The 115,343-nt window shown below is 37.0% G+C and carries 103 protein-coding genes and 1 tRNA gene (2 of these 104 cut by a window edge); 90 read left to right on the top strand and 14 right to left on the bottom strand.

What is annotated here, in order from left to right; genetic code table 11:
• The 10 genes from OWO01_RS02945 to OWO01_RS02900 all read left to right on the top strand — a co-directional run.
• A protein-coding gene (locus OWO01_RS02945; protein WP_268778928.1) for a uroporphyrinogen decarboxylase family protein crosses the window boundary here: on the top strand, positions 1 to 512 show its 3' portion. It extends 499 nt beyond the left edge of the window; the window shows 512 of its 1,011 coding nt (coding positions 500-1,011); the start codon falls outside the window, past its left edge; it ends in the stop codon at positions 510 to 512.
• 172 nt (positions 513 to 684) lie between these two features.
• Positions 685 to 1,509 (top strand): MetQ/NlpA family ABC transporter substrate-binding protein, encoded by an 825-nt coding sequence (locus tag OWO01_RS02940; RefSeq protein ID WP_268778927.1) that lies wholly within the window; start codon positions 685 to 687, stop codon positions 1,507 to 1,509.
• 87 nt (positions 1,510 to 1,596) lie between these two features.
• Positions 1,597 to 2,400 (top strand): pyrroline-5-carboxylate reductase, encoded by an 804-nt coding sequence (gene proC / locus OWO01_RS02935; protein WP_268778926.1) that lies wholly within the window; start codon positions 1,597 to 1,599, stop codon positions 2,398 to 2,400.
• Positions 2,401 to 2,421: 21 nt separating this feature from the next.
• Entirely contained in the window at positions 2,422 to 3,192 is a 771-nt protein-coding gene (locus OWO01_RS02930) for a VOC family protein (protein WP_268778925.1), read from the top strand.
• Positions 3,193 to 3,314: 122 nt separating this feature from the next.
• Positions 3,315 to 3,464, top strand: coding sequence for a hypothetical protein (locus OWO01_RS02925; RefSeq protein WP_268778924.1), 150 nt, complete (start codon positions 3,315 to 3,317; stop codon positions 3,462 to 3,464).
• 30 nt (positions 3,465 to 3,494) lie between these two features.
• Positions 3,495 to 3,650 (top strand): hypothetical protein, encoded by a 156-nt coding sequence (locus OWO01_RS02920; RefSeq protein ID WP_268778923.1) that lies wholly within the window; start codon positions 3,495 to 3,497, stop codon positions 3,648 to 3,650.
• Positions 3,651 to 3,794: 144 nt separating this feature from the next.
• Positions 3,795 to 4,079, top strand: a complete 285-nt coding sequence (locus OWO01_RS02915) for a hypothetical protein (RefSeq protein WP_268778922.1) — start codon at positions 3,795 to 3,797, stop codon at positions 4,077 to 4,079.
• A gap of 131 nt (positions 4,080 to 4,210) precedes the next feature.
• Positions 4,211 to 5,653: a DEAD/DEAH box helicase gene (locus OWO01_RS02910; RefSeq protein ID WP_268778921.1), complete on the top strand. Its 1,443-nt coding sequence runs from the start codon at positions 4,211 to 4,213 to the stop codon at positions 5,651 to 5,653.
• 112 nt (positions 5,654 to 5,765) lie between these two features.
• On the top strand, positions 5,766 to 7,460 hold the full coding sequence (locus tag OWO01_RS02905) for an FAD-dependent oxidoreductase (protein WP_268778920.1): 1,695 nt from the start codon (positions 5,766 to 5,768) through the stop codon (positions 7,458 to 7,460).
• Positions 7,461 to 7,728: 268 nt separating this feature from the next.
• Positions 7,729 to 7,992, top strand: a complete 264-nt coding sequence (locus OWO01_RS02900) for an AbrB/MazE/SpoVT family DNA-binding domain-containing protein (protein ID WP_268778919.1) — start codon at positions 7,729 to 7,731, stop codon at positions 7,990 to 7,992.
• A 364-nt stretch (positions 7,993 to 8,356) separates the two neighbouring features.
• Here OWO01_RS02900 and OWO01_RS02895 read toward each other — a convergent pair whose 3' ends face one another.
• Positions 8,357 to 9,259, bottom strand: coding sequence for an ArsR/SmtB family transcription factor (locus OWO01_RS02895; RefSeq protein ID WP_268778918.1), 903 nt, complete (start codon positions 9,257 to 9,259; stop codon positions 8,357 to 8,359).
• Between the two features lie 271 nt (positions 9,260 to 9,530).
• Here OWO01_RS02895 and OWO01_RS02890 point away from each other — a divergent pair, with 271 nt between their 5' ends.
• The 8 genes from OWO01_RS02890 to OWO01_RS02855 are packed head-to-tail and all read left to right on the top strand — an operon-like array spanning position 9,531 to position 22,029.
• Positions 9,531 to 12,470 carry an extracellular solute-binding protein gene (locus OWO01_RS02890; protein ID WP_268778917.1) on the top strand — a complete coding sequence of 980 codons (2,940 nt, stop codon included), beginning with the start codon at positions 9,531 to 9,533 and terminating at the stop codon, positions 12,468 to 12,470.
• A 14-nt stretch (positions 12,471 to 12,484) separates the two neighbouring features.
• Positions 12,485 to 13,366 carry a carbohydrate ABC transporter permease gene (locus OWO01_RS02885; protein ID WP_268778916.1) on the top strand — a complete coding sequence of 294 codons (882 nt, stop codon included), beginning with the start codon at positions 12,485 to 12,487 and terminating at the stop codon, positions 13,364 to 13,366.
• 15 nt (positions 13,367 to 13,381) lie between these two features.
• Complete coding sequence (locus OWO01_RS02880) at positions 13,382 to 14,251, top strand: carbohydrate ABC transporter permease (RefSeq protein WP_268778915.1); 870 nt, start codon at positions 13,382 to 13,384, stop codon at positions 14,249 to 14,251.
• An 8-nt stretch (positions 14,252 to 14,259) separates the two neighbouring features.
• Positions 14,260 to 16,302: a YIP1 family protein gene (locus OWO01_RS02875; RefSeq protein WP_268778914.1), complete on the top strand. Its 2,043-nt coding sequence runs from the start codon at positions 14,260 to 14,262 to the stop codon at positions 16,300 to 16,302.
• Positions 16,295 to 18,643: a DUF5696 domain-containing protein gene (locus tag OWO01_RS02870; RefSeq protein WP_268778955.1), complete on the top strand. Its 2,349-nt coding sequence runs from the start codon at positions 16,295 to 16,297 to the stop codon at positions 18,641 to 18,643. The genes OWO01_RS02875 and OWO01_RS02870 overlap by 8 nt, the downstream gene beginning before the upstream one ends.
• Positions 18,640 to 19,500, top strand: a complete 861-nt coding sequence (locus tag OWO01_RS02865; protein ID WP_268778913.1) for a carbohydrate ABC transporter permease — start codon at positions 18,640 to 18,642, stop codon at positions 19,498 to 19,500. The genes OWO01_RS02870 and OWO01_RS02865 overlap by 4 nt, the downstream gene beginning before the upstream one ends.
• A gap of 15 nt (positions 19,501 to 19,515) precedes the next feature.
• Complete coding sequence (locus tag OWO01_RS02860) at positions 19,516 to 20,517, top strand: carbohydrate ABC transporter permease (protein ID WP_268778912.1); 1,002 nt, start codon at positions 19,516 to 19,518, stop codon at positions 20,515 to 20,517.
• Positions 20,518 to 20,568: 51 nt separating this feature from the next.
• Positions 20,569 to 22,029 carry an ABC transporter substrate-binding protein gene (locus OWO01_RS02855; RefSeq protein WP_268778911.1) on the top strand — a complete coding sequence of 487 codons (1,461 nt, stop codon included), beginning with the start codon at positions 20,569 to 20,571 and terminating at the stop codon, positions 22,027 to 22,029.
• Between the two features lie 184 nt (positions 22,030 to 22,213).
• On the opposite strand, the gene OWO01_RS02850 is transcribed toward OWO01_RS02855, so the two are convergent.
• Positions 22,214 to 23,143: a ribose-phosphate diphosphokinase gene (locus OWO01_RS02850; RefSeq protein ID WP_268778954.1), complete on the bottom strand. Its 930-nt coding sequence runs from the start codon at positions 23,141 to 23,143 to the stop codon at positions 22,214 to 22,216.
• A 385-nt stretch (positions 23,144 to 23,528) separates the two neighbouring features.
• On the opposite strand from OWO01_RS02850, the gene OWO01_RS02845 reads away from it, so the two are divergent.
• From OWO01_RS02845 to OWO01_RS02810, 8 genes are all read left to right on the top strand, one after another.
• Positions 23,529 to 24,392, top strand: a complete 864-nt coding sequence (locus OWO01_RS02845) for an AraC family transcriptional regulator (RefSeq protein WP_268778910.1) — start codon at positions 23,529 to 23,531, stop codon at positions 24,390 to 24,392.
• A 109-nt stretch (positions 24,393 to 24,501) separates the two neighbouring features.
• Positions 24,502 to 25,764 carry a sugar ABC transporter substrate-binding protein gene (locus OWO01_RS02840; RefSeq protein WP_268778909.1) on the top strand — a complete coding sequence of 421 codons (1,263 nt, stop codon included), beginning with the start codon at positions 24,502 to 24,504 and terminating at the stop codon, positions 25,762 to 25,764.
• A gap of 252 nt (positions 25,765 to 26,016) precedes the next feature.
• The gene (locus OWO01_RS02835) at positions 26,017 to 27,333 is read left to right on the top strand and encodes a carbohydrate ABC transporter permease (RefSeq protein WP_418936191.1); all 1,317 of its coding nucleotides are present in this window, start codon (positions 26,017 to 26,019) and stop codon (positions 27,331 to 27,333) included.
• Positions 27,333 to 28,175, top strand: coding sequence for a sugar ABC transporter permease (locus OWO01_RS02830; RefSeq protein ID WP_272505979.1), 843 nt, complete (start codon positions 27,333 to 27,335; stop codon positions 28,173 to 28,175). The genes OWO01_RS02835 and OWO01_RS02830 overlap by 1 nt, the downstream gene beginning before the upstream one ends.
• Before the next feature lie 62 nt (positions 28,176 to 28,237).
• On the top strand, positions 28,238 to 30,292 hold the full coding sequence (locus OWO01_RS02825; RefSeq protein ID WP_268778908.1) for a beta-galactosidase: 2,055 nt from the start codon (positions 28,238 to 28,240) through the stop codon (positions 30,290 to 30,292).
• A 250-nt stretch (positions 30,293 to 30,542) separates the two neighbouring features.
• A complete protein-coding gene (locus OWO01_RS02820) occupies positions 30,543 to 32,285 on the top strand; it encodes a phospho-sugar mutase (protein WP_268778907.1) in 1,743 nt (580 codons plus the stop codon).
• A gap of 114 nt (positions 32,286 to 32,399) precedes the next feature.
• Positions 32,400 to 33,536 (top strand): glycoside hydrolase family 53 protein, encoded by a 1,137-nt coding sequence (locus OWO01_RS02815; RefSeq protein ID WP_268778906.1) that lies wholly within the window; start codon positions 32,400 to 32,402, stop codon positions 33,534 to 33,536.
• A gap of 417 nt (positions 33,537 to 33,953) precedes the next feature.
• On the top strand, positions 33,954 to 36,506 hold the full coding sequence (locus OWO01_RS02810; RefSeq protein WP_268778905.1) for a PEP/pyruvate-binding domain-containing protein: 2,553 nt from the start codon (positions 33,954 to 33,956) through the stop codon (positions 36,504 to 36,506).
• Between the two features lie 226 nt (positions 36,507 to 36,732).
• Here OWO01_RS02810 and OWO01_RS02805 read toward each other — a convergent pair whose 3' ends face one another.
• The 4 genes from OWO01_RS02805 to ppc all read right to left on the bottom strand — a co-directional run bounded on the left by OWO01_RS02805 (position 36,733) and on the right by ppc (position 44,778).
• Entirely contained in the window at positions 36,733 to 37,737 is a 1,005-nt protein-coding gene (locus OWO01_RS02805; protein WP_268778904.1) for an EAL domain-containing protein, read from the bottom strand.
• Positions 37,738 to 39,082: 1,345 nt separating this feature from the next.
• Complete coding sequence (locus tag OWO01_RS02800; RefSeq protein WP_268778903.1) at positions 39,083 to 40,951, bottom strand: PTS fructose transporter subunit IIABC; 1,869 nt, start codon at positions 40,949 to 40,951, stop codon at positions 39,083 to 39,085.
• 364 nt (positions 40,952 to 41,315) lie between these two features.
• Positions 41,316 to 41,441: an aspartyl-phosphate phosphatase Spo0E family protein gene (locus OWO01_RS02795; RefSeq protein WP_268778951.1), complete on the bottom strand. Its 126-nt coding sequence runs from the start codon at positions 41,439 to 41,441 to the stop codon at positions 41,316 to 41,318.
• A 583-nt stretch (positions 41,442 to 42,024) separates the two neighbouring features.
• Complete coding sequence (ppc, locus tag OWO01_RS02790; protein WP_268778902.1) at positions 42,025 to 44,778, bottom strand: phosphoenolpyruvate carboxylase; 2,754 nt, start codon at positions 44,776 to 44,778, stop codon at positions 42,025 to 42,027.
• A gap of 613 nt (positions 44,779 to 45,391) precedes the next feature.
• Here ppc and glpK point away from each other — a divergent pair.
• Positions 45,392 to 46,870: a glycerol kinase GlpK gene (gene glpK / locus OWO01_RS02785; RefSeq protein ID WP_272505982.1), complete on the top strand. Its 1,479-nt coding sequence runs from the start codon at positions 45,392 to 45,394 to the stop codon at positions 46,868 to 46,870.
• A 107-nt stretch (positions 46,871 to 46,977) separates the two neighbouring features.
• Here the strand turns inward: glpK and OWO01_RS02780 are convergent, their stop codons facing one another.
• Entirely contained in the window at positions 46,978 to 47,910 is a 933-nt protein-coding gene (locus OWO01_RS02780) for an aldo/keto reductase (protein ID WP_268778900.1), read from the bottom strand.
• Positions 47,911 to 48,468: 558 nt separating this feature from the next.
• Between OWO01_RS02780 and OWO01_RS02775 the strand changes: the two genes are divergently transcribed.
• The gene (locus OWO01_RS02775) at positions 48,469 to 48,651 is read left to right on the top strand and encodes a cold-inducible protein YdjO-related protein (RefSeq protein WP_268778899.1); all 183 of its coding nucleotides are present in this window, start codon (positions 48,469 to 48,471) and stop codon (positions 48,649 to 48,651) included.
• Positions 48,652 to 49,245: 594 nt separating this feature from the next.
• On the top strand, positions 49,246 to 49,989 hold the full coding sequence (locus OWO01_RS02770) for a SurA N-terminal domain-containing protein (RefSeq protein WP_268778898.1): 744 nt from the start codon (positions 49,246 to 49,248) through the stop codon (positions 49,987 to 49,989).
• A gap of 291 nt (positions 49,990 to 50,280) precedes the next feature.
• Here the strand turns inward: OWO01_RS02770 and OWO01_RS02765 are convergent, their stop codons facing one another.
• A complete protein-coding gene (locus OWO01_RS02765) occupies positions 50,281 to 52,314 on the bottom strand; it encodes a penicillin-binding transpeptidase domain-containing protein (protein ID WP_268778897.1) in 2,034 nt (677 codons plus the stop codon).
• On the bottom strand, positions 52,289 to 52,906 hold the full coding sequence (locus OWO01_RS02760) for a class D sortase (RefSeq protein ID WP_268778896.1): 618 nt from the start codon (positions 52,904 to 52,906) through the stop codon (positions 52,289 to 52,291). The genes OWO01_RS02765 and OWO01_RS02760 overlap by 26 nt, the downstream gene beginning before the upstream one ends.
• Before the next feature lie 336 nt (positions 52,907 to 53,242).
• Here OWO01_RS02760 and OWO01_RS02755 point away from each other — a divergent pair, with 336 nt between their 5' ends.
• Positions 53,243 to 53,737 carry a VanZ family protein gene (locus OWO01_RS02755; RefSeq protein ID WP_268778895.1) on the top strand — a complete coding sequence of 165 codons (495 nt, stop codon included), beginning with the start codon at positions 53,243 to 53,245 and terminating at the stop codon, positions 53,735 to 53,737.
• Between the two features lie 2 nt (positions 53,738 to 53,739).
• On the opposite strand, the gene OWO01_RS02750 is transcribed toward OWO01_RS02755, so the two are convergent.
• Entirely contained in the window at positions 53,740 to 54,375 is a 636-nt protein-coding gene (locus OWO01_RS02750; protein WP_268778894.1) for a YigZ family protein, read from the bottom strand.
• 110 nt (positions 54,376 to 54,485) lie between these two features.
• Between OWO01_RS02750 and OWO01_RS02745 the strand changes: the two genes are divergently transcribed.
• The 36 genes from OWO01_RS02745 to OWO01_RS02570 all read left to right on the top strand — a co-directional run bounded on the left by OWO01_RS02745 (position 54,486) and on the right by OWO01_RS02570 (position 91,583).
• Complete coding sequence (locus tag OWO01_RS02745) at positions 54,486 to 55,631, top strand: sensor histidine kinase (RefSeq protein WP_272505978.1); 1,146 nt, start codon at positions 54,486 to 54,488, stop codon at positions 55,629 to 55,631.
• 315 nt (positions 55,632 to 55,946) lie between these two features.
• Positions 55,947 to 56,621 carry a response regulator gene (locus OWO01_RS02740; RefSeq protein ID WP_268778893.1) on the top strand — a complete coding sequence of 225 codons (675 nt, stop codon included), beginning with the start codon at positions 55,947 to 55,949 and terminating at the stop codon, positions 56,619 to 56,621.
• A gap of 259 nt (positions 56,622 to 56,880) precedes the next feature.
• Positions 56,881 to 57,723, top strand: coding sequence for a DegV family protein (locus OWO01_RS02735; RefSeq protein WP_268778892.1), 843 nt, complete (start codon positions 56,881 to 56,883; stop codon positions 57,721 to 57,723).
• A 324-nt stretch (positions 57,724 to 58,047) separates the two neighbouring features.
• Positions 58,048 to 58,287 (top strand): hypothetical protein, encoded by a 240-nt coding sequence (locus OWO01_RS02730; protein WP_268778891.1) that lies wholly within the window; start codon positions 58,048 to 58,050, stop codon positions 58,285 to 58,287.
• Positions 58,284 to 59,669, top strand: coding sequence for an ATP-dependent helicase ComFA (locus OWO01_RS02725; RefSeq protein WP_268778890.1), 1,386 nt, complete (start codon positions 58,284 to 58,286; stop codon positions 59,667 to 59,669). Before OWO01_RS02730 ends, OWO01_RS02725 begins: the two co-directional genes overlap by 4 nt.
• Positions 59,670 to 59,695: 26 nt before the next feature.
• Positions 59,696 to 60,391: a ComF family protein gene (locus tag OWO01_RS02720; protein WP_268778889.1), complete on the top strand. Its 696-nt coding sequence runs from the start codon at positions 59,696 to 59,698 to the stop codon at positions 60,389 to 60,391.
• Positions 60,392 to 60,475: 84 nt separating this feature from the next.
• A complete protein-coding gene (locus OWO01_RS02715; protein ID WP_268778888.1) occupies positions 60,476 to 60,892 on the top strand; it encodes a TIGR03826 family flagellar region protein in 417 nt (138 codons plus the stop codon).
• A 73-nt stretch (positions 60,893 to 60,965) separates the two neighbouring features.
• A complete protein-coding gene (gene flgM / locus OWO01_RS02710) occupies positions 60,966 to 61,229 on the top strand; it encodes a flagellar biosynthesis anti-sigma factor FlgM (protein ID WP_268778887.1) in 264 nt (87 codons plus the stop codon).
• A 211-nt stretch (positions 61,230 to 61,440) separates the two neighbouring features.
• Positions 61,441 to 61,932 (top strand): flagellar protein FlgN, encoded by a 492-nt coding sequence (locus OWO01_RS02705; RefSeq protein ID WP_268778886.1) that lies wholly within the window; start codon positions 61,441 to 61,443, stop codon positions 61,930 to 61,932.
• Between the two features lie 23 nt (positions 61,933 to 61,955).
• Positions 61,956 to 63,458, top strand: a complete 1,503-nt coding sequence (gene flgK / locus OWO01_RS02700) for a flagellar hook-associated protein FlgK (protein WP_336283690.1) — start codon at positions 61,956 to 61,958, stop codon at positions 63,456 to 63,458.
• 9 nt (positions 63,459 to 63,467) lie between these two features.
• Complete coding sequence (flgL, locus tag OWO01_RS02695; protein WP_268778885.1) at positions 63,468 to 64,382, top strand: flagellar hook-associated protein FlgL; 915 nt, start codon at positions 63,468 to 63,470, stop codon at positions 64,380 to 64,382.
• A 114-nt stretch (positions 64,383 to 64,496) separates the two neighbouring features.
• Entirely contained in the window at positions 64,497 to 65,087 is a 591-nt protein-coding gene (locus tag OWO01_RS02690; RefSeq protein WP_268778884.1) for a DUF6470 family protein, read from the top strand.
• A gap of 13 nt (positions 65,088 to 65,100) precedes the next feature.
• Positions 65,101 to 65,541, top strand: a complete 441-nt coding sequence (gene fliW / locus OWO01_RS02685; RefSeq protein WP_268778883.1) for a flagellar assembly protein FliW — start codon at positions 65,101 to 65,103, stop codon at positions 65,539 to 65,541.
• Position 65,542: 1 nt separating this feature from the next.
• On the top strand, positions 65,543 to 65,761 hold the full coding sequence (gene csrA / locus OWO01_RS02680; RefSeq protein ID WP_268778882.1) for a carbon storage regulator CsrA: 219 nt from the start codon (positions 65,543 to 65,545) through the stop codon (positions 65,759 to 65,761).
• Positions 65,762 to 65,896: 135 nt separating this feature from the next.
• Entirely contained in the window at positions 65,897 to 66,751 is an 855-nt protein-coding gene (hag, locus tag OWO01_RS02675) for a flagellin Hag (protein ID WP_268778881.1), read from the top strand.
• A 138-nt stretch (positions 66,752 to 66,889) separates the two neighbouring features.
• Positions 66,890 to 67,438, top strand: a complete 549-nt coding sequence (locus OWO01_RS02670; protein ID WP_268778880.1) for a hypothetical protein — start codon at positions 66,890 to 66,892, stop codon at positions 67,436 to 67,438.
• 4 nt (positions 67,439 to 67,442) lie between these two features.
• Positions 67,443 to 69,992, top strand: coding sequence for a motility associated factor glycosyltransferase family protein (locus OWO01_RS02665; protein WP_268778879.1), 2,550 nt, complete (start codon positions 67,443 to 67,445; stop codon positions 69,990 to 69,992).
• Positions 69,973 to 70,971 carry a UDP-N-acetylglucosamine 4,6-dehydratase family protein gene (locus tag OWO01_RS02660; protein WP_268778878.1) on the top strand — a complete coding sequence of 333 codons (999 nt, stop codon included), beginning with the start codon at positions 69,973 to 69,975 and terminating at the stop codon, positions 70,969 to 70,971. The genes OWO01_RS02665 and OWO01_RS02660 overlap by 20 nt, the downstream gene beginning before the upstream one ends.
• A gap of 30 nt (positions 70,972 to 71,001) precedes the next feature.
• Entirely contained in the window at positions 71,002 to 71,739 is a 738-nt protein-coding gene (locus OWO01_RS02655) for a phosphocholine cytidylyltransferase family protein (RefSeq protein WP_268778877.1), read from the top strand.
• On the top strand, positions 71,726 to 72,655 hold the full coding sequence (locus OWO01_RS02650; protein WP_268778876.1) for a CatB-related O-acetyltransferase: 930 nt from the start codon (positions 71,726 to 71,728) through the stop codon (positions 72,653 to 72,655). Before OWO01_RS02655 ends, OWO01_RS02650 begins: the two co-directional genes overlap by 14 nt.
• A 31-nt stretch (positions 72,656 to 72,686) precedes the next feature.
• Positions 72,687 to 74,102 carry a CDP-glycerol glycerophosphotransferase family protein gene (locus OWO01_RS02645; RefSeq protein WP_268778875.1) on the top strand — a complete coding sequence of 472 codons (1,416 nt, stop codon included), beginning with the start codon at positions 72,687 to 72,689 and terminating at the stop codon, positions 74,100 to 74,102.
• Positions 74,103 to 74,120: 18 nt separating this feature from the next.
• Entirely contained in the window at positions 74,121 to 75,380 is a 1,260-nt protein-coding gene (locus tag OWO01_RS02640; RefSeq protein ID WP_268778874.1) for a glycosyltransferase, read from the top strand.
• A 21-nt stretch (positions 75,381 to 75,401) separates the two neighbouring features.
• Positions 75,402 to 76,646 (top strand): glycosyltransferase, encoded by a 1,245-nt coding sequence (locus OWO01_RS02635; RefSeq protein ID WP_268778873.1) that lies wholly within the window; start codon positions 75,402 to 75,404, stop codon positions 76,644 to 76,646.
• Between the two features lie 15 nt (positions 76,647 to 76,661).
• Positions 76,662 to 77,831, top strand: a complete 1,170-nt coding sequence (locus tag OWO01_RS02630) for a glycosyltransferase (protein ID WP_268778872.1) — start codon at positions 76,662 to 76,664, stop codon at positions 77,829 to 77,831.
• Entirely contained in the window at positions 77,800 to 78,474 is a 675-nt protein-coding gene (locus tag OWO01_RS02625; RefSeq protein ID WP_268778871.1) for an HAD family hydrolase, read from the top strand. Before OWO01_RS02630 ends, OWO01_RS02625 begins: the two co-directional genes overlap by 32 nt.
• 9 nt (positions 78,475 to 78,483) lie before the next feature.
• Positions 78,484 to 79,449 carry an ATP-grasp domain-containing protein gene (locus tag OWO01_RS02620; RefSeq protein WP_268778870.1) on the top strand — a complete coding sequence of 322 codons (966 nt, stop codon included), beginning with the start codon at positions 78,484 to 78,486 and terminating at the stop codon, positions 79,447 to 79,449.
• Positions 79,446 to 80,171 (top strand): glycosyltransferase family protein, encoded by a 726-nt coding sequence (locus tag OWO01_RS02615; RefSeq protein WP_268778869.1) that lies wholly within the window; start codon positions 79,446 to 79,448, stop codon positions 80,169 to 80,171. Before OWO01_RS02620 ends, OWO01_RS02615 begins: the two co-directional genes overlap by 4 nt.
• A gap of 14 nt (positions 80,172 to 80,185) precedes the next feature.
• Complete coding sequence (gene pseG, locus OWO01_RS02610; RefSeq protein WP_268778868.1) at positions 80,186 to 81,235, top strand: UDP-2,4-diacetamido-2,4,6-trideoxy-beta-L-altropyranose hydrolase; 1,050 nt, start codon at positions 80,186 to 80,188, stop codon at positions 81,233 to 81,235.
• A 15-nt stretch (positions 81,236 to 81,250) separates the two neighbouring features.
• The gene (gene pseI / locus OWO01_RS02605) at positions 81,251 to 82,309 is read left to right on the top strand and encodes a pseudaminic acid synthase (RefSeq protein WP_268778867.1); all 1,059 of its coding nucleotides are present in this window, start codon (positions 81,251 to 81,253) and stop codon (positions 82,307 to 82,309) included.
• 3 nt (positions 82,310 to 82,312) lie between these two features.
• Positions 82,313 to 83,257: a dTDP-glucose 4,6-dehydratase gene (locus OWO01_RS02600; protein WP_268778866.1), complete on the top strand. Its 945-nt coding sequence runs from the start codon at positions 82,313 to 82,315 to the stop codon at positions 83,255 to 83,257.
• A gap of 17 nt (positions 83,258 to 83,274) precedes the next feature.
• Positions 83,275 to 84,405, top strand: a complete 1,131-nt coding sequence (gene pseC / locus OWO01_RS02595) for a UDP-4-amino-4,6-dideoxy-N-acetyl-beta-L-altrosamine transaminase (protein WP_268778865.1) — start codon at positions 83,275 to 83,277, stop codon at positions 84,403 to 84,405.
• A gap of 335 nt (positions 84,406 to 84,740) precedes the next feature.
• Positions 84,741 to 84,917, top strand: coding sequence for a YjfB family protein (locus OWO01_RS02590; protein ID WP_268778864.1), 177 nt, complete (start codon positions 84,741 to 84,743; stop codon positions 84,915 to 84,917).
• A gap of 248 nt (positions 84,918 to 85,165) precedes the next feature.
• Complete coding sequence (locus OWO01_RS02585) at positions 85,166 to 85,990, top strand: flagellin N-terminal helical domain-containing protein (RefSeq protein ID WP_268778863.1); 825 nt, start codon at positions 85,166 to 85,168, stop codon at positions 85,988 to 85,990.
• A 321-nt stretch (positions 85,991 to 86,311) separates the two neighbouring features.
• Positions 86,312 to 88,960 carry a cation-translocating P-type ATPase gene (locus tag OWO01_RS02580; RefSeq protein WP_268778862.1) on the top strand — a complete coding sequence of 883 codons (2,649 nt, stop codon included), beginning with the start codon at positions 86,312 to 86,314 and terminating at the stop codon, positions 88,958 to 88,960.
• 233 nt (positions 88,961 to 89,193) lie between these two features.
• Positions 89,194 to 90,876 (top strand): sensor domain-containing protein, encoded by a 1,683-nt coding sequence (locus OWO01_RS02575; RefSeq protein WP_268778861.1) that lies wholly within the window; start codon positions 89,194 to 89,196, stop codon positions 90,874 to 90,876.
• Between the two features lie 86 nt (positions 90,877 to 90,962).
• Positions 90,963 to 91,583, top strand: a complete 621-nt coding sequence (locus OWO01_RS02570) for an SGNH/GDSL hydrolase family protein (RefSeq protein WP_268778860.1) — start codon at positions 90,963 to 90,965, stop codon at positions 91,581 to 91,583.
• Between the two features lie 59 nt (positions 91,584 to 91,642).
• Here OWO01_RS02570 and OWO01_RS02565 read toward each other — a convergent pair whose 3' ends face one another.
• Positions 91,643 to 91,786, bottom strand: a complete 144-nt coding sequence (locus OWO01_RS02565; protein ID WP_268778859.1) for a lmo0937 family membrane protein — start codon at positions 91,784 to 91,786, stop codon at positions 91,643 to 91,645.
• Positions 91,787 to 92,296: 510 nt separating this feature from the next.
• Between OWO01_RS02565 and OWO01_RS02560 the strand changes: the two genes are divergently transcribed.
• The 12 genes from OWO01_RS02560 to OWO01_RS02505 all read left to right on the top strand — a co-directional run bounded on the left by OWO01_RS02560 (position 92,297) and on the right by OWO01_RS02505 (position 101,493).
• Positions 92,297 to 92,370 (top strand) — tRNA-Gly (locus OWO01_RS02560).
• Between the two features lie 172 nt (positions 92,371 to 92,542).
• Positions 92,543 to 92,752, top strand: a complete 210-nt coding sequence (locus tag OWO01_RS02555) for a hypothetical protein (RefSeq protein ID WP_268778858.1) — start codon at positions 92,543 to 92,545, stop codon at positions 92,750 to 92,752.
• Between the two features lie 221 nt (positions 92,753 to 92,973).
• On the top strand, positions 92,974 to 94,107 hold the full coding sequence (gene queG / locus OWO01_RS02550) for a tRNA epoxyqueuosine(34) reductase QueG (protein WP_268778857.1): 1,134 nt from the start codon (positions 92,974 to 92,976) through the stop codon (positions 94,105 to 94,107).
• 503 nt (positions 94,108 to 94,610) lie between these two features.
• Entirely contained in the window at positions 94,611 to 95,486 is an 876-nt protein-coding gene (locus OWO01_RS02545; RefSeq protein WP_418936192.1) for an amidase domain-containing protein, read from the top strand.
• Between the two features lie 33 nt (positions 95,487 to 95,519).
• On the top strand, positions 95,520 to 95,999 hold the full coding sequence (locus OWO01_RS02540) for a tRNA (cytidine(34)-2'-O)-methyltransferase (RefSeq protein ID WP_268778856.1): 480 nt from the start codon (positions 95,520 to 95,522) through the stop codon (positions 95,997 to 95,999).
• Positions 96,000 to 96,222: 223 nt separating this feature from the next.
• Entirely contained in the window at positions 96,223 to 96,483 is a 261-nt protein-coding gene (locus OWO01_RS02535; RefSeq protein WP_268778855.1) for a hypothetical protein, read from the top strand.
• 1 nt (position 96,484) lies between these two features.
• Positions 96,485 to 97,009, top strand: a complete 525-nt coding sequence (locus tag OWO01_RS02530; protein WP_268778854.1) for a hypothetical protein — start codon at positions 96,485 to 96,487, stop codon at positions 97,007 to 97,009.
• Between the two features lie 392 nt (positions 97,010 to 97,401).
• A complete protein-coding gene (locus OWO01_RS02525) occupies positions 97,402 to 97,659 on the top strand; it encodes a hypothetical protein (RefSeq protein ID WP_268778853.1) in 258 nt (85 codons plus the stop codon).
• Positions 97,660 to 97,806: 147 nt separating this feature from the next.
• Complete coding sequence (locus tag OWO01_RS02520) at positions 97,807 to 98,055, top strand: hypothetical protein (protein WP_268778852.1); 249 nt, start codon at positions 97,807 to 97,809, stop codon at positions 98,053 to 98,055.
• A 273-nt stretch (positions 98,056 to 98,328) separates the two neighbouring features.
• On the top strand, positions 98,329 to 99,273 hold the full coding sequence (locus OWO01_RS02515; RefSeq protein ID WP_268778851.1) for an ATP-grasp domain-containing protein: 945 nt from the start codon (positions 98,329 to 98,331) through the stop codon (positions 99,271 to 99,273).
• A gap of 532 nt (positions 99,274 to 99,805) precedes the next feature.
• Positions 99,806 to 100,300, top strand: a complete 495-nt coding sequence (locus tag OWO01_RS02510) for a hypothetical protein (protein ID WP_268778850.1) — start codon at positions 99,806 to 99,808, stop codon at positions 100,298 to 100,300.
• A 119-nt stretch (positions 100,301 to 100,419) separates the two neighbouring features.
• Complete coding sequence (locus OWO01_RS02505; protein ID WP_268778849.1) at positions 100,420 to 101,493, top strand: undecaprenyldiphospho-muramoylpentapeptide beta-N-acetylglucosaminyltransferase; 1,074 nt, start codon at positions 100,420 to 100,422, stop codon at positions 101,491 to 101,493.
• A 75-nt stretch (positions 101,494 to 101,568) separates the two neighbouring features.
• On the opposite strand, the gene OWO01_RS02500 is transcribed toward OWO01_RS02505, so the two are convergent.
• Positions 101,569 to 101,964, bottom strand: coding sequence for a Na-translocating system protein MpsC family protein (locus tag OWO01_RS02500; protein ID WP_268778848.1), 396 nt, complete (start codon positions 101,962 to 101,964; stop codon positions 101,569 to 101,571).
• 92 nt (positions 101,965 to 102,056) lie between these two features.
• Entirely contained in the window at positions 102,057 to 103,271 is a 1,215-nt protein-coding gene (locus OWO01_RS02495) for an L-lactate MFS transporter (RefSeq protein ID WP_268778847.1), read from the bottom strand.
• A 395-nt stretch (positions 103,272 to 103,666) separates the two neighbouring features.
• On the opposite strand from OWO01_RS02495, the gene OWO01_RS02490 reads away from it, so the two are divergent.
• Positions 103,667 to 104,479 carry a S1C family serine protease gene (locus OWO01_RS02490; RefSeq protein WP_268778846.1) on the top strand — a complete coding sequence of 271 codons (813 nt, stop codon included), beginning with the start codon at positions 103,667 to 103,669 and terminating at the stop codon, positions 104,477 to 104,479.
• Positions 104,480 to 104,521: 42 nt separating this feature from the next.
• Here OWO01_RS02490 and OWO01_RS02485 read toward each other — a convergent pair whose 3' ends face one another.
• Entirely contained in the window at positions 104,522 to 104,752 is a 231-nt protein-coding gene (locus OWO01_RS02485; protein ID WP_268778845.1) for a YhdB family protein, read from the bottom strand.
• A 210-nt stretch (positions 104,753 to 104,962) separates the two neighbouring features.
• On the opposite strand from OWO01_RS02485, the gene OWO01_RS02480 reads away from it, so the two are divergent.
• The 11 genes from OWO01_RS02480 to OWO01_RS02430 form a co-directional block, all read left to right on the top strand.
• Positions 104,963 to 105,745 carry a YhcN/YlaJ family sporulation lipoprotein gene (locus OWO01_RS02480; protein WP_268778844.1) on the top strand — a complete coding sequence of 261 codons (783 nt, stop codon included), beginning with the start codon at positions 104,963 to 104,965 and terminating at the stop codon, positions 105,743 to 105,745.
• A gap of 128 nt (positions 105,746 to 105,873) precedes the next feature.
• Positions 105,874 to 107,247: a dipeptidase gene (locus tag OWO01_RS02475; RefSeq protein ID WP_268778843.1), complete on the top strand. Its 1,374-nt coding sequence runs from the start codon at positions 105,874 to 105,876 to the stop codon at positions 107,245 to 107,247.
• Positions 107,248 to 107,321: 74 nt separating this feature from the next.
• A complete protein-coding gene (locus OWO01_RS02470) occupies positions 107,322 to 107,687 on the top strand; it encodes a hypothetical protein (RefSeq protein WP_268778842.1) in 366 nt (121 codons plus the stop codon).
• 51 nt (positions 107,688 to 107,738) lie between these two features.
• Positions 107,739 to 107,999: a metal-sensitive transcriptional regulator gene (locus OWO01_RS02465; RefSeq protein WP_268778841.1), complete on the top strand. Its 261-nt coding sequence runs from the start codon at positions 107,739 to 107,741 to the stop codon at positions 107,997 to 107,999.
• Between the two features lie 231 nt (positions 108,000 to 108,230).
• Positions 108,231 to 109,814, top strand: a complete 1,584-nt coding sequence (locus OWO01_RS02460; RefSeq protein WP_268778840.1) for a spore germination protein — start codon at positions 108,231 to 108,233, stop codon at positions 109,812 to 109,814.
• A 4-nt stretch (positions 109,815 to 109,818) separates the two neighbouring features.
• On the top strand, positions 109,819 to 111,027 hold the full coding sequence (locus tag OWO01_RS02455) for a Ger(x)C family spore germination protein (RefSeq protein WP_268778839.1): 1,209 nt from the start codon (positions 109,819 to 109,821) through the stop codon (positions 111,025 to 111,027).
• A 2-nt stretch (positions 111,028 to 111,029) separates the two neighbouring features.
• Positions 111,030 to 111,275 (top strand): hypothetical protein, encoded by a 246-nt coding sequence (locus tag OWO01_RS02450; RefSeq protein ID WP_268778838.1) that lies wholly within the window; start codon positions 111,030 to 111,032, stop codon positions 111,273 to 111,275.
• A gap of 24 nt (positions 111,276 to 111,299) precedes the next feature.
• Positions 111,300 to 112,379, top strand: a complete 1,080-nt coding sequence (locus OWO01_RS02445; RefSeq protein ID WP_268778837.1) for a GerAB/ArcD/ProY family transporter — start codon at positions 111,300 to 111,302, stop codon at positions 112,377 to 112,379.
• An 84-nt stretch (positions 112,380 to 112,463) separates the two neighbouring features.
• Positions 112,464 to 113,720 carry a metal ABC transporter solute-binding protein, Zn/Mn family gene (locus OWO01_RS02440; protein WP_268778836.1) on the top strand — a complete coding sequence of 419 codons (1,257 nt, stop codon included), beginning with the start codon at positions 112,464 to 112,466 and terminating at the stop codon, positions 113,718 to 113,720.
• 323 nt (positions 113,721 to 114,043) lie between these two features.
• Positions 114,044 to 115,189, top strand: coding sequence for a trans-sulfuration enzyme family protein (locus tag OWO01_RS02435; protein WP_268778835.1), 1,146 nt, complete (start codon positions 114,044 to 114,046; stop codon positions 115,187 to 115,189).
• 39 nt (positions 115,190 to 115,228) lie between these two features.
• A protein-coding gene (locus OWO01_RS02430; RefSeq protein WP_268778834.1) for a (S)-benzoin forming benzil reductase crosses the window boundary here: on the top strand, positions 115,229 to 115,343 show its 5' portion. It continues 647 nt past the right edge of the window; 115 of the gene's 762 nt are visible here — the first part of the coding sequence; the start codon lies at positions 115,229 to 115,231; the stop codon falls past the right edge of the window.

Raw genomic sequence — 115,343 nt, 5'->3', positions numbered from 1 at the left:
AAGAAGATCGGGCAGGTGTTCATCGAGCACTCCATCAAATTGCTACCACAATGGCGGCATATATCGTTGAATTGGATAAGGCTGGTGTGAATGGACTTTTCTATGCAACAACAGGAACAGCGCATCCGAAATTGTTTGATTTGGCAACATTTGATGAATTTTCTCGACCATACGATATGATCGTACTTGATGCGATTAAAAAAGGTCGTATTTTGCACACTTGTGGACCACATGCGGATCCAGCGCGTTTTGATGATTATCCAGTCGAGGGTATTAGTTGGGATACCGAAGCGGAAGGAAATCCAGATCTAACGATTTCCCTTCAAAAAACGAAGGTCGGCGGCGTCGATCATCATATTTTCAAAGACTCAGATCCAGCAGTGATCGAAAAGCAAGCAAAGAAAGCGTTACAAGCAACAAAAGATGAGCCGTTTTTGCTTGTACCAAATTGTGCAGTTGCCGTAGATGCAACAGAAGAAGCGTTATTTACATTACGCAACAGTGTAAAATGAAGTGGAATTGCAATCAGTAAGGGTTGCTAGATATTCCTCCACTGATTGTTAGTTAAGCCTTCGCGGTGGAATCGAGAGCTACTCTCACCGAAACAACTTTCATTTTTTTGTTGTTTTGAAATGGGAGTCGCTCCATCATAAAAGAGAAAATATAAAAAAAGGGGATAGAAAAATGAAAAAATTAATGATGATCTTAGTATTAGCGGGAGTATTGGTATTAGCAGCTTGTGGAGATCAAGGAGATACAGATGGAGATGAAACGTCATTTGTAGCAGGTTTTGGTGTAGGGACTTATGAGGAACAGTTCCGTGAAGGTATTTTACCAATCCTAGAAGAACAAGGATTTGATGTTGACATCCGTATTTTATCACAAAATATGCAAGTGAATCCTGCTATGGATGAAGGTTCGATTGATTCTAGTGTATTTCAAAGTACTGCCTATATGGAAGCAATCAATGATGAATTAGATATGGATATGGTACGATTAACATTCGCACCAGGAGCACCACAAAGTTTACACTCTGTTCGTCATGACTCGTTAGACGCCGTTCAAGACGGTTCAACGGTAGCACTACCAAATGACCCTGTAAACCAAGAGCGTGCTGTACGAATTTTAGAAGATTTAGGATGGGTTACTGTAGCTGAAGATGCTGGTACAACGGACTTTAGTTTAAGCAGTGTTTCACCTGCTGCTTATGATATTGATTTTCAAGTATTAGATCCAGCACAAATTCTAGTTTCATTAGAAGACGTAGACTTTGGAATTATTAACGGTAACTATATTGCTGATGCAGGTATGAGAATTGCTGATGGGTTAGCAATTGAAAATACTCCAGAAGAACACCGTATCATTGTAACTGTTCGCGAAGAAGACGTAGATACAGAATGGGCGCAAGCATTAAAGGCTGCTTATGAATCGGAAGAATTTGAAGAATATATCACGAACCAATCAAAATATGATGGTTTCATTTTACCGTATGCATGGGAAGAAAGATAAGACATAAATGACAAAGACAATCGAAGCAGGGATAGGGAATCCTTTCCCACCTGCTTCTTTACATAAAAAATAAAAGGAGTAGATCTCATGGCTAACAAGCATATTCATTTTATTGGTGGCGGACAAATGTCTGAAGCAATGATCCGAGCGATCCTCACTAACGAAACGGTAAACAATAGTGAAGTAACTGTAACAGATATTGTTGAATCCAGAAATACATACTTAACAGAGACATATCATATTGAAACTGGGCAAGACCAGCGTGATTTTTTGAGAAAAGCCGATATTATCGTCATTGGTGTTCGTCCTCAAGATGATTTAGCACAGGTGGGTAAAATCATTCAACAAAATAGTAAACCAGAAGCAGTAATTGTATCTATTGTTGCAGGTGTAACACTTGAAAAATTCAGTGAATACTTAGGAAAAGATCGTGCAATCGTGCGGGTGATTCCAAATACATTAACAGACACAGGGCTTGGCTACAGTGGTGTCGCACTTAACGAACATGCAACTCAAGAACAAGTGGACTTTTTTATCAATGGTTTTGGAAAAGTGATGTATGTAGATGAGTCATTGATAGATATCTTTACTGGCTTTGGAGTGGCTGGTCCGAATTATGTGTATTATTTTATTGAATCTTTGGCAGATGCGGGTGTTCTGGCAGGTCTTCCTCGCGAGCAAGCATGGCAAGTGACATTGGAAAACTTAGTTGGAGCAGTTGAAATGTTAAAACGAACAGGCAAACATCCACGGCAGTTATTAGATATTAATAATTCTGCTGGCGGTGTTGGTATTAATGCATTGCATGAATTAAATAGTTCTGATTTCGCTGCGGGGTTACAGCGTAGTGTTTTAAAAGCGGTGCAAAGAACAACAGAACTTGGGGAATAATTGAAAGGGGAGTGAATCGGTATGGCAAAAATCAAATGGGATCATGTCGTTCATTATGTGAATGATTTGACTGCGGCTAAGGATGTTTTTGTGAGCAATGGGCTAATCGCTTTTGAAGGTGGTTCTCATAAACAGTGGGGAACATACAATGTATTAAGTTATTTTGGGTTAACATATCTTGAATTTTTGGCATTAGAAGATCGTGAACTTGCAGAGTCAATCGGCGATCCGAACGATGTCGTAAAAGATGCAGTCAAACATTTACCCGAAGAAGAAGTGCTAAGTCGATTAGCATTACGTACAGATGATATTGAAGCGGTGCGAGAACGGCTAACTGAACATGGCATTGAAGCAACACCGATTATGGCTGGTAAAAGAAATGATGCAAAAGGAAATCTAATTGAGTGGAAGATGATGACAATCCCTGGAGATTACCAAGGCTTGCCTTATCCGTTTGTGATTCAGTGGAATGGATCGGATGAAGAGCGTGAAGCACAATTAAAGGAAACGGGGATTATTCAAGAACATCCAGCTGGGAATGTCGTGATGGAGCGAGCGATTTTTCATGTGGAACAGCCACAAGCGGTTGCAGAACATTGGGCAGAATTATTTGACCTAGCGCTTGAGACGATAATTACTGATGAATCTAGCGCAGTTAAAACAGATAAACATGCCTTTGTTTTTCAAGTAGGAAGTGAAAATCGATTGCAGGTGATTGAATTTAGTACTGATAATGAACAATTAAAAGGAAGAAATATTAAGATAGGTGACGGAATTTATTCATTTCGTTAATTTTTCAGAAGTCTAGTTTTGCTGATGAAAGCAAAGCTAGGCTTTTTTTCTGTAAAGAAGAGAATCTATCTACTCTTGGAGAACGCGAGCAAAAGTGAAAAGTCGCGAGCAAACCGCGTAGAATGCGAATAAATCGGAAAAGATGCGAACAAACTGCGGAGAATGCGAACAAATCGCGGAGAATGCGAACAAATCCGAGAAGATGCGAACAAATCGCGAAGAATGCGAACAAATCCGAAAAGATGCGAACAAATCGCGTAGAATGCGAATAAATCGGAAAAGATGCGAACAAATCGCGGAGAATGCGAACAAATCCGAAAAGATGCGAACAAATCGCGAAGAATGCGAATAAATCGGAAAAGATGCGAACAAACCGCGAAGAATGCACGCAAAGTCGAAAAGATGCACGCAAATCCCGGAGAATGCACGTAAATCTGAAAAGATGCACGCAAATCTGAAAAGATGCACGCAAATCCCGGAGAATGCACGCAAATCTGAAAAGATGCACGCAAATCACGAAGAATGCACGCAAATCTGAAAAGATGCACGCAAATCCCGGAGAATGCACGCAAATCTGAAAAGATGCACGCAAATCCCGGAGAATGCACGTAAACACGAAAAGATGCACGCAAATCTCGAAGAATGCACGTAAATTTGAAAAGATGCACGCAAATCCCGGAGAATGCACGCAAATCGGAAAAGATGAACGCAAATCCCGAAGAACGCACGCAAATCGGAAAAGATGCACGCAAATCCCGAAGAATGCACGTAAATCTGAAAAGATGCACGCAAAATCCGAAGAATGCACGCAAAGTCGAAAGTTAGCTACCTCTCATACGCAACTTCAAATCGTCGATATAATTAAAAATAGTTTACTTGTCCTTTAGAAATATCAATTAGTGGGGTGAAATCTAAAATCCTCACTGATTGAAGTTTTTTCATCGATCGTTTTAGACATGATCTGTTCTTAGCGTGGTATACTGAAAAAGATAAAGACACACATTAGGAGAATTCATACATGAATACAGTTTTTGAACACTATCAATTAAGTCCGGAAATTCTAAGAGCGCTAGATCACTTGCATTACAAAGCTCCAACCGAAGTTCAGCAAAAAGTGATTCCTTATCTGATGAATAAAAGCGATTTGATCGTTCAAGCACAAACAGGTAGCGGGAAAACAGCGTCTTTCGCGATTCCACTTTGTGAAAATGTTGAGTGGGTTGAGAATAAACCGCAAGCACTTGTATTAACACCAACCAGAGAATTAGCACAACAAGTGGCTGAAGATTTCACAAACATCGGCAGATATAAACGAATCAAAGCGACAACGATTTATGGAAAATCATCATTTGTTAAACAAAAACAAGCATTAAAACAAAAAAGTCATGTTGTAATTGGAACACCAGGGAGAGTACTCGATCACCTAGAGAAAGAAACATTTCCTGTCGAAAAAATTAACTACCTTATTATTGATGAAGCAGATGAAATGCTGAAAATGGGATTTATTGATCAAGTATCTTCTATCATTGAAAAACTTCCAACAGAGCGAGTGACAAGTATTTTTTCTGCTACGATGCCAGATGAAATCGTTGCACTCGCAGATCAGTATATGAATCATCCGACGAAGGTAAAGGTTGCAAGCAAAGGAATAGTGGCAAAAAAAATCACCCACCAAGTGATGGAAGTAGAACAAATGAATAAATTAACTCAACTAAAAGATGTCCTGATTATGGAGAATCCAGATAGCTGTATGATTTTTTGTCGGACACAAGCGCGAGTGGATGAGTTAATGGAACAACTTGATCGACAAGGCCTTCCTTGTGATAAAATTCATGGTGGAATGATCCAAGAAGATCGCTTTGATGTGATGCATGATTTCAAAAAAGGAGTATTTCGTTATTTTATTGCCACAGATGTTGCTGCACGTGGGATTGATGTCGATAATGTTCCGCTTGTTGTTAATTATGATATTCCACTAGAGAAGGAAAGTTATGTTCATCGAATTGGCCGAACTGGTCGTGCAGGTCGGACAGGCAAGGCAATTACGTTTGTTACACCAAACGAAGTTCCATATCTAACCGAAATTGAATCATACATTGGAGTATCCATAGACAAAGTTACAGCTCCAAGTAGAGATGAGGTAGAATCTCATCGAGTTGATTTTGATAAAAAAATTCATACCAAACCAAACTTGAAGAAAGATCCGAGTGAGACATTAAACCGAGCAATTACAAAACTCTATTTTAATGGGGGCAAGAAGAAAAAGATTCGTGCCGGAGATTTTGTTGGTACCATTACTAGTGTGGAGGGCGTTGATGCCAATGATATTGGCATTATAACAATTGAAGATGGGCATTCTTATGTAGAAATTCTTAATGGTAAAGGCATGCTCGTTCTAGAAGCCATGAAACAAACAACAATTAAAGGGAAAAAGTTAAAAGTCCATCTTGCCAAAAAATAATCTAAAAAGACTTCTCCAAAATAGGAAGAGGTCTTTTTGACTTGAAAACAAATACCCCTAATGGTATTATAAGTCCATAATGATAAAAAGTTCAATCCAGGAGGAAACATAGATGAGCAAAAGAATACTAATTGTTGGTGGTGTAGCGGGTGGTGCTTCTGTTGCCGCAAGAGTGCGTCGCCTTGATGAACAGGCAGAAATTATCATGTTTGAGCGTGGTCCGCACGTTTCTTTTTCCAATTGTGCGTTACCATATCACTTAAGTGGTGCGATTGAAAATAGTGAAACACTCGTATTAATGAATCCAATCAAGTTTGAAAAACAATACAAGATTGAAGCAAGAACATCTAGTGAAGTCGTTGCGGTTAATCCAGAAGATAAGACGATAACAATAAAGGATTTGCAAAATGATAATATCTATCAGGAAAGCTACGATAAATTAGTTCTTTCTCCAGGAGCAAATCCGATTGTACCACCATTAAAAGGGGTAGACAAGAATCATGTTTTCACTGTTCGAAATGTACTTGATATTGAAAAATTAAACCGACACGTACAACAAGAACATATTGAGGAGATCGCCGTTATTGGTGGTGGTTTCATTGGTTTGGAAGTTGCAGAGAATTTAGTACATGCAGGAAAAAAAGTTACGATTGTAGAAGCACAGAGTCAAGTAATGGCACCATTTGATCATGATATGATTCAAATTTTGCACAAAGAAATGATCGGTCAAGGCATGGATATAGTATTAAATGATGGGATTGAAGCAGTAGAAGAGAATGCGATTGTGTTGCAATCCGAAAAAAAAGTTTCTGCACAAGCGGTTGTGATGGCGATTGGTGTTCGCCCTGAGACAACACTTGCTCAAGAGGCAGGACTTGAGATAGGGGAAACGGGTGGTATTAAGGTAGATCATAACTATTTAACGTCTAATAAAAACATTTATGCTGTTGGGGATGCCATTGAAGTGCATCATAAGATTACGGGACAAAAGACACGTCTTGCTCTAGCAGGACCAGCACAACGACAAGCACGCGCGGCAGCGGATCATATGTACAATATTCCACACCGGAATACCGGAGTAATTGGATCATCAGCTATTAAAATGTTTAACTTAAATGCGGCAGTAACTGGCATTAATGAAAAAACTGCTAAAGCAGCGAATATTCATTATGATTTTGTTTATGTGATTCCACCTGACATCGTTGGAATTATGCCTGACAGTAATCCATTACATTTTAAGTTGTTATTTGAAGTGCCAACCGGAAGAATCTTGGGTGCTCAAGCGATTGGAAAAGGAAATGCAGATAAGCGCATTGATGTGATTGCAACGATGATTACAATGAATGGTACACTTGATGATCTCAAAGAATTAGAATTGTGCTACTCACCAGTTTTTGGGACTGCTAAGGATGTTGTGAATGTGGCAGCATTGGTTGGATTAAATGTCTTAAATGGATACGTAAGGCAAGTGAAGGTTTCAGAGGTAAGAGATCTTGTCGAACAAAATGCTTTTATCTTAGATGGACGTGAAAAAAGTGAATATGATAAGGGACATTTTCATAATGCAATCAATATTCCGTTAAGTCAGTTCAGGCAACGTTTGGCTGAAATTCCGACCGATCGACCAATTTATTTACATTGTAGGTCAGCACAACGGAGTTATAATATGGTCGCCGCCTTGCAAAATCTTGGTTATGAAAATGTATACAATATTTCTGGTTCCTTCTTAGGAGTTTCCCTATATGAATACTTTACCGATCAAATGGAACATAGGCAACCGATTTTAACTAACTATAACTTTCATTAACCAAAACAAGTGCTCCTCAAATGAGGAGCACTTTACGAAATTTCAATTTAATACCTCAACTTGTAAGTAGGTTCGAGCTTTGTCGCAACGAAAACATAGTAAACTGATTATATTTGTAAAGACACGTTCTCATTGTAAAGTAATGGTTGTATGTTAAATAGATGAACCGATTAAGGGTAGGTAAAATTTTCATTTTTAAAAGCTTACAAAATCAACTTACTGTGTTATGCTAGCAGTAAATGAACTATAGTAGGGAGTAATGCATATCATGAAAAGTACAGGTATTGTTCGAAAGACGGATCATCTGGGTAGAATTGTTTTACCAAAAGAATTAAGAACTTCACTTGATATTGCAACAAAGGACCCACTAGAAATATTCACAGAACGAAATCGAATTATTTTACGGAAATTTAAACCGAAAAAGGAATGCGTGATCACCGGGGAAACAAGTGATGATAATTATGTGTTTTGTGATGGTAAGGTCATATTAAGTGAAGAAGGTATCCGGATTCTATTAGAAGAGTTAGAATAAAGTGAATCTTTTATTCGTAAGCTACCTTCATAACATTAAGAAATTCAAATGGTTTTAAGCAGTGACAGATTTTTATAAATACCTCGCTGCTTAAGTTTGGCTCTATCGACTGGGATTTTCCGAATAATTATTTTAGTAGTGATTGGGATTAAAATTAAAATCTTTTTTTAACCCAATTCACGAACAACACTCAGGAAATCCTTCAGAAATTATTGATTATATTTACGTATTAAGGTAAAAGTGAATTTTTTAAGGATCTTGTACGAATAAGTTGTGAATATGTGAACAAGAGTAGTTTTTCCAGTCAAAACATAACGAGATCGATAGGGTTATACACATCCCCCAACGATCTCGTTACTTTTTTTTAGATATAATATAATTTGAAAATGATGTCTTGCTCATGATTACCGAATTTTTTCCCAAATAACGTTACCCCACCTACGTGTTTTGCGTCTTCTCTCACTTCAATCCGTAGTGTCCAGCCATCGATTGAAACATCTAGATCATTGATTGTGAGATCTGAGATTTGGTCTCCATCAATATAAGTTCCTGCAGAAGTAATTTGTAATGTTTTTAAAAGTCCGTATTGATTCAGTTTACTTGGCCACCAATCTGGCGTCATTTTTCCGCGTTTGTCAGCAAAATCCCCAGGGCTTATCCATGAACCCATCTCATGACCATTTAATGAAAAGCTTATTTCAGAGGGCCATTCTGAGTTCGCTAATGGAAACTCGGATCCAATCTCAAAACTAATGTCAATTTGATGTAGCTGCTCATCTGGATTTAAATAGTTTGGTAGTTTATATTCAACAAACCCTTGCGTGAACCATAGAATTCCTGCATCTACACGTTGTGGTGCCATGAAGTATTTGGGTTGATCGAGTATGCCAATAAATTCTTTAGAGGAAGCAAGGCCACAAGTTGGTAGGACATCATAATCTGTATAATGACCAATTGGTACGGATGTCTCATGAATAGCATAAGAATCTTGAATCTTTTTTGGAAAGTTGATCTCCATATGTTCAACTTTTAGAAAAGAAACACGCTGTAAGCCAGATTTTCCGGGGATTTTCTCTGTGCGAATAATCCCGGCCTGTTCTAATTTCTCTACATGCTTAGATACAATCGGACTACTTAATTCGAGAGTATCTGCTATTTGTTTCAAATTCATTTTGTTTTTTGATAACAGCTGAATAATACGTAATCGTACATCGCTTGCTAACGCTTCATAGACAGGTAATGATTCTTTATCAATTTCTAACTGCATAATACTTTACCTCACATTCAATGGGATAGGGTTGCTTAAAGATAGAATAAACAATAATAATTTATGCTATGCAAAGAAGTAATGTTAAGTACAGATTAACAAAAAGGTTAATTAAAAGCAAAAAAATTTTTTTGATTCACTAATTTGTTGTTGACAACGCTTACATATACGTATATATTTATAAGTGATTAGAGGATAATTTGATTCGCAAGTGTAATAGTTGTAATCGTCAAGTTATCAACATACAATGAAACGTTTTGGGGTGATTATAATGCTACCTGTTAAGTTAAGTAAGTTCATACTAGGAATTATGATCTTATTATTGATTGTCTCACCTTTTTTTAATGTAAGTATACTAGCTGAAGAATCTACGACAGATGATTCTGTTGAAGTAGAATATGATGAATCACTAACCGTAGATGATCTTGTCGATGAAGACGATAACATTCTTACTGACCGGTATAGTAATTACATTAGAGGTACAGAAGACAAACATTTCTCGGGGAATGTTGTGAGGATTGAAGACATGAATGGCGTGCAATCAGATGCAATCCGTACACACGATGGAGAAACAGTCATTTATGCGGATCAAGATGAAGTTGTGAGTTTTGTAATAGAAGCACCAGAAACAGGTTATTATCAAATTGGTTATGAATATCTAATTTATGGTCAAAATGTGTTACCAACGCAAGTAGAGATGCGGGTGAATGGTAGTTTCCCTTTCTATGAAATGCGAAATTTAATTTTTGAAAGTCTATGGGAAAATCCAGATGAGATCCAAATTGATAAATTTGGCAATGAGGTTATCCCCCAACCATTAAAAGTTGATACATGGCAAACGAAATATATTATTGATTCAAGCTATCGAGATAGCGTCCCCCTATTAGTTGAATTAGAACAAGGGGAAAACGAAATTGAACTGACGATTACGGAAGGGAACTTACTTATACGGACAATTGAACTTGCTCCTCCAATAAGCTTTCCGCAACATGAGTCCTTACAAGTATCAGGTAATCAATTTATTGAAGTAGAGGCTGCAAATGAATTGGTGTACAGAAATAACTCTTCTATACGAGCGAATGCGTCTTATAACGTGGATTTAATCCCATATAATCCAGAAAATCGTGTTCTTAATCACATTGATCGTGATTCTTTCCGATATCCTGGACACAAAATTATGTACGAGGTAGAGGTTGAAGAAGCAGGTTATTATTATTTAGGTCTACACTATCAACAAAGAGCAAAAGCGGATTTTCCAGTCTTTATGAACATTAAAATTAACGATGAAATACCTTTCGAGTCATTTAATAACCATCCATTCCCGTATGTTTCCAGTTTTGAACATCATACATTTATCGATGATGCTGGAGAAAAAATTCCGATTTATCTGGAAGCAGGAACAAACACGATTAGCTATCAAATAACAATAGAGCCAGTTAAAGAAGCAATTGAACAAATTGAACGTTTGATCACGGAGGTCCAAACATTATCATTGGAGTTGACCAATTTGGTTGGTCCAGATGTTGATCGTCACAGAGATATCGATGTGGAGAGATATATTCCAGGAGTAATTGATTTACTAATCTCATGGGCAGATGAGATGGAAGATATTTATGAATCTATGAAAGCGTTTAATCCGAATCGTAATGAAGTTGGTGCTTTTTCAGGGCTTACCATTGCCGAGCAACAATTGCGTAGTTTGGCAGACCAACCAAATCGATTAGCGCGTAGAAAGAACGAGCTTTCAACAGGCACCAACTCTGTTACTGCATACTTAGGTAACTTACTACAAGACATTAATGACAATGGAGTAGCTATTGATAGGTTTTACTTCTATCAAAGCGAGCAGGATATTCCTAGTACAGCGAATTTCTTGCAAAGAACATGGGCGCGCACTGTGCGATTACTAAGGTCATTTGGCGCTCAAGATTATGCAACAAGTAACGTTAATGAAGAAAACTTACAAGTCTGGGTAAATAGACCTCGTCAATATGTAGAAATCATGCAACGACTTATTGATGAAGATTTTACTGCACAAACCGGAATCAATGTTGATTTGTCGCTTATGCCTGATCAAAACAAATTGATCTTAGCAAACGCAGCGGATGAAGCGCCAGACGTTGCATTAGGTGTTAACTATGCATTACCGTTTGAAATTGCTATTCGTGGCGCGTTACAAGATTTATCAGCGTTTGATGATTACGAAGAAACAGCACAAAATTTTGCGCCAGGCATGTTAGTTCCAGGAACTGTACAAAATGGTGTTTACGCTTTTCCTGATACAATGAACTTCTGGATTATGTTCTATCGTGAAGATATTTTAGAAAACCTTGGACTTGAAGTTCCAAATACAATCGATGAAGTTCGAACGTATCTACCAGAGTTGCAGCGACTTGGGATGAACTTTTTCTATCCGACTGCAGGTATGCCAGGTATGAAAATCTTTGCGGGTACAATGCCATTAATTTATCAGAGTGGCGGCCAGTTATATGGAGAGAACATTCATCGAACTATGTTAAATGACAATGCAACAATTGACGGTATGAGAACATTAACAGATTTATTTACGATTTATAATGTTCCGTATGATGTTCCAAGTTTCTACCAACAATTTCGGGATGGTTCGTTACCAATCGGAATTTCAGATTACTATATGTATAATCTGATTCTTAATGCCGCTCCTGAGATCGCAAACTCTTGGGATATCGCCTTAGTTCCAGGTGTTGAAAATGAAGCTGGCGAAGTTGAAAGGTGGTCTACCGGAGGTGCAGAAAGTAATATCATGTTTAGCGATACAGAGAAGACAGAGGAATCATGGGAGTTCATGAAATGGTGGTCTAGTACGGAAGTTCAAGTCGCGTTCGGAAACATTCTGCAAACAACTTACGGTCGTGAATATATGTGGAACACAGCAAACTTAGAAGCTTATAACGAATTACCATGGTTGAATAGTCATAAAAATGTGATTCTTGAACAATCTGAATGGATTGCTGAAGTACCACGTGTACCAGGTAGCTACATGCTCGAACGCGAGTTGAGTAACGCATATAATGCGATTGTGTTGGATGGAGAGAACTTACGAACTGCAATTGACTTAGCAAGTAAACGTGTCAATCGTGAAACAGACCGTAAGCTTGAGGAGTTTGGATTTATGCGAAATGGTGAGATTATTGAGCCATATCCAAATCCAGAATATAATTTTGAAGAATAACGGAGGACTAGGCTATGAACTCAGATAAAAAGAATCCGTATCTTTTTTTACTACCGTATATCCTATTGTTTACGCTTTTTATCATCGTTCCGGTTTTGATGGCAATTTCCTTGTCATTTACAAACTTCAACACGATTGAATCACCGGATTTTGTTGGTTTTCTAAACTATATCAATCTTTTAACACAAGATGAGATCTTTATGCAGTACGTATTACCAAATACAATACTGTTTGCAGTAATTGTTGGTCCAGGAGGGTACATTTTGGCCTTCCTGCTGGCCTGGACGTTAGCTCAGTTAACTCGAGGACCAAGAACGATTTTTGCTTTGATTTTCTATTCGCCATCAATGACAGCAGGTATTGCCATGGCGGTTGTGTGGCGAGTGATGTTTAGTGGTAACCAAGCAGGCTATGTAAACAGTATCTTCATGCAGTTAGGTTTCATTAGCGAGCCTGTCGTATGGTTACAAGATACAAGATTTATTCTCTTGATTATGATTATCGTTGCATTGTGGAGTAGTATGGGCGTCGGTTTCCTCGCAATGATGTCGGGTGTGTTAAACGTTGACGAAACACTCTATGAAGCTGGAGCAATTGATGGTATTAAGAATAGATTCCAAGAGTTAATCTATATTACGATTCCATCAATGAAACCACAGATGTTGTTTGGAGCTGTAATGTCTATTGTTAGTACATTCGCAGCCGGAGCAATCGGAGTACAACTTACCGGTGCGAATCCAACACCATCCTATGCAGGTCAATTGATGGTTAACCACGTAGAGGATTATGGTTTTATTCGATTTGAAATGGGATATGCAGCGGCATTATCAGTAGTGTTGCTACTCATCATATATCTCTTCTCTTATATTTCGAAGAAGCTGTTTAGTGAAACTTAAGAAAGGAAGGATGAGATGGCTTTTAAAAGTAGTGGGATAAACCCGAAAAAATTTCATCGAAGTCAAATAAAATTTTACCTTTTTCTCATACCATTTTCCGTTTTTATGGCTTTGCCAATTGTTTTTATTTTCAATCATGCATTTAAGCCTTTGGATGAGTTATATGCATTCCCGCCAAGGTTCTTTGTGCAAAACCCAACGCTTGAAAACTTTGAAAATTTATTTCAATTAGCTGAAGCATCTGGGATTCCGATGAGTCGATACTTATTTAATAGTATATTCGTAACAATTGTTGTTGTGTTTTTATCTATCCTTCTATCAACAATGGCAGGATACGCACTTTCAAAAAAACAATTCAAAGCAAAGCGTGTTTTATTAGAAATAAATAATGTTGCATTAATGTTTGTTCCAATTGCAGTAATGATTCCACGATTTTTAACAGTATCGGCAATCGGAATTGAGGATACATTCTTTGCTCATATTTTACCGCTCGTAGCTATGCCAGTTGGATTATTTTTGGTAAAGCAGTTCATGGATCAGATTCCAGATTCATTGATCGAAGCAGCGGTTATCGATGGAGCAAATGATCTAAAAATTTACTGGACGATTATCCTTCCACTAATTAAACCGGCAATTGCAACAGCTGCGATACTAGCGTTTCAATTAGTATGGAATGATCTCGAAACATCAACACTTTATACAACAAGTGAAAACATGCGAACACTTGCATTTTTCATGAACACACTAGCAGCACAAACAAATGTAGTAGTTGGTCAAGGAATGGCTGCCGTCGCTTCCTTAATCATGTTCGTTCCAAATTTAATTCTTTTCATTATCTTACAGAGTAAAGTAATGAATACGATGGCACACTCGGGATTAAAGTAGGTGGAATCATGAAAAGAATAAATAAGTTACTTCTAATCATTACAGCTTCGATTATCTTTTTTGGATCGAATCTGAATGTGATAGAAGCAAATACTGCGTATCGAACCTTTACAGAAGACGGCTATGGTAGATACGTAGAAACCCAGACGGCTTATACAGTTACAGATACGATTGTAAGGTTTGATGATGAATTATTCTTACAAGCAGAAGACATAAAAATTGGTAGTGACGGTAATATCTATATTGCTGATACCGGTAATCGTCGCATCTTAGTAGGTGATAGAGACGGAAATTTCATTCGAACAATTGGGGAAGATGATCTAACAAAACCAACAGGATTGTTCCTTTCTCATGACGATAAGATCTATGTAGCAGACGAACTAGCCATGCGAATATTTGTTTACAGTTTAGAAGGTGAGTTGTTACAAGAATTTGGAAAACCAGATAGTATTTTATTTGGAGAAAATGCAAACTTTATTCCAGAAAAAGTTGCCGTTGACCGAAGGGATAACATCTATATTATTTCACGTGGTAATCCGAACGGAATCATTCAGATTAATGCAAACACAGGGCAATTCCTTGGGTACTTTGCTCCAAATGCAACATCGGTAACATTAATGACAAGGTTTCGTCGAGCAATCTTTACCGAAGAACAATTAAGTCGAATGATTGACATTGTTCCGTCAACGGCGACTAACTTAAATATTGATGAGCGAGGTCTTGTTTACTCGGTTTCTCAAGGTGAAAATGTAGAAGCAATTCGAAAATTAAATGTAGCTGGACAAAACATTTTGGATACAAGAGTTGCGGATAACTTTCTTACATCTGTTGAGATAGGTTCTCTTGATAACATCTTTGTTGCGAGTGAACGAGGGTTTATCTATGAATATACAAGTGAAGGGAATTTACTTTTTGTATTTGGAGGTCAAGATGATGGACGTCAACGAGTTGGTTTATTTCGCCGTCTAGCAGCCATTGCAACAGATGGGCAAGATCGTTTGTATGCACTTGATCGTGATCGAAACCAAATTCAAGTCTTCCAAAAAACTGAGTTTGCCGAACTAGTTCACCAATCTTTAGAGTTATATCAAGATGGGGATTATGAAGCGAGTAAGGAACCTTGGGAAGAAGTAATTCGATTGAACAGTTTGTTTGATTTTGCTTACCTTGGTATAGGAGAAGCTTACTTTAGAGAAGAAGATTATGATGAGGCTTTAGCCTCATTTCGACAGGCAAAATACAGAGATGGATATTCTGATGCTTTTTGGGAAGTTCGTAACGTATGGATGCGTGAAAATATAATTTCTGTATTGTTTATCATTGTTGGATTTCTAGTACTACTAAAAGTAGTGAAAATCGTAGAACGTAAGAAAGCTTATTGGAAACGCTTTAGTAGTAAAGCGAATGAAAAGTACAATCTAAAGCTTATTCATGATATAGCATTTATTAAGAACATTATTAAACACCCACTAAATACGTACTATAGTATACAGTATGAAAATAAAGGAAGTATGTTATCTGCTAGTTTTTGGTTATTCATTCTGTTTGCCATCTTTATAGCAGAAAAATATTTCTCAGGATTTATTTTCTTATATGTGAGAGATGGTCAGTATACTTTAGGCACAGATATAGCAATGTTCTTTAGTGTTTTTGCTTTAGTCATTGTATCCAACTATCTAATTTGTACAATTAATGAAGGAGAAGGTAAATTCCGTCATATCTATATTGGCTTCATTTACTCATTTGCTCCCTATTTTATCGTTAAACCGTTTCTTGTCTTTATCAGCAATTTCTTAACGTATAATGAGGCGTATTTATTACAACTAGCTAATACTATTATTTACGCTTGGGTAGCGATATTGATCTTTATCATGATTAAAGAGATCAATGATTACACAGTGAGAGAAACATTTAAAATTATTTTCTTAACATTATTCATGATTTTAATTACAGTATTGTTTATCTTTATCGTTTACGTATTGATCGTGCAGATGATTCAATTTGTAGTTGCTGTTGTGAATGAGGGGGTGTATCGCATTGGGAATGGTTAAAATAAAGACCGTTATCAAACTCGTCCTATTCATAGCTATTATCGGTGGTTTTGTCTACGTATCTTTCAGTCAAGATGATGGGGACCTTGATATCTCAGATCCTGGTGTACCTCCGGTTGATCTTCCTGGTGAGGATGAAGACGACGAAACAGATGATGGCTTACCACCAATCGAAGATGAACCTGATATGGTAGAAATCGATGAAGATGAGTTAGAAGAATTAGAGGATCTTCCGATGTTCATCGATCAAACGCAAGAAGAAATTAGAGATCATGTTTTCTTTCATGAGAACGATCAATTGGAGATGTATTTAAAAGAAGAAAATTTATCACTTATTTTGCGAGATAAAAATACCGGAGCACTAATGTACTCGACAGTGGAAGATCCGATTGGTGGTAATCAATCATGGACGAATTTCATGCAATCAGGAGTTGTTTTAGAGTACATTACGGGTAGAAACCTAGTTACTTCTCGTGCAGACATGTATTCGGAAGAGCATACGAAAGAGGTAACGAAAACAGATGACGGTTTCGTAGCGAGTATCATGTATGCAGAATTAGAAATTGGCTTTGATTTACATGTAACGTTAACTGAACAAGGAATTACTGTTGATATACCGAAAGATTCTATTGTTGAAGATAGTGACACATATAAAGTGGGTAGTTTCTATGTTTATCCGTTCATGGGACACACACTTTTGGGTGAACGAGATGGGTATATGTTTATCCCTGATGGATCTGGAGCGCTTATTCATTTAGATGATAAAGATGGTAAGTTTAGACAACCATATTCAGTAATGATTTATGGTGCCAATACTGGTCTTGATGACCCGTTTGTACTATCACTATTTAATAATAGAAATCCTTTTAATGATCCAGAAAATATTTTAGCACCAGTATTTGGAATGGTACACACGGACAATGAGATTGGTTTCTTAGGAATTGTAGAAGAAGGACAGTATAGTGCAAGAATTGAAGCTTATCCAAATGGCGCGATTCTTCCTTATAACTGGATCACTACTAAATTTATTTATCGTCAAGTGTACAGCCAACCAACTAGTGGAGATACCGGGACAATGGTTGTACGCCAAAGAAATTTAAATGATTTTGATATTAAAGTTCATTTCAATTTTGTAACAGAAGATAACGCGAATTACATGGGGTTAGCTGCTAGCTATCGCGATTATCTACTAGATAACGATTTGATAACGGTAAATGAAGACGACTTCAATGTTCGGATAGACTTGCTAGGGGCTGAAGTTGAACAAGGTCTAATCTTCAAAAAAGACGTACCAATGACAACTTTTAGTCAGGCATATGATATCTTGACTGATATTCAAGCAAAAGGCGCCAATAATATTCTTTCTATTTACAAAGGTTGGAATAATAAAGGACCTTATGGTGGTTTACCAATACGTTCCTTTAATCCTGAATCCATCTTGCAAGACGGAATGGATATCAATGAACTAATTGACGGTGTCGCAGCAAATGGTGTTGATCTATTTCTCTATCATGATGCTTTAAGAATTAACATGGAAGAGTTGGGGAACACCACACATCGTTTAATGAGAAAATACAACAGAAGAACACATAGAGAAGAAATCTATGGAAATGTTTATCGAGAATTTAATTGGCTACACCCTAGATCAACAGTCAACATTATGGAAACGATGATTAATCAATACGAAAGAAATGATATTGAGAATCTATTAATTAGTGGTATATCAAATGAACTCTTCTCTTATAGTGAAGGTAATCGTGAATTTGACCGTATTACGACAAAGAATTACTACGAGCCACTAATTCAACAATATAATGAGAACTTTCATTTATTACTAGAACAACCATTCTCGTATCTTTGGAATCAAACAGAAGCGATTATTGACTTACCAATCAGTTCGTCTGATTACGTATTTGTTGATGAAGATATTCCATTCATTGCATTAACCTTAAGTGGAATAATGCCATTGTATGCCGAGTATGCTAACTTCCAGGCGAATCAAGAACGATTTTTCTTGCAATTGGTTGAGCAAGGACTTAATCCATCTTTCTTGATTACACACGAAAGTCCAGCAGATTTAATTAATACAAATTCATCTTATATCTATAGTTCTCAATATGAGCGTTATGAAGAGATGATTCAAGAGTATTACCGTGAACTCGAAGCGGTTCATAATCAAACAGCAGGGGCTTTCATTGTCGGTTATGATCGACAAGGTGGCGTAACGAAAGTGACCTATGATAATGGCGTTGAAGTTTTTGTTAACTATCAAGAACAACCGATCTCTAGGGAAGGTCATTTAATTGAAGCGCTATCTTATAAGGTGGTGAACACCCAATGAAATTTAAAGTAAAAAGAGAAACAATATATGGTTATACATTTATCCTACCTTGGATAATAGGATTTTTATTACTAGTATTATGGCCAATGATTCAATCCTTTTACTTCAGTTTAAATGATATGCGGATTACACCACACGGTTTACGATTTGTATATGTAGGTTTTAATAATTATCTAAATGTGTGGTTACAAGATATGTTCTTCATTGAAGAGTTAGTTAGATTTGCTTTAGATACTTTATTACGTGTTCCAGTAATTGTTGTCTTTGCGCTTATTATCGCTATGCTTTTGAATCAAGAGGTGAAATTCAAGGGTGCGTTCCGAACCGTCTTCTTTTTACCAGTAATCGTAGCAAGTGGTCCTGTAATTGATCAATTGTTAGAACAAGGGGCCACTTCGATACCGATGGTAAACCAAGATGTCATTGTCGGGATATTAACATCAATCTTCCCAATGTGGATCGCGACAACCATTAGTGATTTGTTCAGTCAGATTATTACTATTCTATGGTATTCCGGTGTTCAAATTCTAATTTTTCTAGCTGTATTACAAAAGATCAATCCAAGTCTTTACGAGGCAGCGAAAATTGATGGTGGATCAAATTGGGAGTGCTTTTGGAAAATAACATTGCCAACGATTAAACCGATTATTCTCATTAATATGGTGTATACGTTAGTAGCATTAGCTAATAGTGGTCAAAACCCGATCATCAATTTGATCTATGTTAATATGTTTAACGCAACACGTGGATACGGGTTTGCATCTGCAATGGCGTGGATGTATTCGGTAATCATTGGTCTCATGCTACTCGTTATTTTCTTAGCCTTTCGTGAAAAGAAATCGAAGCGAGCATTTTAAGAGAGGAGGATATCTATGGCTGTAAAAAACGCAAACAATTTTGTAGGAGTTTTGCGAAACAACTCATTAACCGCTAGTCAAAAATTCCGGTTAATAAAAGTGAAAATGAATCGATTCCTTCTCGGCTTTAATGATCGGAAAGGTTTCTTACTAAAACTAGTGATCTATACCTTACTTTTATCGATTGGTTTTGTCTATCTATACCCTGTACTGTTTATGTTTATTACCAGTATGAAGTCTTTAAACGACTTACTTGATCAAGCAATTAATTGGATACCATCTTCACTGTATCTGGATAACTATTCACAGGCATATTCTGTACTGAATATACGAGCAGCACTAACCGGAAGTTTTATGATCGCGTTTGCACCAACAGTACTTCAGGTAGTGGTTTCGTCCTTGGTAGGTTATGGTTTTTCTCGATTTGAGTTTCCTTTGAAAAAGCTTTGGTTTGGATTAATGATTTTTAGCTTCATTATCCCACCGCAAATCTTAATGATGCCAACCTATCGATTGTTCAGTGAACTTGGCTTGACAGGGTCTCTAAATGCATTTACCTTTCCGGCCTTACTAGGTCAAGGGTTAAATAGTACCATCTTTATCCTGATCTTTTACCAGTTTTTCCGCCAAACACCGAAGTCTTTATATGAAGCAGCTGAAGTTGATGGCGCTAATCAATTGGTGAGTTTCTTTCGAATTGCAGTTCCGATGGCTGTTCCAGCGTTTATCGTGTCGTTTTTATTCTCATTTGTATGGTATTGGAATGAGACCTATTTAACAACGTTATATCTAACAAGTTCATCTACCGATATAACAACAGTCTTAATTCAGTTACAACAATTTGAATCGAATTATGAACAAATGTATCCAGTAACTGACGCAAGTCCTAACCGAATCAATGAAGGAATAAAAATGGCAGGTACGGTAATTAGTATTTTACCATTGTTGATTGTTTACTTCTTTTTACAAAGATACTTCGTAGAAAGTGTCGATAGTACTGGTATTACCGGTGAATAATCACCGTAATATAATAATTTAATTCAATCAAAAGAAATGGGGGAAAGAAAAATGACGAGAAAAGCAATGATTAGTATCTTGTCGGCGATTTTAGTTTTAATGTTGTTGGTTGTAGGGTGTAACAATGAAGATGACACGACAACTCCAAGTAATAATGATGGTAATAACACATCAGAAAATGATACAAATGGTGATGACGAACCTGCGGGTCTGGATCCACTGACAGAGGAAGAAATCACACTAACGTATGCAGCTTGGACTAGTCATGATTTACAGTTCCATTTAGCTGATGCATTCATGGAGATGTACCCCAATATTACAGTTGACATTGTTCAATTAGAGCAAGATGGTTGGAATGACCATTTAACGAACTTAGCAAGTACAGGTGATCTACCTGATGTATTCTGGTATATGGGTAATGTTGACGTTCCAATTCGTAACATGTGGTTAGGTGACTTTACCGAGTACTTTGAAAATGACCCTGATAATGATAATCTTTTAGATACTGCTTACGATATGGGTTATTTTGACGGGGAACGAAAAATGGCAGCAGCAGCAGCTTACTTGCCATACACGATCTTCTTAGATGAAAACTTATTTGAAGCACAAAACGTTGATATGCCGTCTCCAGATTGGACATATACAGAAATGATTGAGTTAATTGAAGAAATGACGATTCCTGAGCAAGGTATTTTTGGTTACAACACATTCACTAAATTAGTTACAATGGCACCAATTGTTCGTGGTGATTCTTTTGGTGAATTTGGTTGGGATGGCGAGTCTTATGATCTAACTGGCGAATGGGCAGATGCAGTTATGCAACATGCAGAGCTTGTTCGTAACGGAAATCACGTACCATTCTTTGATACAGATGAAGCAGAAGCTGCATTCGGTGACCGTTTACTATGGGCAGCTGAAACTGGTCGTGTAGCAATGCAATTAGATGCTTGGTGGACAGTTGACTTATTTGGAACAGATACATTTACTGAAAAAGGAATCAAATGGGTTCCTTACACAGTTCCAAGAGGCGAAAATGCAGAAACATTAAACAAACCGGCATTTATTGACTTTGCGTCAATCTCTGCTGCAACAGACCACCCACGTGAAGCTTATGAATTAATGAAATTCATGGGTTGGAGTCGTGAAGGTTGGGAAGCTAAGTTAGACGCTTTCAAAACTTTAGAGCATGAAGATGGACGTCCGATGTTCCCACATCCAGATGGATTACCATTAATTAAAGACCAAGATATTTGGGATGAATTACGTACATTGCTTCCTGAAGGTCATTATTATGATGACTTCTTAGAAAGAGCTACACATCCAATTCCATTAGGTGGGGCAGCTGCACCAGGATTCTCTACATTCTTAGATGAAGTTTACTTCGGTGGAGAATATGGTGATGTTGAGCAAGCGGCAATCGATGGTACTGTTAATGCACACGACATTGCAGCTGATCTTACTGAGATGATTAACGATTATTATCACAGAGCTTTAGAAGAATTATTCTATTAAGAAATAAACCAAAAACTCTAGCACAGGAAGACTGCGCTAGAGTTTTTTGGTGCTTAGTTAATGATAAAATGATGAGTTGTGAGCAACTTTTATGTGTAAATATAACCATGTACATCTCAGAGGTCCAAAACTAGACAACTTCACGAAGTAATCTAGAATAAGTCACAAGCAAAGCGTAATTATTTTACGATTCAAACAATGGACTAACAGGTTTGTCGTAATGCACGCGCATGATAGCTTCACTAAAGAGTGGTGCAGTACTTAACTGAATAATTTTGTCACTTTGTTTGTCATCAGGTATAACGATGGTGTTGGTTACAACCATTTCTTTAATTGGTGAAGCGTTAATCTTACTCGTAGCAATCCCGGATAAAACTGGGTGCGTGCAAGCAGCATAAACTTCCTTTGCTCCATTATCTATGAGTGCTTGGGCGCCAGTCGATACACGTCTTCCTGTGTCAACAATATCATCAATAAGAATTGCTGTTTTTCCTTCAATATCACCAACAACCGCAAGCTGTAAAGGATCAATATCGCGTGGGCCTCGTCGATCAAGAATTGCAATAGGAGCATGTACGCGATCTGCAAATTGACGAGCGCGTTTTACACTACCATGATCGGGAGCTACCACAACAACATCCTCTAATTTCTTGTCAGAGAAATAGGTTGATAACATCGGAATACCGACTAGTTGATCAACAGGAATATTATAAAATCCTTGGGTTTGAGTAGCATGAAGGTCAATAGACATCACTCGTGTTGCGCCTGCTTTTTCAATAAGGTCAGCAATAAGTTTTGCAGTAATGGGTTCACGAGCTTTGCTTTTTCGGTCTTGTCTGGCATACCCGTAGTATGGAATGACAACATTAATTGTTTTCGCAGACGCTCTTTTTAACGCATCTAACATAATTAACAGTTCCATTATGTGCTGATCACTAGGGTCACAAGTGGATTGAATAACATAGGTATCAAATCCACGTACACTTTCTTCAATATTAATTTGAACTTCTCCATCACTAAATGTTTGGACTGAACAATCACCCAATTCGATCCCAATATTGTCGGCAATTTCTTTTGCCAATGGCTTATTTGAACTTAAACTAAAAATTTTCATTTCTTCACTAAGATTATTTGTTGTTGACAACTATTATCGCTCCTTTTACTATCTTGCTTCTATAATAACATTGTAAAACATTAACGACAATAATGCTAGGTTCACTAGTATTTGAATGAGGTGTTTACGATGAAGAATAGGCTGAACATGAGTATAATCCTTTGAAAACCTTGTTCGAATTACTTTTAAGTTGGTAGTATCAAAAAGCAAATTAAAAAATCCATTATATGAGTAAAACTACTTGAACAGTACAGTACCATTACTTCGTTAGATTTATCCCTAACGTCGAATAGAGGAACTATGCTATATTATAGTTAGTAGTCCATACATGAATCATCATGAAAAATTATGAATAGACCCTCAAAATGGAAAGGATGAAGACAGAGTGAATGAAAAAATTCGTTATACTTTCTCACCTGACAAAACGCTACCACTTTATATAGATAGTATTGGTTATAATCCACAAGAATTAGATTTTAATCGCCCGGAAGGATATCCTTATTATCATTGGCTTCAAACCATAGAGGGAGAAGGAGTGCTTGAGTTTGCTAGTGAAAAATATGTACTAAAGCAAGGACAAGGGATTCTGTTAACACCATATACTCCTCATATGTATCATCCCAATTATAAAAAAACATCCGAATGGTCAACCTTTTACTTAACATTTAGTGGAGCTGCCATTGATTCGATCCTATCAGCATTGAATATGAACTTTTCTGCAGTTTATGAAGAAAGTGAAGTTTCTTTATTTTACCGTCATATTAATAAAATCTTTCATAATTTAGAGGACAATGTACAGACTAATTTAATGGGATATGATCTTTCTACATATTTATATACTTTTTTAATGTTGTTAAAAAAATATGGGAAATTGAATAATCGCTTATCCACATTGCAATCATTTGAAAAGATTCGTTATATTGTTGAGTGGTTAGAACAAGTGTATCCAGAAAATATCGGATTACATGAAATCTCCAAGAAAGCAGATGTTAGTTCCCAACATTTAAACAAGCTTTTTCATGATACATTTGGGATGAGCCCCTATTCCTTTCTGGTTCAGCTCCGGATTCGGGAAGCGAAACGACTGCTATTAACAGATCCAGACTTGACGTTAAAAGATCTCTCCCAAAAAGTCGGTTTCAATGGGGTTAGTCATTTTGTGTCTACATTTAAAAAGAGAGAGGGGATAACACCAAAGCAATATCGAGATCTTCATTTGAATAATCATTCATTTGAAGGGGAAGTTTAATATTATGAAAGTAGACAAGAATATTTTGATATATAAATATCGGTGTAAACGCTTTATAATGAAAAGTGTAAGGTTAGTTAAATTAATTAATTAAGGGGAGGTTAACTTCATGTTAACGTTGAAGAAAAGAACGATCGGCTTATTGTTACTGGTAGCAAGTCTATTATTTATAGCAGCATGTGCACCAGATCGAGAAGAAGTTGTAGAAGATGAAGACCGTGCAGAAGGCGAAATGCCAGAAAAGCCAGATGAATTAGTGGTCTGGATAAATGATGAAGATATTGCAGAAGATGTTCATCAAGAACAGTTTGATCGTTATACGGAAGAAACAGGTATTGAAATTGTCTTAGAAAGAATTGCTATGCCCGATCAGTTGGAAGAATTAGCATTAGCAGGTCCTGGTGGAACTGGTCCCGATTTGTTTTTCCAACCACAAGATAGATTAGGGGATGCAGTAGTACAAGGATTAGCTGTTCCTTTTAGCTATACAGATGAAGAATTAGCAGATTTTAGTGATGCTGCGATTGATGCATTCACTTATGAGGGAGACATCTATGGTGCTCCAGTAGCAATTGAAACATACTTTGCTTATTACAATAGAAGTCTATTGGATGAAGTACCAGAAACTATTGAGGATGTTCTAGATATGTCATTAGACATAAGAGCAGAGGATAGTGATATGTATGGTTTCTTAATCACACCAGAGTTCTATTACTTATATTCATTTATTAATGGATATGGTGGATACGTATTTGCTGAAGAAGATGGTGTATATGATCCAGATGATATTGGGTTAGATAGTGAAGGTGCAATTGAAGGAATGGAAATGTATCAAAGCTTTATTACAGAAGGTGCGATGCCTAGAACAATTACTCCAGACGTACTTGATGGACTATTCATCGAAGGTAGAGCGGCAATGGTTGTTAGTGGACCATGGAACTTACCACATTTCCGTGAAGCATTAGGTGATGATTTAGGTACAGCACCACTTCCGGTCATAAACAATGAACCTGCACCATCATTCGTAGGTGTTAAATCATGGTTAGTATCTTTTTATTCCAATAATCAAGAATGGGCAGAAGATTTAGCGAAATTCTTGACCAATGATGAGAACTCTCAGTATTACTATGATATCACAGGTGAGTTACCACCACGTCCAGATATCTTAGACACAATCGATGACCCAATTTATGCTGGTTATACAGAACAAGTTGAGTTCGGTACGCCGATGCCAAACATTCCACAAATGTCTCCTGTTTGGGATATGGATGAGGCGATTGAACTGATCGTAAACGGGAATGACGTTGAGGAAGTTCTAGAAGAAGCGGTTCAAAACATTAAAGATAAGATCGAGCTTCAAGGCGGACAATAAGAAATGATGAAGAGTGGGAGAATTTTCCCACTCTGATTTTTTAAGAAAATAAAGATAACACGAATGGAAATGTACCTATATAAAAAGGAAAGAAGCAATTGATAATTCATAAGAAATATTTAACACTTTGCCCTTCGGAAACTTAGCAAAATGCTTGATAGAAGGGTATCAACATTTGGTTAAGCATTCGGTATAGAAAGGTACTCGCTTGTTATATGTTCTGTTTAAAAAGGAAAGAAAGAGGTGGATGTTATGTCTGAAGCAAAGCAGTTAAATGATCGAATAAATAAAATAAAAGCACATAAGCCGAACCCTACGGTCGCAATGGCATTGTCGATATTATTTGCTGGACTTGGACAAATTTACAATAGACGCTATTTTAAAGGGATTCTTTTCGCACTATTTGAAATTGCGTTTATCATTACATTTGGTGAATTTATTGGTCTAGGTCTTTGGGGGATTTTTACGCTAGGAGAAATACCAGGAGTAGACCACTCGATATTTTTATTAGTCTACGGACTATTGTCTATTATTTTAATTGTGTTTGCCGCGGTATTCTATATTTACAATGTAAGAGATGCAAAGAAACAAGCTCAAGCAATTTTGGATGGTTGGATTCCCCCAACGTTCAAAGAGTCTTTAAAAGCAGGTTATGATAAAACCTTTCCCTATTTGTTAACAACACCAGGTTTATTGTTACTAATATTCGCAGTAGTATTTCCACTAATGTTTGCAATATCTTTAGCCTTTACGAATTATAACCTATACAATTCTCCGCCACGTCATCTGGTAGAGTGGGTAGGGTTTTCCAATTTTACAAATCTTTTCACGAATAACCTTTGGAGAAATACGTTCGTTAGTGTATTCTCTTGGACAATTGTATGGACTGTAGTGGCTACAACATTCCAAATTACCCTTGGTTTATTTTTAGCTGTCTTAGTAAATGATGTCCGAGTGAAGTTTAAAAAACTTATTCGTACGATCTTAATCTTACCATGGGCGGTACCCGGGTTTGTGACAATTTTAATCTTTGCCGCTATGTTTAATGATGAGTTTGGCGCAATAAATCGAGATATTATGATGCCTCTATTTGGATTAGAAGTTCCATGGTTAACCGATCCTACGTTTACGAGAATGGTGTTAATCTTCATTCAAACTTGGTTAGGTTATCCATTTGTTTTTGCATTATTCTCAGGAGTCTTGCAAAGTATCTCAAATGATTGGTATGAAGCTGCCGATATCGATGGTGCTTCAAGATGGCAAAAATTCCGGTTTATTACTTTACCGCACGTATTGTTTGCGACCGCACCACTGCTAATTATTCAATATACAACAAACTTTAATAACTTTAATATTATCTACCTGTTTAATGAAGGGGGACCTGCTGTTCAAGGACAAAATGCAGGGGGTACTGACATTCTAATATCATGGGTATATAAGCTAACTTTTGACACTAACAATTATAATATGGCTGCTGCCATTTCCTTAATCATTGGTCTGATGGTATCAATATTTGCGATCTTCCAGTTTAGAAGAACGGCAGCATTTAAAGAGGAGGGGAAATTATAATGCAGGCGAAAACAAGATCAAGACTAGAGCTACTCGGAATCTATTTAGTTTTTGCGTTTATGGCAGTTATCATTATTTATCCTCTCCTATGGGCTGTGGGTATGTCCCTAAATGAAGGGAGAAGTTTATACTCGTCAACGATCATCCCAGAGAATTGGTCCTTAACACATTATCGATGGTTATTTACTGATGAACGAAGTAACTACTTGCTTTGGTATCGTAATAGTATGATTGTATCGAGTATGTCCGTACTTTTATCCGTGACCATAACAACGTTTACTGCCTATGCGTTTTCTCGATATGAGTTTGTAGGAAGAAAATCAGGGTTATACACATTCTTAATTTTACAAATGTTCCCCGTATTAATGGCGATGGTAGCCATTTATATCTTGCTAAATCTAGTTGGATTATTAGACTCCCTTACAGGATTGGTTTTAGTGTATGTTGGTGGTCAAATTCCATTTAATGCTTGGTTAGTAAAAGGCTATTTAGATACGATTCCACGAGGATTAGATGAAGCTGCTAGAATTGATGGTGCTGGACACTTTACCGTGTTCTTCCGCATCATTTTACCACTTGCGAAACCAATTTTAGCGGTAGTAGCATTATTTAACTTTATGCAACCATTATTCGACTTTATTTTACCGTCGATTATTTTAAGAAGTCCTAGAAATTATACATTGGCTTTAGGATTGTATAACTTTATCAATGATCAGTTCTCCAATAACTTTACAAGATTTGCTGCCGGATCTATTTTAATTGCAGTTCCAGTTGCTGTTATTTATGTGTTTTTACAACGTTTCTTGATTTCGGGATTAACCTCAGGTGGAACAAAAGAGTAGTAGCTGACAATCGTCAAATTTTTAACGTAAAAGATAATTAATTATAGTTAGGATGAATAGAGATGTTTAAACCTTTAAGTGAAAAAGTTCCGCATATGTTACACGGGGCAGATTACAATCCCGAACAGTGGGCGGATTATCCAGAGGTGTTAGAAGAAGACATTCGCTTAATGAAGCTAGCGAAATGTAATGTAATGTCAGTTGGTATTTTTTCATGGGCAAAGCTAGAACCAGAAGAGGGTGTTTTCACCTTTGAATGGATGGATAATTTGCTCGATCGACTATATGAAAACGACATATATGTTTTTTTGGCAACTCCAAGCGGGGCACGTCCTGCGTGGATGTCAGAGAAGTATCCAGAAGTACTTCGCGTGGAAGCGAATCGCGTTCGTAATCTACACGGAATGCGTCATAATCATTGCTTTACCTCACCAGTTTATCGAGAAAAAATTACGATCATGAATGAGAAGTTAGCAGAACGCTATGCTGATCATCCAGGTGTTGTTGGTTGGCACGTATCCAATGAGTATGGCGGCGAGTGCCACTGTAACTATTGCCAAGAGGCATTTCGGAACTGGGTGAAAGCAAAATATAAGACATTAGATAACCTGAATCACGCATGGTGGACAACATTTTGGAGTCATACGTATACCAGTTGGTCACAAGTAGAATCTCCTGCTCCTCATGGTGAAACCATGGTGCATGGATTGAATTTGGATTGGAAACGTTTTGTTACAGATCAAACATTAGATTTTTATCGTCATGAAATGAAACCGTTAAAAGAAAAAAATCCAGATATTCCTGCAACAGCAAACTTCATGGAATTATTTGAAGGGTTAAATTATGATAAATTTGCGGATGATTTGGATGTAGTTTCATGGGATGCATATCCAACTTGGCATTTCACTGACGACGATCGTGATGTTGCGGCATGGACAGCGCTAAACCACGATATGTTCCGTTCATTGAAAGACGGTAAACCATTTTTGTTAATGGAAAGTACCCCAAGTTTAACGAACTGGCAATCGATCAGTAAATTAAAAAAACCAGGCATGCATGTTCTTTCTTCTTTACAAGCGATAGCTCATGGATCAGATTCTGTTCAATATTTCCAATGGAGAAAAAGTCGTGGATCAAGTGAGAAGTTTCACGGCGCAGTGGTTGACCACGTTGGACATGAGAATACTCGTGTCTTTAAAGAGGTAAAAGATGTTGGTGAGGCACTAAGTGTATTAAGTGAAGTAACTGGATCAAGCGTTCAACCAGAAGTGGCACTAATTTTTGATACAGAAAATCGTTGGGCGATTAAAGATGCGCAAGGACCACGGAACAAAGGTGTTCATTATGAACAAACGATTAAAGAACATTATCAGGCATTTTGGGAGCAAGGAATTCCGGTTGATGTCATTAGCATGGATCGTGATTTGAGTAAGTATAAATTAGTTATAGCACCAATGCTTTATATGGTTCGAGAAGGTGTTGGGGAAAAAATCGAAGCATTTGTCAAAGCGGGCGGTACTTTTGTCAGTACGTATTGGTCAGGAATTGTAAATGATACGGATCTTTGTTTCCTGAATGGTTTCCCAGGGCCGTTACGCAAAACATTAGGAATTTGGTCAGAAGAAATTGATGGATTAAATGACGGACAAAAGAATGCCGTAAAGTTATTGGATAATAATTTGCTTGGTATTTCTGGTGAATTTGAGGCTCGTGAATTATGTGACTTGATTCATTTAGAAGGAGCAGAGGCACTAGCAACTTACGAAACAGACTTCTACGCTGGCCGTCCGGCATTGACGATGAATCAGCTTGGTAAAGGAAAAGCATATTATATAGCTTCTCGCAATGAGTTAGACTTTCACCGTGCTTTCTACAAAAAATTAATTGATGAAACGGGAGTTAAGCGTGTCATTGATACAGATATTCCTGATGGCGTCTCTGTTCACAAACGGGAAGATGAGCAAAACGAATATATTTTTCTAATGAACTTTGCTGATCAAGCGCGTGTGATTCAGTTAGATGATCAAAATTATGAGAATATGCTCGATAACGTTGCTGTGAAAAATACGTTAACATTAAGTAGTTATGGTATAGCAATACTAAAAAAAGTAAAATAAAAAGTGAAGATGGTTTTCCGTTTAGGAAGCCGTCTTCTTTTCTTTGAAAAACAAGACAGTTGCTTCTGTGTAAATGCTACTTTTTTTAATTGAAAGATACGGATACCTAAAGATTGTTTTACCGAAAGGTCAGCAATTTTTTGGAATATAAAAAGACGAGTGAATGTATTTTTGGTATAATTGGTAATGGATTGATATTTAATTTTTACACAATACATGAATCATGAATTAGGAAGCGGAGGCAGATGCAATGACATGGAAAACTACATATGAAAAATGGAACAATTTTCACGATCTCGATGAAGAGTTAAGAGGACAGTTAACCGAGTTAGCAAAGAATGAAAAATCGTTAGAGGACAGTTTTTACAAAGAATTAGAATTTGGAACAGGTGGTATGCGCGGGGTACTCGGTCCGGGCTCGAACCGAATGAATATCTATACGATTCGAAAAGCAGCAGAAGGATTAGCTCATTATATTAGTGAGCAGGGAGAAGATGCGAAGAAACGCGGAGTAGCTATTGCTTACGATTCTCGCTTTAAATCTCCTCTGTTTGCGATGGAGGCGGCAAAAACACTTGCTAATAATGGTATTCAAGCATATGTTTTTGAATCTTTAAGATCGACACCAGAACTATCGTTTGCTGTACGTTATTTACATGCCTATAGTGGCATTATGGTTACTGCCAGCCATAACCCGCCAGAGTATAATGGCTTTAAAGTATATGGAAATGATGGTGGACAAGTGCCGCTAGAAGCAGCAGAGAGCATTATTCAAAAAGTTAACGAAGTGGAGAATGAGCTCACTGTTGAAGTTGGAAATGAAGCAGAATTAAAAGAACAAGGACTTATTACAATGATCGGAGAGCAAGTTGACCAAGCCTACCAAAACCAATTGAAGAAAATTATTGTTCAACCAGAGCAAATTAAAGCGGTTGCAGATGATTTCAAGATCGTTTTCACCCCATTGCACGGTACTGGAAACATTCCTGTTCGTAAAAGTTTAGAAGAAATGGGTTTTACACACGTAGAAGTCGTGCCAGAACAAGAGTTACCAGATCCGAATTTCTCAACGGTAGAATCTCCAAATCCAGAAGAGCATGAAGCCTTCACGTTAGCGATTGCTCAAGGAGAAAAAATTGGTGCCGATATTTTACTTGCAACTGATCCAGACGCAGATCGTGTCGGAGTAGCAGTCAAGAATGAAAAAGGGAAATATCAGGTATTAACAGGAAATCAAGTAGGTGCATTATTACTCGATTATTTAATTACAGCGAAAAAACAGAACGGAACATTAAAAGAAAATGCAACCGTTCTAAAAACAATTGTTACATCTGAAATTGGTCGGGACATAGCTGAGAAGCATGGGCTAAAAACAATCGATACGTTAACAGGATTTAAATTTATTGGGGAGAAAATCAAAGAGTTTGAGTCTACAAAGGAACACAGCTTTTTATTTGGCTATGAAGAAAGCTATGGCTATTTAATTGGTGAATTTGTTCGTGATAAAGATGCTGTCCAAGCATGTATGCTCATTGCAGAAGTGGCTGCCGCATACAAAAATCAAGGGAAAACACTCTATCAAGGACTGCAAGGTATTTTTGAGACCTATGGGTATTATTATGAGAGTTTGCAATCTCTTACCTTAAAAGGGAAAGAGGGAGCAGAACAAATTAATCAATTACTAATTGATTTCCGTGAACAGCCTCCCGTTAAAGTTGCTGGTAAACAAGTAGTTGTCATTGAAGATTATCAGTCTAGTCGACGGGAAGTATTACAAGAAAGCAAGATGGAAACAATAATATTACCAAAATCAAATGTATTAAAGTATACATTATCTGATGGTTCATGGTTCTGTTTACGCCCATCAGGCACAGAGCCAAAAGTGAAATTCTATTTCGGTGTAACCGGAGATGCAGAACAAAGTACAAAAGAAAAATTAACTGCAATTGAAGCAGAAGTAATGGAACGAGTTCATACTTTTGTAAAAAAATAATGAAAGTAAAAAAACAGTCGTAATCGATCATAAGATTACGACCGTTTTTTTAAACAAGTAAAGATAATTGTAAATCGATAAGATATAAGGGGAAAAACAGAGAGGATGAAAATAATGGAGCAAATAGAAGTAAAGGGTGTTGATGTTTCTACTTTAAATGAGGTGGAATTGTTAGGTGGTGGGTTTTATGTAGATGGTGAGAAGCAAGATTTTTTTCGAATTGTAAAAAATAAAGGAATAAATACCGTTCGATTGAAATTGTGGGTAGATCCTTATGATGAGAATGGAGATCCTTATTTAGGTGGCACGAACGATCTAAAGACAACGTTAGCGTTAGCAAAACGAGCGAAAGACGTAGGGATGGCCTTTATGCTTAATCTTCATTATAGCGATTTTTGGGTGGATCCAAAGAAACAAACCAAACCGAAAAAATGGCGGAGTATATCTGGAAAAGCGTTAGAAGAACAAGTATATCTTTATACAAAAGAAGTATTACAAACATGTGAAGCGAATGATTTATTGCCAGAGTATATTCAGATCGGGAATGAGATTACCAATGGCATGTTATGGCCAGACGGGAAAACACCCTATTATATTGCAGAAGAAAGAAAATTTGAAACGGTTGATGAAGAAACGAGGAAGATGCAATATGATGCATTAGTAGGACTATTAAAGGCAGGTGTACGTGCTACACGTGAAGTATGTTCAGCTAAAATTATTATACATTTGGATTTTGGTGGAGCTGATGATTTATATCGAAAGTGGTTTGATGAAATCACGAAACGCGAGCTTGATTATGATATTATTGGTTTATCATACTATCCTTATTGGCACGGTGATTTGCAAGCGCTAGCAGTAAATCTAAAGCAGCTTGGCGAAAGGTATGATAAGGATCTTCTCGTAGTGGAGACTGCATACGGATTTACTGAACAATCTTCGGTTGGAAGTGAAAATATCTTCACCAAAGCTTTAGCTGAAAAAACAGGATACTCGCAAACAGTAGAAGGGCAAACAGCATTTCTAGAAGATTTGATCGAAGTAGTAAAGAATGCCAATGGAACAAATTATCAATCACTTGGTATAGTATATTGGGAACCTGCTTGGTTACCGGTAAAGCATACGAGTTGGGCGAGTGAATCGGGCATGAAATACGCTAATGATATCGCAAATCGAGGTAATCATTGGGCAAATCAAGGTTTGTTTGATTTTGAAGGAAATGCACTAAAATCACTGAATGTATTTCAAGATTAGTTTGGTTGGAAAGAGCAGTAATCTTTACGAAGGTTATTGTTCTTCTTTTTATCCCGGAGCAACCGTCCGTAAGACTCCCACTTCAAAACAACGAGAACATCAAGTTGTTTAAGTGGGAGTAACGGACGCTAGCATCCCGAATGGTTCAAGGGCCTTTAGGTCACTCTTTAGGGCTAACAATCAATGGGGGATACCTAAAAACCCCCACTGATTGAAGTTTCACTTTATCTAATCTCTAAAATAAAGAATAGCTTTTCACAGCAATTATTCAGCCGTTTTACTTACTCATCGTTATATTTTACTATATCTATGTCCAACACTTATTAGGTGATTGTTTTGTTCGAAAAACGATATAGAAAGATAGAAGAAAAAAAGTTATAGTGAAAGTAAGAGCACAGAAAAGAGGACGGTGACGTTGTGTCAGCAGGATTAAAAATTTCTACAGGTATCCATGGGTTTGACCAAACAATTGATGGGTTGAGGTTAGGAGACAACGTTGTCTGGCAGGTTGATGATATAAAAAGTTATCAAGAAGTAGTTGATCCGTTTGTCAAACAATCGTTACAAGATGAGAGAAAAGTTATTTATATCCGTTTTGGCAATCACGAACCCCTGTTATCTAAAGATGTTGGTAGTATTACCATTTATCACGTGAACGCAGAAAATGGTTTTGAAAGCTTTGCAACGGAAATCCACCGTTTAATCGAAAAAGAAGGAAAAAAGGCATTTTACGTTTTTGATCGTTTGACCGATTTATTGTCGAGTTGGTGTTCTGACTTAATGATTGGGAACTTCTTTCGCGTTTGTTGTCCATATTTATATGAATTAGACACGATTGCCTATTTCGCCTTAACCAGAAATGTGCATACGTACTCTACGATTGCACGAATTCGTGAGACAACGCAAGTATTACTCGACCTTTATCAAGTTAAAGATGACAATTATATTCATCCATTGAAGGTGTGGGAACGCTACTCACCAACAATGTTTTTTCCACATTTAATTACGGGAGATGAAGTCAAAAGTATTACAGCTAGTTCTGAAGCAGCAAACTTATTTGCTAATATCAACCGAATGGAAGAACGTCCAGATTATTGGGATTCTCTGTTTGCTCAAGCACGTGAAGATTTGACCAAGGATAAAACAGTGCAAGAGAATACAAAAAAGAAGTTAATTAAATTATTGTTAGGCGAACAATCCCGAATGATTGACCTATGTGAGCAGTATTTTGATTTAGAAGACATTTTGCAAATAGCTAGTAGGGAAGTTGGTACTGGCTTTATTGGTGGAAAAAGTGTTGGAATGTTGTTAGCTAGAAAGATATTAGCTAAGGATCCAGATGATCGTTTTCGTAGATATATTGAAGCACATGATTCATTTTTTATCGGTTCTGATATCTTTTATACCTATATCGTTCAGAATGGCTGGTGGAAACAAAGAGTAAAACAAAAAACGAAAGCGGGTTATTATCATTATGCAGAAGATTTGCGTGAAAAATTATTAGCCGGTTCATTTCCTGCTAATGTACGTGAGCAATTTATGCAAATGCTTGAGTATTTTGGTCAATCACCAATTATAGTACGTTCTAGTTCTTTGTTAGAAGATAACTTTGGTAATGCTTTTGCAGGAAAGTATGAAAGTGTATTTTGTGTGAATCAAGGTACTCCAGAGGAACGTTACCAAGCGTTTGTTCAAGCGATCCGTCAAGTATATGCTAGTACAATGAACAAAGAAGCATTAGATTACCGAATGAATCGTGGTTTGTTTGAAAAAGATGAACAGATGGCCATTTTGGTGCAACGTGTTTCAGGAGATCATTATGGGGAGTATTTCTTTCCACATACTGCAGGTGTTGGTAATTCATCGAATCTTTATGTCTGGGATCAAAGCGTGGATATGAATGCTGGAATGTTGCGTTTAGTGTTCGGTTTAGGAACGAGAGCAGTTGATCGAACCGTAGATGATTATGCTCGGATCGTAACACTAGATGACCCTAGTCGAGAACAGTTAATGTATGCGGAGGATCAAAAGAAATTTGCACAACAAGGGGTAGATGTACTATCAATTAAGGAGAATGAACTTTTAAGCATTAAATTAGATCAGGCAATACAAGAGATTGATGATTTGGATAAACAACTATTTGCAAGTGTTGATTTAGAAGCAGACCGCCGCTTAAAAGAGTTGGGTTATCATGGTATTCCTACACCACATGTGTTGAATTTTAAACAGCTTTTAAAACAATCTCATTTTCCAAAAATAATGAAAGAAGCGTTAGCGACCATTTCGAAAGTTTACGATTATCCAGTTGATATCGAATTTACAGCAAATTTTAAGAATAAAGATGATTTTCAGGTGAATTTAGTTCAATGCCGACCACTGCAGACTAGAGGCTTAGGGCAGTCCGTAACCATCGAGAAAATTGCATCTAACGAACCTTGCTACTTGCAAACAGAAGGTAACTTTATGGGGGGGAATGTTCGGTTACCATTAGATTATATTATCTCGATTGATATTGAGAAATATGCTGCTTGTTCTGAACAAGAAAAGTATACAGTAGCTAGACAAGTAGGAACAATAACGCGTGCCTTAAAGAAAGAGCAGGTTATGTTAGTGGGGCCAGGAAGATGGGGTACGTCCACTCCATCATTAGGTGTTCCTGTACATTTTAGTGAAATTCAACATGTGGATGTGATTTGTGAAGTTGCTTCTGTTAGCAAAGGGTTTGTTCCAGAATTATCATACGGTAGTCACTTTTTTCAAGATATTGTTGAATCAAACATTTTCTATGTGGCCATATTCGAGGGAAATAAAGACGTGCGCTATCATCCAGAATACCTATCGGGATATGATAATGAGATCGAAACATGGATTAAGAATCATAAAGCTCTAGATGAAATCATTCATGTTGCAAAAGTCGATACTATTGAATTACAAGCAGATATTATTGAGCAAAAACTATTATGTAGATAAAGTGAAACTTTAATCAGTGGGAGTTTTTCGGATTTCCTCTATTGATTGCTATACCTAAAGGATGACTTAAAGATCCTTTGAAGGTTTCCTAGTGTTAGCGTTCATTATCCCCACGTTAGCAATTTTGATCTTCTCGTTGTTTTGAAGAGAGATTGTTGCTGAGGGATAGAGGGAAAGTAGACATAGTTCTGTTTAGAAGACATATTGAAAACAAGACGAGATAAGTTTAGTTAATCTCGTCTTGTTTGATTGGTCTTTCTTTCGGTTTTCCGAACAAATATCCTTGAAATAATTGGTATCCATTTTGTTTCAACCAAAGAAAATCTTCCTCTGTCTCCACACCTTCTGCCAGAGGAGTTGCACCAATTTCCTTCGCTTTATTTAAGAAGCGAATGGCGGCAGCTTTTTTGTCATTATTATGTACGACGCGATTAACATATTTCCGGTCAAGCTTCATGTAATCTGGAGAAATGTCTGTTAACATTTCAATCGTACTATATCCTTCACCTACATCATCTAATGCATAATGAAATCCGTGTAATTGATAATAGTTTAATATTCTTTTTAGGTGGTTGACATCTTCTACTTGCTCCGTTTCTACTACTTCAAATACGAGTTGAGCGGTGGTTACATTTAATTGATTGGCTAAGTTAATGGTAGAGCGCAAACAGAACTCTGGTTCATAAATAGCAGTAGGGATAAAGTTGATAAAAGCTTTTTTTGTTGGATCAATTTGGGCGGTATTTTTTACAGCAGTAAGACGACAAAGACGATCCAATGCAAATAAACGCCCCCGTTGCTTGGCGGCAGAAAAAATCACATCCGGATAAATCATTTCCCCAGTTTGATCAATGAATCGAGCGAGTAGCTCATAACCGTAAATGATTTTTTCAGCAGTGACAATTGGTTGAAAGTGATTGATGATTCTTTCTTCTTGAATTACGTGGTCAATCCATGCAGATTTACTATATTGCTCAAATTCAACTAAAGTGCGCCAAGGTTGCTCTCCAATTCGGAAAGAGATGTTCTCCATCTCGCTATGATGAACACAGAAATCATGTAAATCCATCGCTCCTTGTTCGTTAACGTGTAGATGCTGACCTTTCACTTTTACTTGTATATGTTGTCGTTCTAAATGATTGCTAACGATTGCAATGAAATTATTTTGATTATGTTTGCTAAAATCAAATACAATTTCTTGTGCGCTTATGGTGCAGTTTGGACAAGACATGGTAAACGTAACCCCCCCAATTCAATAAAAATGATTATCTACTTAGATTGTATCATAATCTATCATTCTCTCGTTGAGAAGAGATTATATCTAGCAACTTTTTGATAGTGCGTTGAATGTGACACATTCGGAGTTGACACCAGACAGCTTAGTAAATGATTTTTCTTCTCACTTTAATGATGTTTACGTGAGGATGGGCATCAAAAAATACTGTAACTTCTTTAAGGCGGGTTTTTCCCCTAGGTTCAGGGCAGGAATTAACGCTAACCTTGTCAAGATTGCTGCTCTCCCTTAGGTTGAGGGCAGAAAATGCACCTAACCTCATCGAAACGCCGACTTTCGCCTAGGTTAAGCCCTAAAAAGAGCTACAACCTCGTCGAAACGCCGACTTTCGCCTAGGTTAAGCCCTAAAAAGAGCTACAACCTCGTCGAAACGCCGACTTTCACCTAGGTTAAACCCTAAAAAGAGCTACAACCTCGTCGAAACGGCGACTTTCGCCTAGGTTAAGCCCTAAAAAGAGCTACAACCTCGTCGAAACGGCGACTTTCGCCTAGGTTAAGCCCTAAAAAGAGCTACAACCTCGTCGAAACGGCGACTTTCGCCTAGGTAAAACCCTAAAAAGAGCTACAACCTCGTCGAAACGGCGACTTTCGCCTAGGTTAAACCTTGAAAAGAGCTACAACCTCGTCGAAACGGCGACTTTCGCCTAGGTTGAGCCCTAAAAAGAGCTACAACCTCGTCGAAACGCCGACTTTCGCCTAGGTTGAGCCCTAAAAAGAGCTACAACCTCGTCGAAACGCCGACTTTCGCCTAGGTAAAACCCTAAAAAGAGCTACAACCTCGTCGAAACGCCGACTTTCGCCTAGGTTAAACCCTGAAAAGAGCTACAACCTCGTCGAAACGGCGACTTTCGCCTAGGTTGAGCCCTAAAAAGAGCTACAACCTCGTCGAAACGGCGACTTTCGCCTAGGTAAAACCCTAAAAAGAGCTACAACCTCGTCGAAACGGCGACTTTCGCCTAGGTTGAACCCTAAAAAGAGCTACAACCTCGTCGAAACGGCGACTTTCGCCTAGGTTAAGCCTTGAAAAGAGCTACAACCTCGTCGAAACGGCGACTTTCGCCTAGGTTGAGCCCTAAAAAGAGCTACAACCTCGTCGAAACGGCCACTTTCGCCTAGGTTAAACTCTGAAAAGAGCTACAATTTAGCTGAAACGCCTACTTAAACCTAGATTCACACCTCACAGTCTATAGAAATTCAGTTATTATCAACGAGTTAATAATAGAAAAAGATGCTCCATATTACATGAGCATCTTTTTCGAGTAGTCTGTATGACTGTTCTTCCTTAAATTTTTGATTTCTTCAATCCACCAAGCATTAGTGCTGTTACGATAGCACCAATGAGGATTGCTAGTAAATACAACCATCCACTTCCTTCGACTAAACCGATAACGAATAACCCACCGTGTGGAGCAGGTAGACCAATATTGAATAGCATCGATAACGCACCTGCAACTGCAGAACCTGTTACTACTGAAGGAATAACTCGACCAGGATCAGCTGCAGCAAACGGAATGGCACCTTCCGTGATAAAAGAAAGACCCATAACAATATTTGATACACCTGCATCTTTTTCTTCACGAGTAAATTTGTTTCTAAACATGAATGTAGCTAATGCGATCCCTAATGGTGGCACCATACCACCTGCCATAATTGCAGCATGCGGTGTTAAAAATCCTTCCGCGATCATTGCAATACCAAATGTGTATGCTGCTTTATTTATCGGGCCACCCATATCGATAGCCATCATACCACCAAGAATTAAGCCAAGTAATACTGCGTTCGTTGTTCCCATACCTTGTAACCAGCTGCCCAAAGCAGTATTAAATGCGCCAACCGGTATTTCAATAACATAGAACATTAGTAATCCAGTAATAAGTATACCGAGTAATGGATAAATTAAGATCGTTTTAATCCCATCCAACGATTGGGGAATATTAGCAAACATCTTTTTCAATAAAACTACAAGATATCCAGCTAAGAAACCAGCAATTAAACCACCTAGGAAACCAGAGTCACCTTGTGCAGCCATAAATCCACCAACCATACCAGGTGCGAGACCAGGCCGATCAGCAATGCTCATAGCGATAAAACCAGCAAGCACTGGAATCATAAGTCCAAATGCATTACCTCCACCAATGGTATTCAATGCTTCAGCAAATGGGTGGTAATCAGGGTGATCGGGAACGTGTGCTTCAATTCCAAACAAAAATCCGAGAGCAATTAAAATACCACCACCCACAACAAATGGAAGCATGTGTGATACACCGTTCATTAAATGTCGATAAAAAGCATTTTTCTGGCCGGATTTTTCGGATGAACTTTCTCGGTTTGTGCCCGAACCGCTGTAAATAGGTGCATTGCTACTTAATGCACGTTCAATCAAAGCATCTGGGCGTCTGATTCCATCCGTAACACCTGTTTCAATCACAGGTTTTCCTTGAAAACGGTCCATGTCCACTTTAGTATCTGCTGCAATGATAATAGCGTCTGCTTCTTTAATTTCAGCTTCAGTTAAAACATTCTTGGCACCACCAGAACCACGTGTTTCTACTTTCATATCGATGCCTAATTCTTTTGCTTTCGCTTTTAAAGCATCAGCAGCCATGAATGTGTGAGCAATTCCTGTAGGACAAGCTGTTACGGCAAGAATCTTTTTGCCTTGCGTTTGGTTTGTCGGTGCATCTTCAGCCATTTTCTCTTGCTCCTTTCGGTTAATTGCATCAATAATTTGTTCTTTTGATGAAGCGTTTAATAATGTTTCACGAAAAGCAGGATCCATCAACATACTTGATAAACGAGCTAGTGTGTCTAAGTGTTCATTATTAGCACCTTCAGATGCTGCAATCATAAAAAATAAGTGACTAGGTTTACCGTCTAATGAGTCATAATCTATCCCATTTTTAGAACGACCAAAAACGATAGATGGCGTTTTTACCGCGGGAGACTTTGCATGTGGAATGGCAATGCCTTCACCAATACCAGTAGATGTGTGGTTTTCTCTTTTTAAAATATCTTGTTTAAAAGTAGTTTTGTTAGTAAGGCGTCCGGCTTGATCCAAAGTCGTAATAAGCTCGTCAATAACCGTCGCTTTCGTGCTTGAACGAAGCTCCAATGTAATAGTTTCTTTTTTTAGTAAATCGGTTACCTTCATAATAAACCTCCTATAAGAGTAGTGTGAAGTCTTAGCAAGTGCAAATTCAATACGTTCCACTTGTTGATAATTAGTTATAATAAGAAGCCACGATGAATGTATGAATTCACGGCTATTAACTTCATACTCTTATCATAAATGAAACGCTTCCAAAAATCAATCATTTTCATTCAAATACATTCATTAATTATCACAACTCAATCAAAAACAATCAACCCGAACAAAAAAAGAGATTTCTCCAAGGCATAATTGGGAGAAACTCTTGATAAATTTGCTTATTAGATTAGTCTAAAACCAGCTATTACACTTTTTTTTACCAGAAGAAAATTTGAAGATATCTAGACATGAAGTTTTTTCCATTTACTTAAGAGGTTTTCGTATAAGAATACTGATTTAGCAGTTTATCTAATTCTTGAGAAACAGCGACAACTTCTTGTAAATCTTTTGTTTCTTGGTATCGTTTATACATTTTGTGTCTGAGCTGTTCTATTTGTTTATCTGTACTTTCACACTGATTGATATTTTGATAAGTTGAGTTAACCCTAGAAGAAGTTATTGTTTACACCACCTTGTTAAAAACTTATTCTCCCTAAGTGTAACTAAAATTGAATAATTTGTAAACCGGTAGAAAAACTGTTTTTTTGTCGAATGGTGAGTTATGATGAGAAATATTAAGAGTTGGAGTAAGATTCCATCGATAAAACAGAGAAAAGTGCATTTCTATGTAAAAAATCCGCGAATTCTTGTTTTGTATTATTAATTACGGAGAAGCATAATGTTTATCCCAGAGCAGCCATCCGTAAGACTCCCACTTCAAAATAACGAGAAAAGCAAGTTGTTTAAGTGGGAGTAACGGACGCTAGCACCCCGAATGGTTCAAGGGCCTTTAGGTCATCCTTTATGGCTAACAATCATTGGGAGAATAACTAAAAACCCCCACTGATTGAAGTTTCACTTTATAGTTTTGTTACTCTTAGGTGCCTTTGTGAGAAAGGTTTTTGGATGTTAGTAAAAGGAAACCACCCTAATAGCTTTGCTTTTCTAAGGCAGTCTAAAAGGGTGGTTTCACATTATCAACCTGTGTTTCTTAACCCAGCAGCAATACCGTTAATAGTTAACAGTACTTCTTCTAATAATTTATTCGTAAGATCTTCTTCTTCATCTTTACGAAGTTGAGAAATTAATACTACTTGAATTAAATTTAATGGGTCTACTAATGGATTACGTAAACGAACAGATTCTTTGATGTTCACTTGGTGATCCATTAATTCTTTTTGGTCAGCGATTTGTAAAACAACTTCTTTTGTTCTTGCATATTCTTCCTTTATTAAGGTGAAGATACGGTCACTAATTGTTTGATCGTCTAACATTTTTGTATAAACTTCAGCGATTTCTAAATCAGCTTTTGTTAATGCCATTTGTAAATTATTGATCGTTGCTTGGAAGAACGGCCAATTTTTATACATGGACCTTAATAAATCAATATCGTTAGTTTCTTTGAGATAACTTTGTAGTCCAGTTCCAGCAGCATACCATGCAGGTAAAAGCTGACGACTTTGTGTCCATGCGAACACCCAAGGAATAGCACGTAAATCTTCAAATCGATCGCTACCTTTACGCTTCATCGGTCGGGAACCAATGTTTAAGGCACCTAGTTCATTTAGTGGTGTAGCTTGGTTAAAATATTTCAAGAATCCATCATCATGGAAGATTAGATCTTGGTATTTCTTTAAGGCTACTTCCGAAATACTTGCCATTACTTCTCTTGCTTTTTTTGTAGGCATTTCTTTTTGTTCTGGTGACTGAGTGATACCGGCAATAGAAGTTAATAGAACACTGGTTGCTTGTTCTAAACTACGATAAGCAATGTCAGGAAGTAAGTAGCGAGAAGATAATACTTCTCCTTGCTCGGTAATTTTTACGCCGTCTCCAAGTGTAACTGGTGGTTGAGACAATAGACTAGAATATAATGGGCCACCGCCACGTCCGAGTGAACCACCACGTCCGTGGAAGTACTTAAGTTTCACTCCATAAGATGATGCAATGGAATGAATTTCATCTTGAGTCTTATAAAGCTCCCAGTTAGCAGTTATATTTCCACCATCTTTACTACTGTCTGAATACCCAAGCATAATCTCTTGTAAATCTCCGCGTGCTTCAAGGTGCTTACGGTACAATGGAATATCAAATAAACGTTTAATAATAGTTGGTCCAAATTGTAAATCTTCGATAGTTTCTAGTAGTGGAGCTACGTGAAGACGACTTTGTACTCGTCCATCTGGATAAACGCGATATAAACCTACTTCCTTTGCTAGTACAAGTACTTCAAGAAGATCACTAACTGAAGTGGTCATACTAATTAAGTAAACTTCAATTGCTCGTTCACCGAACGTATCTTTTGCTTTTTTAATGGTTCTAAAAGTACGAATCATTTCCTGAGTTTCGTCGGAGAATTCATCATAAATAGAAATTAATGGGCGAGGATCTTCAAGAATTTTAATTAGAAGTTCTAATTTATCCTCTTCTTCTAATGATCGATAATCATCAGCAATTCCGACTTGACGCAAGATCTCGGTTAAGGTACTTTCGTGTTCACCACTGTGATTTCGGATATCTAGTGTTGCTAGATGGAAACCAAAAATTTCTACTTGTCGAATGATTTCACGAAGTAATTTGATTGGATGATTCGTTGGATGATGCTTATCTAGACTATCTTGAATAAGATGCAAATCGTCTAGTAAAGCATGTGCATCTTTATAACTCAATTCATCATCAAGTTCCGTTAAATTCAATCGACGTAACATTAGACCTAACTTGACACGATATACTTCATCTTGTTTATGCCAGCCTTTATAGTTAAGTTCGACTTGGTCAGCAGCAATTGATTCTAACAACTCATCACTAACTGTTACTTTTTTGGTGGACTGACTTAATTTTTCTTTTAATTGATCAAGGGATCCCTTGTATTTACTAAGTACTAATTTACGGTGTTCTTTTAAGGTATTATAAGTTGTCTTCGCTTTTACGTTTGGGTTACCATCACGGTCTCCGCCTATCCAAGAACCAAAGCGCAAAAAGGATGGTACGTGAATTTTTTTATTGTATTTTTCATAAAGTAAATCTTCTAGATCTTGATGTACCACTGGTAATACATCAAATAAAACTTTGTCAAAGAAATATAAACCATTTGAAACTTCTTTCATAACGGATGGCTTCTTTTCCCGGATTTCAGCTGTTTGCCATAAGATTGTGATTTCATTTTCGATCATTTCTTGAATGACTTTCTTGTTATAGCGCGTATAAGCAAATTCCCATTCTTTAAGTAAGTCTGCAACTCGTTGATGGATACGTAACATGGTACGTCGAGTCGCTTCTGTTGGGTGTGCAGTTATGACTAATTCTAGTGACAAGTTACCCAACGCTTCTTCCACTTGTTCTGCTGTTATGTTTTGTTGAAATAGCTGATTGACGCCATCTTCTAAAGATCGTGTTTGGATGATTGAGTCATCTTGCATTTGATATTCTCTTCTTCGGCGACTACGGTAATTTTGTTCAGCAATGTTGTACAGTTGCAGGTTGACAGAGAAGGCACGAATTACTTTTTCACGTAATGGTGGCTCAAGTTTGTTGATTTCTTGATTTAATTGATCGAAATTACTAGGACGATCGTCTTCCCGTAATGCTTTTGATAGGGAGCGGAAATGTTTAACCGTATTAAGTAGTTCGTCTCCACCTTCATGTAATAATACTTGGTCTAATATAGCGTTTAAGTATTCTACATCGTTGTTTAAGGTTACGTTGCTAATTTTTGCTTCATTTTGTTGCATTGAATCACTTCCTTTTAAGATTTTCAAAAAACAGTGTAATTTGTTTTACTTCAGTTGGGGAAGTTGGGATTTGCTGAATGAGTGAAATCGCAGTGTTTAATAGCGCCATATTTTTATCATAACATGATTTTTTTCCGAAAATAACTGAAAAATTTGTCTAATCAAGATTATTATCGCTGAATAATACAGAAAAGGCAATATTATAACGTTAAAATAACAAAATGATCTATATATTCGATTGATCTTCTAGGTGTTTGGTGATTTTTTTAGTAAATGGTAAAAAAATATGAAAAAAAGTAAAAAAACTATTGATAACGCTTTCATTATCAGTTAAGATATAAGAGTAGCAAGCGAGCTGCATCCCTTCGCAAGTATTGACCTGTACCATTAATATTGCACAAATGTTTAATTTGTCCAATAATAATGGTGCAGGTATTTTTTTTGTTATAAAAAAAAGACGAAAGTAATCATCATTTTATATCAGTTATATAGGGGATAACAAAATTTAAAGGATTTTATTTCTCTACTGATAATTCTTATGGTGTGAAGTTATAATATATCAATTTGAATATGATGTTTTTCTTAAAAGGAGTAGATTAAAGTGAAGCAATATATGCTATCTATTGACCAAGGAACAACAAGTTCCCGAGCTTTTTTGTTTAATCAAGAAGGTCAAGTAGTTGCAAAAGCACAACATGAATTTGAACAGTTTTTCCCACAACCAGGGTGGGTTGAGCACGATGCAAATGAAATATGGACTTCTGTTCTTGCTTGTATGACGGATGTTCTGCGTAAAGCAGATATTTCTGCCAAACAAGTCGCAGGTATCGGAATTACGAATCAACGGGAAACAGCAGTTGTTTGGGATAAGCAGACAGGTAAACCTATTCACCATGCAGTAGTTTGGCAATCAAGGCAAACAGAAGCTATTTGTCGAGAGTTAAGAGACGCTGGTCATCTGGAAAGGATTCGTTCCAAAACAGGTTTATTGATTGATCCTTATTTTTCTGGGACAAAGATTAAATGGATATTGGATCATGTGCCTGGTGCTAGAGAAAGAGCAAAACAAGGTAACTTACTTTTTGGTACCATAGATACGTGGTTAATTTATAAACTAACGGGGGGCAAGGCTCATGTGACGGATTATTCAAATGCTTCTCGGACCATGCTGTATAATATTCATGAATTAGTTTGGGATGATGAATTGTTAGATTTGTTAACAGTTCCTAAGAGTATGTTGCCAAATGTTCGCTCTTCATCAGAAATCTATGGAAAAACGATTTCTCACCATTTCTTTGGAGAAGAAGTGCCGATCGGTGGTGTTGCTGGTGATCAACAAGCAGCGCTATTTGGACAAGCTTGTTACGAAAAAGGCATGGTAAAAAACACATATGGTACCGGCTGTTTTATGTTGATGCATACAGGGGAAAAAGCAGTTGAATCGAAACATGGCTTGCTAACAACGATTGCTTGGGGACTTGATGGAAAGGTTACCTACGCATTGGAAGGGAGTATTTTTGTTGCTGGTTCAGCTGTACAGTGGCTTCGTGATGGTTTGAGAATGTTAAAAACAGCATCGCATAGTGAGCTTTATGCGAATCGTGTTCTATCAACGGATGGTGTTTATTTTGTTCCGGCATTCGTTGGGCTAGGTACACCGTATTGGGATAGTGAAGCTAGAGGCGCAATGTTTGGTCTGACAAGAGGAACGACAAAAGAACATTTCATCCGTGCTACGTTGGAGTCGATTGCTTATCAAACAAAAGATGTACTAAATGCGATGACTACGGATGCAAACATTGATGTAAAGACTTTGCGTGTGGATGGTGGAGCAGTAAAGAATGATTTCTTGATGCAGTTTCAGAGTGATTTGTTAGGTGTACCTGTTGAGCGTCCGGTTATTAATGAAACAACGGCTCTTGGTGCTGCTTATTTAGCAGGTTTAGCTGTTGGATATTGGAAAGACAAAGAGGAGATTGCACATCACTGGAAGAAAGATATGGCCTTTGCGTCACAGATGAATGAGGATCGGCGAGAAGAGTTATATCAAGGCTGGCAAAAAGCAGTTGAAGCGGCACGACTATTTAAATAGAAGAAAAAGAAATATTAGTTATGGGAAATAGTCTTGACGATAGAAAAAAGCGGTTGGTGAGATGTAGGTGATATCATCTTCCCAACCGCTTATTAAAATGGTGCTGCTTAGTATGATTCATTCACATGCTGAGGATGTTGATCAGAAACGATCGATAAGTCGGCCGCAGCAGCATTCTTGGTTACTTGGTCTGGGTTTTTACATCCAGGGATAACAGTAGTAACAGCAGGATGTTGCAGACACCAAGCTAGTGCCCATGTTGCCATATCAACACCTTGAGGAACTTCAGTTTCCGCAATTTTTTCAACAAGTTTAAGTTTTTCATTTGTTTCCTTCTCATTATGTTTGGAACGAACGTCAGCATTAGCGAAACTTGTACCAGGCTTATATTTCCCACTTAAGTAGCCACTTGCTAAAGGCACTCGAGCTAGTACGCCTAAATTTTCTGCTTGTGCAATCGGAAAAACTTCTTCTTCGGGTTCTTGGGTTAAACGATTATAAACAATTTGCAAGGCAGTAGCTCCAACTGATTTCGCTGTTTTTGTTTGCATAACACTTGGATTGTTTTGAAGAGATAAACCAATATGACGAATTTTACCAGCTTGTTTTTGTTTATCGAGCATTGTCCACAAATCATCATTTTTGAACTCTTCATCTGATAGAGAGTGAGATTGATATAAATCAATATAATCGGTTTGTAAAGCTTTTAACGAACGATCTAATTGCTTCAATACATCGGCTGCATCAACATGTCTTGTCCGCTCTAAGTAACCATGAAAATGATGACCGAATTTGGTTGCAACGATCCAATCCTCACGTTGGTGACGATTTAAATAATCACCAATGAATTTTTCCGATAGATGGTCACCATAGCATTCGGCTGTATCTAGCAGATTGATTCCTTCTTGTTTTGCTTGATTTAAAATAGCATCCACTTCATTTTGGGTAAAATCTTTTCCCCATTCACCACCAAATTGCCAAGTCCCAACTCCAATGACAGAAACGTCCAAATTTGTATTTCCAATTTTACGATATTTCATTGATTCACCCCATTTTTTTGATTTGCCCGGAGCAACAGTCCGTAGTACTCTCACTTCAATACAATAAAAGTCAAAGGTATTTCAGTGGTAGTAACGGGCGCTAGCACCCCGAATGGTTCAACTAACATTCAGTGTGGAAACCCAACCCCCACACTGAAGTTTAACTTTGTTTAGAGCATATCATATTTTTATTGTATTCGGAAAATGGAGTGCTTTATTTTTTCAAAAAAAAGAACACTCAACTACCGTAGTTGAGTGCCAATAAGGGGGACAATCTAATTTGAAAAAAATACGATATCTCAGCTATGTACGTGAATTATTAAGAATCCAGGTAACTTAGGGAGATATATATTTTAAAATTGTAACCGTTTTCATTATAAAATATTCAACAGGTAATTTCATCGGGCAAAAGAACTATTTTATTTCAATAAAAAGGTATTTTTTTTAATAAGCCCATGGTTGCTGTGTTGGAGAATGGTTAAAATCTAAAGCTTTTTTGTATTTTTATTAAAAGAAGCGTATAATAGAAGGTAATACCCAAGAAAGGGGATGAGTTTTATGGCTTACTATAACAACAAAAGAGAACCGGTCGAAGAGGTAGAGACAGTTGTCTGGTCTTGTAACAGCGAAGAATGTGCAGGGTGGATGCGGGCAGACTATTCATTTGATACTGAACCAGCATGTCCACTATGTCAATCTGAAATGACAGAAGAAACGCGAGTGCTACCTAAACTCGTTTAAATTATACATCAGGATAGAAATAGCACTTTTTAAGAAGGGTGGTACTCAAAAGAGTAGCCACTCTTTATTTTTTCCTAGTGAACTAACGTATAGTATCTATAAACTGTTCATTAGCGAATCTAGGTATGTAAGTGTTTTGACGAGGTTAGAGCACTTTTTTGGGGTCAACCTAAGTGAAAGTGGTCGTTTCGATGAGGTTGAAGCTCTTTTTAGGGTTTAACCTAAGTGAAAGTGGTCGTTTCGATGAGGTTAGGCGCATTTCCTGCCCTGAACCTAGGCGAAAAAACCGCCTTAAAGAAGTTACAGTACTTTTAGATCCTCCATCCTCACGTAAACATCATTAAAGATAAAGAAGGTAGATTGCTTACTGCACTGTTTGTGTCTACTATCAATTACTAGGTAAGGGTTTTAGGAATGGATTACTGAATATTTTACCTGTTGGAAATTAAACGCTTTCATTTAAGGTTATCGTTTTGGTTGAATGTTTATCTCAAACATGTTTCAATAGAGAAACAGTGTTTTTGATTAAGTCATAAAAAACTGTAAAGAATAAATTAAAAGAAAAGCTAATTTTTAAGGAATGGGGTATTTTTTATGAAAAAATTAATGATGTTACTTTTAGTTATAGTTCTTGGTGTTGTTTTAACCGCTTGTGGTGGAGAGGAAGATGAAACTCAAGACGAAGGTGAAGTCTCAGATCCTGATTTAGGCGCAATTGACGATCAAGTGCCAGATGAAGAAGAGCCATTTGAACTTGCATCAGAAGACGAACTTCTAGCTGATGATGAAGTAGTGGCTATTGTTAACGGGGAAGAAATACTTGGTGAACAATATAACATCTCTTATCTTGATGTGAAGAATTATTTTCTTCAACAAGGAGGAGATGTTGAAGATTTAGATTTGATTCGTGAACAGGCGATTAACTTCCTAATTTCAGAAGCTGTGTTAATTCAAGATGCCTTAGATAAAGGGATCACTGCTTCAGAGGAAGAAATCGATCAATTAATAGCACATACGAAAGAAACATATCCTTCAGAAGAAGAATATGAACAAGCACTTGAGAATCATGCTCACACAGAAGAAACCTTTCGTCGCGAATTAAGTTATCAGTTGATACAGCAACAATATGCGAATCAAGAATTCCCTGATATTGAGGTGTCTGAAGAAGATATCAAGGAGTTTTACGCACAGCTAGAGGAGCAAATGGATGATTTACCAGAATTAGAAGAAATTCGTCCAGAGCTTGAAACACAACTTGAGCAAAATGAATCTCAACGTTTAATGGCAGAACGCATTGAGACATTAAGAGAACAAGCAGATTACGAAATCCTTATCTAAAGAAACTCACCAATTGGCGAAGATGAAAAATGAAGACAGTGGTGAAGATTCACTTAAGAAAAAAAGACCTGATCATAGAATTGATCAGGTCTTTTTTATCCCGGAGCAACCATCCATAAGACTCTCACTTCAAAACAACGAGAATATCAAGTTGTTTACGTGGAGGTAACGGACGCTAGCACCCCGAAGGCTTTAAGGCCCTTAGGTCTTCCTTTAAGACTAACAATCAGTGGGAGAATATCTAAAAACCCCCACTGATTGAAGTTTCATTACCTATTTTTTAAATACGACCTATCTGATTTGTTCAAAAAAGGAAGCTGTTTTGCCAGCAACATAACCACTTCCACCTTTATCTTGTACGTGCTCAACCATCATTGCTACGAGGATATCTTCCTCACTAGGATAGGCAACAAACCAACCGTTTTCCTGTGCGCCTTCGTCTGTTAGTGATTGTTTTAATTCGGCAGTACCTGTTTTACCAGCGAGTTCAACTGTATCGGTGTTCGCCGCGCGTGCCGTTCCGTTTGGAGCGATAACTGCTTGACGCAATGCTTCACGAATATAACTCGCATGTTCCGTTTCTACAAGCCCATCGGCGATAAATGTACCAGTCGGTTCATTTACTTCGAGAACGGGTTGAATCATCGCACCATTATTTAAAAACGGTGTATAAGCAACAGCCAGATGAAGTGCACTCATAAGGATTTCACCCTGACCATATGCGGAGTCAGCTAATAAAATTTCTCGATCAATTGAACCGTCATTAGAAACAGTGCTAGCTGGGATTGGGTATGTAAACGGTAAGGTATCGCCAAATCCGAATGCTTCTAATCCAGTGACAAAAGCTTCCTGGCCTAATTCCACCATTTTTTGGGCAAAGTATATATTATCTGAGCGAACTAAGGCATCCCTTAAATCTACTGGACCTGAAGATTCTGATACACGCCGAACTTCGTAGTTCCCCCAACCTTCTTTTGCCCATGTCAATCCATTGATTTCAATTCCTTCATCTAAATCAATTCCATCATTAGTCAAACCAATTGCTCCAGTGATCGGTTTTATTGTTGAACCGGGTGAAAATGTTGCAGCGAATCGATTTAATAATGGATTTTGCTCATCTTCTTGCAATGCTTGCCAATTCGTTTGACTAATTCCATAAGCGAAAGTATGCGGGTTAAACGCTGGACTGGAAACTAGTGCTAATGTCTCTCCGGTTTTTGGGTTAATTGCAACAGCAGTACCGGCATCTTCTTCATAACTGTTAAACAGTGCTGTTTGTATGTCAGCATCTAAAGTCACCGTGATATCTTCACCATCAACAGCTTCTTGCTCAGCAATTGTCGTTCGACTGTTATCTGATACAGCAACAATACGTGTTCCGCGCGTTCCACGTAATCTTGATTCGAATAATTGTTCCAAACCTCGCTTGCCAATCACATCATTTTGATGATAAACTCCTGGTTCTTGTTGCTCTAATTCTTCCGCAGTAATCCCACTAGTATAGCCAATCACGTGTGCCATTGCGTCTTCATAAGGATACGCACGAGCGGTTACATCTTGTTTGATTACGGATGGAAGGGAGAAGATTTGATCAATTAGTTCTTGATCATGGGTAGGAACTTTTTTCAATGGAACAAAAACGTCATCGGTAACCCAACCAGCAGAAAGTTCCCGTTCAATACTGGCGATGTCCATCTCCAATAAAGTGGCTAACTCTTCCATTTCTGTTTCGCGATCTTCGAAAAGACCGGGTTGAACACCAACATTGTATACGATTTCATTGACAGCAAGACCGTTCCCGTTTCGATCGAAAATCTCTCCTCGTGCTGGTTCAGAACGTTCAACAGCAATTTCGGCCCCTTCACGTAATGCAGGGAAAATAAGGCCGGGATGCCATTCGATAAACCAATCACTTTGCTCATCTTCTTCATTTATTTGCTCGACTAAGATAATCTCTGATGTAAAAGTGATTTCACCAGCAATCGAATTTTTCGTAACTTCGATGGCAAAAACTGTTGATGGTTCTTCTTGATCCTCATCATCTGGTAGCTGATACGAAATATTTAAATCAGTTATTTCTAAATCTTGATATATTTTTTGGTAACGATCGATAAAATCTTCAGTAGAGTAGTCTTCTTGACTTGATGCACTAATTAATTGGTACATGGCATCAAAATCTTGTTCATGCCAATGATCGACATAATCAATAAAGCGATCTTCGGGTTTTATTTCTTCATCCTCTGAGCAAGCAGTTAAGAAGATAACCAGCAATAGCAAAAGACTATAAGCTAGGGGAGATTTAATCATTCGTACTTTCTTTTTCATCACTTACCTCTCCTTCGACAGGCACTGCATAGACAACATAACGTTCGGGTGCACTTCCGACAAAAGAAAACGGATAACAAGTAGTAAGAATCAATTCTTCATTTGGTGCGGTTGATGTAATAACCGTTCGATCATCTTTGTCGACAATTTTGTAGTCTACCATTTCATAGGTGAAATCTCCATAAGGTAGTTTCAGTGTAAAGGTATCACCAATCTCTACTTCTCCTAAACGTCGAAAAACAGTATCACGGTGACCGGACAAGACAATTTGATCATTTTCCCCTGGGAAGGCGGAATTGATAAAATGCCCAACGCCTTTGTCTAGATCCTCATCGTCAGTACCTTCGACGATTGGGAAAGAGCCATCAATACTTTCCATTTCTAATATACCAATAATATCACCTTGCTCCGGTTCAAAGGCAGCAAGTTCTGCATTTTTCGCATCTTTATTTCTTTGTGGAGAATTTTCAATTAATTCTTGTGCTGCTATGTAGCTCTCCTTTTCCATAGCCTGAAGTCGAAAATATTGATAACCACCAACAGACAGAAAAGCAATCCCGATCAAAATAAAGACGATAGCAATCTTTTTCATGAATGAACCTCCTCGTTTTGTTAAACAGATTTCCATTTGATAGATTATTCGTAATATTTTTATCCCGGAGCAACCGTCCGTAAGACTCCCACTTCAAAACAACGAGAATATCAAGTTGATTAAGTGGGAGTAACGGACGCTAGCACCCCGAATGGTTCAAGGGCCTTTAGGTCATCCTTTAGGGCTAACAATCAGTGGGGGAATACCTAAAAACTCCCCACTGATTGAAGTTTCACTTTATGATAATATATAGAGATATAACTAGCGATAAGGTTAATATCTTTAATTAAATCATACCACATTCACAACAATTTCCATAGAGTAGGAGATGTTATTTTGAGAAAAATTCGTTACTGGCTGTTTCCGATTGGATGGATGGGACTAATTTTTTATTCCTCATCACAACCTTATCAAAATCAAGATCTAAAACCATTATTGCAAAATCGCTTTGACTTTACTTTTCTAGAGCTAGCAGTCGAAAATATTGCTTTCACCTATCATCAAACAGAAATTAGTGTTGCGAATTTAGGTTTGTTACGCTTTATTGAATTTTTTATAAGAAAGGGCGCACATGTTGCCGTGTTTTTTGTACTTGCTTGCTTATTTTATTATGCATTTAGAAAAACATTCCCGCATTGGGGGAAATTAAATCTCGCCTGGGCGTTTGTAAGTACGGTTACTTATGCCGGACTTGATGAATGGCACCAAGGTTTCACCCCAAATCGAACAGCTTATTGGGGAGATGTTGTGTTAGATGCATTTGGTGCTCTGTTAGCAGTTATTGTGATCTATCTTTGGTTGGCTTGGAAAAAATCTCGAAAAACTCGATAACTTTACGTGGCGGATGATTCTATGTATTTTTCCTCTGTTTCTTTTATCACAACTTGATCGCTTGTTAAGTCAACAATCCAATCTTTAAACTTTTCAACATGATCTATTTCTACAAGGACATGAAAAGTTACTTGATCTAAATAATCGATTGCTTCGATTAGATAGTTAGCATTACGCAGTTCGTTTTCTATTTTTCCAAGCAGTGGATAAGCTACTGTAAGTTCCAGTTGCTTCATTAACTTTCTATTTACAATTCCGGTTGTGTCAATAGCTTGGGAGGTTGTACTGGAATACGCACGTATTAGCCCACCAGCCCCCAATTTAATTCCGCCAAAATATCTTGTAACCACGACAGCAGTATCTTTTAACTGCCGTTTTTTTAAAACTTCAAGTATAGGTACACCAGCCGTTCCACTTGGTTCCCCATCATCGTTTGCTTTTTGGATCTGATCGTGTTCGCCAATTAAATAGGCAGAACAATTATGAGTAGCAGAAGCATGGGCTTTTTTAACCGATTGAATAAAAGCTTGTGCTTCTTCTTCTGTTTCTACACGTTTCACATGGCCAATGAAGCGAGACTTTTGAATTTCCACTTCGTCCTGACCAGACAAATTAACTGTATAATAACTTGAAAGCATAACGAACAAACCTCCCTCTGTTCCTTATTATATGATGAAAAAATCAAAACGGCAATTAAGATGACAATATGCTATTATAGAACTATCTAAGCATGGGATAGGTGATAGAGATGAAAAAAACAGACGACAAAGCATTAGATAAAATCATCGATGAAATGGTCGAGACCGTGAAGAATAGTAAAGATGAAATTTATCAGATTACCGAAGAATCTCGAGAAGAATATTCCTTGTTATCAGAACAATTAGTGGTGATTAAGAAAGAAGTTGAAGAACTTATTTCTCAATCGGATATATTGGAGCACAAAGAGAAGTTGAGCCGAAATCGACTAGCTACGGTTAGTGAGAATTTTGATAAATACTCAGAAGCAGAAATACGTGATGCTTATGAAAAAACACATGAATTGCAAAGTGAGCTAAAAATGAAGCAAGAACGCGAGAAATCTTTGCGTCATCGGCGTGATTATATTGAAAGACGTCTAAAAGTTTTGCAACAGATGATTGAGCGGGCAAGTGGTCTAGTTAGTAAAGTATCGGTAGTGTTAAATTATTTAACCGAAGATTTTAAAAAGGTGAGCGATATTATTCAAGATGCCCACCAAAAGCAACACTTTGGTTTGCGCATTATTGAAGCCCAAGAAGAGGAACGGAGAAAATTATCACGAGAAATTCATGACGGACCTGCACAGATGTTAGCGAATATCTTGTTACGATCTGATCTCGTGGACCGAACGTTTCGTGAACGAAGTCCTGAAGAGGCAATTAAAGAGATGAAAAGTGTTCGATCAATGGTTCGTTCTTCCCTTTATGAAGTGCGTCGTATTATTTATGATTTGCGCCCAATGGCACTTGATGATCTAGGTCTTGTCCCGACAATTCGAAAGTATTTAGCTAATTTGGAAGAGTATAACCAAATCGATATTCCTTTTATAGAAAAAGGCAAATTTCATGAATTAGATAGTAAATATGAAGTTGCCCTTTTTCGCTTAATACAAGAAGCTGTTCAAAACGCAATAAAACATGCCAAACCTAAACTTATTACGGTAAACCTAACGATAACAAAAGAATTTGTATCAGCAAGAGTCAAAGATGACGGCATTGGTTTTGACCAAGAAATTGAAAAAGATAAATCCTTTGGTTTAATCGGAATGCGGGAACGAGTAGAGATGTTAGAAGGCGATCTTGAGATTAAATCTGTTATCGGAGATGGTACGGTTATTTATATTAAAATACCATTAAATGAATCACCAGAAAGTTAAAAAAATAGGAATAGATTTATGATACAATGTTCAGCACAAAAACTAAAAAAACGGGCAGTGGAATAGGTGCCACTTTTTTAGTGACATTTTTCACAGATATTTTACCTGATTTTGTGATAAATGATTCAAACTATTGTATAATAAAGTTAGCTAGCGCAAAAAGATACATATTTTATGAAATAAGTGAAATTATGTAGTCCCAATTACCTCTTTATAATTATAAAAAGGATGACGATAATAAGAACAGCAAATGGTGGATTCTAAAAAGACATTAACTAGATAGATATAAGAAGATGTTGGGAGGAGAAAAATAGTATGACGAAAAAAATAATATTAATTGATGATCATGTGCTATTTCGTGAAGGTGTCAGAAGAATACTTGACTTTGAAAAAAGTTTTGATGTAGTAGCTGAGGGTAGTGACGGGGATCAAGCTATTGAATTGGTTCAAAAGTATAAACCTGATGTCGTGTTAATGGATATAAATATGCCACATATTAATGGTGTACAAGCTACGAAAAAAATATTTCATGCATATCCAGATGTCCACGTTATTATTTTGTCTATTCATGATGATGAGAATTATGTAACCCATGCATTAAAATCAGGTGCACAAGGTTACTTGTTAAAAGAAATGGATTCGGAAGCGTTAATTGACGCGATTAAAATTGTTAGTGATGGTGGTGCATACTTACATCCAAAAGTAACGCACAATCTTGTAAAAGAATTTCAACGGTTAAGTGAAGTGAAGGATGGTGGGTTGGAAGATATTGAGCATCGTAAACCACTCCATTTGCTAACGCGTAGAGAATGTGAAGTTCTGCAATTGCTTGCAGATGGAAAAAGTAATCGTGGTATCTCCGAAACATTGTTTATTAGTGAGAAGACGGTGAAAAATCATGTTAGTAATATACTACAAAAAATGAATGTAAATGATCGTACACAAGCAGTGGTTCAAGCCATTCGTAATGGTTGGGTAGAAGTAATTTGATTTGAATCAAACAATCTAGCAGAAGTGCTGGATTGTTTTTTTGTTTCTGTGGACACTAAAAGAAAATGACAATTGAATATTAAATTTATGGGATAAGTTGATTAATCGGGAGTATTTACAATTACTTTAGTGAAAGACTATTAATTTCACGTGGAATTAGGTAAAATGGAAGAACAAGTGCATATTATTTTTTTATATGCATCGCAATTATCTTATATTTTTAAAATCGAGTAGTAAAAGAAAGGTACGGATATAACACATGAAAGTAGCGATAATGACAGATAGCACAGCGTACTTGCCTGAAGAGCTTAGAAAAGAATTACAGATCGAGATGGTGCCATTAAGTGTCGTATTTGGTGATAGATCTTACGAAGAAGAAATAGATTTGCCTGCAAGTGATTTTTACCCACTAGTACGAGATGCGAAGGAGTTACCCAAAACATCTCAACCTTCCATCGGTTATATGACTGAAAAATTAGAACAACTTTCAAAAGAGTACGATGCCGTTGTATCGATACACTTGTCTAGTGGTATAAGTGGAACATATCAATCAATGCAGACAGCTGGATCAATGGTGGACGATATCGATGTCCATGTGTTTGACTCAGAAATTAGCTGTATGCCTCAAGGTTTCTACGTACTAGAAGCAGCTAAATTAGCTCAAGAAGGCGCAACACCTTCTACTATTCTTGCCCGTCTAAAAGAAATGAAGCAATCAATGCGAGCTTATTTCCTTGTTGATGATTTAACTCATCTACACCGTGGCGGACGTTTAAGTGGAGCACAGGCATTGGTAGGAAGTATGTTACAAGTGAAGCCGTTGCTTCATTTTGTAGACACAAAGATCGTTCCTTTTGAAAAAATTCGTACCCAGAAGAAAGCTATCAAACGATTAATTTCATTATTTGATGAGGACGCGAAAACAGGAAAGCCAATTCGCGCAGTCGTTATTCATGCGAACTGCCCAGACGAGGCAAAAGCAATCGTAAGCGAACTAGAACGCAATTATCCAAACGCCGAAATTAGTACAAGCTATTTTGGCGCAGTAATCGGCACACACCTAGGCGAAGGATCACTAGGACTTGGTTGGTACGCAAAATAAGTTGATAGGAAAAAACTCCACTTTGGTGGAGTTTTTTAATTGGTAGAGAAGAGGGATGGAGTGGAGAACGCGAGCAAATTGGAAAAGATGCACGTAAAACTCGTAGAATGCACGCAAATCGGAAAAAATGCACGTAAACTCGTGAGCATGCACGCAAATATGAAAAGATGCACGCAAATCCCTGAGAACGCGGCCATAACATCCGAGACTCTTAGCAACCCCGGCCGTCTATAAAAAAATGAAAAAACTCCTCGTTATTCAAACCTCTCCATAGTATAATAAAAGTAAATACTTACCATCCTTCAATCCAAGGAGTGCTGATTAATGAAAAGTCTTTTGAAAGATATTGCTCTCTTGCTTGTGAAAATCCCCCTCGCGTACTTTTTCTTTCGTTTGTTATTGGATGTGTTAAACCATTTGGTCTCGTTATTTCGTATACCGATTCACTCGATTCCAAATTTTTTTGCATTTATTTTTGTTTTGCCGATTATTATCATGCTTGCCTATGCCGCTGCAAGCAAACTAGTCAACCTTGCAACTGAAAAATTCGGGTGGGAAATATGAACAAATATGCTAATCGATACGATGGCCGCCTGCTTCTCCGATCAGAAATCAGCTTAGATGAGATCACATTTCTACAACTCCGCAACGAAAAGAAATTCCAACGACTGTCTGCTTTTATCCAGAAACGTTATTCCTCCCAACTTCAATGCCGCCGCTGTGGAAATAACAAAAAACATCTCCTCGGAATAATCCCTTGCCAAGCATGCAAGCAAACACACCACTATTGTCGAAACTGTATCGAGATGGGGCGCGTGATGACTTGCGAACCTTTATATATATGGACAGGTCCTCCTGCCAAATGGCCTTCCCAAGCAGACCCCTGCCAATGGTCGGGTGAACTCACCCATGTCCAACAAAGAGCTGCTGAAAGAATTGTGCAAGCGATCCAAGCAAAAGAAAAAGAATTACTCATTTGGGCTGTGTGTGGGGCTGGAAAAACAGAAATGCTGTTTGCTGGTATTGCCCATGCTATTCAAGCCGGAAAACGTGTTTGTCTAGCTACTCCACGTGCAGATGTTGTTCGCGAACTTTATCCACGGTTTCAGCAAGCATTTCCGAACACAACACTTGTTGCCTTGCATGGAGGAAGCGGCAATAATCATGACACAGCACAACTTACGATCACAACTACCCATCAATTGTTAAGATATCAGCAGGCGTTTGATATTATGATTATTGATGAAATAGACGCCTTTCCTTTTCATGCCGATCAGCGCCTACCATTCGTAACAAATCGCTCCGTTAAAAAAAACGCCACTATGTTGTACCTAACAGCTACACCAAGAAAAAATCTGAAGAAGCGCAGCAACAAAGGCGAACTTGCCACGATCTTTGTTCCTGTTCGTTATCATGGACAACCTCTGCCAGTACCTCGGCTGAAAATGACAGCCCAATTAGCTCGAAGTTTAACACGTGCAAAGCTTCCTACGATATTTTGGGGCTGGTATCATCAACGAAGCAATCCAAATCGACAAGTTCTAATTTTTGTTCCAACGATAGCACAAGCCAATCATCTAACCGAACCTCTTCAAAAAAACTTACCACAACAAACCGTTACATCCGTTCATGCAAATGATCCTGATCGAACCGAAAAAGTTCAACAATTTCGTAACAAACAAATTGACACCCTCCTTACGACAACGATTTTGGAAAGAGGTGTAACGTTTCCTTCTGTTGATGTAGCGGTGATCGATGCGGGGCACGATGTATTTGATGAAGCGGCACTTGTGCAAATTGCTGGACGAGCAGGTCGTAGCCCGAATGATCCGACGGGTGAAGTGATATTTTTTCATCAGGGAAAAACAGAAGCAATGTTGGCTGCCATACGTGTGATCAAACAAATGAATAAAAAAGCATGTGTAATCAATCGAGAAAAATCATAAATCACAACAAGCAAAAGGAGGCTCTTATGCACTGTCTATCTTGTAATCAAATTATTGTTCCAGAGATTACCTGGAGTAATTTCATCTTGCCTGACCGACTATCCAATTGCTGCTCGACTTGCTCAGAAAAAATGTCTCTCATCCATGATCCAACTTGCTCGATATGTGGAAGAGAACAACACTCCGCACAAAAAATCTGTTCTGATTGCAGTCGTTGGCAAGCAAATCATCGAATGAAAAATCTCATCCTCTATAACCGTTCGGTATATCACTACGATGATTTTATAAAATCAATCGTTGCACGTTGGAAGTATAGAGGTGATTATCAGTTATACCAACTTTTCACCATAAACTTTCAAGAAAAGTTCAAACAGTACTTTCCAAAACCACCCAAACCTACCTACCTTGTTCCAATCCCTCTCAGTTCCGAACGCCTAAAACATCGAGCTTTCAACCAAGCAGAAGCTCTAGCACAATTACTTCCGTATCCAAGCTTAAACATACTCACACGAACAGAAGGGGAAAAGCAGTCAAAGAAAAATCGAAAACAACGCATCATGATGAAAAATCCTTTTACTCTTAATCGTGAACTCCCAGCAGAAGCCAAATCTGTCATCTTGATTGATGATATCTACACGACAGGTACAACATTACGTCATGCAGCGACTCTCATTCAACAAGCAGGGTGTGAGCAAATTTGCAGTTACACCCTTGCCAGATAAGGGGAAAATAACTATTCACATCTAGAGAAACGTGTCGATATATATGCTATAATAGTAGGATAGAATCGAAAGGGTGGGATTCTCGTGGGTGAACTCGACAATTGCTCCAATTGCGGGAAATTATATGTAAAAACAACAAGAAACGTTTGTCAGGATTGTTTTAAAGAAGAAGAAAAGAAGTTTCAACTTGTTTATGAATTTATGAAAAAGCGAATTAATCGTCAAGCAACCATACCAGAAATTTATGAAGGAACAGGTGTAGAAGAAGACTTGATTATTAAATTTGTTAAAGAAAATCGACTTCGTGCTTCACAATTCCCGAATTTGACTTATCCGTGTGATAAATGTGGCAGTCCGATTAAGGAAGGAAAACTTTGTGGAAGTTGTTCATCGGGGTTAGCAACGGATCTAGAAATCCATAGTGAGCGAGAAGAGTTAAAACGTAAGAAAGAAGAACAGGCGAATAAAACGTATTTTGCTGTAGATAAAGGCAAAAAATAATTAAACATTTACAATAACCTACCGATAAAAATAGTAACAATGCGTAAGCGGATAAGAAGGAAGGTGATCGGTCTTGAAAATTCATGGTCCTAATCATACCAAAGTTAATGCATATCAAAAGCAGGTTCATAAACAGTCACCCGAGCGGATAAAAGAACAATCAAAAGCGGATCAGCTGCAAATTTCAGACCAAGCAAAAAAAATGCAAGAAACACAACAAGTGCAACCGCAACGAGAAGCACGTGTAGAGGCAATCAAACAACGAGTCGAATCTGGTAAATACCAAATCGATGCGGGTAAGATCGCTGCAAAGATGTTGCGTTTTTGGAACAAGTAATTGAACATGCTCGTTACTATAGGAATCGATAAAGTGGAGTTTTACGGACTATTTCTCCAAGACAAACAACAATTGTAAGGTTATGCTTCGCTATAAGCTGGCGTAACCTTCGTCTTTTGGTCGGAATGTTCATGTCTCATTCCTCAATAAAAAAGCAAAATAGTTACCCTTAATCGATACTTTCTTAACGAAAAAAGGAGGAAACCTGAAGATGTCCATCGCAGGAATTATTGCATCACTGGATCAATTAGCACAACTTCATCAAAGCCTTCTTCAACTCTCCTTGTCAAAAACAGAGGTATTGAAAAAAGGGGATACTGAAGAGCTCCAAAAATTATTAAAAAAAGAACAAAAACATATACAAGCAGTAAATCAAGTCGAAGCACAACGGTTATCGAAAATAAGACAGTGGGCAACCGATCATAATTTTGATCCAGAAGCGACAACGGTAACTTTTTTATTAGAGCATTTACCCAATGAACAAGAAAATCTGGCACTTGAGGAAGTAACAACTTCGTTAGCTGAAACACTTGTTCAATTGAAACAACAAGAAGCATTGAATCAACAACTGACCGAGCAATCGTTACAATTTGTCAAAATGAATATCGAAATGCTCGCACCATCGATCCAAAACATTAATTACGGTAATAAACAAAAACAAACGAGTGAAAACAAGCGCTCCGTTTTTGATTCGAAGGCATAACGATTTTTAGGAGGTTGAACATTGTGTCAACATTTCAAGGGCTAGAAGTTGCAAAAAGAGCATTGAATGCTCAACAAACAGCACTGTACACAACATCACATAACATATCAAATGCAAATACAGAAGGGTATACACGCCAACGAGTGAATTTTGAACAAGTATCTTCACTTGCTCCGACCAGATTTCCTGGAGGAACAAAATCAAGTGTTGGAAGTGGTGTACAACCAGGATCCATTCAAAGAATTCGAGATCAATTTCTTGATGTGCAGTACCGAAAAGAAAATAGTAAGCACAGTTATTTTGATACAAAAGCCACTGCGTTACGACAATTGGAAGGTATTATGAACGAACCAACAGAAGAAGGGTTAGCTTTTTCTCTAGAGCAGTTCTTTAATTCGTTACAAGACTTAGGGGTGAATCCAGATGATGCAGGTACTCGTGCGGTCGTAAGTCAACGTGGGCAAGCTGTGGCTGATTCTTTTCAATATATCGCTAGTTCATTGGAAGACGTGCGTGGAGATCTCAAAAACCAAATCGATGTAACTACAACTGAAATGAATTCTATCATTGATCAAATCAATAATGTGAATCGAGAAATCGGAGGGATTGAGCCACATGGACAAGTACCCAATGATTTATATGATGAGCGTGATCGCCTAATCGATCGTTTATCTAATATAGCAGATATAAGTGTGAGTTATCAGAAGAGCAGTGGTCAACCGAGTCCGGTTGCAGAGGGTATAGCTACGGTAACGCTAAATAACGTTGGGCAAGAAGTTACGTTAGTAGATGGTGCTACGCATAGCGTAAATCATTTGAGCATTAGTTACACGGATGAAAATAATGTTGAGCAGTTCACTTTTACTGATGCAAATGGAACCACAATTGAAATTGCTCCAAGTGATTTTAACACCAATGGTAATTTAAGAGGCTTAATGGAAATGAGTGGATTTATCGATGCAGATGGTGAAATTGTAGGACAGTTTAATGCAATGCGTGATAGCTTGGATGAGATGATCACTGCCTATGCGAACGCATTTAATGAGGTTCACACTGCTGGTGTTGATCTAGAAGGAGAAGAAGGTATTCCGTTTTTCATCTTTGATACGGATGATCCAACCGGTTCTATTGTAGTTAATCCAGCCATTGTAAATAATCCCAATTTGATTGCCGCTAGTCAAAATGGTGACAGTGGTGATGGAAGCAATGCGAACGATTTAGCAGACGTGCTCAACAACCAAAATGTTGGCTTAGGAAATCGAACGTCTGTTAAAAGTTATTATCAGTCGGTGATTGGAAACATGGGGGTTGCCGCACAAGAGGCAAATCGTATGAAAGATAACTCCGCTGTGCTACGTCAACAAGTGGAAGAAAATCGCGCGTCAACAAGTGCGGTATCATTAGATGAAGAAATGACGAATTTAATCAAATTCCAACATGCTTACAATGCAGCTGCTAGAAGCATGACTTCCGTTGATGAGATGTTAGATCAAATCATCAATCGAATGGGATTAGTAGGAAGGTAGGTTAGCTAAATGCGAATATCACAAAGTATGCTTTCTAATAATATGCTTCGCAACGTTAGTAACAGTTATGGTAACTTAAATAAGTACATGAATCAGCTATCAACTGGTAAAAAAATCACAAGACCTTCTGAAGACCCCGTGGTGGCGATGAAAGGCATGAGTTATCGCTCACAAGTTTCGAATGTGGAACAATATCGACGAAATATTGGCGAAGTGCATAACTGGTTAGATAACTCTGATGACGCGCTACATGAAACAACCCAGGTTCTTCATCGTTTAAATGAACTTGCTGTCCAAGCGAGCAATGGTACTTATGAAAACACCGAACGAGAAAGTATTGCCAAAGAAGTTGACCAATTGATTGAGAATTTAGCTGAAGTGGGTAACACTAAAGTAAACAACAAGTTTATTTTTAATGGAACCAATACAAACGGTACCCTTGATCCAGAAGGAAACCCTATGTATCCAATTACGAAAAATGACGATGGAACATATACCGTCTCTGATAATGAGAATGATGTTTTTGTTGAGGTAAGTGCAGGGACAAGATTAAAAGTAAACACAAATCCTACTGCTGTATTTAGTCAAGATTTGTTTGATGATTTACAAGCTTTTGCCGCAGCATTACGTGATGAAGATATACCAGATGCCGAACTCTCACAGCATATTGAAGTCATTCAAGGCCATACAAATCAAGTGGTAAACGAACGTGCAGATATTGGTGCACGTATGAATCGTATTGAACTGATTGAAAATCGTTTAGCTTCCCAAGAAGTTACAGCGAAAGACATGATGTCCAATAATGAAGATGCAGAATTAGAAGAAATTATTATTAATTTAACTACACAAGAAGCGATCCATCGAGCTTCGCTAAGTGCAGGTGCGCGTATTTTACAACCAACTTTACTGGACTTTTTACGTTAAAAAAGTTAGTGCAGTTGGTCGTATTCACGCGATTATGCTGCAGTGAAAAGACTTGTCACAGAAGTGTGACAAGCTTTTTTGTAAATTAGGGGATTAGAGTTAGGAGGGAAAATCATGCGATTACCACAAATTCGGATGGAATCACAACCTGCATTAATTTCGATTCAAACCCAAAACGCTACCCAGACAATCCAACAACCAAAAGCGGATCAAGAAATTCTACAACCAAAAGCAGAAATAACGATTCGTACGACACCGTCCAGGTTAACGATTGATCAGTCAAAAGCTTGGCATGATATGGGTTTGCGAACTGCGAAACAATTGCATGAAGATGCTACACGTCAAGGATATCAAAAAGTCATGCAAGGTATTTCTCGACGAGTGCGAGAAGGAACGGAACAGATGAAAATTGAAAATGGAGGAGATCCATTACTAAGGCAAGCAGTAAATAATGCCAATCGTCCGGAAAAACAATTCAATATCGGGTGGGTTCCATCTCCATTTGCAGTCGATATTGACTATCAGCCAAGTGATGTCCATATTGATGTCCGAGCAAATGCTCCAATTATAAACAATCGACCGAATAAACCGGTTATTCAATACCAACCAGGCTATGCAGAGACTGGGATAAGGCAAGAAGCAGATTTACACATTGATTTTGAAAATCTATACTTTAGAGGATTTCAGTTCGAAATGTCTATATAAAGAAGGGTGAATCATGAACATTCAAACAAAATATTTTGGAGACGTTACCATTGATCAAAAACAAACGATTCAATTTCCACAGGGAATTCCAGGGTTTCAAGATGAAACAGCCTTTGTGCTGATGGATTTACCAGAAAATCCAACCTTTCAAGTTCTACAGTCAACAACAAGAACAAATGTTGCTTTTATCGTCACAAATCCCTATGCATTTCATCCCGACTATGAACTTGAATTGGATGAAGCAACATTAGAATTGTTACAAATTGAAGCGGAAGAACAAGTGAGTGTATTCGTCATTTTAACATTAAAAGATCCGTTTGAAACAAGTACGGTTAATTTGCAAGCACCGATTATCGTGAATCATGAAAAGAAATATGCTAAGCAATTCATTACTAATAATTCAAGCTACTCAACCAGAGCGCCATTACTACCTGTGAAAGACCAGGAGGGTTAATATGTTAGTACTAACACGAAAGCTAAATGAATCGATTCAAATTGGTAATGAGATTGAAGTGAAAGTGGTTGGTATCGAGGGTGATCAAATCAAGTTAGGTATTTCGGCACCAAAGCATATTGAGATCCATCGAAAGGAAATCTACTTAGATATTCAACAAGCAAATAGTCAAGCAACAGAGAATCAAGTCGATTTAATAAATTTTTTAAAAGAAAAGTGAAAAATTTGTTTAACATTTCGTTCCACAGTCCGATATTAACTATGTAAAGCTAACTCAGACTAAAGACGGCCGCTTTAGTTTGATTATTTACCCACATGGATGTGGAAATTATAAACACTCAAGGAGGAATTTATCGTGAGAATTAATCACAATATCGCGGCGTTAAACACACACCGCCAACTATCAGGTAACCAAAATGGTGTTCAAAGTTCATTAGAAAAATTATCTTCAGGTCTTCGTATTAACCGTGCAGGAGATGACGCAGCTGGTCTTGCAATCTCTGAAAAAATGCGTGGTCAAATCCGTGGTTTGGAAATGGCACAAAAAAATTCACAAGATGGTATTTCTTTAATCCAAACAGCTGAAGGTGCATTAACGGAAACTCATGCGATTCTTCAACGTATGCGTGAACTAACTGTTCAAGCTGGTAACACAGGTACACAAGAACCTGATGACCTTCAAGCAATTCAAGATGAGATTGATGCATTATTAGAAGAGATAGATGGAATCTCTACTCGTACAGAATTTAACGGTAAAACATTATTAAGTGGTTCATTCTCTACAACAAACTTAGTGTTCCAAATTGGTGCTAATACAGACCAAACATTAGAAGTTAACATTGATGATATGAGTACAACGGGATTAGGCCTTGCTGCTGCAGATATTGATGTTACTAATTTTGTTGATGCTGCCGGTGAGTATCAAGAAACTGAATTTAATGACGCTTTAGATGCAATTGATGCAGCAATAACATCTGTTTCTGAACAACGTTCAGCTTTGGGTGCAATTCAAAATCGTCTTGAGCACACTATCAACAACTTAGGTGCTTCTCAAGAAAACTTAACAGCTGCTGAATCACGTATTCGTGACGTAGATATGGCGAAAGAAATGATGGAATTCACGAAGAATAACATCCTTACTCAAGCGTCTCAATCTATGTTGGCACAAGCTAACCAAACACCTCAAGGTGTATTACAATTATTACAATAATTGTAGTATCAGAAAAAGTCATCTGAAAACAGATGGCTTTTTTCTATGATTATGATGAAGTACTTTTGTTTGTGATAATTTGTTTGATATAATTAAGAATACAGCAGTATTGCCGATAATATAAGTGAGGTGATAAAAATGAAGGTATACATAAATCAACAATTAATAACAGATTCAAAAGATATAGATTCTATTATCCAAAATATAGAAGGGTGGATAGTGAATCAACAACTTATTATTACAAGTAATTACGTGTTAAATGGCAACAAGGTCACTGGGGACTGGTTAGATGATATAAAGATTAATGCGAATACGGACGCACGACTAGAATTGCATACAGAAGATTTACTTGTTGTGTTAAAAGAAATGAAAGATACTACCCTAGACTATGTTATTCAGATTGAAAAGAATTTACCAAGTGTAATTGATAGGCTATATACCTCTGAAGAGAATATGAACTTAACAGACGTATTACATGATTTAATTGAAGGTATTGAGTATCTATTAAATGTAGCAATTAATCTTAATTTTGATAAATTACTAGAAAACCACGTTGATATGTTAAAAGAACTTATGGAGACATTAGAATTACATGATACAACAGACTGTGCAGATTTGTTGAAATATGAGTGGTTACCTTGGATGGAACGATACAAAAAAGAACTTTTATCATTGGAGTTGGAATGAAACAATGAATCAAATTTCTAAACAACTAGCACTAAAACATGCAAAGCTATTTTCCTCTCAGGTTGCTAAACAATTGGATGAGATTAATTTAGAGGTTAGCAATGTCCAGATCACTAAAGCAAAAAAAATTAATAAGATGATTTTATCACAAGTTCATGACGGTAAAATAGTTAATTTATATAGTAAGTTTAACCCAATTGAAGAAGTGGAACGATGGGTATCAACAATTGAGTCCGAACCTAATCATATTATTTTATTTGGCTTAGGATTAGGCTATCATCTTCAAGCACTTTATAACAAGTTTCCTAAGGTTAGATTTCATATTATTGAACCTAATCCTCATACGGTACTTGCTTTTTTTTCACTTCTAGACAAACCTGGATTCATTAAAAATATTGATGACCTTATCATCGGTTATCGTGAAGTAGAGATATCTTCTTTTTTTAAACGAATTTTAGATAAGTTTGATAACAATTGGAAATTCCTACACATCCCTAAGTATCAGACGTTATATAAAGACGAATATCATTATATCATGCAATTATTCAAGAAAATGTTTATTGATTATCAATCAATGCTTAAATCGCATAATACCTTTGGTGACTTATGGCTGTTCAATGCGTTAGAGAACCTTGCTATGATCCAAAGCACCGACAACATCATGTCATATAAACAACAGTTTGCCGATAAACAAGTGATTTTAGTTGCTTCTGGACCATCACTTGAACATCATATTGCCTTCCTTAAACGAGTCAGTGAAGAAAAGAAAGCCTTAATAATTGCTGCTGGAACAAGTATTAATTTTTTGGTTAACAATCATATTAAACCAGACTTTGTTACATCATACGATCCTGGAGAAGGTAATTATAAGAATATGCAACCTGCCTTAGCATTAGATGTTCCTTTAATATTTGGTACAACAATTCATCCTAAAATTGTTAAGGAGTATAAGGGGCCCAAGGCTCATATGATTATGTCTAAAGACTATATCTCTTCTTATCTTAGTACAATTAATCCGGAAGATATCGTCAACGATGCCCCGACTGTTACAGCTGTTACCCTCGATCTTCTGTATAAATTAGGGGTTAATGAAGTCTTCTTAATTGGTCAAGATTTGTGCTTTATTGGTGATCAATATCAAGCAAAAGCAGTATATCCTACGAATAAAAGTGGGAAACTGCTAGCGAAACATAAGATGCAAATGGAGCATATAGAGAATAATAAAGGTCAATTAGTCGAAACAAATAAAAGCTTTAAAGTTATGAAGCAATATATTGAAGAAACAGTTAAACAATATGAAAATTTTAGTGTTGTTAACTTATCACTTTATGGTGCTAAAATTGAGGGAATCCCTTATAAAAATGCTGATCTTGTTGAAAATGAATTAAGCACTTTAGATAAACAAGAAGAAATAATATCGAGTTTCCGATCTAGAAGTTTAAATAGACAAGATTTTAACGAAACTATTAAGAATTTTAAAAAAGTATTTCTGTTGCATGAAGAGCAATTGGATAGAATATATAAGCAACTAAACAAGTTTGATTCCAGGAAACAAACCACAGCTTTTTTTGCTGAAATTCAACAACGGTTACAGATGTTGTTTGAGCAAAAGGCATATCAATATTTAATTAATCCTATTGTTGTTAATGAATCTCATCAACTTTCAAGAACTATAGCAAATAGCGACTTATCAACATCAGATAGTATCAAACGTTATTTAGAAGAAGCAGTTGAACCATTGGTAAACGCAATAAGCAAAACAATCATTACTTATCAATATAAGCTTAATCATATCAAAGATTTAAATCAATCAGCAGAAATATCGATTAATTCTAATAATAAAAAGTTCCTTAACCATTACTTAAATGATAAAAGTAAGAGTGCAGTTATTGATTTTACTGAAAGAAATGACCGATTAGTAATTGTATTTTCGGGTTTGTTTGGTGGATTAGGAATGCCAATTAACGCCTTTTTTGGTGAAGTGTTTTCTGGTTATAAGATAGTTTTTTTGAGAGACTTAAAACAATCAGCGTTTCAATCTGGTCTAAAAGGCATATCCGATATAGATGAAAGCAATAAAATGTCTTACTATCTAAAAAAATTGATTAAACGATCCAATGCTAAAAAAATCATCCTAGCAGGAGCATCCACAGGAGGCTATGCAGCAATTAGGTACGGATTAAATCTAAAAGAAGTAAATCAGATTATTGCTTTTGCCCCGCCAACCTTTTTAGATGAGCGGAATAAAAAAACATACGATGATAATAGATGGCAAGAAGAATTAGAGATTAATATTATGGAAGAGCTACCTGATTTAAAAGTATTATTGACAAATAAGGAAAAAAAACTTATTGATATTTACTATGCTGAAGATAATGAGCTTGATCAATTTCATGCTTCAAGGCTGGAAGGACATGATAATATTCATTTGCATCGCTTGAAGCAGGGTGGGCACCGAGTTCTTGAGGAACTCTTTATTCAAAAACAGCTGGATCGTATAAAAAATTCACTTTTGAAAGATATAGGTGATCACTTTGAATTTATATCAAAATAAATCCATATTAATATTGGGTGGTACAGGGACAATAGGTAAAAAATTACTCAGTGTATTAATTGAATATCAACCAAAAGTAATACGAATTTTTAGTCGAGATGAATATAAGCAATTTGAGCTTCAACAAGAAATGGCCAATTTCGACAATATCCGATATTTGATCGGAGATATAAGAGATGAGAAACGATTATTAATGGCTATGGAGAATATTGATTATGTATTTCATTTAGCGGCTATGAAGCATGTCTCAGCCTGTGAATATAATCCTTTTGAAGCAGTTCAGACAAATATTACCGGCACTCAGAATGTCATTCAAACAGCATTACGTGCTGGTGTAGAAAAGGTTATATTTACAAGTACTGATAAAGCAATTTCCCCCACCAATGTTTATGGGGCAACAAAGCTCACGGCAGAGAGGCTTATGTCGGCAGCAGAAAACCAGAAAGGTAGCAAAAGGACGATTTTTTCTTCTGTTCGATTTGGGAACGTCATGGGTTCTAGGGGATCAGTCATACCTTTATTTAAGCAACAGATCCTTGATAAACAAATGCTCACTGTAACTGATTTAAATATGATTAGATATATGATGACGCCTACTCAAGCCGTTGAACTCATACTTCAAGCTAATCAATTGGCAAAAGGTGGAGAGGTATTTGTTCTGAAAATGCCTATCGTAAAGCTTAACGACTTGGTTCAAGTTATGATTGATTTAGTAACAAAAAAATATCACATAAAAGAAGAAATAAAGATTAGAGAAATTGGTATTAGACCAGGTGAAAAAAGATATGAGGAATTAATGACTGAGGATGAGGCTAAAGTTGCGACAGAGTTAGAACATATGTATATGCTTTATCCATCTCTTCATGCGAAGCCTCTGTCTTTTAAACCAGCTATGATTAAGGTTACACAACCATTTGAACAACCAACAATTGAGCAAGAAACTTTGCGAACCTGGTTAAAAGAGGAAAAATTAATTTGACGCTTATAAAGTTGGGGGCTGTACATAGCTATGAAATTATTTATTCTAGCTGCTGGAAAAGGTAGTCGTTTAAAGAGTTTAACAAGAGATCTGCCCAAGCCATTAATGACAATAGATCAAAAAGGCACGACCATATTAGAATATAACATTAACTGTGCAAAAAAATCAGGTCTTTTTGAAGAAATAGTCGTTATTACTGGCTATAAAGCACCAATTGTTGTTGACTATCTAAAAAAAATTCAGGGGATAAAGATCAGTACAGCTTTCAATGTAATGTATAGTGAATTTGGTCCTATCTCATCATTATGGTCAATTAAAAAGAATGTACTGCTGAACGACTGTGTCATCATAAATGGCGATACACTATATGATGATGCTGTTTTTGAACAATTAGATAAATGTGTTAGTACAAGTTTATTCTACAGCAAAAAAAACATATATGAGAATGATGAAGTGAAGTTAATCATTAGAGATAAGCAAGTTGAGCGGGTAGCGAAAGTCCTTGACTTAAATAAGGCTGATGGTGTGTCCGCTGGCTTACTGTTGGTAAAAGGTGAAAATACACGTCAAATACTATACAACTATATATGTAAACTGTACAAAAGTAAGGTCATTTGGCATGAGCTCATTAATCAGCTAGTACAGGAAAATATAGAAGTCTATCCTCTTGAAATAGATAGTAGTCTTTGGTATGAGATTGATACAATTAAAGATTATAAAACTTACCATGCTCAAAAAGGTAAGGTGATCCCAAATGTCAATAACTAAAATACTAACACATAATATCAGCGAACGTTATGGTCAATTAGTAAATAAAAAGCTAGTTGTTTTTGGTACAGGTCAATGTAGTAAGCAACTTGTTCCAATTCTCGGTCAATTCGGTTTATCTATTCAATACTATTTGGATAACAACCAGCAGCGTTGGGATAAGAAGCTTTTTGACAAGAAAATAAACAGGCCCGATTATATACTAACTGAAAATAAAGACGATATTTTTATTTTAATTGCTAGCTCCTACTATACAGAGATTACAGAACAGCTGATAAACATTTATCAGCTAGAAGAGCATACCCATTTCTGTGCGCTCCTTAAAGTCGAACCTGATGAAGCGACAAGAAAAGAAAGAGTGATTAACGGTGTTCGAGTAGGCAAATATAGTTATGGCTGTCAAAGGCTTTGCCAAGAGAACTCTACATTAATAGAGTCTATTGGTTCTTTCTGTTCAATAAGTGATACTGTTGAGATAGCCGGTCCTAATCATCCGACTGAATTTATAAGCACACACCCCTTTTTTTATAACACACTTATCCATGGTAATGAGAGGGTTCCGCCACTACTGAATGAAGAGGCTTCGGTCAATCATGTAGCAACAAATAATCAAAAAATAAAAATTGGTCACGATGTATGGATTGGTAAGCATGTTTTATTGTTACCATCAATAAAAATTGGGAATGGTGCCATTATTGGAGCAGGTGCTGTGGTTACAAAAGATGTACCTGATTACGCTATTGTAGGCGGTGTCCCAGCTGAAATTTTAAAGTATCGCTTTAATCAACAACACATTAAAGAATTAAATGCTATTGCTTGGTGGCAATGGTCGGATGAAAAAATCCGTGCCAATATAGAATATTTTATTCATAATCAAGAATTTATTGATCATTTTTCTTCATCAACATGCTATTGATCTAGCTAAAACAAATGGATGGAATGATACTATGAAAGAAATAATTGTTTTTGGTGCAGGTAAAAACGGAGAAATATTTTTAGAAAGAGTAAGGGGAAATCAAACCAAAATCCTTTTTTTTGTTGATAATGACAAAGACAAGCAATCACAGTTATTTCATGGTTATAATGTTTTCTCACCTGATCGAATTTTGGATAATACATATGATTTTGTGATAGTGGCGAGCTTATCTATTATCCCAATTACGGAACAGCTTGTTAAGTTAGGTGTACCATTAAATAAAATTATCCCATTTGACTATCAGGCACATCTTTCTCAACTATCTGATTTATACCGTAAAGGAACAAATACTATTACCAAAAAGCCCGTAAAAGATCAAACCTCTTTAAGTATTGCCTTACTTAATTATAACTTTTCTAACCAAAATGGATGGGCACTATATAAGAATATGCCATCATATATAAAAGATAAGTATAAGGTTGATTTGATTGAACATGAGGATTATCATCAACTAGCTAAGTATGATGTTATCTGTTCATCTAATCATAGAGGGATATATGATGAACACCATATTAATATAGAACTATGGCATGGCTTCTCATTCAAAAAAAAAGGGGCAATGTTGAATCATCAGTTCTCCGGGCAAAGCTATCAGGATATGCTAAAGGCACGCTATACAGACTTAGTTATGTCATACTCTGAATTACATTCGACATGTTTTAATAGCTGTTACCCGAGTGAAGCAAATCGCTATAAACTAACTGGTATGCCGAGAAATGATTTTTTATTTAATGATGATTGTAGAGAAAAGTTATCCTACATTACAAATACAAATATAGGTGATGGTAACGTTATTGTTTATTTACCTACGTGGAGAAAAGGGCAGGATCAACATGTCGAAACACAATCGAATTGGGATCAACTCTTTGATATGTTTGTTGATGAACAAGACCTAGGTGCTTTTCTCGAAGAACATAATACCTATTTATTCGTTAAACTACATCCATTTGAATATAACAAGTTTAAAGACTTAACTATTTTTGAACATGATCGTATTAACTTATTGAATGACGAATTATTAATTAATCAACGTATCCATTTATATGAGGTACTTGGAGCAACAGATTTGTTAATTACTGACTACTCTTCGGTCTATTTTGACCTTTTATTATTAGACACCCCTACAATTTTCGTTCAACCAGATAAAAAGGAATATGAAAAAAACAGGGGATTCTTAGTTGAACCATATGATTATTTTACAGTAGGTCCTAAAGTAAACAATTATTCTAACTTGAAGGCGGAAATTAGTTATCATCTCCTAGGAAACGACGATTATGAAATAAAAAGAAAGGAGTTAACGAAACTTATCCATAAATATAATGATAATCAATCCAGTTTACGCGTTTGGAGCGAAATTGATCGTTATTTATGTTCACTAAACCAATGATTTGAGGTGAATGGAACAATGAAATGTTTAAAAGAACGATTGATCGATAAAGGCTGGGAGTACAAATATAGGAATTATTCCCGTTATTTTGTTGGAAATATAAACATCCATATGAGACAAAAGCCTAAAATATCAGTCGTTGTTATCTCATGGCGGGTTCATCCGCTTACGATCGAGAATTTACGTGCTTTGGAGAGTCAACGAAATACTAGTGATTTTGAAGTGATTTTTGTCGACAATGGTGCCCCAGAGCATAGCTTTGATCCGTTAATGCCGTATATTGATACATATATTCGCTTGAATACCAATACAGGTGCATGCATCGCCAGAAATATTGGCGCTTTATTCGCTCAAGCTCCAATTTTATTATTTCTCGAAGATGATGCCATCCCTGATCAACATTTAATCGAATCACATATAATCACCCATCAACGTTATTCACTTATCTCAGTAAGGGGTGTTTGTTTACCTATCAGTAACAATGAATGGAATGAACGGCAGGACTGGTATTATTTAGGGGATGATCCTCATGCGCGTTATTGTGACATTGAAGGAAATGCTTCATACTCAGCAAATGAATTCTTTGAAGTGGGTGGTTGGAATGATCAACTTCTTTATGGTGGAGAAGGAAAAGAACTAGCCATTAGAATTCTAAATAAATACCCTACTTTGAGCAAACAAATTTATTCCCCTATTAGTATTATTTATCATGACTATGCTATAAGTGAGCAGCAGCTTGAATTGAAGAGGCAAAAGCAACGCTCCTCTTTTACTAAATTAAAAGAAAAATATTCTGATTGGGAGAAGTTTGATTCGAAGTGGGGGCAATATATAGGCGAGTATCATACACTTAACGAAACATTATCTTGGCAAAAAGATAAAAAAAGTCAAGAACGTTACCTCGAAATTTGCCAGTTTATAAAAGAGCAACATAAAACGGCTATACATAAATATATGGATGGTAAAGTCTTTTTAAATGATATCGATTTTTTTCAATCGCTATCCACATTGAAAAAAATAGCTATTTTTGGAGCAGGTTTAAAAGGGAGAACCACGTTTACGATCTTAAAACGGTACGGTCTTGAAATTGACTGCTTTGTCGACAATAACAGTTCAATTCATTACCAATATCTTTTTGATAAGCCAATTGTCCCAGTAACTCAATTAACAGATGACTACTTTATTCTCATAGCTTCAAGTTGGAGTTACCAGATTGTTAATCAATTAGTAGAGCTCAAATGGGCTAAAAATAAGAATTTTAAAACCATCATTGGATAGCGTTCTGAAAGGAGTAAACTTATGTGTCTAAAAGAAGCATTAACTCAGATAAACTGGACTAATAAACTGGAAATATACGAGCAATATTTTGAATACGTCAAATATCTAGGCGATATTCAAAACCCACTCTTTTCAGTTGTGATCATCTCATATCGACTTCATCCAGATACATTAATAAATTTAAGAGAACTCAATCAACAAAAACAATCTCAATCTTTTGAAATTATTTTTGTTGATAATGGTGGGGAAATAGATGAATTTGATGCTTTAAAACCCTACATCGACACATATATACGTTTAAATCAAAATACGGGTGCTTATTTGGCGCGAAATGTGGGAGCTACTTTTTCAAAGGCCCCGTATCTAATATTTCTTGAAGATGATGGTATTCCTGATTGTGAGCTTATAAAGGCATATAAAGAGCTTATCCAAGCATATGAAGTCATTAGTATTCGTGGTGTTTATTTAGCCAAAACAGATAATCCGCTTAATGCAAGACAAACTGTTTATTATTTGGGTAATAACCATTTTCCTGCGTATGTGAATTTAGAAGGTAATGCGCTATTTTTAGCTAAAAGTTTTTTCCAGGTCGGTGGTTGGGACGATCAAATTCGCTATGGCCATGGCGGCATGGAGTTGGCCGTTAGATTGCTAAAAATAGAGCCAGATAAACGAAAACAAATATATTCACCTTTACCAATTATTTATCATGATTTAGTAAAGGATGAACAAGAATTTTTAGTAAAGCGTCGCAAACATGAACTGGCCTATCTCTATTTAAAAGAAAAACATCCTGACATTGATCAGTTTATTCGAGATTGGCAATCTATGTTCTTATCAGACACTGAATTAAGTAGCAAGAGTTTAGGAGATTTAGACACTTTAATGCAACAGATCTATCAGAGAAATCAGCGCGCAATTCATTATATGAATCAATTATTTATCCCTTCTTACGACTCAGAACAGATTCGTCGTTTACTTCCTAGATTAATGCACAATCGGGAGAATCTATTTATATTTGGTGCAGGCTCCTTAGGTGAGCATGTCTTAAATGTGCTTAATAAAAATGATATAGTGGTAGCGGGTTTTCTTGATAACAATTCAGCTAAATGGAATAATAAGATTAAGCAATACTCGATCTTTAATCCTAATCGCATAACTAATCGAGATTTCATTGTTATTGCTTCCATTTATTCTTATGAAATCAGGATACAGCTCGAACAAATGGGCCTAAAAAATAATCAAGATTTTATTATAATCCATTAATTTTAGGGGATGTTTATGACTACTATATCAGTTATTATGCCTACTTATAATAATGAAACATTTATATCACAAGCGATTGATAGTATATTAAACCAAACATTTCAAGATTTTGAACTTATCATTGTAGATGACGGGAGTAAGGATCGAACAACCGATATTGTACAAAACTATGTCGATACATATCCAAGCAAATTAAAATTAATTAAACATGCTAATAATAGAGGGGCAGCAGAAGCACGTAATACTGGAATTAAGCAAAGTACGACAGATATCCTTATGCTTGCAGATAGTGATGATGTGCAAGGTCCCAATCGTATTGAGGCGCTTTATCAAGGGTTAAAGGGCTATGATCTGGTCTTTAATGAATGTTTGATGATTGATCATAACAATCAACCTTTAAATAATATAAAAAGTTATCCAGCATACCTCACCAATCAAAATATTGTTACTGAGATGTTAAAGAGGAACCATTTTTGGTCAAGCCTTGTTATGTTAAGAAAAACAGATGATGTTTTTTTTGATTCAAGCTTACCAAGTGCAGAAGATTTTGAGCTGTTTCTACGTTTATTTTTAAAAGGGTATAAATTTAATATCGTGTATGAAAAGCTTACGCTTTATCGTATTCATCCTAATAATTTGTCAGGAGATACCGGTAAAGCACAGCATTCAATAGCAGAGGTGCTAAAACGACTTGATCTGGAGAGACTAAAGCTCGCTTTACTAAATAACCATCCAAAAATAATAGTCTATGAAGCGACTGCTGCGGCTTACATGTGGCGTGAAGATTATAATCAAGCCATTAGCCTCTTGGAAAAGAATGATTTAACTATAGAAGGTTTCTTCATGCTAGCAGTTTGTTATTATAAACAAAACCAATTAGATGATAGTTTAATTATTTTTAATAAATTAAGAAAGAGCTCAAATAATTTGGCGATAAAAAATAATTATATAGTCATTCGCACACTGCGTACCAAAGAGCGAGATCAAGCTTTTCCTGAGCTTAATCAAATATTAGCAAAGGAGCCTAACTATATCGATGCGAAGTATAATTTAACATGTTTAATAGAGGATCGATTATCTGATTTAAGAATAACTGAAAGATTACTTCGAGAACAAATTACAGTGGCTCAGCACTATAAGAGTGGGGATTTCAATGAAAGAGAAAACAATTATTTTAGATCTTGATGACACGCTATATTGTGAGCATGATTATGTTAAATCTGGTTTTGCTGTAGTTGCAAACTTTTTAGCAGCTGAGGCTAAGCAACAAGATCACTTAGTCATTTACAAGAAAATGATTGAAATATGGATGGAACATGGACGGGGAAAAGTTTTTGATTTAGTCTGTAGTTTTTTTTCTATTGAACAGGTTGATATTCACCAACTTGTTCAATTGTATCGAACACACCTGCCTTCCATTACGTTATATGATGATGCTGTTGCCTTTTTAAACAATCAGATTGAAAGAGGTGTTCCATTGGGACTCGTTACAAATGGTCTGTCAGTGATGCAGTGGAATAAGGTAAAAGCATTAAAGTTAACAAGCTACATCGATGCTATTGTAGTTGCAGATGACTTAGGGGGTCAAGCCTTTTGGAAACCAAGTCCTACCCCTTATTTAAAAGCATTAGAAATTCTGCAGATTACAGCTCAAGAAGCCATATATGTAGGGGATAATCCAAATCTAGATTTTATCACAGCGAAAAAGCTTGGTCTTGAAACAGTAAGGATTATCCGTGATCATGGAGATCATATGAATTCAAATGTCCCTCCACTATATCAAGCTGATCGACAAATTTATTCATTATTAGAACTAATAGACGGGTAGTGAAGGGTCATGAATGTGTTAGTAATGAGCATTTCAAAAAAAGTTCCGTTGTTACAAGCAGTCAAAAAGGCATTAACTCGTATTAATCCAAATGCTCAATTATTTGGTGCAGATGCCAATGATAAAGTCATAGGTAAGTTTTTTGTTGACGTTTTTTGGAAAGTACCATTTCTGGAAGGAATGGAAATTCAGTCAATCCTTACTTACTGCAAAGAAAATCATATTACATTGATTATACCTACTCGTGATGGAGAGTTGGCCTATTTTGCTTCATATCAGAAGCAACTCGAAAAGTCTGGAATTTCTGTGATGGTTTCGAACCAAGCAGTGATTCATACAACATTAGATAAGTTTACTTTTTTTCAAAAATTGAAAGATTATCACTTACCTGTGATTGAGACAACGTTAAATATTGATTCCCTTCATGCCAAATCTTATGTTGTTAAAGAACGTTTTGGTTCAGGATCAACCCAACTTGCTTTAGGCTTAAATCGTGTACAAGCTGTTGCCTTTGCTAAAAAGCTAAAGCAACCTATCTTCCAACCTTATTATATCGGTGAAGAATTTAGTATTGATTTGTATGTAAATAAGCAGGGAGAAGTAGTTGGTGTTATTGTGAGGAGCCGAGATTTTATTGAGAATGGTGAATCTCAAATAACAACGATTGTTGAGCATCGTGAGCTTGAACAGCAAGCAATTGATTTGGTACAGGTTCTTAGCTTATATGGTCATGTTGTATTACAGGCAATTGTGACAGAAGATGGTAACATCCATTTTATTGAATGTAATGCTAGATTTGGTGGGGCATCAACTTTAAGCATAGCTGCGGGGTTGGATAGTTTTTACTGGTTTTTTTTGGAGTCGATCTTTGATCAAAAAATTACTCCTTCACTTTTTAAGAAAACTGATAAGAATTTGTCTTTAATGCGTTATGCACAAGATTATTTTGTGGGAATGGGAGATGATCAACAATGAAAACAACAGTCATTATTCAAGCGCGAATGGGATCATCACGTTTACCTGGTAAAATATTAAAACCGCTCGGTGATTCTTCAATATTGGATTATGTTGTGTCACGTTGCCAAATGATTGAACAAATAGATACTGTTGTGGTTGCTACATCTGACCAACCAGCTGATGACCAGGTTCAAGACTGGTGTAAGCACAATGGCATTTCATATTTTCGAGGATCTGAGCACGATGTTCTTGCTCGTTATTACAACTGTGCGAAGCAGTATCCTGCTGATGTTATCATACGTGTAACGGCCGACTGTCCTTTTGTTGATTATCATCTCGCGACAAAGCTCTTAGCTGAGATGGATCATAATCGTTTTGATTACATAAAATTGGCTGGAGAACTTGTAAGAGGGTTCAATGTAGAACTATTCTCTTATCGTGCATTATCCTATATTTTTAAACATGGTCATCAGGAAAGGCATCGAGAACATGTAACCTATTATGGCTATGAGTATCCTGAACAATTTAAATACAAGACTGTACAAGCCCCATCCTATTTATGTCACCCTGAACTTAGAGTAACTGTAGATACAATCGAAGATTACCAAATGGTTGAGCAAATCACTCGGCAATGTACGACAAATAAATATGTAAGTAGTGAAGAGGTAGTGGCATTCTTGCTTGCAAACCCTAAAGTTGCAAGCATTAACGCACATGTAAAGCAAAAACCTGTACGATAAGTTAGGGGATTAAAATGCAAATTTTCTTTAGAGTTGATGCGTCAAACCAGATTGGATCTGGACACGTTCAACGTTGCTTAACGTTAGCTGAACAACTAAAACAAAAAGGGGCAGAGATACATTTCATTATCAATAAACAAAAGGGAAACATGGAAGCAGAAATTAGGCGACAATATTCCGTTTATTTTATCGAATGTATGATATCTCAAGGTCAAGAATTAGATGCAGAGCAAACGGTATCTGTGCTAAGGGAAATCAACCGAAAAGTTGATTTGCTTATCGTTGATCATCACCAGCTATCGGTGCAATGGCAAAATAAAGTAAAACCACTTGTTGAAAAATTAATGGTTATCGATGATCTAGCAAATCGCAAGCACAATTGTGATCTTTTACTTGATCAAAATTACTATAAGGATTATCGTTCTAGATATAAAGATCTAGTTCCAGCTTCATGTCGCCAGCTTTTAGGCCCAAAATATTTGTTGCTACGTCCTGAGTTTAACAATGTCAACCGTAATTTAAGGAAAAATGAATCGATCGAACGCCTATTGATATGCTATGGGGGGGCTGATCCAACTAACGAAACGGAAAAAGTATTGACAGCTTTAAAGAAATATTCGATGGTTGATAAATTTATCATTGATGTCGTTGTTGGATCAAATTATATTAATGTCGCTCGAATTAAGCAGCTATGTTCAGAAATAAACGCAAATCTTCATTATAATATAAATTACATGGCTACACTTATTGCTAAAGCTGACTTAGCCTTTGGAGCTGGTGGCGTGTCTATGTGGGAACGATGCTATCTAGGCTTACCTTCAGTTGTGACGATTGTAGCTGATAATCAATCTCGGGCTGTAAACGATGCTACTGATAAACCGTTTGTTATTAATTTAGGCTGGCATCACAATGTTAACGTTCAAGATTACTATGAGTTAATTAATCGACTTACTGTAAATTTAGACGACCTTAAGAAAATCCGAGAAAAACTAGTACATTTTATTAATCAAATAGATCAGCATAAATGTGTAGTAGCAGAAGAAATTATTGCTTTAATTAGTTGAAAAGGAGATGGAGAAATGACGTTAAAGATTGCTAATCGGTTAATTAGTGAGCAACATGAACCATTTATTATTGCTGAAATGTCTGGTAATCATAATCAATCATTAGAGCGAGCGCTAGCAATCGTAGAAGCAGCTGCCAAAGCAGGGGCAGATGCGATAAAGCTTCAAACATACACGGCTGATACGATGACATTAGATATAAATGAAGGGGACTTTTTCATTGAAGATCCAAATAGCCTTTGGCAAGGTAACTCACTATATCAGCTATATCAACAAGCGTATACACCTTGGGAATGGCATGAAGTGATTTTTAATAAGTGTAAAGAACTTGGTATTATTGCTTTTAGTTCCCCTTTTGATCAGTCAGCGGTAGACTTTCTAGAGCAACTTGATGCGCCAGCCTATAAAATTGCTTCGTTTGAGAATGTTGATATTCCCTTAATTAAGAGAGTAGCCCGGACTGGAAAGCCTGTGATCCTATCAACTGGCATGGCCACAGCTTCAGAATTAGACGAAGCTGTTCGTGTAGCACGAGCAGAAGGCTGTAAAGATCTCATTTTATTAACATGTACAAGTACGTATCCTGCATCGCCAGTAAACACAAATTTGCGAACAATGCCTCACATGAAGCAGTTATTTAACTGTCAAGTTGGCTTGTCTGATCATACGATGGGTGTTGGAGTCGCTGTTGCTAGTGTTGCTCTAGGTGCGTCAGTTATTGAAAAACATTTTACCTTATCACGAGCTGATGGTGGTGTTGATGCTGCTTTTTCTATGGAGCCCTCTGAGTTAAAACAATTAAAGCTCGAGACAACCAGAGCACGGCAAAGCCTTGGAGAAGTGAATTACGGTCCTGTTACAGATGAATACGAATCATTAAAACATCGTCGTTCATTGTATATTTCTAAAGATATAAACAAAGGTGATAAACTAGGTGAAGAAAATGTAAAAGCTATTCGACCAGGACTAGGTTTACCAACTAAATATTATGAGTTAATTATCGGTAAAGAAGTTGTACGATCAGCAAAAAAGGGAGAACCTTTAACGTTTGAATTACTAATGAAAGGGGATTGAATAATGAATATACTTGTAACAGGTGGAGCGGGGTTTATTGGTCGATGGGTCGTTAAACAATTATTAAATAAACAGCATAATGTAACGGTACTAGATGACTTATCTAATGGGCAATTAAATAATATAACAGAGTTTGAAGAAAATGAAGCTTTTACTTTTTTGTTAGGGGATATCAAAAATGAGCATTTACTTGATGAGATTTATAATGAAGGAGCTTTTGAACTCTGCTATCACTTAGGGGCAAGTATAAATATACAGGATTCTATCGATCATCCAAGGCAAACATTTGATAATGATACGGTTGGTACTTTTTATATAATGGAGCAGTGTCGTAAACATTCAGTAAAAGTTGTGTTTATGAGCACGTGTATGGTGTATGATCGTTGTTTTGATAAAAATGGAATTACCGAAGATCATCCGCTTAAACCCGCTTCTCCGTATGCCGGTTCAAAAATAGCAGCTGAGAACATAGTATTATCTTATTACTACGCTTATAACCTACCAGTTGTGGTAGTACGTCCGTTTAATACATATGGACCGTTCCAAAAAACTGGTGGTGAAGGTGGTGTAGTAGCTATTTTCATTAAAAAGAAATTAAATGGAGAATCTATTCAGATTTATGGAGATGGGACCCAAACTAGAGATTTGCTTTTCGTTGAGGATTGTGCAGATTTTGTTATAAGGGCAGGGTTATCAGATAAAGTAAATGGTCAAATATTAAATGCTGGGTTAGGACAAGATGTGAGCATTAATGAACTTGCTAAAATAATAGCTGATCAAAAAGTACCTATAGAGCATGTTGATCATATCCATCCACAGAGTGAAATTCAGAAGTTACTATGTAACTATGAGAAAGCAACGAAACTGTTAAATTGGTCACCCAAATTCAGCCTGTTAAAAGGAATTCAGAAAACAGAGGAATGGATTAAAGAAGGACATTTAGTTTAGTGAATTGAGTTGATATTATGAATCAAAGAAGTGAATACTTATCGTATGGTCAGCAATGGATTGATGAAGAAGATATTGAAGCAGTTGTTAAGATTTTACGCTCGCCTTTTATAACTCAAGGTCCAAAAGTAATGAAATTTGAAGAGAAAGTAGCTAACTACGTAGGTGCTCGCTATGCCGTTGCTTTCTCAAGTGGCACCGCGGCATTACATGGGGCTTGCTTTGCAGCAGGCATCAAACAAGGGGATGAAGTTATTACGACACCTATGACCTTCGTAGCCACTTCAAATGTGGTTTTGTATTGTGGAGGCAAGCCGGTTTTTGCTGATATAGATCCCAAAACCTACAATATTGACCCGATTCAAATCGAAAAAAACATAACAGAACAGACGAAAGCTATTATAGCTGTTGATTACACCGGACAGCCAGCTGAAATGGATGCGATTAGCGCTCTAGCTAAGAAAAAAAATTTAATTGTAATTGAAGATGGGGCTCATTCACTAGGAGCCACATACAAAGGACGTAAAGTTGGAACGCTTGCAGATATGACAATGTTTAGTTTTCATCCTGTTAAACCAATTACAACGGGAGAAGGTGGTGTGATTGTAACCGATGATCGAGATTACTACCATAAATTGAAAATATTTCGCACACATGGCACATCACCAGCAACTGATCAAGCTCCATGGTATTATGAAATGCACGAATTGGGTTATAATTATCGAATGACAGATTTATCAGCTGCATTAGGATATAGTCAGCTAGATAAGTTGGACCAATTTATTTCGAGGAGAACAGAACTTGCAAACTTATATAATGATTTATTAGCTAATTTCTCCAATATTAAGTTACCGAACCAAAATCATAATGCTAACTCGGGTTGGCATTTATACGTTATACAATGGAAAGGAGAACTTTTCACAAGGCGTGAAGTGTTTGATAAGTTAAGAGCAGCCAATATTGGTGTGCATGTCCATTATATTCCAGCATACTGGCATCCTTACTATCAAAAACTTGGTTATAAAAAAGGACTTTGTCCAGTCGCAGAGGAACTTTATGAAAGCATTATAACCTTACCTTTGTTTCCACAAATGTCTGATTTTGATTTATTCGATGTTGTAAAGGTATTAAAAGAAATTTGCGGGTGAGTTTATTTTCTCGATAGTATTAAGCAATATCATTTTTCTTGTCCCCCTCACCATCATGACATTGTAAAGGTGGATGTAAATGGTTTGATTGAGGCACTGTATTTATGAATTCTGATTAATTAAACGGCGTTCAGTGAAAATATATGTTTCCTATTTTTTTCTACTCTTTAGCCAGTGACACGAGTTTCGTATTATGGGATTCGCATAACAGGAAAAGAAAACTGGAATATTCAGAATCGATTCGATGTGATAGCGAGTAACTTGGGGAGTGTAGAGGAAATGTCGTTGGGACTATGTTAGAATAGGGGAAGCAGGAATGAATAGAGGTGACTTCAATGGATATTGCACGTTTATCAATGTCAATGAGCCAGGCTCAAGTACACCAACAGGCATCGTTAGGTGTAATGAATAAGGTAATGGATCAATCAGAAGCACAAGCAGATGGTTTGATTGAGATGCTAGATCAAGTCGCACATCCGCATTTAGGACAAGCGATTGACGTAAAAGCGTAGGGGTTTCATGACATGGTTTTTGCCAAAAATTTATCGTGACAAGTACATCTAAATCTTGGTATAATAACCTCAAATGAACACGGAAAATAGTATGTCTTTAGAAAGTGGTTTGGCAATGAGTAACAAAATTGTTAAACCGCTTTTTTGATACCAAAATTGGATTGTATCTAAATAAACAGGTTGAAGGGCTTTCCAACCACCAGTTGTTGTCCAAAAATTCCACGCAAATAAAAAGGGAGTTGAGTGTTATGCGAATCAATCATAATATCGGGGCTATGTTTACTTATCGTTTTCTTGTTAATAATTATGCCAATGCTCAGCTCTCTTTAGAGCGATTGTCTTCAGGCTTGAGAATCAATCGCGCGGCTGATGATGCAGCTGGTTTGGCGATCTCAGAAAAAATGAGGGCGCAAATCTCGGGTCTTCGAATGGCGGAGCGCAATGCGCAAGATGGAATCTCTTTACTTCAAACAGCAGAAGGTGCATTAAATGAGACCCATGCTATATTACAACGAATGCGTGAATTATCTGTTCAAGCTGCTAATGGAACGTACAGTGAAAATGACCGACTAGCGATCCAACAAGAGATTACTTTGTTAACCGATGAATTAACCCAAAACGGAAATCGTACTGAATTCAATAAAAAGTCTCTGTTAGATGGTAGCTTTACTAATCAACGATTGCAAATAGGAGCCAATGCAGGTCAGTCCCTTGCGATTACGATTGGCGATATGCGTGCAGAGGCATTAGGTATTATGGAAGATGGAGCTCCGCTTGATTTGCTAACACAAGAAGGAGCCAATGAAGCAATTCAACGCTTTGATGCGGCAATTTCAAAAGTATCTACCGAACGATCTAAGCTTGGCGCAACACAGAATCGGTTATACCATACAATCAATAATTTAAGTACTTCTTCCGAGAACTTAGTAGCTGCTGAATCACGGATACGAGATGTTGATATGGCAAAAGAAATCATGAATTTTACGAAACATAATATCTTAGGCCAAGCTTCACAAATGATGCTTGCTCAGGCCATGAACCAACATCAAGGGATTTTACAACTGCTCGGGTGACAGGCACCGCCCGAAATTTGTCGAAGGATCTATTCCCCTTGACATTCGCCTAAGACAGGCGTATGCTTAGGTTAATATTTAAAGGGGAGTAGCTCTTACAATGATGTCGTCATTACGAGAATTTTTTTCTCCGGCATTATTGGCAACGCATGTTGTTAGCAAGACCTTTACCTATTTTTTCTGAACCCAGAATAAATAGGTAAGGGTCTTTTTTTGTATAAAAAAGTGGCTCCTAAAACGATCAGCATGAATCTGATTGCAATATGAGAAATTGGTTAAAACTATATGTAGGTTTAGAGTCAGACAGGAGATGGAGAAGGAATGGAATTTTATCGACAGGCAAAAGAAGCAGTATTGAAGCAACTGCTAACTAAAGACACCGGACTCACGGAACAACAAGTGAAAGTATACCAAGAAGAGAAAGGCTTTAATGAGTTAAAAGAAGGAGATAAACTTTCTACATGGCAGTTACTATTGGATTCTTTTAAAGATGCCATGGTGATTGTTTTGTTAGTAGCTGCAATAGTTCAGCTGTTACTTGGTGAATATATCGAAACCATTGTTATTATTATCGTACTTATCATGAATGCAGTGATCAGTGTTGTGCAAACGAAAAAAGCCGAGAGTTCGCTCGATGCGCTTCGGAAAATGTCTGCACCTGAAGCGAAAGTGATTCGTGGAGGAGAGAAAAAGACGATTCCCGCTCGTGAACTCGTACCTGGTGATATTGTTTTCTTAGAAGCTGGTGACTTTATTCCAGCTGATGGCCGTATTTTGGAAAGTGCTTCATTGAAAGTGAATGAAGGGATGCTAACAGGTGAATCGACCGTGGTTGAAAAAACTCCACAGGAACTATCGGAAGAGCTCCCACTTGGAGATCGTACCAATATGGTCTTCAGCAGTGCACTCGTAACGAATGGTCGTGCTACATTTGTCGTAACCGATACGGGTGCAAAGACTGAAATTGGAAAAATTGCCGATATGCTAGCATCTGCAGAACAAAAATTAACACCATTACAACGAAAACTTGATAAATTCAGTAAAAAATTAGGCATCGGAATTCTCTTTTTATCTATAGCTATTTTTGCTGTCCAGGCTGCACGTATTTGGTTAGGGGAAGGGCCAACAGACCTAACAACCGAATTGTTACAAGCACTCATGTTTGCCGTAGCGGTCGCGGTAGCCGCGATTCCTGAAGCATTGCAATCGATTGTAACGATTGTTTTATCGGTAGGAACGAATAAAATGGCGAAGCAACATGCGATCATTCGAAAGCTTCCAGCGGTAGAAACATTAGGTTCAACGAGTGTGATCTGTACCGATAAAACAGGAACATTGACGCAAAACAAGATGACCGTAACGAAATATTTCATCCCAGGACAAGCGGAAGATGCATTACCAGAACAACCCGAATCATGGAATCAATCGGAGCGTTTATTGGTAAATATCGCAGTATTGTGTAATGACTCTTATGTTGATCATGCCGGAAAAGAAGTTGGTGATCCAACCGAACTTGCACTTATACATTATGCGGATAAAAACAACCAACCTTATCAAGAATTACGAAACACTTATAAGCGTATCGCAGAGATCTCTTTTGATTCTGATCGAAAATTAATGTCGACCTTAAATGATATAAATAATGAAAAATTGATGTTAATCAAAGGTGGACCAGATGTAATGTTTGGACGTGCCAAACAAATTCTAATTAATGGCCAGGAAGAACCGTTTAACGACGATTGGAAAACAAAGTTACAAACAGCAAACGAAGGTTTTTCCCAACAAGCATTACGTGTGTTAGCTTTCGGTTATAAAAAAATGAATCCTTCTACAACTACTTTAACCGTAGAAGATGAGCAAGATATTGTATTAGTCGGTTTGATGGCCATGATGGATCCACCTCGGGAAGCGGTCTATCATGCGGTGAAAGAAACAAAAGCGGCAGGAATCAAGACAGTGATGATTACAGGTGACCATAAAACAACAGCCCAAGCGATTGGTAAAAATATTGGGTTAATGACCGAGGACGATATTGCGGTAACCGGACAAGAGTTAGATAACATGTCCGAGGTAGAATTAATGGACAAGCTCGCAAGCATTGCCGTATATGCTCGTGTATCGCCAGAAAATAAAATTCGAATTGTGAAAGCATGGCAAAATAAAAACCACATTTCAGCCATGACGGGAGATGGAGTTAACGATGCGCCGGCGTTAAAACAAGCAGATATCGGAATTGCCATGGGAAGTGGTACGGATGTTAGTAAAGATGCTGCAGCGATGATTTTAACGGATGACAATTTTGTATCGATTGTAAATGCCGTGGAAGTTGGTCGTACCGTTTTTGACAATATAAAAAAAGCAATTGCTTACTTATTCTCTGGTAACTTAGGCGCAATTATTGCGATTCTGTTTGCCGTGTTACTAGGATTACCGAATCCGTTCACTGCATTGCAACTGTTATTTATCAACTTGGTCAATGATTCCCTTCCAGCGATTGCGTTAGGGATGGAAAAATCAGAACCAGACGTGATGAACAGAGCGCCTCGAAATATTGATGAAGGAATTTTTGCTGGAGAGACGTTACGATCTGTAATTACCAGGGGATCGATCATTGGGATTGCTGTTATTTTATCACATCTGATTGGTTTGCAACATTCAGTAGAAATGAGTGTGGCAATGGCGTTTACAACGTTAATCTTGTCGAGAACGTTACAGACATTCGCAGCTCGTTCCAATACCCAGACAGCTATCGGAGTAGGGATGTTTAGTAATAAATATGTATTAATAGCAGTTGCAGTTTGCTTTGGCTTATACAGCGTAACATTGCTACCATTTTTACGAGAAGTGTTCTATATTCCAGAAGTATTTGGCTTTCAACAATGGTTTATCGCAACAGGACTTGCGATTGCAGCAGTAGTTATGATGGAAATAGTTAAAGTTATTTATCATAGATGGATAAAAAAATCATAGAATAGAATAGAGCAGCGAGCAATAGATGGAAAAAGCTCGCTGTTTTTTTCTTTTTCCCCTATATGAAATGCTTGAGTAATGTTATAATCAACGTTGATGAATTTTTTACAATTAATGAAAGTATTCAAATCATATTACATCGTTGAATTGCTCTTGTATCGATGAAGATACTAAATCAAAGAGCACACTTCCAAGTATTGCTTTTTGAAGACATAATAAAGGAGTGAGGACGCATGAACAAGAACAAGGTAGATTATCAAGCGATTTTAAATGGTATTCAAGATATGATTTTTGTCATGCGTGTAAGTGAAGATCAACAATTGTTTTATTATGATTACTTGAATAAAGTTGCCATGGAAGAATTAGGTTTATCAGAAGATGTAATTGGTAAAGAAATTGCTGAGGTAAATTCACTCCAAGTAACAGCTGTACTCTATGAAAAATACCGGACAGTGATTGAGTTAAGAGAACCGATTACTTATCAAGATGATTATATAATTAAACAAGAAACAAAAAAAGTTAGCGAAACAACGTTAACCCCACAATTTGAAGATGAGAAGGTCGTACGAATTATCGCACTGACTCGTGATATTACCGCGTTTAAAGAAACGGAACGTGAGAAAGATCTAAGTAATCACCGGCTGAAACTAAGTCGCCTGAGGTATAAGTCACTTTTTGCGGAAAATTCCGATTCCATAATCTATTTAGATTTACAAGGGAAAATTTTACGAGCGAATCAAGCCTTTAATCGCTTGATGAACCAACCAGAAGAGAATTTTCGGGGGATGGCCTTTTTAGATATTCTAAAACCAAAGCGTTTATCAAAGGTGAAACAAGCCTTTCAGCAAACGTTGGGTGGTACGTCTAGTATTGTTGATACTGAAGTATCGATGTCAGACGACACAGAAGCTGTTTTGCAAATTAAGCTAACTCCGATGATGTTAGAACAAGAAATTCGTGGTGTTTATGCGATTATGAAAGACATGACCGCTGAACAATTTGCCAAGGAAGCGCTGATGGCTAGTGAAGAAAGATTTCGTCTTATCGCAGAAAACTCTTCGGATCTCATACAATTGATTGATGAAAGAGGGCAATTTGTTTATTTATCTCCCTCGCATCAAAAGGTGTTAGGCTATGATCCGAATGCTTTATTTAATAAAAAATTATTGGATATTGTAGATCAACAAGATCATCAGTTGATCAAGGAATTATTAGAAACGTATCAAAAGGCAAATACACACTCGATTGAAGTGCGTTTTAATGATATAAATGGTAAAGAAAAATGGTTTGAATTACGAGCGCAACCTATTTTTACAAAAAATAAACATTTCAAACATATTGTCGTTGTTGCTCGAGATATTGAAGAACGTAAGCAGCATGAAGAGCAATTAAGACAATTTGCTTATCATGATTATTTGACGAATTTACCGAATCGACGTTTGTTTCACGATCGGTTGGATCAAGTGATCGCAGCACACGAACGCAAACAACATAACAATTTTGCTGTAATGATGCTTGATCTAGATGATTTTAAAAAAATAAATGATCAGTATGGTCATGATACTGGGGATAAAGTAATTATTGAATTTGGTCAACGATTAAAGTCTGCTGTTCGTGAAATGGATACTGTTGCACGGATGGGCGGGGATGAATTTATGATCTTATTACCAGAAGTCGATGATGCAAGGAATGTGGAACGGGTTGTGAAGCGAATTGAAGGTGTTATCGCCCAACCATGGCAGGTAGATAGTTATCAGTTCTCTTTAGGATCAAGTATTGGGATTATTATTCCTACTTGCAAAAACTTCGATGCACAGCAAATCATCAACAAGGCGGATGAAGTACTGTATCAAGCAAAAAATACCGGAAAGAATAAAGCGATTATCGAGATCTGTAATTACTTAGTCAAACCATAACGTCTTGTTATGGTTTTTCTGTATGAATTTCTTTTATGAATATGGCATAATGAAGAATAGTAGTATATAAGGAGGAGGGAACTAATATGAGTAAGAAGCGAATCGTATTTATAGGGGATAGTATAACGGAGTGGGGGAGATTTGAGGATTCAGAAAATCTAGGAAATAACTATGTGCGATTGATTCACGATCATTTGTTAGTAACAAATCCAAATCATTTTCCTGAGATTATAAACCAAGGGATTGGAGGAAATAGAATTACAGATCTAGCTGCTCGTTGGCAAGAAGATGTGCTTGATTTGCAGCCGAATCTTTTGTCCATCTCGATTGGTATCAATGATGTTTGGCGTCAGTTGGATAATGACGCTAGTATCGAACAAGTGTTACCCGATCAATTTGAAAAGATTTATCTTGAATTAATCCAAAAGACACGAGAACATACCGAAGCAAAGATAATACTTATGGAGCCAACAATTATTGAGGAACATATTGATTCGCTAGGAAACGAAAAATTAAAAGCTTATGTGAATGTTGTCCACAAAATTGCAAATCTGTTTGATTTACCTGTCGTTCCAACTCACCAAGCATTTTTAGAATATTTACAATCCAATGCAACCTATCCACTAACAATAGATGGTGTACATATGAATAATGCAGGAAATTACTTGATGGCTCAAACATGGTTGAAAACAATAGGGTTACTATAATAAAACTGCAGCTACTTTTCAGAATGTAGCTGCAGCTTATCTATGTGTAATTCATGAAGTCATCGTCGAGGTGCTTGAATCATTCTGGCAATAAACACGATCAGTGCGATAACAAGTAGAATATGGATTAACCCGCCAGCAATCTCGAAGATCAAACCTAACAACCAAGCAAGTAATATAATCCCAATTATTGTCCAAAACATTAATATCACTCCTTTATTTTACTATTAAAATACCCTGTTGTTTCATTATTAAACATTTAAGTAAATAAATTCGGTTTTATCCCGGAGCAACCGTCCGTAAGACTCCCACTTCAAAACAACGAGAATACCAAGTTGTTTAAGTGGGAGTAACGGACGCTAGCACCCCGAATGGTTCAACTAACAATCAGTGGGTGAATACCCAAAAACCCCCACTGATTGAAGTTTCACTTTATTTGACAAAAAAATTTAATATCAGGTTGCAATACCGCGTAACGATTGTTATAATAAAAAACATGACTTAAAGAAACAGATTTTCGACAGAATTTGCAAGTCTAGTGGCATGGTTAAGTGAGAAAATGCGGGTGTAGTTTAGTGGTAAAACCTCAGCCACGAGCAAAAGCATCATCGAAAAAACATCGAGTTGTCCCGAAGCATACTCATCGATGAATAAGCTGGTAGATGCAGGGACACCAATGCGTGAGAAGAGTAATAGAAAAAGTTGTTTTAAATGCGGGTGTAGTTTAGTGGTAAAACCTCAGCCTTCCAAGCTGATGATGAGGGTTCGATTCCCTTCACCCGCTCCAAAAATTGTGTGCAACGCAGTATTTCGTTGATGAACAACGAAGTGTTGCGTTTTTTATATGAAAGTAAACATTAAGAGGTTATTTGTGGTCTGAATATTCTATAGTCAGTATAATGCACGTAAATCGTAGAGAATGCGAATAAATTGAAAAAGATGCGAACAAATCACAGAGAATGCGAATAAATCAGAAAAGATGCGAACAAATCATGGAGAATGCGAACAAATCGAAAAAGATGCGAACAAATCATAGAGAATGCGAACAAATTGGAAAAGATGCGAACAAATCATGGAGAATGCGAATAAATCGAAAAAGATGCGAACAAATCGCAGAGAATGCGAATAAATCAGAAAAGATGCGAACAAATCATGGAGAATGCGAATAAATCAGAAAAGATGCGAACAAATTGCGGAGAATGCGAATAAATCAGAAAAGATGCGAACAAATCCCGGAGAATGCGAATAAATGAGAAAAGATGCGAACAAATCCCGGAGAATGCGAATAAATGAGAAAAGATGCGAACAAATCCCGAAGAACACGAATGAATAAAAAAATGCACGCAACTCAAGACCCACCACACCCTCAACAGAAAGGAGGCTTCTCGCAATGGCGTATGAAGAATTAAAACAAGAGATTATTGAATATAGCAAGAAGATTGGTATTGATAAAATTGGTTTTGCGGCTGCGAACGAATTTTCTGAAATGAAATCTCGTTTAAAGTTGCAACAAGAAGCTGGTTATCAGTCAGGATTTGAAAAAGGAACGATTGAAGAACGGACTGAACCAGAATTGTTGCTGTCTGACGCACAGTCAATCATCGCGATTGCAGTTGCCTATCCTTCTCGGATGAAAAGTCGTCCGAAAAATAAAAAAGGGGAGCGGCGGGGGAATTTTTGCAGGGCATCATGGGGAATGGATTATCATCATGTACTGAATGAAAAACTCGATAAACTCTCTGCCTTTATCGCTACAAAAATTTCAGGCTTTCATTATCGTTCGATGGTTGATACGGGTGAATTATCTGATCGTGCCGTTGCTGAGCGAGCAGGGATAGGATTTAGTGGGAAAAACTGTGCTATTATTACACCGGAATTTGGTTCTTATGTGTATTTAGGCGAGATGATTACAAACATTCCATTTCCTCCCGATACACCAGTGGATGATAGCTGTGGAGATTGTACCATTTGTATTGACTCCTGCCCTACTGGTGCACTGGTCGCGCCAGGTCGACTTAATGCACAAAACTGTATTGCATTTGTCACACAAACAAAAGGGTTTGTGCCAGATGAATATCGTGAAGTAATGGGAAATCAATTATATGGTTTTGATACGTGCCAACTCGTTTGCCCAAGAAATAAGCAAGTAGACACTCATCTGCATCCAGAGTTAGAGCCCGATCCAGAATTAGTGAAACCGAAATTGTTACCACTCCTTTCTATTACGAATCGGGAGTTTAAAGAGCAATTCGGTACAATGGCAGGTTCCTGGCGTGGAAAAAAACCGATTCAACGTAATGCAATTATCGCTTTGGCACATTATAAAGAAGAAAGCGCTGTTGACGAATTGATCCGCTTAATGAAAACAGATCCACGACCGGTTATTCGCGGAACTGCCGCGTGGGCGATTGGGAAAATCGGAACGGATGATGGCTTTCCTGCAATTGTCAGGGCAAAAGAAAAAGAATCAGATCCAGAAGTTATCAATGAGATGAATAAAGGTTTGGCCTTTCAAAATAAATAACAAAACTGCACACCTTATGGGGTGCTTTTTTGTTTTAAAAACACTTCCGCTAACAAATTTTCCTAACCTTAACAATCTATAATGTTATTTCCTTCATTTATCCCGGAGCAACCGTCCGTAAGACTCCCACTTCAAAACAACGAGAATACCAAGTTGTTTAAGTGGGAGTAACGGACGCTAGCACCCCGAATGGTTCAACTAACAATCAGTGCGGGAAAACCTAAAAAAACCCCACTGATTGAAGTTTCACTTTATCCTCTCGTAGTAATCACACCCCCCACCAAAGCAAGCAGCCGTACACTCCCACTTTAAAACAACAAAAGAATCAAGGAGGCTAGCATCCAGAGGCTTTTCACGATCCTTTAAAATTGTAAATCCTGAACTCCCCACTGATCGAAAATCCACTTTGTCACAAAAAACCCCCATCAATTTTCACACATCTTTCATGCTTACATACTTTGATTCATAAAGTTATCATAAAGGAGTGGATCAGTTTGGATATGATGAATACATTAGCTCAATTCTGGGAAGAGAAGTTAACCAATCATCGTAGTAATCAAGATGCAGAATCTTGGCCGCAGAAAAAAAAGCAGTTCCACGAACAGCGCGGAAATAAAGTCGTTCGAATGACCGGAGTGGGAAAAACGATTAGTCAAAGAGAAATAAACAAGCAAGAAACAGAAGTCGAATATGTATTAGGTGTCTCCTTTTTGGTAAAGCAAGAAGACCATTTTTATCAAGAAGAAGACGAGCGTTTGCATCAAGCAGTTTTTTACAAAGGTAAATTAATTAAAGATAAGGAAAAACCAATTCCAAAGGAAGAAATGCGTGAACAGAAAACGTCAAACATCATTGAACTTACCCCAGTTACGGAAGATGTTCGCTTTGAGTATGATCGACGGGAATCAGTTCGGTATGCCGAACGTTGGTGGAATGATGTGAACCCAGCATATCGCCATTTTGAAAATGATAATTGTACCAATTTTGTGTCTCAATGCTTACGAGCAGGAGGAGCTCCAATGCGAGGCCACCCGAATCGTGCAACAGGTTGGTGGTACCAAGACGATGACTGGAGTTTTAGTTGGTCGGTTGCACATTCGATGCGTTGGTACTTAAGTGGTTCCACCAAAGGGTTAAGAGGTGTAGAATTAGAGTCACCGAAAGAATTATTGGCGGGAGATGTAATTTGCTATGATTTCGAAGGGGATGGAAGGTGGGACCATACAGCGATTGTTGTGGAAAAAGATCGAAATCATATGCCACTCGTAAATGCCCATACAAATAATAGTCGACATCGCTATTGGGATTATCAAGATTCGCTTGCATGGACACCAGAATGTCAGTATAAATTTTTCCGAATTAGCTCAAGTATGCTATAATAATCAGGCTATTATAATTTCGAGGTGAACACATTGAGCTTACATGTAGTATTATATCAACCAGAAATACCGGCTAATACGGGAAATATTGCTCGTACTTGTTTAGCAACGAATGCTACACTTCATCTGATTCGGCCTTTAGGTTTTTCAACCGATGATAAGATGTTACGTCGTGCTGGTTTGGACTATTGGCATGATGTTACGATTTTTTATCATGATTCATTAGACGAGTTGTATGAAAAATATCCACAAGCAAGGTTTTACTATATTGAAAACTTTGGTACAAAACATTACACAGATTATGATTTTAGTGATTCCAGTCAAGAATTGTTTTTTGTTTTTGGACGAGAAACGAATGGGATACCAAGAGAGTTGTTAGTAGGGAAAGAAGATTATTGCCTTCGCATTCATATGGCGATAAATGATAAAGTCCGCTCCTTGAACTTATCTAACACGGCAGCAATCATTGTTTATGATGTCCTCAAACAACAAGGATTTCCAAACATGCATTAAATAATCAAAAAAACGAAGCAGTTTACTAGTTATTAGCGACCTGCTTCGTTTTTGTTTTTTGGAACATAATTCAAGGCTTTCACGAATCTTCAATGAAAAGCCCCCTCCTCCTGCTTCATTTCTTCTGCTTCCTTTACTAAATAATTCACATTTTTTGTTGTTTATTTTAGAAATTAATATACAATATTTACTATAGGGACAAAAGGATATGGAGAGTGTATTTATGACAGTGAAAAAACCAAGTGTAATAATACCATCTTCTGCAACGATAGTTTTGCTCATACCTTTTGTTTTATTACTGATGAATATTGTTACGAACAATTATGAGCACCTTTTTCTGTTAGCGTTATTGTCTGGGCCAACCATTGTATGCATCACAATTTTTTGGTCGCGTTTTTTCTATTACCGAATGAACTGGTGTAAATTAGACGATCATTTCATGGCTCTTTTACAAAAAAAGCTGACTAAGGAAAGCGAGGATTAGTATGGAAACCATCGATATTCAAATTGAGAATGATTGTTATCAATATAAAGCAAATGATGATGATCTCCTTTTGTACAACAAATCGTATCGTTTGCCATTCTTTATATTTATTGGATATGCATTGCTTGAATTATTTAATGGAGCTAGCAATACGTTTCGAGCAATACCAAAATATTTTATCGTTAGCAGAGAAGCATCTTATATCCATCTCTCAGAAAAATTATTGATTACTACTGATGCTCCATATAAGGTCCACTATAAGAAGAAAGAAGTATTTCGCTGGCTGATCGCTATCGTAATTCCATTTTTCTTACTATTTTCGTTGTTAGCACTGATGTGTGGTCTCACTTTACGGTCTATTTTTATAACCCCTTTTGAAGTAGAGGTATTAATTATCGTTGCAATCATACTTCCTCTAACATTCTTTTTATGGCTAATGAACGTAAAAAATTTGAAAAGCTATCTAGCTTATCGAAAATATCTGAAGGAGAAAAAGAGAGTAGTAGAGGATATACTTTGTGAATAAAAGGGGAGAAATCTATGAGGATTTTTGCTATATCATTGGTCGTTTCGATTATTTGTTATTATTTTCAATGGTACGATGAAGTGTTATACCTAATTACTGGATTAATGATAATAAAAGGAGTCCGGGTTTCACAGAACAAGGATTTTTCAATGAAGGAAGTCTTTAATCTGGATTTAAAACTAACAAAATACGATAAAAATAATATTTTTGAGCTTCTGAGTGTAATCGTAATTCTATTTGTGTCTTATGAGGGATTTAGCGTCACCTATTTTGAGAGTGTGTTTGATGTTATGTTCTTCATTGGGTACTTTTTGCTCACTTATTTTTTCTTTGTGCGATCGATGGAAAAAAAGATATTTGCTGAAAGATGAAAAAATGGAGAGGTATGTATCATGACCATTCTTGTAACGATAGAACAGAAAGCGAAAGACTTGAAGGAAATAAAGAAAGCTTATAAACCAATGTTAACTTGGACAATCTGCTCAACGTTGGTTGCCCTTGCACCATATCTCCATTTAATATTGAATATTATAGACCAAAAATACGAAAAGTTGTTACCTGGAGCCATCTTGGCCGCAATTGGTATCATTTATTCAACAGTTGTTTGGGTATTTATTTTTTTCAATGGCGTAAATACAAAAATGAGTTAGACATATATTTAGAAAATCCAAAACAGTATCAGTGGTGAATAGTGCTTGCTGGAATACTATTTGTTATCAATCATAACATAATCGATAAAAGGATGGGTCGCTATCTTGGTCGTGTGTCCTAGGTACATAGATAAGGAGGTGTTTCGTGTGAAAAAGATAAATCCTTGGTTATTCTTATGTTTTGGGCTGTACCCACTTGGTCTGTATCAATTGGGCGTAGGCGAAGTGAAACTAAAAAAAGAGATGCTTATCTTATCAGTAATAACATTAAGTCTATGGGCTATTTTGTATGTTATCCATTTGTTAACTTTACTAAACTTATTGATTACGTTGTTATTTATTCTAGTACCATATTTTCTAGGAAGGTTCGGTCATCTTATTTTTAGTGAAGACTGATAAGGTGAAAGTTGAGGGGATCCGAAATAGAATAAAAGAATTCGCCTTAACTGAACCATTTTTTAGTTAAGGCTTTTTCCCATTCTACAATCAGATTTTCTATCTCTATTCGTGTTATGATGGTTTTTAGGTATTTCCCCATCGTTAGCCTAAAGGATGATCACAAGGTCACCGAATCCTACGGTTGTTCCTTCTACTTAAATTTCTGAAGTGGGAGTCTTATGGTAGGTTTACTGGGGATAAATATATTAAGTAACTAAGGAGTTGAATCGGATGAAAAAAATACATATTATTCATGAAAATGATGATTGGACGAAACATTTAACCAAACGATTAGAGGAATTGAAACTGCCATTTGAGACATGGCATCTTGATCAAGGGTTGATTGATTTAACTACTCAACCCCCAGAAGGGATTTTCTATAATCGGATGAGTGCCTCCTCTCATACAAGGGGACATCGTTTTGCCCCCGAACTTACTGGAGGAGTACTGGCATGGCTTGAGCAACATCACCGGACCGTATTTAATGGAAGTCGGGCCCTACAACTGGAGTTAAGTAAAATTCATCAATATACAAGACTAGAAGCTAGTGGAATAAAAACGCCGAAAACAATTGCTGCTGTTGGTCGAGAACAGATTCTTCAAGCGGCTAAACAACTAAATCAACTACCTTTTATCACGAAACATAACCGTGCTGGTAAGGGCTTAGGTGTTCAGTTATTTCATTCAGTGGAAGGGTTGGAAAGCTATATTTCAAGTACTGATTTTGAGGAGCCCGTAGATGGAGTTACCTTAATTCAAGAATACATTGAATCTCCTGAAGCGTTTATAACAAGAGCGGAATTTATTGGTGGTAAATTTGTCTATGCTGTTCGTGTGGATACTTCCGAAGGGTTTGAATTATGCCCAGCCGATGCATGCCGTGTAGAAGATCAATTCTGTCCAGTAGGTGAAGAACAAGGATCAAGATCAATGTTTGAAATTATTGAAAATGTTGATGTTAAACTTATTCAACAATACGAAAGGTTTTTGATGGCATCTGGTATTGATGTTGCCGGGATTGAATTCATCACTGACAGTAGTGGTGAAATATACACATATGATATTAATACGAACACCAACTACAATGCTGATGCAGAAGCAAAAGCAGGCAAGTACGGGATGCTTGAACTGGCAAAGTTCTTAGGAGAAGCATTAGAAAAAGAGGTTTCAAATTAAGTAGTTAAATGGTTGAATGCGAGTAAACTTTGTTTTACTTGTATTCTCATGTTTTGAACGTTACGCTCATTTCCTTTTCAAGGTTTGCCATCATATATTCATGCTTTATCACGGACTAATAATGAATCGAAACTTCCACTTCATCACTTCAATTACTAGAAATAGGTAATATTAACTATATTATAAAATGAGACCAGAAAAATTTATCTTATCCTGTAACAAAAAAAAGTAAAAATTCGTCTATTGTATTAGTGGGATTATTTGTTAAACTAGATAATAAGCTTACAATTTGTCCCGGAGCAACCGTCCGTAAGACTCCCACTTTAAAACAACGAGAATATCAAGTTGTTTAAGTAGGAGTAACGGACGCTAGCACCCCGAATGGTTCAGGAGCCTTTAGGTCATCCTTTAGGGCTAACAATCAGTGGGGGAATACCTAAAAACCCCTGCTGATTGAAGTTTCACTTTATTGCGTTTTTTGTAGTTTCTTAACGATTGTAGCAAAATAAACTGACAAGGAGGGGCAAATTTCTTGAAAAACTTGATGATTATTCTTTGTATTGGATTTTTGTTAGTGGGGTGTCAAGCGATAGAAGAAATTCCAGAAGGTTATTATGATTATCCAAGAGACGATGTTGAAGCAGCGATTGCGACTTTATCCTTTGACCCAAATATTCCACAATTTGTCCCGTTTCCGGTTGAATTTATCGTTTCAGATCGGTACCATCTAACTGGAACAGATCAAGAGGCGATGGATATTAGCTTTTACTCTAGGCAGAATGATCTTCTCATTTATCAGGTTGTTGATGGTGAAACAGATCAACTGATTAACGGAGAAGCTGTCGAAATTGATTCATCCATTACTGGCGCGTATGCAGATAATGATTTTGCCAAAACATTATTATGGAAAGAAGATGGATTAACTTATTTGTTAATTTTTCGTTCAGGCATCTTTGATACAGAAGAGGTAACAACTCAAGTGACGAAATCAGATCTTATTAAAGTCGCTCAATCATTTCATTCTTAACAAATCATGAAATTGATCCCATTTCATTAATGATTGTGCTAAAATTTGAATAGGATGAAAGAAAAGCGAGCAATAATGATTTTAAGGTGTTTGATTTTTTATTTAGGAGTTGTTTTGTCATGAAACGAAAGCAAATTGTGCTAACCGGTGGTGGAACAGCGGGGCATGTGATGGTTAATTTAGCGATTATTCCACTTCTTAAAGAACAAGGGTGGACCATTGATTATATTGGTTCAAAGCAAGGAATTGAACGAGAATTGATTGAACAGATAGATGAGGTAACTTATCATCCAATTTCTACCGGTAAATTACGTCGGTACATGTCGATCGAGAATGTTAAAGATCCATTTAAAGTAATAAAAGGAATCGGTCAGACGTTGCGAATTCTTGGAAAGACAAAACCGCAAGTAATCTTTTCTAAAGGTGGTTTTGTTTCTGTCCCTGTATTAATTGGCGCTAGGTTGCGTCATGTGCCAGCAGTTATTCATGAATCAGATATTACACCTGGTTTAGCGAATAAACTAGCCATGCCGTTTGCGAAAAAAATTCTCGCTACGTTTCCAGAAACGATGGAGTATTTGCCTGATAAGAAGGCCAATTGGATTGGTGCAGTTGTAAGGCCAGAGCTTTTTGAAGGAGACAAGCGAAAAGGACTCTTGTTTGCTGATTTACTTACAACAAAACCAGTGTTAATGATTATGGGTGGAAGCGCGGGGGCACAGAAAATTAATGAAGCGGTACGTTCACAGGTTCGAGCATTAACGAAGACGTATCAAATTATTCACCTTTGCGGAAAAAATAACGTAGATTCATCGATTAATATCCCGGGTTACAAACAATTTGAATATATTAACGAAGAGCTGCCCGATGTGTTGGCAGCAACCGATTTTGTTGTCTCCCGTGCAGGTGCAAATTCTATTTTTGAATTTTTAGCTTTACAAAAACCAATGCTGTTAATTCCATTGTCTCGTCAGGCAAGTCGAGGAGATCAAATACTAAACGCAAATGCCTTTGAAGCGCAAGGATATGCAAAAGTTCTAGAAGAAGAGAAGTTGACGCCTAATACGTTAATCGAATCGCTAGAGGAATTAAACAAACAAGCACCACTGCTAAAGGCGAATATGGAAAAATATCAAGGGCAAGATGCTACAGAAAAAGTAATGAAAATAATCAATGATACGGCAAAAAAATAAACGTTACATAAGTTAGCATCGTCTCTTACTATATCACAATTCACTATGCTTTTTCGCAAAAAAAAGCATGCACTTTTATTCAAGTGCATGCTTTCCTTCGTTTGGGGTTAAAAAACTTTCCTCATAATTTAAAGGGAGTTTAAATACAATTAAACGTTCACCGGTTTTTGTGCTTAAATCTGTATGAAAACTACAAACTTTTTGTCCAGTGATATCTAAAATATTTTCTCTTAGTAAATCAAAACCAGTTTCGACGAGATCTGAACGAAGTCTTTTAATTGTTGATCTTCCTTCTTTTGTTTTACAAAGAGCGTATTCAGCAGGAGTTAGGATACCTTGAAGTGAAACGATAATCATATCTCGTAAAATGTCTGTCTTTACAGAAACAGAACCTCGTCCAAGATACTCTTTTTCCCACCTGGTAACTGCTTTACTGATTTCTGCCTCGATAAACCCTTTTGATTTACTCAATTATTCCACCTCATCATTCATACCGATTACTACCTTATTCTATCTAATGTAATTATGCTAAATTTTATCGGTAATAAGTAAGAGTGTCAACTTTAATCTTGAACCAGTTCTTTTCTAAGCACCGTTGTTTTTTCCATTTTTACTGGATGTACGATAATTTTCGCCATTATAATGGCAGCGATACAGCAGACTGCTGCAACAATAAATGCAATTTGGAATGGAAGTAAGTTAACGAGAAATGCTCCAACAAAGGCTGAAATACCATAGCCTTGATACATCAATCCGTAATTAATCCCTAAATTTTTGGTTCCATAATAATCAGCAGTAACAGAAGGGTATAATGCAAGGTAACCACCAAAACAAAATCCCATAATCGATGTGGTTGCTAGAAACATCGGATAGTTCATGATGCCAAGACTCATGTAGAGAAGCGTAATCGCAGTGAGCCCATAGACACACATTAATGTATTCAATCGACCAATTCGATCAGAGATTCTCCCCCAGACAATTCGACCAGCTGCATTAAATAAAGCAATAACTAAGATTGCATTTGCAGCACGTTCACTATCTAAATGAAATACATCGACACCAATATCTACCGCAAAACTGATCACCATAAGGCCGGACATACTGCCAAACAAGAACATGAACCATAATAAGTAGAATGGATACGTTTTTAACATTTCAGTTGGTGAGAACTGAGTAGCTTCGTTTCTTCTCGTTGGTGATGAAGAAGCAACTTCCAACTCTGCAGGCGGATTACGTAATAACTGAGCTCCGGCAACTACAAAAACAAAATAGATAATGCCTAAATAGAAATACGTATTCGACACGCCAAAATTTTGAATGAGAAAACGAATAATCGGTTGGAAAATAAATCCTCCTAATCCGAAACCTGCTACAGCGATCCCGCTGATCAATCCTCTTTTATCAGGGAACCATTTTACACAGGCGGATAACGGGCATACATAGGTCATCCCAATTCCCGATCCACCAATGATACCATAGTAAATATAGATTTCAGTTAAGGTCGTTGCTTGACTGGATAGAAGTAGTCCAATGCCTAACAAAACCCCACCAGCAGTTGCAACCCATCTTGGTCCAATTTTATCTTGAAGTCTTCCTGCAAAAATCGTCATCAATGCAGAAACAGCAATGGTTATCGAGAAAGTAACAACTACATCTTCTCGTGCCCACCCAAACGTATCGACAAGTGGTTGATTAAATAAGCTCCACGCATAAACAGCCCCTAAATTCACCTGAACAAAAACTGCTCCCAATACTACTAACCAGCGATTTATTTTCATTTTATCTCTCTCCTTTAAAACCAAATTTTTTCTTATAAAAAAAGAGGCCAACGTATAATGGGAATGTCCATTAACGTTGGCCTCTTTTGTACGCACAATAAAAGTGATTACGCAAGCAACCAAGCTCTTATTTAATTGTATGTGTTCATTACATTTTGTTAGTCATTGGACTTCCACTGCCCTTATTCGATGAACATTGGCAAAGGCTATCCACAATTTCTATTCTTAAGTATATTCAATGGTGTAATAATTGTCAAACAATTTAACAAACTTTTATAAAAAAAGTTATCGCTCTGTGTCGACATATTTCCTGGGAAATAGAAAGGGAAAGAAAATGACCGTTACCTTTTTGTTTGTTAAAATAGATGCAAGCAAGTTCAATTGAGGTGGTACGAATGTCAGAAAAACATGATGACGATATCATCGATACAGATCTATATGAAGAATTAGATCCTGAAACGATGCTAAAACTTATCGAAGAAGAAAAAGCGAAAACAAGAAAAGAAGAAAAAACCGAAGCTAAAAAACGACCGTTTCCACGCTGGTTATTTTGGATAATTGCGGGCACGCTAATGCTGAATGTTGTAGCAATTATTCCGCAAACCTTTTCCATTCCGGCGATTGATTTTCTTATAACATCGGCTCGATTGTCAGCCAATGATGAGATCCAAACTTATAAAGAAGCAGTTGTCGTGGTGGAAACTAGGAACAGTAAAGGAACAGGATTTGCAATTTCCGATGATGGGTATATTATTACGAATCATCATGTCATTGAAGGAAACGAGCATGTAACCATTGTTTTTCCTAATGAGGGTTTGTTTGAAGGGGAAGTAGTGGAAAGTGATGAGTCAGTTGATTTAGCATTAATCAAAGTTGATGAAAATAATCTTCCCCATCTAACACTTCAAGAAAACACAGATCAAGCAATCGATTGGGATCAAGCAGTAACTTTTATCGGTAACCCGTTACGATTTAATGGTATTGCTAATGAGGGAAAAATAATTGGAGAGACGAACCAAACAAGGTTATCGACGGAGGTTTACTTATTGGATGCGCCTGTCTATCGTGGGAACAGTGGAAGTCCGATCATTAATTCGGTAGGTGAAGTGATCGCTGTCATATATGCGACTTTAAATCATGAGGAATACGGGAGAGTTGGTTTAGCTGTCCCGATCGAGCGGTTTTACGAATATTTGGATTATGAATAGTAAAAAAGGAGTACCCGTATAGAAGTACTCCTTTATTGCTATTTACATGACAACAACAGGATCTGCACTCATCGCATGGTCAATATAATGAAGTAAATCCTCGTGCATAGTGATTACTTGTTGTTTATTTCTTCCATAACGAAAAGCATGCAGAAAGGATTCGATTTTTTTTGCTAAAAAGTCATCATTTGTTCTAACCATTAAAACCAATAAATCATCCCATTGCTGCCACATCGTAAAATACAATGCTTTATCATAATCTGGAATGCCCATTTTTCTAAACTCCCTTATCAGAAAGAATTTAGCTTCACAACAAGTAGGACAGTATTATTATGACCAAGTAAGCCAAAATAAAGCCCGTAGATAACTGGATGAATTTCCATTCCACGTTACGCAATCATTCCAATTTTCCTGATTTTTTCAAGGGATAATTCTATGTAACCACCACATACTATCAACGACTCTAAAAAAGGAGGAGTTAAGATGGATTGGAAAAAATGTAGTGTTATTTTATTAACTGCGGGTTCACTAACGGCTTGTGGGATGCAAAATGATAACGTAGGCCAAGGCAATCTCAACGACAATGTTCAACCAATGAGAAACCGTACCACTCAAGAACAAGGTACACCAAATGGTTATGGTGATGCTGGTTGGAACCAAGGATATGGTAACCAAATGACTTATGATGGTACGTACCCAAGGGGAACACAAACTACAGATCCTGATATGGGTCGTTACAATCATAATGATCGTGATGGCAATACAGGTCTTTCTCCAGGTGGTATGAACCAAACGCGTGATGGTGGTATGAATCAAACACGTGGTGGCAACCAAGCCAATACGAATTATGATCTTGAAGATGAAATTGCAAGCAAGATTAGCTCAGAGGTTGACAATATTGACCGTGCATACGTCTTAACGACAGGAAGTAATGCTTATGTTGCTGTAGAATTGAATGCAGGTCGTGATGCAGGCGGCAATAGTGATCAGGTGTCTGATGAAATCGAACGGGAAGTTACGCGTGTTGTAAAAGACGAATCTGACCGTATCGATAACGTATACGTATCATCTAATCCGGACTTTGTTAATTTGTCGACAAACTACGCAAATGATGTAGATCGTGGACAACCAGTTGAAGGCTTTTTTGAACAAATAGGTGAAATGATTCAGCGAGTTTTCCCTGGTACAAATAACACAAACAACCGAACAAACAGAAATACGAACACGTATGACGGAACAAATAACAGAACTACCCCAAATAACTAAATGAGAAAAAAGCAGTTAGGCATAAGATATGCTAGCTGCTTTTTCTTGTACATACAAATTGGAAATGATGTGAATATATGATATCTTTAGAATTACAGAACACACAATTAGAAAGGTGGAAGGCACTGATGAGTGATGCAGTTTTGCAATATTTACGTGACCATAGATACGAACAAATAAATCATTTGATTGATTTTTTGAAAATTCCTAGCATTAGTACAGATAAACAAAATAAGGAAGATGTAAAGCGTGCGGCTGATTTTGTGGCAAACTATGTTCGTCACATTGGTTTTGAAAAAGTAGAAATCCAACCAACGAAAGGTCACCCATTGGTATATGCAGAATGGATGGGGGCAGGTGAAGATGCGCCGACAGTTTTGGTATACGGGCATTATGATGTTCAACCCGCAGATCCATTAGAATTGTGGGAAAGTCCCCCATTTGAACCCGTAATTCGAGAAAATCGTTTATATGCACGGGGAACTAGTGACGATAAAGGGCAAGTGTTTATGCATTTGGCAGTATTTGAAGCATTTATGAGAACAGAAGGAAAGCTCCCGATCAATGTTAAGCTTTGTATTGAAGGAGAAGAGGAAATAGGAAGCGAGAACCTGTACTCCATTTTAGATGAAAAAAAGGAACAGTTTGCCGCTGACTTTGCGATTATCTCTGATTCAGGTATGGTTTCCAATGATCAGCCAACCATTTTATATGGCTTAAAAGGTTTCACAGGACTTGAATTTACCGTTCATGGGCCAAAAAACGATCTTCATTCAGGTCTTTATGGCGGAGCGGTGCGAAATCCATTAATGGCAATGGCGCATTTGTTAGCTTCATTAAAAAATGAAGAAGAAGTTGTGACAGTTGAGGGTTTTTATGACGATGTCGAACCATTATTAGCATCGGAGCGTATACTAATGAGCGAAGTTCCTGTCGAAGATTACCCGAAAACAACAGGTGTTGATCAAACCATTTCAGAGAAAGGTTATACAGCTATTGAACATACGATGGCTCGTCCAACATTAGAAATAAACGGTATGTTTGGTGGTTATCAAGGAGAAGGAACAAAGACGATCATTCCTTCAAAAGCTACAGCAAAACTGACATGTCGGTTAGTTCCTGGGCAAGATCCCGAGACGATTCAAAATCGATTAATCGATCATTTAGAGAAACATGTTCCAGCTGGTGTTCAACTGGAGCTAAAGAAAGAGCCATTATCAGCAAAAGCTTATAAAGTCGATCCTAATCACCCATTAATAAAAAAAGCGGCAGAAAGTTATCAAAAAGGGTTCGGTAAAGAGGCGGTTTATGTTCGAATGGGCGGATCGATTCCTGTATTGGAATGGATTGATTCTATTTATAAAATGCCAATTGTATTGTTGGGTTTTGGTACGCCAGATGATCGTTTGCATTCTCCAAATGAAAGTTTTCCATTAGCGAATTTTGATCGTGGATTAATCACGTTGGTAGATTATTATCAATCTGTTCGTAAGGAAAAGTAAAAGGGTTATCATTTGACATTATACGCAATGGGGTATAAAATTTACTTACTTGTTCGTAGGTTGGAGGTTTCTTTATGTTATACATTGCTATAATCTTTACCGTCTTGATTGTGTATTTTCTTTATATGCGCTACGTTCCTGTTCGAGGGATTCCGTGTGTAGATCAAATGAAGTTAGATCAAGAAGAAGTAAAGTTGGATGTACGTGATTATGCTATATCAGCAAAAGAGGACATTGCAAATACAATTCCCATACCAGTAGCGTACTTAAAACGACATCATCATCAAATTCCAAATCGTAAAATATATGTAATCGCTTCTGATACTATTGAGAAAAATATGGGAATTCGGTTTTTAAAGCAAAGAAAATATAAGATAGCAGGATATACGATTGTTAATTCGACATGTCGTTGCAAAAAATGGTTTGAAAAATTTGTATAGTATTAATAGTTATGATTTTCTAAACAAACTTTTCTCTATGGAGGGATTGAGATGGATTATAGTCCACAAGTCAAAAATAGATTGAAGCGTATTGAAGGACAAATACGCGGGATTCTAAAAATGATGGAAGAAGATCAAGATTGTAAAGATGTTGTCACTCAAATGTCAGCAGCTCGGACGGCCATTGATCGTACCATGGGGGTTATTGTTAGTTCTAATTTGGTTGAATGTGTGAGAAAAGCCGAAGCGAACGGAGAAGATCCAACCGATCAAGTAGAAGAAGCCGTTAATTTACTTGTAAAAAGTCGATAAAACAAGACTCAGCATCTCAGAATTGTTTGTAATATAAACAATTCTGAGATGCTGTTTTTTATCTTGAAGTATCCTTCCGAATAGAGCCAACAATTAGTGTCCTAACTGATTGAAGTTTAACTTTATCGAAAGCCTCTAAAAAAATTCCCCATTCTTTCCTAATTTAACCGTATAGATAATTTATTTTAGAAGATACTATCATTTAATACAAGATAATGGAGACATTTTAAAATGCGATTACGATCAAAAAAAAGAACAGCAGAAGAAAAACAAAAAATTATTGAGAACATTTCGATCAGCGATCAAGCGGAAATTTCCACAAGTCTAAGAGAAAACGATGAAATTATTCGTAAGATGCTTGGCAATAGTGATGATTTTATTTCAAGAAAAATATTGCTAAATAAGCAACAGCCAATTCAGGTACAACTCTATTATATAGATGCTCTCGTTGATAAAGATACATTACAAAATGACTTATTAGGATGTATATTGAATCTTCCGAGCAAAGTAGATCCATCATGGAAAACAGAAAAGGATCTCTATGATTTTTTACAAAATGAAACAATTAATACATCAGATCTGACCAAGATAGAGAATTTAAAAGAACTATTTTCTAATTTATTATCTGGAGATACGATTATCCTTATTGAGGGTTATTCAAAAGCATTTGCCACCAATACAAGAGGAGGTCAAGATCGCGGAGTCCCGGAAGTAACAACACAAAAAATTATTCGTGGTCCAAAAGAAGGTTTTACTGAGCGAATCGGAACAAACATTGGATTGGTGCGCAGGCGAATTAAAGATCCAAATCTTTGGGTAAAAAAATACTGTATTGGTGAAAAAACGCAAACTGAGGTGTCGATAGCTTATATCAATGGCATTGTAAATGATGATATCGTCAAAGAGGTTGACCAAAGATTGTCTCGGATTGAGATTGATTCCATTTTAGAGAGTGGCTATATCGAACAATTAATTCAAGATGCGAAATATTCTCCTTTTCCTACTATAAATAATACAGAGCGTCCCGATACCATTGCTGCTGGGTTGCTGGAAGGAAGGATTGCGATTTTTGTAGATGGCTCCCCATTTACCTTATTAGTGCCCGCTTTGTTTACGGACTTTTTGCAATCAAGTGAAGATTATTATCAAAGAAGTGACATTGGTACATTGTTACGTCTATTAAGAACTTTTGCTTTTTTCTTAGCTATGATGACACCTGCAGGTTATATTGCCCTGACGATGTTTCATCAGGAAATGGTTCCGACAACCTTATTGGTCGGTCTTGCTGCTCAAAGAGAAGGAATTCCTTTTCCCGCATTTATTGAGGCATTAATCATGGAAATCACCTTTGAATTATTACGAGAAGCTGGAGTTCGGTTACCTAGTTCAGTAGGATCAGCAATTTCCATTGTAGGCGCACTTGTTTTAGGGCAGGCTGCAGTAGAAGCTGGCATCGTTTCTTCGGCGATGGTTATCGTCGTTTCCTTGACTGCCATAGCTAGCTTTGTTTTTCCAAGTTATAACTTAGCAATAACTGTTCGAATCTTGCGTTTTGGTTTTATGGCATTAGCAGCTTCGTTTGGTTTTTTTGGTATTTTTATTGGACTTATTTTGCTGGTTTTCCACTTGGTAAGTTTACGATCCTTTGGGATTCCATATACCACTCCATTAGCTCCTTTTATTGCGGTCGATCAAAAAGATGTTTTTGTTCAATCGGTACTATGGAAGGAGAGAACACGTCCTAGACTAATTAGTCAGAAAAATATCACAAGGAGTAAATTAAACCTTCCAGAAGCTCAAAAAAAGAAAAGGTGACTTTATGAGAGGTAGAAAATACATACTTATCATTACCATAATTGTTCTACCGTTAACGGGTTGTTGGAGCGCAACGGAATTAACAGATATTATTATTGCTACTGCAATCGGAGTTGATAAATCTGAAGATGGTTATCGCTTGTCTGTGCAGATAATTAATCCTGGGGAGATAGCTGGTAGTGCGGAGAATACAACAAGGACGGCGACGACTACTTACACAGCCGAAGGAAAAACAATTTTTGAAGCACTTCGTAGAATGACAACAATTGCCCCCAGAAGAATTTTTTTAAGTCATGTTCAAGTAGTGGTTATTAGCGAAGAAGTTGCTAAAGAGGGGATAGGAAAAGTGTTAGACTTCCTTGTTCGTGATCATGAATTTCGAGCGGATTTTATTTTATTAATTGCAAGAGACTATAGCGCTAAAAATATTGTCAGTGTTATTACCCCATTAGAAAGAATATCAGCCAATAAAATAACTAGTAGTAGTGCAGCATCTGAAAAATATTGGGCACCTACCAGAGATGTTGAGTTGAATGAACTCATGCAAGGAATTTTATCGCCAGGAAGAGAGGCTGTTTTAAGTGGGATTCATATTTTGGGTGATGAAGATTTAGGTAAATTCAAAAGTAATGCAGAAAAAACGGAACCATTTGCGTTACTCTATATAAATGAAATCGGTGTATTTAAAGGCGATCAATTAGTGGGGTGGCTTAATGAGGACGAAAGTAAAGGATTTAATTATATTACAGATAACGTAACAAGTACAGTTGGTGGAGTAGATTGTGACGATGATGGGAGAATTATCGTTGAGGTTTTTAGAAGTGATGTAAAGATGTACCCAAAAGTGGACGGGAACCAAGTAACAATGCGTATTCATGCAGATCTTCTTGTGAATCTTGGTGAAATTACGTGTGATATTTCAACAGAAACACAAGAAGATTTAAGAGCTATAGAAGAAAAGATTGAGGAAAATTTAAATGAGATTATGCAGAATACAATAGAAGCAGCGAAAAAACTTGAGGCAGATATATTTGGTTTTGGAGACAGAGTGAGAAGATCACTACCAAGAGATTGGGAGCGATTGGAAAAAGATTGGACAACACATTTTTTAAATACAAATATATTGTTGCAGTCTACTGTGAATATTCGTCACAGTGGTATGATCCACGATCCCTTTATGGACGACATTAAGAAGAAAAATCAGGAGGAATAGAGATGCTTTTTCCAACTATTCTATTAATGATTGTATCGGTAATTGTTTTTTACTTGGAGTATAAACGGATTAAACAAAAACAAGCAAAAAAGGATAATTGGGTATTTATGATATTTATGGTTTTGGCAACGATATTTCTGTTTGTATATATGTGTGATTTACCTACACCAGATTTTGTTGCTTTTTTTGAATTTCTATTTAAACCAATTAGAGGTCCTTTTTTTACTTGGTTGATTCAATATCAATAATAAAGTTAGTGAATGGGGATAGGCATGGATCAAAAAATTAGTGCGTACCAATTTTTTATTTTAGTTTTTATGAATACATTAGGAACTGCCATTCTTTTTATTCCAACGCATGCAACAACTTACGGAAAAGAAAATGGTTGGATTACTGTTGTTTTTGCTACGATCTTCGGTTTGTTGGTTATTGCTGTATATAATGCAATTTTTTCTAAAGAAGAAACGCGTAGCTTGTTTGTCATCATTGATGATAATTTTGGTAAATGGCTTGGTTCTATATCTATTCTTTTTGCTTTGCTTTTTGCTTATTTTACAACGTTCGCTAACCTTTGGTCCATTGGACAATTTGTTGGATTGCATATATTAATGGGCACTCCACCAGAAGCCATTGTATTACTAGTTATCTTAACTTGCTTGGTTGGTGTACGCTATGGGATTGAAGTGATCGGCAGAGCGTCTGAGATTTTCCTTCCATTTACACTTATTAGCTTGATTTTGCTAGTTGGATTGGTTTGGCCAGAAGCGCAATTAGACAACATTCAGCCAATTTTACAAACAAATGTAGCAGGTGCTTTTGTTGGTATCATTCCAGTCATTGGTATTACTTTTTTAGAATTATTTTGTTTACTTGGAGTTATTCATCGTGTGAATAATATCCCTCAAGCAAAAAAAGCGTTTTTTATTGGGGGCTTAGTCGCTGGTTTCTGTATGATTATTGTTACCTTTGCTTGTATAGCAGTTATCGGGGTAGATGGTACCATACGACATATCTACTCCATTTACTTTTTGGGACAAAATATTAGTATTGCTGAATTCTTTGAACGCGTGGAAGGTTTAGTAGCGTTTATATGGTTTATTACGATCTTTTTTAAGATATGTACTAATTTCTACTTTATTGCCATAGCAATTAAACATTTAGGAGGATTAAAAGATTTTCGGACGGTAACCATTCCCATTGCTTATTTTCTCTTCGTAAGTGCCGTAACAAGTTTACCTAATATCTTCTATGACTTTGAGTTGATGAATAGTACTTATCTTGTATATGCAATTCTTACAGGATTCTTGCTGCCAATACTTTTGCTAATAGTAAAGATTGCCCGAAAAAAATAGACAAACCGTAATAATTACTATTTACAAAACGTAACCATTACGATATAATTCTAGAAGTGAATAAAAAGTTAGGGGGAAGTTAAATTGAAATTATCTTTACGGTTACTTGTTTTAACTATGTTATCTATAATTCTATTAGTTGCTTGCGGGACTGAAGATGAGGTAGATGGTAATAATACAGAAGAGCAACAAACACCACTTGAGGTTTACACAACCTTGTATCCTTTGGAGTATTTTGCGAATGAAATCGGTGGTGAGCTTGTGGATGTTACCTCTATTTTACCAGCAGGTGCTGATGCCCATACATACGAGCCAACGTCACGTATGATGGTTGACATTGCCGAATCAGATCTATTTATCTATACTAGTGATGATTTTGAAGTATATGCCTCAAGAATTAGAGAGGCGATTGGAGATGAATCAGTAACGATCATTGAAGCAACAGAGGGTCTGGATATGATGGATTATTCACATGATCATAGTCATGGCCACGATCATGAAGACGAAGATCACCACCATGATCACGACCACGATCATGAAGACGAAGATCACCACCATGATCACGACCACGATCATGAAGACGAAGATCACCACCATGATCACGACCACGATCATGAAGACGAAGATCATCACCACGATCACGACCACGATCATGAAGACGAAGATCATCACCACGATCACGACCACGATCATGAAGACGAAGATCATCACCACGATCACGACCATGATCATGAAGACGAAGATCACCACCATGATCACGACCATGATCATGAAGACGAAGATCATGACGATGATGATCACGGACATAGCCACGGGGATTATGATCCGCACGTATGGATTAGTCCAACATTATCTATTGATCTAGCAGAAAATATTAAAGAGGCATTAGTAGAGTTGATGCCAGAGCAAGCAGAGGTTTTTGAAGAGAACTATGTAGATTTAGTGGAACGATTAGAAGAGTTAGATAGTAAGTTTCATTCCATGGTTGAACAGTTTGAGAATAGATCAATTCTAGTAACTCATGCGGCATACGGTTATTGGGAACGTGACTATGAGATTGAACAAATTGCTATTACTGGTTTATCACCTTCTGATGAACCTTCTCAACAACAACTTGTAAACATAATGGAAACTGTTGCAGAATTAGATATCCAGTATTTATTATTCGAACAAAATGTTGAGCCGAGAGTTGCTACGGTTATTCAAGAAGAGGCAGGATTAGAATCCTTGCAATTACACAACCTAGAAGTGTTAACAGAAGAAGATATCGAAGCTGGAGAAGATTATTTTAGTTTAATGGAACGTAATATTTCCGTATTAGAAACAGCTTTAGCAGAATAATAGAGATAAGTGTGTATTTCCTTACGAGGATATACACACTTTTTTGTTAACATTCAATAAATATTTTAAAAAGAAGTAAGCAAGCGGATTTTTTAAATCGCCTATATATAAATTTTGTAACGATTAGTCTTATGCAAGTGGAAAACATCTGAAAACTGATCAGGTTTGCTTGCACTTTCTTTTGTTAGTAAGGTAAAGTAGAAAGTAGAAGGAATTTTACTGATTGGCTTGCTTGAATAGACAAACCAAATGTGCAGTGGCACTTATAATGAGAACAAAGAGACTGTTATCATTTCAGCTAATATGAAAAAGGGGCGTTCGTGATGGGAGAAAAATTTGCAACAAAATCCGTGCATTTTACATCAAAGACAAGTGGGGAAATTGCTAGTAAGGTTACACCAATCTATCAAACATCCGCGTTTAAATTTAACGACCTAGAGGATATTGAAAGATTTTATCAAGGGGAAAAAGATTATCTATATTCAAGAGTAGGAAATCCAAATACAGATGAACTAGGTAGTGCAGTAGCACAATTAGAAGAAGCTCCAGCAGGAATCGCTACTTCTTCTGGATTATCTGCTATCTTAATTGGAATACTATCTGTTACAAAAGCTGGGGACCATGTGATTGCGTCCACCGATATTTATGGAGGTACATACGAATTATTTGCACGGGAACTCGCAAATTTCGGAATAGAAGTAAGTTTCATCGACTTTACAGATCAAGAGGCAATAAAAACTGGAATACAAACAAACACGAAATTATTGTATTCAGAATCAATAACCAATCCTTTGCTACGTGTTGAAAATATGGAGCAACTCGTTCACCTTGCCAAACAAAATAACCTTTATACGATGATTGATAATACGTTTGCCACGCCTTACTTACTTCAACCATATCATTCTGGTATCGATTTAGTTGTTCATAGCGCAACGAAATACTTAGGAGGACACAGCGACGTTACTGCTGGAGTGCTTGTTGGAGATGCAGATCTATTAGCAAAAGCAAAAACAAAAGTAGTTAATATTGGGACAACATTAAGTCCGTTTGAGGCTTGGTTAACTTGTCGTGGGCTGAAGACGTTAGATGTTCGAATGGAACGTCAAGTGAAGAATGCACAGGCTCTAGCAGATGCTTTCGTCACTCATCCGGCTGTATCAAAAGTATATTACCCAACACATGCGAGCAAAAAAGGAAATGGAGCAATTGTTTCGATTGATTTAAGTGGTAAATGTGATATTGAAAAGTTTTTTCGGTCATTAGATTGGGTGAAAATTGTACCGACATTAGCAGGTGTAGAAACTACAGTCTCTTATCCAAGAACAACCTCTCACCGAGCATTGCCTATAGAGGTACAAGAAGAGTTAGCAATCACTGAAGGACTTGTACGGATTTCTGTTGGAATTGAGGATAGTGCTGACATCATTGGAGCTTTTGAACAAGCGATTATCAAAGCGAAATACGAATAAAGATGCAAATTCTCACAAATTAGTTGAGGAGGAAAGTCAATGAACTATGCAATTATTACAGGAACATCAAAAGGTTTGGGGGCATCGATTGCTGAGAATTTTCTCGCTAATGAAGTTAACGTAATTGGTATTGCACGTCATGTCAACAAAGAAT

It is taken from the genome of Natronobacillus azotifigens (assembly GCF_026805325.1).
In the GTDB taxonomy this organism is placed as follows: domain Bacteria; phylum Bacillota; class Bacilli; order Bacillales; family Amphibacillaceae; genus Natronobacillus; species Natronobacillus azotifigens.
The sequence above is the reverse complement of the archived record's forward strand: the minus strand, read 5'-3'. Positions and strand labels throughout refer to the sequence as shown.

Coding starts and splice junctions, on each gene's coding strand:
- OWO01_RS02940 (WP_268778927.1), top strand. CDS start 685: ATGAAAAAATTAATGATGATCTTAGTATTAGCGGGAGTATTGGTATTA.
- proC (WP_268778926.1), top strand. CDS start 1,597: ATGGCTAACAAGCATATTCATTTTATTGGTGGCGGACAAATGTCTGAA.
- OWO01_RS02930 (WP_268778925.1), top strand. CDS start 2,422: ATGGCAAAAATCAAATGGGATCATGTCGTTCATTATGTGAATGATTTG.
- OWO01_RS02925 (WP_268778924.1), top strand. CDS start 3,315: ATGCGAATAAATCGGAAAAGATGCGAACAAACTGCGGAGAATGCGAAC.
- OWO01_RS02920 (WP_268778923.1), top strand. CDS start 3,495: ATGCGAACAAATCCGAAAAGATGCGAACAAATCGCGAAGAATGCGAAT.
- OWO01_RS02915 (WP_268778922.1), top strand. CDS start 3,795: ATGCACGTAAACACGAAAAGATGCACGCAAATCTCGAAGAATGCACGT.
- OWO01_RS02910 (WP_268778921.1), top strand. CDS start 4,211: ATGAATACAGTTTTTGAACACTATCAATTAAGTCCGGAAATTCTAAGA.
- OWO01_RS02905 (WP_268778920.1), top strand. CDS start 5,766: ATGAGCAAAAGAATACTAATTGTTGGTGGTGTAGCGGGTGGTGCTTCT.
- OWO01_RS02900 (WP_268778919.1), top strand. CDS start 7,729: ATGAAAAGTACAGGTATTGTTCGAAAGACGGATCATCTGGGTAGAATT.
- OWO01_RS02895 (WP_268778918.1), bottom strand. CDS start 9,259: ATGCAGTTAGAAATTGATAAAGAATCATTACCTGTCTATGAAGCGTTA.
- OWO01_RS02890 (WP_268778917.1), top strand. CDS start 9,531: ATGCTACCTGTTAAGTTAAGTAAGTTCATACTAGGAATTATGATCTTA.
- OWO01_RS02885 (WP_268778916.1), top strand. CDS start 12,485: ATGAACTCAGATAAAAAGAATCCGTATCTTTTTTTACTACCGTATATC.
- OWO01_RS02880 (WP_268778915.1), top strand. CDS start 13,382: ATGGCTTTTAAAAGTAGTGGGATAAACCCGAAAAAATTTCATCGAAGT.
- OWO01_RS02875 (WP_268778914.1), top strand. CDS start 14,260: ATGAAAAGAATAAATAAGTTACTTCTAATCATTACAGCTTCGATTATC.
- OWO01_RS02870 (WP_268778955.1), top strand. CDS start 16,295: ATGGTTAAAATAAAGACCGTTATCAAACTCGTCCTATTCATAGCTATT.
- OWO01_RS02865 (WP_268778913.1), top strand. CDS start 18,640: ATGAAATTTAAAGTAAAAAGAGAAACAATATATGGTTATACATTTATC.
- OWO01_RS02860 (WP_268778912.1), top strand. CDS start 19,516: ATGGCTGTAAAAAACGCAAACAATTTTGTAGGAGTTTTGCGAAACAAC.
- OWO01_RS02855 (WP_268778911.1), top strand. CDS start 20,569: ATGACGAGAAAAGCAATGATTAGTATCTTGTCGGCGATTTTAGTTTTA.
- OWO01_RS02850 (WP_268778954.1), bottom strand. CDS start 23,143: ATGAAAATTTTTAGTTTAAGTTCAAATAAGCCATTGGCAAAAGAAATT.
- OWO01_RS02840 (WP_268778909.1), top strand. CDS start 24,502: ATGTTAACGTTGAAGAAAAGAACGATCGGCTTATTGTTACTGGTAGCA.
- OWO01_RS02835 (WP_418936191.1), top strand. CDS start 26,017: ATGTCTGAAGCAAAGCAGTTAAATGATCGAATAAATAAAATAAAAGCA.
- OWO01_RS02830 (WP_272505979.1), top strand. CDS start 27,333: ATGCAGGCGAAAACAAGATCAAGACTAGAGCTACTCGGAATCTATTTA.
- OWO01_RS02825 (WP_268778908.1), top strand. CDS start 28,238: ATGTTTAAACCTTTAAGTGAAAAAGTTCCGCATATGTTACACGGGGCA.
- OWO01_RS02820 (WP_268778907.1), top strand. CDS start 30,543: ATGACATGGAAAACTACATATGAAAAATGGAACAATTTTCACGATCTC.
- OWO01_RS02815 (WP_268778906.1), top strand. CDS start 32,400: ATGGAGCAAATAGAAGTAAAGGGTGTTGATGTTTCTACTTTAAATGAG.
- OWO01_RS02805 (WP_268778904.1), bottom strand. CDS start 37,737: ATGTCTTGTCCAAACTGCACCATAAGCGCACAAGAAATTGTATTTGAT.
- OWO01_RS02800 (WP_268778903.1), bottom strand. CDS start 40,951: ATGAAGGTAACCGATTTACTAAAAAAAGAAACTATTACATTGGAGCTT.
- ppc (WP_268778902.1), bottom strand. CDS start 44,778: ATGCAACAAAATGAAGCAAAAATTAGCAACGTAACCTTAAACAACGAT.
- glpK (WP_272505982.1), top strand. CDS start 45,392: ATGCTATCTATTGACCAAGGAACAACAAGTTCCCGAGCTTTTTTGTTT.
- OWO01_RS02780 (WP_268778900.1), bottom strand. CDS start 47,910: ATGAAATATCGTAAAATTGGAAATACAAATTTGGACGTTTCTGTCATT.
- OWO01_RS02775 (WP_268778899.1), top strand. CDS start 48,469: ATGGCTTACTATAACAACAAAAGAGAACCGGTCGAAGAGGTAGAGACA.
- OWO01_RS02770 (WP_268778898.1), top strand. CDS start 49,246: ATGAAAAAATTAATGATGTTACTTTTAGTTATAGTTCTTGGTGTTGTT.
- OWO01_RS02765 (WP_268778897.1), bottom strand. CDS start 52,314: ATGAAAAAGAAAGTACGAATGATTAAATCTCCCCTAGCTTATAGTCTT.
- OWO01_RS02760 (WP_268778896.1), bottom strand. CDS start 52,906: ATGAAAAAGATTGCTATCGTCTTTATTTTGATCGGGATTGCTTTTCTG.
- OWO01_RS02750 (WP_268778894.1), bottom strand. CDS start 54,375: ATGCTTTCAAGTTATTATACAGTTAATTTGTCTGGTCAGGACGAAGTG.
- OWO01_RS02745 (WP_272505978.1), top strand. CDS start 54,486: ATGAAAAAAACAGACGACAAAGCATTAGATAAAATCATCGATGAAATG.
- OWO01_RS02740 (WP_268778893.1), top strand. CDS start 55,947: ATGACGAAAAAAATAATATTAATTGATGATCATGTGCTATTTCGTGAA.
- OWO01_RS02735 (WP_268778892.1), top strand. CDS start 56,881: ATGAAAGTAGCGATAATGACAGATAGCACAGCGTACTTGCCTGAAGAG.
- OWO01_RS02730 (WP_268778891.1), top strand. CDS start 58,048: ATGAAAAGTCTTTTGAAAGATATTGCTCTCTTGCTTGTGAAAATCCCC.
- OWO01_RS02725 (WP_268778890.1), top strand. CDS start 58,284: ATGAACAAATATGCTAATCGATACGATGGCCGCCTGCTTCTCCGATCA.
- OWO01_RS02720 (WP_268778889.1), top strand. CDS start 59,696: ATGCACTGTCTATCTTGTAATCAAATTATTGTTCCAGAGATTACCTGG.
- OWO01_RS02705 (WP_268778886.1), top strand. CDS start 61,441: ATGTCCATCGCAGGAATTATTGCATCACTGGATCAATTAGCACAACTT.
- flgL (WP_268778885.1), top strand. CDS start 63,468: ATGCGAATATCACAAAGTATGCTTTCTAATAATATGCTTCGCAACGTT.
- OWO01_RS02690 (WP_268778884.1), top strand. CDS start 64,497: ATGCGATTACCACAAATTCGGATGGAATCACAACCTGCATTAATTTCG.
- fliW (WP_268778883.1), top strand. CDS start 65,101: ATGAACATTCAAACAAAATATTTTGGAGACGTTACCATTGATCAAAAA.
- csrA (WP_268778882.1), top strand. CDS start 65,543: ATGTTAGTACTAACACGAAAGCTAAATGAATCGATTCAAATTGGTAAT.
- OWO01_RS02670 (WP_268778880.1), top strand. CDS start 66,890: ATGAAGGTATACATAAATCAACAATTAATAACAGATTCAAAAGATATA.
- OWO01_RS02665 (WP_268778879.1), top strand. CDS start 67,443: ATGAATCAAATTTCTAAACAACTAGCACTAAAACATGCAAAGCTATTT.
- OWO01_RS02655 (WP_268778877.1), top strand. CDS start 71,002: ATGAAATTATTTATTCTAGCTGCTGGAAAAGGTAGTCGTTTAAAGAGT.
- OWO01_RS02650 (WP_268778876.1), top strand. CDS start 71,726: ATGTCAATAACTAAAATACTAACACATAATATCAGCGAACGTTATGGT.
- OWO01_RS02645 (WP_268778875.1), top strand. CDS start 72,687: ATGAAAGAAATAATTGTTTTTGGTGCAGGTAAAAACGGAGAAATATTT.
- OWO01_RS02640 (WP_268778874.1), top strand. CDS start 74,121: ATGAAATGTTTAAAAGAACGATTGATCGATAAAGGCTGGGAGTACAAA.
- OWO01_RS02635 (WP_268778873.1), top strand. CDS start 75,402: ATGTGTCTAAAAGAAGCATTAACTCAGATAAACTGGACTAATAAACTG.
- OWO01_RS02630 (WP_268778872.1), top strand. CDS start 76,662: ATGACTACTATATCAGTTATTATGCCTACTTATAATAATGAAACATTT.
- OWO01_RS02625 (WP_268778871.1), top strand. CDS start 77,800: ATGAAAGAGAAAACAATTATTTTAGATCTTGATGACACGCTATATTGT.
- OWO01_RS02620 (WP_268778870.1), top strand. CDS start 78,484: ATGAATGTGTTAGTAATGAGCATTTCAAAAAAAGTTCCGTTGTTACAA.
- OWO01_RS02615 (WP_268778869.1), top strand. CDS start 79,446: ATGAAAACAACAGTCATTATTCAAGCGCGAATGGGATCATCACGTTTA.
- pseG (WP_268778868.1), top strand. CDS start 80,186: ATGCAAATTTTCTTTAGAGTTGATGCGTCAAACCAGATTGGATCTGGA.
- pseI (WP_268778867.1), top strand. CDS start 81,251: ATGACGTTAAAGATTGCTAATCGGTTAATTAGTGAGCAACATGAACCA.
- OWO01_RS02600 (WP_268778866.1), top strand. CDS start 82,313: ATGAATATACTTGTAACAGGTGGAGCGGGGTTTATTGGTCGATGGGTC.
- pseC (WP_268778865.1), top strand. CDS start 83,275: ATGAATCAAAGAAGTGAATACTTATCGTATGGTCAGCAATGGATTGAT.
- OWO01_RS02590 (WP_268778864.1), top strand. CDS start 84,741: ATGGATATTGCACGTTTATCAATGTCAATGAGCCAGGCTCAAGTACAC.
- OWO01_RS02585 (WP_268778863.1), top strand. CDS start 85,166: ATGCGAATCAATCATAATATCGGGGCTATGTTTACTTATCGTTTTCTT.
- OWO01_RS02580 (WP_268778862.1), top strand. CDS start 86,312: ATGGAATTTTATCGACAGGCAAAAGAAGCAGTATTGAAGCAACTGCTA.
- OWO01_RS02575 (WP_268778861.1), top strand. CDS start 89,194: ATGAACAAGAACAAGGTAGATTATCAAGCGATTTTAAATGGTATTCAA.
- OWO01_RS02570 (WP_268778860.1), top strand. CDS start 90,963: ATGAGTAAGAAGCGAATCGTATTTATAGGGGATAGTATAACGGAGTGG.
- OWO01_RS02565 (WP_268778859.1), bottom strand. CDS start 91,786: ATGTTTTGGACAATAATTGGGATTATATTACTTGCTTGGTTGTTAGGT.
- OWO01_RS02555 (WP_268778858.1), top strand. CDS start 92,543: ATGCGAATAAATCAGAAAAGATGCGAACAAATCATGGAGAATGCGAAC.
- queG (WP_268778857.1), top strand. CDS start 92,974: ATGGCGTATGAAGAATTAAAACAAGAGATTATTGAATATAGCAAGAAG.
- OWO01_RS02545 (WP_418936192.1), top strand. CDS start 94,611: ATGAATACATTAGCTCAATTCTGGGAAGAGAAGTTAACCAATCATCGT.
- OWO01_RS02535 (WP_268778855.1), top strand. CDS start 96,223: ATGACAGTGAAAAAACCAAGTGTAATAATACCATCTTCTGCAACGATA.
- OWO01_RS02530 (WP_268778854.1), top strand. CDS start 96,485: ATGGAAACCATCGATATTCAAATTGAGAATGATTGTTATCAATATAAA.
- OWO01_RS02525 (WP_268778853.1), top strand. CDS start 97,402: ATGACCATTCTTGTAACGATAGAACAGAAAGCGAAAGACTTGAAGGAA.
- OWO01_RS02515 (WP_268778851.1), top strand. CDS start 98,329: ATGAAAAAAATACATATTATTCATGAAAATGATGATTGGACGAAACAT.
- OWO01_RS02505 (WP_268778849.1), top strand. CDS start 100,420: ATGAAACGAAAGCAAATTGTGCTAACCGGTGGTGGAACAGCGGGGCAT.
- OWO01_RS02495 (WP_268778847.1), bottom strand. CDS start 103,271: ATGAAAATAAATCGCTGGTTAGTAGTATTGGGAGCAGTTTTTGTTCAG.
- OWO01_RS02490 (WP_268778846.1), top strand. CDS start 103,667: ATGTCAGAAAAACATGATGACGATATCATCGATACAGATCTATATGAA.
- OWO01_RS02485 (WP_268778845.1), bottom strand. CDS start 104,752: ATGGGCATTCCAGATTATGATAAAGCATTGTATTTTACGATGTGGCAG.
- OWO01_RS02480 (WP_268778844.1), top strand. CDS start 104,963: ATGGATTGGAAAAAATGTAGTGTTATTTTATTAACTGCGGGTTCACTA.
- OWO01_RS02475 (WP_268778843.1), top strand. CDS start 105,874: ATGAGTGATGCAGTTTTGCAATATTTACGTGACCATAGATACGAACAA.
- OWO01_RS02470 (WP_268778842.1), top strand. CDS start 107,322: ATGTTATACATTGCTATAATCTTTACCGTCTTGATTGTGTATTTTCTT.
- OWO01_RS02465 (WP_268778841.1), top strand. CDS start 107,739: ATGGATTATAGTCCACAAGTCAAAAATAGATTGAAGCGTATTGAAGGA.
- OWO01_RS02460 (WP_268778840.1), top strand. CDS start 108,231: ATGCGATTACGATCAAAAAAAAGAACAGCAGAAGAAAAACAAAAAATT.
- OWO01_RS02455 (WP_268778839.1), top strand. CDS start 109,819: ATGAGAGGTAGAAAATACATACTTATCATTACCATAATTGTTCTACCG.
- OWO01_RS02450 (WP_268778838.1), top strand. CDS start 111,030: ATGCTTTTTCCAACTATTCTATTAATGATTGTATCGGTAATTGTTTTT.
- OWO01_RS02445 (WP_268778837.1), top strand. CDS start 111,300: ATGGATCAAAAAATTAGTGCGTACCAATTTTTTATTTTAGTTTTTATG.
- OWO01_RS02435 (WP_268778835.1), top strand. CDS start 114,044: ATGGGAGAAAAATTTGCAACAAAATCCGTGCATTTTACATCAAAGACA.